115 protein-coding genes and 5 tRNA genes (1 of these 120 cut by a window edge) are annotated in these 112,069 nt (G+C 61.7%); 37 read left to right on the top strand and 83 right to left on the bottom strand.

Annotated elements, in window-relative coordinates; genetic code table 11:
* The 19 genes from F3J24_RS22985 to F3J24_RS22895 form a co-directional block, all read right to left on the bottom strand.
* A protein-coding gene (locus F3J24_RS22985) for a response regulator (RefSeq protein ID WP_167010951.1) crosses the window boundary here: on the bottom strand, positions 1–373 show its 5' portion. Its footprint begins 293 nt before the window's first position; the window shows 373 of its 666 coding nt (coding positions 1–373); its start codon is at positions 371–373; its stop codon lies off the left edge, out of view.
* A 39-nt stretch (positions 374–412) separates the two neighbouring features.
* Positions 413–2,734, bottom strand: a complete 2,322-nt coding sequence (locus F3J24_RS22980; RefSeq protein WP_167010949.1) for an ATP-binding protein — start codon at positions 2,732–2,734, stop codon at positions 413–415.
* Positions 2,734–3,300, bottom strand: a complete 567-nt coding sequence (locus tag F3J24_RS22975; protein ID WP_050872944.1) for a DUF4390 domain-containing protein — start codon at positions 3,298–3,300, stop codon at positions 2,734–2,736. The genes F3J24_RS22980 and F3J24_RS22975 overlap by 1 nt, the downstream gene beginning before the upstream one ends.
* A gap of 46 nt (positions 3,301–3,346) precedes the next feature.
* Positions 3,347–4,732 carry a 16S rRNA (cytosine(967)-C(5))-methyltransferase RsmB gene (gene rsmB, locus F3J24_RS22970; protein ID WP_167010946.1) on the bottom strand — a complete coding sequence of 462 codons (1,386 nt, stop codon included), beginning with the start codon at positions 4,730–4,732 and terminating at the stop codon, positions 3,347–3,349.
* A gap of 207 nt (positions 4,733–4,939) precedes the next feature.
* Positions 4,940–9,163, bottom strand: coding sequence for a DNA-directed RNA polymerase subunit beta' (gene rpoC / locus F3J24_RS22965; protein ID WP_167010944.1), 4,224 nt, complete (start codon positions 9,161–9,163; stop codon positions 4,940–4,942).
* A gap of 121 nt (positions 9,164–9,284) precedes the next feature.
* On the bottom strand, positions 9,285–13,397 hold the full coding sequence (rpoB, locus tag F3J24_RS22960; RefSeq protein WP_167010942.1) for a DNA-directed RNA polymerase subunit beta: 4,113 nt from the start codon (positions 13,395–13,397) through the stop codon (positions 9,285–9,287).
* Between the two features lie 274 nt (positions 13,398–13,671).
* A complete protein-coding gene (gene rplL / locus F3J24_RS22955; protein ID WP_003059332.1) occupies positions 13,672–14,049 on the bottom strand; it encodes a 50S ribosomal protein L7/L12 in 378 nt (125 codons plus the stop codon).
* Between the two features lie 36 nt (positions 14,050–14,085).
* Positions 14,086–14,610, bottom strand: coding sequence for a 50S ribosomal protein L10 (gene rplJ, locus F3J24_RS22950; protein ID WP_167010940.1), 525 nt, complete (start codon positions 14,608–14,610; stop codon positions 14,086–14,088).
* Between the two features lie 226 nt (positions 14,611–14,836).
* Complete coding sequence (gene rplA, locus F3J24_RS22945) at positions 14,837–15,532, bottom strand: 50S ribosomal protein L1 (RefSeq protein ID WP_043006654.1); 696 nt, start codon at positions 15,530–15,532, stop codon at positions 14,837–14,839.
* A complete protein-coding gene (gene rplK / locus F3J24_RS22940; RefSeq protein WP_003059339.1) occupies positions 15,533–15,964 on the bottom strand; it encodes a 50S ribosomal protein L11 in 432 nt (143 codons plus the stop codon).
* A gap of 125 nt (positions 15,965–16,089) precedes the next feature.
* On the bottom strand, positions 16,090–16,677 hold the full coding sequence (gene nusG / locus F3J24_RS22935) for a transcription termination/antitermination protein NusG (RefSeq protein WP_167010938.1): 588 nt from the start codon (positions 16,675–16,677) through the stop codon (positions 16,090–16,092).
* Positions 16,677–17,060: a preprotein translocase subunit SecE gene (gene secE, locus F3J24_RS22930; protein WP_003059341.1), complete on the bottom strand. Its 384-nt coding sequence runs from the start codon at positions 17,058–17,060 to the stop codon at positions 16,677–16,679. The genes nusG and secE overlap by 1 nt, the downstream gene beginning before the upstream one ends.
* Positions 17,061–17,147: 87 nt before the next feature.
* Positions 17,148–17,223, bottom strand: a tRNA-Trp gene (locus tag F3J24_RS22925).
* 10 nt (positions 17,224–17,233) lie between these two features.
* A complete protein-coding gene (gene tuf / locus F3J24_RS22920) occupies positions 17,234–18,424 on the bottom strand; it encodes an elongation factor Tu (RefSeq protein ID WP_167010895.1) in 1,191 nt (396 codons plus the stop codon).
* A 75-nt stretch (positions 18,425–18,499) separates the two neighbouring features.
* Positions 18,500–18,574: transfer RNA gene (locus tag F3J24_RS22915), tRNA-Thr, on the bottom strand.
* Positions 18,575–18,617: 43 nt separating this feature from the next.
* A tRNA-Gly gene (locus F3J24_RS22910) sits at positions 18,618–18,691 on the bottom strand.
* A gap of 58 nt (positions 18,692–18,749) precedes the next feature.
* Positions 18,750–18,835 (bottom strand) — tRNA-Tyr (locus F3J24_RS22905).
* A gap of 81 nt (positions 18,836–18,916) precedes the next feature.
* Positions 18,917–18,992: transfer RNA gene (locus tag F3J24_RS22900), tRNA-Arg, on the bottom strand.
* 74 nt (positions 18,993–19,066) lie between these two features.
* Positions 19,067–19,687, bottom strand: a complete 621-nt coding sequence (locus F3J24_RS22895) for a TetR family transcriptional regulator (protein WP_003059343.1) — start codon at positions 19,685–19,687, stop codon at positions 19,067–19,069.
* A 226-nt stretch (positions 19,688–19,913) separates the two neighbouring features.
* On the opposite strand from F3J24_RS22895, the gene F3J24_RS22890 reads away from it, so the two are divergent.
* From F3J24_RS22890 to F3J24_RS22875, 4 genes are all read left to right on the top strand, one after another.
* Positions 19,914–21,221 carry an efflux RND transporter periplasmic adaptor subunit gene (locus F3J24_RS22890; RefSeq protein ID WP_205244939.1) on the top strand — a complete coding sequence of 436 codons (1,308 nt, stop codon included), beginning with the start codon at positions 19,914–19,916 and terminating at the stop codon, positions 21,219–21,221.
* Between the two features lie 12 nt (positions 21,222–21,233).
* Positions 21,234–24,413, top strand: coding sequence for an efflux RND transporter permease subunit (locus F3J24_RS22885; RefSeq protein ID WP_167010934.1), 3,180 nt, complete (start codon positions 21,234–21,236; stop codon positions 24,411–24,413).
* A complete protein-coding gene (locus F3J24_RS22880; RefSeq protein ID WP_167010932.1) occupies positions 24,406–25,839 on the top strand; it encodes an efflux transporter outer membrane subunit in 1,434 nt (477 codons plus the stop codon). Before F3J24_RS22885 ends, F3J24_RS22880 begins: the two co-directional genes overlap by 8 nt.
* A gap of 199 nt (positions 25,840–26,038) precedes the next feature.
* Positions 26,039–26,902, top strand: coding sequence for a cytochrome c5 family protein (locus F3J24_RS22875; RefSeq protein ID WP_167010930.1), 864 nt, complete (start codon positions 26,039–26,041; stop codon positions 26,900–26,902).
* A gap of 86 nt (positions 26,903–26,988) precedes the next feature.
* Here the strand turns inward: F3J24_RS22875 and F3J24_RS22870 are convergent, their stop codons facing one another.
* Genes F3J24_RS22870 through F3J24_RS22860 form a run of 3 tightly spaced genes read right to left on the bottom strand, consistent with a single transcriptional unit; the run spans position 26,989 to position 29,299 of the window.
* Positions 26,989–27,546 (bottom strand): DUF2946 family protein, encoded by a 558-nt coding sequence (locus tag F3J24_RS22870; RefSeq protein ID WP_167010928.1) that lies wholly within the window; start codon positions 27,544–27,546, stop codon positions 26,989–26,991.
* Between the two features lie 29 nt (positions 27,547–27,575).
* Positions 27,576–28,547 carry a YheT family hydrolase gene (locus tag F3J24_RS22865; protein WP_167010926.1) on the bottom strand — a complete coding sequence of 324 codons (972 nt, stop codon included), beginning with the start codon at positions 28,545–28,547 and terminating at the stop codon, positions 27,576–27,578.
* The gene (locus F3J24_RS22860) at positions 28,544–29,299 is read right to left on the bottom strand and encodes a hypothetical protein (RefSeq protein WP_167010924.1); all 756 of its coding nucleotides are present in this window, start codon (positions 29,297–29,299) and stop codon (positions 28,544–28,546) included. Before F3J24_RS22860 ends, F3J24_RS22865 begins: the two co-directional genes overlap by 4 nt.
* Positions 29,300–29,414: 115 nt before the next feature.
* On the opposite strand from F3J24_RS22860, the gene F3J24_RS22855 reads away from it, so the two are divergent.
* From F3J24_RS22855 to F3J24_RS22845, 3 genes are all read left to right on the top strand, one after another.
* Positions 29,415–30,032, top strand: a complete 618-nt coding sequence (locus tag F3J24_RS22855; RefSeq protein ID WP_167010922.1) for a LemA family protein — start codon at positions 29,415–29,417, stop codon at positions 30,030–30,032.
* Between the two features lie 84 nt (positions 30,033–30,116).
* Complete coding sequence (locus F3J24_RS22850) at positions 30,117–30,989, top strand: YgcG family protein (protein WP_167010920.1); 873 nt, start codon at positions 30,117–30,119, stop codon at positions 30,987–30,989.
* A 1-nt stretch (position 30,990) separates the two neighbouring features.
* Entirely contained in the window at positions 30,991–31,530 is a 540-nt protein-coding gene (locus F3J24_RS22845) for a TPM domain-containing protein (protein ID WP_167010918.1), read from the top strand.
* A 44-nt stretch (positions 31,531–31,574) separates the two neighbouring features.
* Here the strand turns inward: F3J24_RS22845 and F3J24_RS22840 are convergent, their stop codons facing one another.
* The gene (locus F3J24_RS22840; protein WP_240154450.1) at positions 31,575–32,258 is read right to left on the bottom strand and encodes a cold shock and DUF1294 domain-containing protein; all 684 of its coding nucleotides are present in this window, start codon (positions 32,256–32,258) and stop codon (positions 31,575–31,577) included.
* A 135-nt stretch (positions 32,259–32,393) separates the two neighbouring features.
* Here F3J24_RS22840 and F3J24_RS22835 point away from each other — a divergent pair, with 135 nt between their 5' ends.
* Positions 32,394–32,663 carry a hypothetical protein gene (locus tag F3J24_RS22835; RefSeq protein ID WP_003059362.1) on the top strand — a complete coding sequence of 90 codons (270 nt, stop codon included), beginning with the start codon at positions 32,394–32,396 and terminating at the stop codon, positions 32,661–32,663.
* A gap of 154 nt (positions 32,664–32,817) precedes the next feature.
* Here the strand turns inward: F3J24_RS22835 and F3J24_RS22830 are convergent, their stop codons facing one another.
* From F3J24_RS22830 to F3J24_RS22790, 9 genes are all read right to left on the bottom strand, one after another.
* Positions 32,818–33,234 carry a F0F1 ATP synthase subunit epsilon gene (locus F3J24_RS22830; RefSeq protein WP_167010916.1) on the bottom strand — a complete coding sequence of 139 codons (417 nt, stop codon included), beginning with the start codon at positions 33,232–33,234 and terminating at the stop codon, positions 32,818–32,820.
* Positions 33,235–33,384: 150 nt separating this feature from the next.
* Positions 33,385–34,794 (bottom strand): F0F1 ATP synthase subunit beta, encoded by a 1,410-nt coding sequence (gene atpD / locus F3J24_RS22825; RefSeq protein WP_003059366.1) that lies wholly within the window; start codon positions 34,792–34,794, stop codon positions 33,385–33,387.
* A gap of 34 nt (positions 34,795–34,828) precedes the next feature.
* Positions 34,829–35,695: a F0F1 ATP synthase subunit gamma gene (gene atpG / locus F3J24_RS22820; protein ID WP_167010914.1), complete on the bottom strand. Its 867-nt coding sequence runs from the start codon at positions 35,693–35,695 to the stop codon at positions 34,829–34,831.
* Positions 35,696–35,713: 18 nt separating this feature from the next.
* The gene (atpA, locus tag F3J24_RS22815) at positions 35,714–37,273 is read right to left on the bottom strand and encodes a F0F1 ATP synthase subunit alpha (protein WP_003059371.1); all 1,560 of its coding nucleotides are present in this window, start codon (positions 37,271–37,273) and stop codon (positions 35,714–35,716) included.
* 45 nt (positions 37,274–37,318) lie between these two features.
* Positions 37,319–37,858, bottom strand: a complete 540-nt coding sequence (locus F3J24_RS22810; protein WP_167010912.1) for a F0F1 ATP synthase subunit delta — start codon at positions 37,856–37,858, stop codon at positions 37,319–37,321.
* 12 nt (positions 37,859–37,870) lie between these two features.
* Entirely contained in the window at positions 37,871–38,341 is a 471-nt protein-coding gene (locus F3J24_RS22805; protein ID WP_003059375.1) for a F0F1 ATP synthase subunit B, read from the bottom strand.
* Between the two features lie 35 nt (positions 38,342–38,376).
* On the bottom strand, positions 38,377–38,628 hold the full coding sequence (gene atpE, locus F3J24_RS22800) for a F0F1 ATP synthase subunit C (RefSeq protein WP_003059376.1): 252 nt from the start codon (positions 38,626–38,628) through the stop codon (positions 38,377–38,379).
* Positions 38,629–38,673: 45 nt separating this feature from the next.
* The gene (gene atpB, locus F3J24_RS22795; RefSeq protein WP_003059377.1) at positions 38,674–39,537 is read right to left on the bottom strand and encodes a F0F1 ATP synthase subunit A; all 864 of its coding nucleotides are present in this window, start codon (positions 39,535–39,537) and stop codon (positions 38,674–38,676) included.
* Between the two features lie 13 nt (positions 39,538–39,550).
* Positions 39,551–40,018, bottom strand: coding sequence for an ATP synthase subunit I (locus F3J24_RS22790; protein ID WP_019042020.1), 468 nt, complete (start codon positions 40,016–40,018; stop codon positions 39,551–39,553).
* Between the two features lie 379 nt (positions 40,019–40,397).
* Between F3J24_RS22790 and F3J24_RS22785 the strand changes: the two genes are divergently transcribed.
* The 3 genes from F3J24_RS22785 to lipA are packed head-to-tail and all read left to right on the top strand — an operon-like array spanning position 40,398 to position 42,440.
* Entirely contained in the window at positions 40,398–40,715 is a 318-nt protein-coding gene (locus F3J24_RS22785; protein WP_003059380.1) for a YbeD family protein, read from the top strand.
* Positions 40,716–40,756: 41 nt separating this feature from the next.
* Positions 40,757–41,449: a lipoyl(octanoyl) transferase LipB gene (gene lipB, locus F3J24_RS22780; protein ID WP_167011155.1), complete on the top strand. Its 693-nt coding sequence runs from the start codon at positions 40,757–40,759 to the stop codon at positions 41,447–41,449.
* A 10-nt stretch (positions 41,450–41,459) separates the two neighbouring features.
* Complete coding sequence (lipA, locus tag F3J24_RS22775; RefSeq protein WP_003081713.1) at positions 41,460–42,440, top strand: lipoyl synthase; 981 nt, start codon at positions 41,460–41,462, stop codon at positions 42,438–42,440.
* 490 nt (positions 42,441–42,930) lie between these two features.
* On the opposite strand, the gene F3J24_RS22770 is transcribed toward lipA, so the two are convergent.
* From F3J24_RS22770 to F3J24_RS22750, 5 genes are all read right to left on the bottom strand, one after another.
* A complete protein-coding gene (locus F3J24_RS22770) occupies positions 42,931–43,980 on the bottom strand; it encodes a YwqG family protein (RefSeq protein ID WP_167010910.1) in 1,050 nt (349 codons plus the stop codon).
* A gap of 42 nt (positions 43,981–44,022) precedes the next feature.
* Positions 44,023–45,798 (bottom strand): phosphoenolpyruvate--protein phosphotransferase, encoded by a 1,776-nt coding sequence (gene ptsP / locus F3J24_RS22765; protein WP_167010908.1) that lies wholly within the window; start codon positions 45,796–45,798, stop codon positions 44,023–44,025.
* 205 nt (positions 45,799–46,003) lie between these two features.
* Positions 46,004–46,273, bottom strand: coding sequence for an HPr family phosphocarrier protein (locus F3J24_RS22760; protein ID WP_003059390.1), 270 nt, complete (start codon positions 46,271–46,273; stop codon positions 46,004–46,006).
* Entirely contained in the window at positions 46,242–46,697 is a 456-nt protein-coding gene (locus F3J24_RS22755) for a PTS sugar transporter subunit IIA (protein WP_043003828.1), read from the bottom strand. Before F3J24_RS22755 ends, F3J24_RS22760 begins: the two co-directional genes overlap by 32 nt.
* Before the next feature lie 97 nt (positions 46,698–46,794).
* Positions 46,795–47,358 carry a hypothetical protein gene (locus tag F3J24_RS22750; protein ID WP_167010906.1) on the bottom strand — a complete coding sequence of 188 codons (564 nt, stop codon included), beginning with the start codon at positions 47,356–47,358 and terminating at the stop codon, positions 46,795–46,797.
* A 151-nt stretch (positions 47,359–47,509) separates the two neighbouring features.
* Here F3J24_RS22750 and F3J24_RS22745 point away from each other — a divergent pair, with 151 nt between their 5' ends.
* Complete coding sequence (locus F3J24_RS22745) at positions 47,510–48,022, top strand: TlpA disulfide reductase family protein (RefSeq protein ID WP_167010904.1); 513 nt, start codon at positions 47,510–47,512, stop codon at positions 48,020–48,022.
* Positions 48,023–48,173: 151 nt separating this feature from the next.
* On the opposite strand, the gene F3J24_RS22740 is transcribed toward F3J24_RS22745, so the two are convergent.
* Positions 48,174–48,620, bottom strand: coding sequence for a cytochrome c (locus F3J24_RS22740; protein WP_003081732.1), 447 nt, complete (start codon positions 48,618–48,620; stop codon positions 48,174–48,176).
* A gap of 137 nt (positions 48,621–48,757) precedes the next feature.
* On the opposite strand from F3J24_RS22740, the gene F3J24_RS22735 reads away from it, so the two are divergent.
* Together F3J24_RS22735 and F3J24_RS22730 are read left to right on the top strand one after the other, a co-directional pair.
* The gene (locus tag F3J24_RS22735; RefSeq protein ID WP_167010902.1) at positions 48,758–49,462 is read left to right on the top strand and encodes a cytochrome b/b6 domain-containing protein; all 705 of its coding nucleotides are present in this window, start codon (positions 48,758–48,760) and stop codon (positions 49,460–49,462) included.
* Between the two features lie 82 nt (positions 49,463–49,544).
* Positions 49,545–50,033: a GNAT family N-acetyltransferase gene (locus F3J24_RS22730; protein ID WP_167010900.1), complete on the top strand. Its 489-nt coding sequence runs from the start codon at positions 49,545–49,547 to the stop codon at positions 50,031–50,033.
* 117 nt (positions 50,034–50,150) lie between these two features.
* On the opposite strand, the gene F3J24_RS22725 is transcribed toward F3J24_RS22730, so the two are convergent.
* The 21 genes from F3J24_RS22725 to F3J24_RS22625 form a co-directional block, all read right to left on the bottom strand.
* Positions 50,151–50,657, bottom strand: a complete 507-nt coding sequence (locus tag F3J24_RS22725; RefSeq protein ID WP_167010898.1) for a peroxiredoxin — start codon at positions 50,655–50,657, stop codon at positions 50,151–50,153.
* A gap of 116 nt (positions 50,658–50,773) precedes the next feature.
* A complete protein-coding gene (gene rpsQ, locus F3J24_RS22720; RefSeq protein WP_003059401.1) occupies positions 50,774–51,043 on the bottom strand; it encodes a 30S ribosomal protein S17 in 270 nt (89 codons plus the stop codon).
* A gap of 9 nt (positions 51,044–51,052) precedes the next feature.
* Entirely contained in the window at positions 51,053–51,250 is a 198-nt protein-coding gene (gene rpmC, locus F3J24_RS22715) for a 50S ribosomal protein L29 (RefSeq protein ID WP_003059403.1), read from the bottom strand.
* A gap of 10 nt (positions 51,251–51,260) precedes the next feature.
* Positions 51,261–51,677: a 50S ribosomal protein L16 gene (gene rplP / locus F3J24_RS22710; protein ID WP_003059405.1), complete on the bottom strand. Its 417-nt coding sequence runs from the start codon at positions 51,675–51,677 to the stop codon at positions 51,261–51,263.
* Between the two features lie 2 nt (positions 51,678–51,679).
* Positions 51,680–52,549 carry a 30S ribosomal protein S3 gene (gene rpsC / locus F3J24_RS22705; protein ID WP_003059406.1) on the bottom strand — a complete coding sequence of 290 codons (870 nt, stop codon included), beginning with the start codon at positions 52,547–52,549 and terminating at the stop codon, positions 51,680–51,682.
* A 16-nt stretch (positions 52,550–52,565) separates the two neighbouring features.
* The gene (gene rplV / locus F3J24_RS22700; RefSeq protein ID WP_003059408.1) at positions 52,566–52,898 is read right to left on the bottom strand and encodes a 50S ribosomal protein L22; all 333 of its coding nucleotides are present in this window, start codon (positions 52,896–52,898) and stop codon (positions 52,566–52,568) included.
* A 10-nt stretch (positions 52,899–52,908) separates the two neighbouring features.
* A complete protein-coding gene (gene rpsS / locus F3J24_RS22695) occupies positions 52,909–53,184 on the bottom strand; it encodes a 30S ribosomal protein S19 (protein ID WP_003059413.1) in 276 nt (91 codons plus the stop codon).
* Between the two features lie 10 nt (positions 53,185–53,194).
* Complete coding sequence (rplB, locus tag F3J24_RS22690; RefSeq protein ID WP_003059414.1) at positions 53,195–54,019, bottom strand: 50S ribosomal protein L2; 825 nt, start codon at positions 54,017–54,019, stop codon at positions 53,195–53,197.
* A gap of 2 nt (positions 54,020–54,021) precedes the next feature.
* A complete protein-coding gene (rplW, locus tag F3J24_RS22685; RefSeq protein ID WP_003059415.1) occupies positions 54,022–54,336 on the bottom strand; it encodes a 50S ribosomal protein L23 in 315 nt (104 codons plus the stop codon).
* Complete coding sequence (gene rplD, locus F3J24_RS22680; protein WP_003065421.1) at positions 54,333–54,956, bottom strand: 50S ribosomal protein L4; 624 nt, start codon at positions 54,954–54,956, stop codon at positions 54,333–54,335. Before rplD ends, rplW begins: the two co-directional genes overlap by 4 nt.
* Positions 54,956–55,630, bottom strand: coding sequence for a 50S ribosomal protein L3 (gene rplC, locus F3J24_RS22675; RefSeq protein WP_003059417.1), 675 nt, complete (start codon positions 55,628–55,630; stop codon positions 54,956–54,958). Before rplC ends, rplD begins: the two co-directional genes overlap by 1 nt.
* 200 nt (positions 55,631–55,830) lie before the next feature.
* Complete coding sequence (gene rpsJ / locus F3J24_RS22670; RefSeq protein ID WP_003059431.1) at positions 55,831–56,142, bottom strand: 30S ribosomal protein S10; 312 nt, start codon at positions 56,140–56,142, stop codon at positions 55,831–55,833.
* Positions 56,143–56,167: 25 nt separating this feature from the next.
* Positions 56,168–57,358: an elongation factor Tu gene (gene tuf / locus F3J24_RS22665; RefSeq protein WP_167010895.1), complete on the bottom strand. Its 1,191-nt coding sequence runs from the start codon at positions 57,356–57,358 to the stop codon at positions 56,168–56,170.
* Between the two features lie 180 nt (positions 57,359–57,538).
* Positions 57,539–59,647: an elongation factor G gene (gene fusA / locus F3J24_RS22660; protein ID WP_003059436.1), complete on the bottom strand. Its 2,109-nt coding sequence runs from the start codon at positions 59,645–59,647 to the stop codon at positions 57,539–57,541.
* Positions 59,648–59,792: 145 nt separating this feature from the next.
* On the bottom strand, positions 59,793–60,266 hold the full coding sequence (rpsG, locus tag F3J24_RS22655; RefSeq protein WP_003059438.1) for a 30S ribosomal protein S7: 474 nt from the start codon (positions 60,264–60,266) through the stop codon (positions 59,793–59,795).
* 168 nt (positions 60,267–60,434) lie between these two features.
* Positions 60,435–60,812 carry a 30S ribosomal protein S12 gene (gene rpsL, locus F3J24_RS22650; RefSeq protein ID WP_003059441.1) on the bottom strand — a complete coding sequence of 126 codons (378 nt, stop codon included), beginning with the start codon at positions 60,810–60,812 and terminating at the stop codon, positions 60,435–60,437.
* A gap of 235 nt (positions 60,813–61,047) precedes the next feature.
* Positions 61,048–62,220 carry a D-alanyl-D-alanine carboxypeptidase family protein gene (locus F3J24_RS22645; protein WP_003059442.1) on the bottom strand — a complete coding sequence of 391 codons (1,173 nt, stop codon included), beginning with the start codon at positions 62,218–62,220 and terminating at the stop codon, positions 61,048–61,050.
* Between the two features lie 151 nt (positions 62,221–62,371).
* Positions 62,372–63,010, bottom strand: a complete 639-nt coding sequence (locus tag F3J24_RS22640) for an alpha/beta fold hydrolase (RefSeq protein WP_167010893.1) — start codon at positions 63,008–63,010, stop codon at positions 62,372–62,374.
* Between the two features lie 150 nt (positions 63,011–63,160).
* Positions 63,161–63,517, bottom strand: a complete 357-nt coding sequence (locus F3J24_RS22635; protein ID WP_003059444.1) for a ferredoxin — start codon at positions 63,515–63,517, stop codon at positions 63,161–63,163.
* An 11-nt stretch (positions 63,518–63,528) separates the two neighbouring features.
* Complete coding sequence (locus F3J24_RS22630; RefSeq protein ID WP_167011153.1) at positions 63,529–64,626, bottom strand: VanZ family protein; 1,098 nt, start codon at positions 64,624–64,626, stop codon at positions 63,529–63,531.
* Between the two features lie 57 nt (positions 64,627–64,683).
* On the bottom strand, positions 64,684–65,100 hold the full coding sequence (locus F3J24_RS22625; protein WP_167010891.1) for a CopD family protein: 417 nt from the start codon (positions 65,098–65,100) through the stop codon (positions 64,684–64,686).
* A gap of 132 nt (positions 65,101–65,232) precedes the next feature.
* Between F3J24_RS22625 and hemB the strand changes: the two genes are divergently transcribed.
* Positions 65,233–66,243 (top strand): porphobilinogen synthase, encoded by a 1,011-nt coding sequence (gene hemB, locus F3J24_RS22620; protein WP_003059450.1) that lies wholly within the window; start codon positions 65,233–65,235, stop codon positions 66,241–66,243.
* Positions 66,244–66,375: 132 nt separating this feature from the next.
* Entirely contained in the window at positions 66,376–67,569 is a 1,194-nt protein-coding gene (locus F3J24_RS22615; protein WP_167010889.1) for a magnesium transporter CorA family protein, read from the top strand.
* Positions 67,570–67,735: 166 nt separating this feature from the next.
* On the opposite strand, the gene F3J24_RS22610 is transcribed toward F3J24_RS22615, so the two are convergent.
* Positions 67,736–68,428: a dienelactone hydrolase family protein gene (locus F3J24_RS22610; RefSeq protein WP_167010887.1), complete on the bottom strand. Its 693-nt coding sequence runs from the start codon at positions 68,426–68,428 to the stop codon at positions 67,736–67,738.
* A 182-nt stretch (positions 68,429–68,610) separates the two neighbouring features.
* On the opposite strand from F3J24_RS22610, the gene F3J24_RS22605 reads away from it, so the two are divergent.
* Positions 68,611–69,258 (top strand): MarC family protein, encoded by a 648-nt coding sequence (locus tag F3J24_RS22605; protein ID WP_003059455.1) that lies wholly within the window; start codon positions 68,611–68,613, stop codon positions 69,256–69,258.
* Between the two features lie 112 nt (positions 69,259–69,370).
* On the opposite strand, the gene F3J24_RS22600 is transcribed toward F3J24_RS22605, so the two are convergent.
* From F3J24_RS22600 to F3J24_RS22580, 5 genes are all read right to left on the bottom strand, one after another.
* The gene (locus F3J24_RS22600; RefSeq protein WP_167010885.1) at positions 69,371–69,868 is read right to left on the bottom strand and encodes a hemerythrin domain-containing protein; all 498 of its coding nucleotides are present in this window, start codon (positions 69,866–69,868) and stop codon (positions 69,371–69,373) included.
* Positions 69,869–70,040: 172 nt separating this feature from the next.
* Complete coding sequence (locus F3J24_RS22595; protein WP_167010883.1) at positions 70,041–70,724, bottom strand: ABC-type transport auxiliary lipoprotein family protein; 684 nt, start codon at positions 70,722–70,724, stop codon at positions 70,041–70,043.
* A gap of 106 nt (positions 70,725–70,830) precedes the next feature.
* The gene (locus tag F3J24_RS22590) at positions 70,831–71,778 is read right to left on the bottom strand and encodes an MlaD family protein (protein WP_167010881.1); all 948 of its coding nucleotides are present in this window, start codon (positions 71,776–71,778) and stop codon (positions 70,831–70,833) included.
* Positions 71,778–72,638, bottom strand: a complete 861-nt coding sequence (locus F3J24_RS22585) for an ABC transporter ATP-binding protein (protein ID WP_370527767.1) — start codon at positions 72,636–72,638, stop codon at positions 71,778–71,780. The genes F3J24_RS22590 and F3J24_RS22585 overlap by 1 nt, the downstream gene beginning before the upstream one ends.
* Before the next feature lie 126 nt (positions 72,639–72,764).
* A complete protein-coding gene (locus tag F3J24_RS22580) occupies positions 72,765–73,892 on the bottom strand; it encodes an ABC transporter permease (RefSeq protein WP_167010879.1) in 1,128 nt (375 codons plus the stop codon).
* Between the two features lie 102 nt (positions 73,893–73,994).
* Between F3J24_RS22580 and F3J24_RS22575 the strand changes: the two genes are divergently transcribed.
* The 3 genes from F3J24_RS22575 (at position 73,995) to F3J24_RS22565 (ending at position 77,206) form a co-directional block, all read left to right on the top strand.
* A complete protein-coding gene (locus F3J24_RS22575; RefSeq protein ID WP_167010877.1) occupies positions 73,995–74,198 on the top strand; it encodes a hypothetical protein in 204 nt (67 codons plus the stop codon).
* Between the two features lie 7 nt (positions 74,199–74,205).
* Positions 74,206–75,873 (top strand): GMC family oxidoreductase, encoded by a 1,668-nt coding sequence (locus F3J24_RS22570; RefSeq protein ID WP_167010875.1) that lies wholly within the window; start codon positions 74,206–74,208, stop codon positions 75,871–75,873.
* 574 nt (positions 75,874–76,447) lie between these two features.
* A complete protein-coding gene (locus F3J24_RS22565) occupies positions 76,448–77,206 on the top strand; it encodes a TSUP family transporter (RefSeq protein ID WP_043007422.1) in 759 nt (252 codons plus the stop codon).
* Positions 77,207–77,242: 36 nt separating this feature from the next.
* On the opposite strand, the gene mrdA is transcribed toward F3J24_RS22565, so the two are convergent.
* The 4 genes from mrdA to F3J24_RS22545 all read right to left on the bottom strand — a co-directional run bounded on the left by mrdA (position 77,243) and on the right by F3J24_RS22545 (position 82,104).
* The gene (gene mrdA, locus F3J24_RS22560) at positions 77,243–79,195 is read right to left on the bottom strand and encodes a penicillin-binding protein 2 (protein ID WP_167010874.1); all 1,953 of its coding nucleotides are present in this window, start codon (positions 79,193–79,195) and stop codon (positions 77,243–77,245) included.
* 159 nt (positions 79,196–79,354) lie between these two features.
* Positions 79,355–79,873, bottom strand: a complete 519-nt coding sequence (gene mreD / locus F3J24_RS22555) for a rod shape-determining protein MreD (protein ID WP_167010872.1) — start codon at positions 79,871–79,873, stop codon at positions 79,355–79,357.
* Positions 79,870–80,895, bottom strand: coding sequence for a rod shape-determining protein MreC (gene mreC, locus F3J24_RS22550; protein WP_167010871.1), 1,026 nt, complete (start codon positions 80,893–80,895; stop codon positions 79,870–79,872). Before mreC ends, mreD begins: the two co-directional genes overlap by 4 nt.
* Positions 80,896–81,060: 165 nt before the next feature.
* Positions 81,061–82,104, bottom strand: a complete 1,044-nt coding sequence (locus tag F3J24_RS22545) for a rod shape-determining protein (protein WP_003059473.1) — start codon at positions 82,102–82,104, stop codon at positions 81,061–81,063.
* A gap of 212 nt (positions 82,105–82,316) precedes the next feature.
* Here F3J24_RS22545 and gatC point away from each other — a divergent pair, with 212 nt between their 5' ends.
* From gatC to F3J24_RS22525, 4 genes are all read left to right on the top strand, one after another.
* The gene (gene gatC / locus F3J24_RS22540; protein ID WP_003070403.1) at positions 82,317–82,616 is read left to right on the top strand and encodes an Asp-tRNA(Asn)/Glu-tRNA(Gln) amidotransferase subunit GatC; all 300 of its coding nucleotides are present in this window, start codon (positions 82,317–82,319) and stop codon (positions 82,614–82,616) included.
* Between the two features lie 21 nt (positions 82,617–82,637).
* A complete protein-coding gene (gatA, locus tag F3J24_RS22535; RefSeq protein WP_167010869.1) occupies positions 82,638–84,149 on the top strand; it encodes an Asp-tRNA(Asn)/Glu-tRNA(Gln) amidotransferase subunit GatA in 1,512 nt (503 codons plus the stop codon).
* 114 nt (positions 84,150–84,263) lie between these two features.
* Positions 84,264–85,721 (top strand): Asp-tRNA(Asn)/Glu-tRNA(Gln) amidotransferase subunit GatB, encoded by a 1,458-nt coding sequence (gene gatB, locus F3J24_RS22530; RefSeq protein WP_167010868.1) that lies wholly within the window; start codon positions 84,264–84,266, stop codon positions 85,719–85,721.
* Between the two features lie 1,018 nt (positions 85,722–86,739).
* Positions 86,740–87,552 (top strand): alpha/beta hydrolase, encoded by an 813-nt coding sequence (locus F3J24_RS22525; RefSeq protein ID WP_167010866.1) that lies wholly within the window; start codon positions 86,740–86,742, stop codon positions 87,550–87,552.
* Positions 87,553–87,602: 50 nt separating this feature from the next.
* On the opposite strand, the gene F3J24_RS22520 is transcribed toward F3J24_RS22525, so the two are convergent.
* From F3J24_RS22520 to serA, 3 genes are all read right to left on the bottom strand, one after another.
* Entirely contained in the window at positions 87,603–88,409 is an 807-nt protein-coding gene (locus F3J24_RS22520; RefSeq protein ID WP_167010865.1) for a hypothetical protein, read from the bottom strand.
* The gene (locus tag F3J24_RS22515) at positions 88,406–90,406 is read right to left on the bottom strand and encodes an OPT family oligopeptide transporter (RefSeq protein ID WP_167010863.1); all 2,001 of its coding nucleotides are present in this window, start codon (positions 90,404–90,406) and stop codon (positions 88,406–88,408) included. The genes F3J24_RS22520 and F3J24_RS22515 overlap by 4 nt, the downstream gene beginning before the upstream one ends.
* A 162-nt stretch (positions 90,407–90,568) precedes the next feature.
* A complete protein-coding gene (serA, locus tag F3J24_RS22510) occupies positions 90,569–91,798 on the bottom strand; it encodes a phosphoglycerate dehydrogenase (protein WP_167011148.1) in 1,230 nt (409 codons plus the stop codon).
* A 224-nt stretch (positions 91,799–92,022) separates the two neighbouring features.
* Here serA and F3J24_RS22505 point away from each other — a divergent pair, with 224 nt between their 5' ends.
* The 5 genes from F3J24_RS22505 to F3J24_RS22485 all read left to right on the top strand — a co-directional run bounded on the left by F3J24_RS22505 (position 92,023) and on the right by F3J24_RS22485 (position 95,726).
* On the top strand, positions 92,023–93,060 hold the full coding sequence (locus F3J24_RS22505) for a hypothetical protein (RefSeq protein ID WP_167010862.1): 1,038 nt from the start codon (positions 92,023–92,025) through the stop codon (positions 93,058–93,060).
* Between the two features lie 93 nt (positions 93,061–93,153).
* On the top strand, positions 93,154–93,717 hold the full coding sequence (locus tag F3J24_RS22500) for a nitroreductase family protein (protein ID WP_167010860.1): 564 nt from the start codon (positions 93,154–93,156) through the stop codon (positions 93,715–93,717).
* 139 nt (positions 93,718–93,856) lie between these two features.
* The gene (locus F3J24_RS22495; protein ID WP_240154449.1) at positions 93,857–94,978 is read left to right on the top strand and encodes an HPP family protein; all 1,122 of its coding nucleotides are present in this window, start codon (positions 93,857–93,859) and stop codon (positions 94,976–94,978) included.
* A gap of 89 nt (positions 94,979–95,067) precedes the next feature.
* On the top strand, positions 95,068–95,286 hold the full coding sequence (locus F3J24_RS22490; protein WP_043005637.1) for a hypothetical protein: 219 nt from the start codon (positions 95,068–95,070) through the stop codon (positions 95,284–95,286).
* Between the two features lie 86 nt (positions 95,287–95,372).
* Positions 95,373–95,726 carry a hypothetical protein gene (locus F3J24_RS22485; protein ID WP_167010859.1) on the top strand — a complete coding sequence of 118 codons (354 nt, stop codon included), beginning with the start codon at positions 95,373–95,375 and terminating at the stop codon, positions 95,724–95,726.
* Between the two features lie 16 nt (positions 95,727–95,742).
* Here F3J24_RS22485 and F3J24_RS22480 read toward each other — a convergent pair whose 3' ends face one another.
* Together F3J24_RS22480 and pyrE are read right to left on the bottom strand one after the other, a co-directional pair.
* Positions 95,743–96,408 (bottom strand): DUF4124 domain-containing protein, encoded by a 666-nt coding sequence (locus tag F3J24_RS22480; RefSeq protein ID WP_167010857.1) that lies wholly within the window; start codon positions 96,406–96,408, stop codon positions 95,743–95,745.
* An 8-nt stretch (positions 96,409–96,416) separates the two neighbouring features.
* Positions 96,417–97,118: an orotate phosphoribosyltransferase gene (gene pyrE, locus F3J24_RS22475; RefSeq protein WP_043005650.1), complete on the bottom strand. Its 702-nt coding sequence runs from the start codon at positions 97,116–97,118 to the stop codon at positions 96,417–96,419.
* A gap of 10 nt (positions 97,119–97,128) precedes the next feature.
* Here pyrE and F3J24_RS22470 point away from each other — a divergent pair, with 10 nt between their 5' ends.
* Together F3J24_RS22470 and azu are read left to right on the top strand one after the other, a co-directional pair.
* A complete protein-coding gene (locus tag F3J24_RS22470) occupies positions 97,129–97,932 on the top strand; it encodes an exodeoxyribonuclease III (RefSeq protein ID WP_043005632.1) in 804 nt (267 codons plus the stop codon).
* A gap of 192 nt (positions 97,933–98,124) precedes the next feature.
* Entirely contained in the window at positions 98,125–98,580 is a 456-nt protein-coding gene (azu, locus tag F3J24_RS22465; protein WP_003059504.1) for an azurin, read from the top strand.
* Between the two features lie 166 nt (positions 98,581–98,746).
* On the opposite strand, the gene F3J24_RS22460 is transcribed toward azu, so the two are convergent.
* Positions 98,747–99,202, bottom strand: coding sequence for an Lrp/AsnC family transcriptional regulator (locus F3J24_RS22460; RefSeq protein ID WP_114863543.1), 456 nt, complete (start codon positions 99,200–99,202; stop codon positions 98,747–98,749).
* A gap of 105 nt (positions 99,203–99,307) precedes the next feature.
* On the opposite strand from F3J24_RS22460, the gene F3J24_RS22455 reads away from it, so the two are divergent.
* Positions 99,308–99,934 (top strand): LysE family translocator, encoded by a 627-nt coding sequence (locus tag F3J24_RS22455; RefSeq protein WP_167010856.1) that lies wholly within the window; start codon positions 99,308–99,310, stop codon positions 99,932–99,934.
* A 137-nt stretch (positions 99,935–100,071) separates the two neighbouring features.
* Here the strand turns inward: F3J24_RS22455 and pntB are convergent, their stop codons facing one another.
* On the bottom strand, positions 100,072–101,487 hold the full coding sequence (gene pntB / locus F3J24_RS22450; RefSeq protein ID WP_167010854.1) for a Re/Si-specific NAD(P)(+) transhydrogenase subunit beta: 1,416 nt from the start codon (positions 101,485–101,487) through the stop codon (positions 100,072–100,074).
* A gap of 27 nt (positions 101,488–101,514) precedes the next feature.
* Positions 101,515–103,164 carry a Re/Si-specific NAD(P)(+) transhydrogenase subunit alpha gene (locus tag F3J24_RS22445; protein WP_205244925.1) on the bottom strand — a complete coding sequence of 550 codons (1,650 nt, stop codon included), beginning with the start codon at positions 103,162–103,164 and terminating at the stop codon, positions 101,515–101,517.
* Between the two features lie 342 nt (positions 103,165–103,506).
* Between F3J24_RS22445 and F3J24_RS22440 the strand changes: the two genes are divergently transcribed.
* The 3 genes from F3J24_RS22440 (at position 103,507) to F3J24_RS22430 (ending at position 105,937) form a co-directional block, all read left to right on the top strand.
* Complete coding sequence (locus F3J24_RS22440) at positions 103,507–104,145, top strand: MBL fold metallo-hydrolase (protein WP_167010853.1); 639 nt, start codon at positions 103,507–103,509, stop codon at positions 104,143–104,145.
* A gap of 92 nt (positions 104,146–104,237) precedes the next feature.
* A complete protein-coding gene (locus F3J24_RS22435) occupies positions 104,238–104,720 on the top strand; it encodes a hypothetical protein (RefSeq protein WP_240154448.1) in 483 nt (160 codons plus the stop codon).
* A gap of 131 nt (positions 104,721–104,851) precedes the next feature.
* The gene (locus F3J24_RS22430; protein ID WP_167010852.1) at positions 104,852–105,937 is read left to right on the top strand and encodes a hypothetical protein; all 1,086 of its coding nucleotides are present in this window, start codon (positions 104,852–104,854) and stop codon (positions 105,935–105,937) included.
* Positions 105,938–105,943: 6 nt separating this feature from the next.
* Here the strand turns inward: F3J24_RS22430 and F3J24_RS22425 are convergent, their stop codons facing one another.
* Complete coding sequence (locus F3J24_RS22425; protein ID WP_167010850.1) at positions 105,944–106,606, bottom strand: pseudouridine synthase; 663 nt, start codon at positions 106,604–106,606, stop codon at positions 105,944–105,946.
* A 49-nt stretch (positions 106,607–106,655) separates the two neighbouring features.
* Positions 106,656–107,570, bottom strand: a complete 915-nt coding sequence (locus F3J24_RS22420) for a LysR family transcriptional regulator (protein WP_043005626.1) — start codon at positions 107,568–107,570, stop codon at positions 106,656–106,658.
* A gap of 77 nt (positions 107,571–107,647) precedes the next feature.
* On the opposite strand from F3J24_RS22420, the gene F3J24_RS22415 reads away from it, so the two are divergent.
* Together F3J24_RS22415 and F3J24_RS22410 are read left to right on the top strand one after the other, a co-directional pair.
* Positions 107,648–108,115: a CidA/LrgA family protein gene (locus F3J24_RS22415; protein ID WP_167010848.1), complete on the top strand. Its 468-nt coding sequence runs from the start codon at positions 107,648–107,650 to the stop codon at positions 108,113–108,115.
* 3 nt (positions 108,116–108,118) lie between these two features.
* The gene (locus F3J24_RS22410; RefSeq protein WP_059441595.1) at positions 108,119–108,814 is read left to right on the top strand and encodes an LrgB family protein; all 696 of its coding nucleotides are present in this window, start codon (positions 108,119–108,121) and stop codon (positions 108,812–108,814) included.
* Positions 108,815–108,850: 36 nt separating this feature from the next.
* Here the strand turns inward: F3J24_RS22410 and F3J24_RS22405 are convergent, their stop codons facing one another.
* The 4 genes from F3J24_RS22405 to F3J24_RS22390 all read right to left on the bottom strand — a co-directional run.
* A complete protein-coding gene (locus F3J24_RS22405; protein ID WP_167010845.1) occupies positions 108,851–109,879 on the bottom strand; it encodes a cyclase family protein in 1,029 nt (342 codons plus the stop codon).
* 60 nt (positions 109,880–109,939) lie between these two features.
* Complete coding sequence (locus F3J24_RS22400) at positions 109,940–110,650, bottom strand: DsbA family protein (protein ID WP_167010843.1); 711 nt, start codon at positions 110,648–110,650, stop codon at positions 109,940–109,942.
* A 92-nt stretch (positions 110,651–110,742) separates the two neighbouring features.
* Positions 110,743–111,624 (bottom strand): LysR family transcriptional regulator, encoded by an 882-nt coding sequence (locus tag F3J24_RS22395; RefSeq protein ID WP_167010841.1) that lies wholly within the window; start codon positions 111,622–111,624, stop codon positions 110,743–110,745.
* Between the two features lie 134 nt (positions 111,625–111,758).
* A partial coding sequence (locus tag F3J24_RS22390) for an aldehyde dehydrogenase family protein (RefSeq protein ID WP_167010839.1) occupies positions 111,759–112,069 on the bottom strand: 311 nt, incomplete at its 5' end.

Genomic DNA, 112,069 nt, shown 5'->3' with positions numbered 1-112,069 from the left:
GGCTGGCCGTGCTGCGCGCCAGCCCCTGCTCCACTGCCTTGAGCAGCTTCTGCATGGTGATGGGCTTTTCGAGGAAGGACAGCGCGCCGATGCGCGTTGCCTCGACAGCCGTCTCGATGGTCGCATGGCCGCTCATCATGATGACGGGCATGGTGAGCTGGCCGGCCGTGGCCCATTCCTTGAGCAAGGTGACGCCGTCGGTGTCCGGCATCCAGATGTCCAGTAGCACAAGATCGTAGTTGTTGGTAGCCCTGGATACGCGTGCCTGCGTGGCGTTCTCTGCCACGTCCACACTATGACCTTCGTCGTTGAGGATTTCCGACAACAAATCCCGGATCCCCAGTTCGTCGTCGACCACTAGTATGTTTGCCATGTGTCTAAAGCCTGTTGCTATGCCTTGTGCTGAACGGGATCAAGCCGTTCCTGCACGGTCGTTAGGTACAAATGATAGCGACACTCGCGCGCCTTGAACTACCCCGTCTTCCTCTCGATTACCCAGGTCCACTCTTGCGCCATGCTCGTCGGCGATTTTTTTGACCACCGCCAGGCCCAAACCGGTGCCGCGGGACTTGGTGGTCACATAGGGCTCGAAAGCTCTTTGCAGAATATTCGGAGCAAAACCTGTGCCACTGTCGCTGATGCTCAGGCGCACACGCTGGGCCGTGTCCATCCAGCGGGTTTCGATGGTGACGGAGCCCGGAGTCTGCCCTGTTTCCTGCGCTCTTTGCGCCGTGGAATCTTGCGCATTTTGCAAAAGATTGTGGATGACCTGGCGCAATTGCTGGCTATCGCCCTGGATGGGCGGGCAGGCCTCGTCCAGGGATGCCTCCACGCGCACCGTCGCATTCTCCTCGCCATAGAGCTGCAACACCTCGGCGACCAGAGCATTCAGATCCAGCGGCTGCAGATTGGCCGCCGGCAAGCGGGCGTACTCGCGGAACTCATCGACCAGGCGCTTCATCGCGGCCACCTGATCGACAATGGTCTTCACCGACTTGGCCAGCAGCGCCTGCTCGGTAGGCTGCAGCTTGTCGGTCAGCTTCATGGCCAGACGCTCGGCAGACAGCTGAATCGGCGTCAGCGGATTCTTGATTTCATGCGCAACGCGGCGCGCCACCTCGCCCCAGGCCTGTGCACGCTGGGCCGAGACGATCTCCGAAATATCATCGAACACCAGCAGGCGCTGGTCGTCGGGCAGCTCCGCACCACGCATGACCAGGCTGGTGGTGTTGTGCACCACATCGCCGTTGCCATTGCCGGCGTCCAGCTCATAGACCTGCTGCCAGCGGTCCCGTCCCTGCTGGGCCGAAGCATCGCCCAGGAAGATCTCGAACTGCTCCTGCACCACACGGGCAAAGTCCTGCAGGCCCGAGACGTCGCGCAGCCGCTTGCCCTGGAATACCGCCATGGGTGCGCGCAGAATGCGTGTCGCGCCGGGGTTGCTGAGCACGATGCGGCCGGCACGATCGAGCACGATGACGCCCGATGTGAGGTTGTCCAGAATGGTCTGCAGATTGCTGCGCGCCGCATCGAGCTGCAGCAGATTGCGGTTGGCATCGGAGCGCGCATCGGCCAGTTGCTGGGTCATGACGGCAAAGGAACGCGTCAGCCCGCCGATCTCGTCCTTGCTCTGCAGCGCGGGCTTGGGGCGCAGGTCGCCACGCGCCACATCACGCATGCCCTGGGCCAGCAGCAGCAGCGGCTTGGCCAGCTGGTTGCCCAGCACCACGGCCAGCACCACGGCGCCAAACACGGCCAAGAACAGCGCCAGCGTCAGCGTGCCGATGTACATGCGCTGCAGTCCACCACGAGCAAGCGCTCGCTCCTGGTACTCGCGATTGGCTTCCTGCACGGCCAGGGCATTGATGACCAGGGCCTGAGGCAAGGCAATCGTGGCTTGCAGATAGCGCGCTTCTTCGAGCAGGTTCACGGCCGAGCTGGGCACCAGCGCCAGCGTGCGCACCTTGGCGTTGGCGGCGGCCTGCTCGGCAGGCACATCGCCGGCGTCATCCAGACCTTCGATGCTGGCCACGGCACGCTGGCCACCCTGCTCCTTCAGGCTGCGCAGCAGCTGGGTGTTGGGACGCTCGGGTGCGAGGCTGAACAGAGACTGGCCGGCGCTGGCGATGGCCTTGCCCGAGGCATTCCAGAGCACCACATCGGTGGCGCCGATCTGATCGCGGATGCGCTCCAGCATCAGCGCGGCCCCGGCATCCGAGGTCTGGGACAGTTGCAGGCCTGCGGTGCGCGTGTTGTTGGCCATGTCATTGGCCACCGTATCCAGCGTGGCGCTGGCCAGGCTCACACCGGCGGACAGTGCCCCTTCGACCTTGACGTCGAACCAGCTCTCGATGGAGCGTGAGACGAACTGGTAGGACACCACATAGATCAGCAAGCCTGGCAGCAAGCCCACCAGGGTGAAGATGCCTGCCAGCTTGAGCAGCAGCTTGCTGCCGAAACGCCCGCGCCTGAGCCTCAGCGCCAGGCGCACCCCGCCCCAGAACAGCACCAGCAGCAGCAATCCGGCCACCACCACATTGGCGGCAAACAGCCAGTTGTAGTTGCGCTCGTAGGCCAGCCGGTTGTTGGTGGCCAAGGTCAGCAGGAACAGCAGCAGCACCCCCACCACCACCATCAGCACCACGCCAGTGCCGACGGCCCAGCGCGTGGCACGCGACCAGCGTGCGGCAGAGTTGCCGCCGGCTTCACCGTCCGGGAGCTTGATGTCTGCCATCAGGGAGCCGCCTCCAGGGTCTGCGTGCGCGACATCTGCAGATTCCAGCCCGAGCGCCCCAGCGCACCGATCTGCAAAGGCCTGGGCAGGGACGACAGATCTACGCGAAAGCGCAGCTGCACCGAAACACCCGAAGTGGAGCCGAGCTGGGCGGGCTCCAGAATCTTCCAGCGGTAGATGCGCTGAATGGCTGCGATGGCATCCTCGAGCTGCTCGTAGGTCTGGCCCAGCGCCAGCCCGGTGCCGCTGCCGCCGGTGAAGGCGGAGTTGGAGATATGCAGACGCCAGCGCTTGGTGAGCGGCTGGTGGGTGATGCGGTAATAACGGGTGGCGACGCCCAATTGCTGGTCGGACCAGTACCAGCGCTCACGCTGTACCTGGGCTTCGGCAATGAAATACATGGGAATGCCCTGGCGCAGGGCGTCTTCCACCTGACCGGGCAGCTCGAACTGCAGATTGGCCGAGAGAAACACGCCTTCCTCGGTGCGTGTGAGCTGCATGGAGCTGATGTCCGGCGGCACGGTATCGGCACGGGCCAGCACGAAAACCAGGGATAGCGCCAGCATCAGCGCAGCTGCACGGGCCGCACGCCGCAAGGCCCCCGCTACAGCGTTAGCGCAATTTTTCCAGCAGAGCGTAAAAAAAGCCGTCGTGGTCACCCAGGGGATTGTCGGACACGGAATCGTGTTTGGCTGCTTTGCCGGGAATTAAATGGCCCGGAGCAGGCAAGGTGGCCGCCGTAGTGTTGCGTGCAAGAAACGCTTGCATCTGGGCATCGCCCTCGGCCTTGAAGACCGAGCAGGTGCAATAGACCATGCGCCCGCCGGGCTGCAACAGCGGCCACAAGGTGTCCAGCAGCCTGGACTGTATGTCTGCCAGCTGGGCCACATCGCTTTCACGGCGCAGCCAGCGCACATCGGGCTGGCGACGCACAATGCCCGATGCCGTGCAGGGCGCATCGAGCAAGATGGCATCGAAGGGCTGGGCGCCGCATTGCGATTCGAACCAGTCCTTTGGTGCGGACGCATCGGCCACCAGCACCTTGGCCTTCAAACCCAGGCGCGACAGGGTTTCATCGATGCGGCGAGCCCGCTCGGGGTCGATCTCCAGGGCCGTGACTTCGATGCTGCCGGGCGCCGCACGTTCGAGCAGATGGGCGGTCTTGCCACCGGGCGCGGCACAGGCATCCAGCACGCGCAGCGGGCGCCCCTGGGGCTGGGGCAAGCCGGCCAGCAGCAGCGGGGCCGCGGCCTGCGCCGCAGCGTCCTGCACCGAGGCCCAGCCCTCTTCAAAATGCGGCAGCTCCTGCACGGGTACGGCCTGCTCCAGCTGCAGTCCGCACTCGGCGACGGCCGTCGCCTTCAGGTCCATCGCCTGCAGCGCATCCTGATACCGGGCTGCGGTGCTTTTCTGTGCATTCACGCGCAGCGTCATGGGCGGCTGGGCATTGTTGGCCGCCAGAATGGCCTGCCAATCCTGGGGGTGGTCTTTCTTGAGTCGTGCAATCCACCAGGCGGGGTGATTCCAGACGGCCACCGGATCGTTGTCGGTGGCGCTCACCAGCGCATCGCGCTCGCGCAGAAAGCGGCGCAGGCAGGCATTGATGAAGCCGGACTGCGCGCGTGCCGCACCGTTCTTGGCGGCTTCCACGGCCTGGTTGACCAGGGTGAAGGGCGGGTAAGGGGCTTGCGCCTCATCCCAGGCCAGGGCCAGCGCCGTGCTCAGCAGTGCGCTGACCTTGGGCGCGGGAGCCCGCGACACCAGTTGCCTTTGCAGCGCCTGGGCACGCCCCAGATTGCGCAGCACCTGGAACAGCAAGGCCTGCACTCCCGGACGCAAGCGCTGCGGCACCTGTGCCAGCACAGCCTTGCTGGACTGGCCACCCAGGATGCCGTGCAGGGCCTTGGCCACTGCATCCAGCTGTTGCCACAGGGCAGGAGCGTTGGGCACAGCAGCACCAGCCGCGGCGTTCTTGGGTTGGGAAGGCTTGGAAGTCATGAAGAGCAGACCTGAAAAACTTGGAAAACTGACGCAGACAGGAAGGCGCAGCGGGCATGTTCATCGAGAAAACTCCATGCCTGATCCGAACTTGCGCAAATCGTGTCTTGATCAATGAAAAACGCTCCCGTCTGCACAAGGCAGAGCGGGAGCGCGGTGCATCAGCAGCGAACCGCAGCCGTTGCCGGCCGCGGTCCAGTGCCATGCTTAGTCGGCAGAGGCGTCGCCAGCAGGTGCTTCGACGTCATCAGCCAGCACACCGGCCAGCTCGGCTTCTTCGGCTTCGGCAATGGCACGACGCTCGGCATCGTCCATTTCGTCCTTGGCCTTGCGAGCCTGGTGATAAGCCAGACCGGTACCTGCGGGGATCAGACGACCCACGATCACGTTTTCCTTCAGGCCACGCAGCTCGTCGCGCTTGCCCATGATGGCAGCTTCGGTCAGAACACGGGTGGTTTCCTGGAAGGAAGCCGCAGAGATGAACGAGTCGGTCGACAGCGAAGCCTTGGTGATACCCAGCAGCACGTTGGAGTACGTGGCAGGCAGCTTACCTTCCTTCTGCATCTGTTCGTTGGTGTTGAGCACCTCGGAACGCTCGACCTGTTCACCCTGGATGTAGGTGGTATCGCCAGAGTTCTCGATGATCACGCGACGCAGCATCTGACGCACGATCACTTCGATGTGCTTGTCGTTGATCTTCACACCCTGCAGGCGGTAAACGTCCTGCACCTCGTCCACGATGTAGCGCGACAGCTCTTCGATACCCAGCAAACGCAGGATGTCTTGAGGATCGGCAGGACCGTCAACGATGGACTCGCCCTTGTTCACCACCTGGCCTTCGTGGACCAGAATGTTGCGCTCCTTGGGCACCAGTTCTTCCCAGACCTTGCCTTCCAGATCGGTGATCTGCAGGCGGATCTTGCCCTTGGTTTCCTTGCCGAAGGACACAGTACCGGTCATCTCGGCCAGAGTGCCCTTGTCCTTGGGCGTACGGGCTTCGAACAGTTCGGCCACACGGGGCAGACCGCCGGTAATGTCGCGGGTCTTCTGACCTTCCACAGGGATACGGGCCAGCACTTCGCCGGGGCCCACGTCCTGGCCGTCGCGCACCTGAATCAGGGCGCCGACCTGGAAGCCGATCGTCACGGCGTGGTCGGTACCAGGGATCTTGACTTCCTGGTTGTTGGCGTCGATCAGCTTGACCTGGGGACGCACCACCTTGGCGGAGCCACGACGCTTGGGATCGATCACCACCAGAGTGGACAGACCGGTCACTTCGTCGACCTGCTTAGCCACCGTCAGACCTTCTTCCACATTCTCGAAACGCACTTGACCGGCGTATTCGGTAATGATGGGTCGGGTCAGCGGGTCCCAGTTCGCCAGGATCTTGCCGGCCTTGATGGCTTCATCGGGCTTGATGGTCAGCACGGCGCCGTAAGGCACCTTGTGACGCTCGCGCTCGCGGCCGTTTTCGCTGATCACGATCTCGCCGGAACGCGAAATCACCACCAGCTCGCCCTTGGTGTTGGACACATAGCGCATCGTGCTGTTGAAGCCGATCACGCCATTGGACTTGGCTTCCACGCTCGAGGCGATGGCGGCACGCGAAGCGGCACCACCGATGTGGAAGGTACGCATGGTCAGCTGCGTACCGGGTTCACCGATGGACTGGGCAGCGATCACACCCACGGCTTCGCCGAGGTTGATCAGGCCGCCACGACCCAGGTCGCGACCGTAGCAGGTGGCGCACAGGCCGAAACGGGTTTCGCAGGTCAGAGCCGTACGCACCTTGATTTCGTCCACGCCCTGGGCTTCCAGCTCTTCGAGGGTGTCTTCGTTGAGCAGGGTACCGGCAGGCACCAGCACGGCACGGGTTTCGGGGTGCAGCACTTCTTCGGCGGTCGAACGGCCCAGCACGCGGTCGCGCAGGGATTCGATCACTTCACCGCCTTCGACGATGGCGCGCATCAGATAGCCGTTGGAGGTACCGCAATCCTGTTCGTTCACGACCAGATCCTGCGTCACGTCCACCAGACGACGAGTCAGGTAACCGGAGTTAGCCGTCTTCAGCGCCGTATCGGCCAGACCCTTACGAGCACCGTGGGTCGAAATGAAGTACTGCAGCACGTTGAGGCCTTCGCGGAAGTTCGCGGTGATAGGCGTCTCAATGATGGAGCCGTCAGGCTTGGCCATCAGACCACGCATACCGGCCAGCTGACGAATCTGCGCTGCGGAGCCGCGGGCGCCGGAGTCGGCCATCATGTAAATCGCGTTGAACGATTCCTGATCGACTTCGTTGCCGTGACGGTCGGTGGTCTTCTGGACCTTGAGCTGGTCCATCATCACCTTGGACACGTCGTCGCCGGCCTTGCCCCAGATGTCCACCACCTTGTTGTAGCGTTCGCCGGAGGTCACCAGACCCGAGACGTACTGCTGTTCGATTTCCTTCACTTCGGACTCTGCGCGGGCCAGGATGTCGGCCTTTTGCGGAGGCACCAGCATGTCGTCGATGGAGATCGAGATACCAGCGTGCGTGGACAGACGGAAACCGTTTTGCAGCAGCTTGTCGGCAAACACGACCGTGGCCTTCAGACCGCACTTGCGGAAGGAGGCGTTGATCAGCTTGGAGATTTCCTTCTTCTTCAGCGCCTTGTTCATGTTGCTGAAAGCCAGGCCCTTGGGCAGGATTTCAGACAGCAGGGCACGGCCCACGGTGGTTTCCACGAGCGAGGTCACGGGCTCGAATTCGCCGGTTTCCTTGTTCTTGTTCCACTCGGTCAGGCGCACGCTGATCTTGGCGTGCAGTTCGGTCTCGCCAGCATCCAGAGCGCGTTGCAGCTCCATCAGGTCGGCAAACACCATGCCTTCGCCCTTGCCGTTGATCTTTTCACGCGTGGCGTGATACAGACCCAGCACCACGTCCTGGGAAGGAACGATGGAGGGTTCGCCCGAAGCGGGGAACAGCACGTTGTTCGACGCCAGCATCAGCACACGGGCTTCCATCTGCGCTTCCACAGACAGGGGCACGTGAACAGCCATCTGGTCACCGTCGAAGTCGGCGTTGAATGCCGCGCAGACCAGCGGGTGCAGTTGCAGGGCCTTGCCTTCGATCAGGATGGGCTCGAAAGCCTGGATACCCAGACGGTGCAGCGTAGGCGCACGGTTGAGCATGATGGGGTGTTCCTTGATGACTTCTTCAAGGATGTCCCACACCACGGGCGTACCGGCTTCCACTTCCTTCTTGGCAGCCTTGATGGTCGTGGCGATGCCGCGCTGCTCGAGCTGCGCGAAGATGAAGGGCTTGAACAGTTCCAGCGCCATCAGCTTGGGCAGACCGCACTGGTGCAGCTTGAGGTAAGGACCCACGGTAATCACGGAACGACCGGAGTAGTCCACGCGCTTGCCCAGCAAGTTCTGACGGAAACGACCGCTCTTGCCCTTGATCATGTCGGCCAGAGACTTCAGGGCACGCTTGTTGGCGCCCGTCATGGCCTTGCCGCGACGGCCGTTGTCCAGCAGCGAGTCAACCGCTTCTTGCAGCATGCGCTTTTCATTGCGCGCGATGATTTCAGGAGCCTTGAGCTCCAGCAGGCGACGCAGACGCGAGTTGCGGTTGATGACGCGGCGGTACAGGTCGTTCAGGTCGGAAGTGGCGAAACGGCCACCGTCCAGAGGCACCAGAGGACGCAGATCGGGAGGCAGCACGGGCAGCACTTCCATCACCATCCACTCGGGCTTGATACCGGACTTCTTGAACGCTTCCAGCAGCTTCAGGCGCTTGGCGTTCTTCTTGACCTTGACTTCGGAGCCGGTCAGATCGTTGCGCAGGCGCTCGATCTCGACGTCGATGTCGATGCCTTCGAGCAGGTCCTTGATGCCTTCAGCGCCCATCTTGGCGGTGAACTCATCGTAGCCGTACTCGAGTTGCTTGGCGTCGTAGTCGTCCTCGGTCATGATGCTGAACTTCTTCAGCGGAGTCATGCCGGGGTCGGTCACCACATAGGCTTCGAAGTACAGCACGCGCTCGATGTCGCGCAGCGTCATGTCCAGCACCAGGCCCAGGCGCGAAGGCAGGGACTTCAGGAACCAGATATGGGCGCAGGGCGCGGCCAGGTCGATGTGACCCATGCGTTCGCGACGCACCTTGGTCTGTGTGACTTCAACGCCGCACTTCTCGCAGATCACACCGCGGTGCTTGAGGCGCTTGTACTTGCCGCACAGGCATTCGTAGTCCTTGATCGGGCCAAAGATCTTGGCGCAGAACAGACCATCACGCTCGGGCTTGAAAGTACGGTAGTTGATCGTTTCAGGCTTCTTCACTTCACCGAAAGACCAGGAACGGATCTTCTCGGGCGAGGCCAGGCCGATCTTGATGGCATCGAAATGCTCATCAGGCGTAAATTGCTTGAACAGGTCGAGTAGCGATTTCATGTAACTCTTTCCTTTTCGTCAAAAATCATTGCAGCCACCGCTGGATTTGCCTTGGTTTCAGCAACGAACCAAGCGCAAATCCTTTGTTTTAAAGCGGTTGCGGCTCTCTGTTTAATAGTGCTTAAGAACGTTCGAGCTCGATGTCCAAGCCCAGAGAGCGGATTTCCTTGACCAGCACGTTGAACGACTCGGGCATGCCCGCTTCGATCGAGTGCTCGCCCTTGACGATGGACTCGTACACCTTGGTACGACCGACCACGTCGTCGGACTTCACAGTCAGCATTTCCTGCAGCACATAGGCGGCGCCGTAAGCTTCCAGCGCCCACACTTCCATTTCACCGAAACGCTGACCACCGAACTGGGCCTTACCGCCCAGAGGCTGTTGCGTCACCAGCGAGTAAGGACCGGTGGAGCGGGCATGCATCTTGTCGTCGACCAAGTGGTGCAACTTCAGGTAGTGCATATAGCCCACGGTGGTCGGACGCTCGAAGCGCTCGCCGGTGCGGCCGTCATACAGATAAGCCTGAGTGCGTGTCTCGGTCAGACCCTTGGCGGCAGCGATGTCGTCAGGGTAGGCCAGCTTCAGCATGTCCTTGATTTCGGCTTCGGAAGCACCGTCGAACACCGGCGTTGCGAATGGCACGCCCGTGGTCAGCTCCTTGGCCATGGACATGACTTCGCCGTCGTCCAGCTGAGACAGCTCTTCCTTGCGACCGCTGCGGTTGTAGATCTCTTCCAGGAAGGCGCGCACTTCAGCAGCACGGGCTTCCTTTTGCAGCATGTCGCCGATGCGCTGGCCCAGACCCTTGCCGGCCCAGCCCAAGTGCACTTCCAGCACCTGACCGATGTTCATACGCGAAGGCACGCCCAGCGGGTTCAGCACGATGTCGGCGGTGGAGCCATCAGCCAGGAAAGGCATGTCTTCCACAGGAGTGATCTTCGAGACCACGCCCTTGTTACCGTGACGGCCGGCCATCTTGTCACCGGGCTGCAGACGACGCTTGACGGCCAGGTAGACCTTGACCATCTTCAGCACGCCGGCAGGCAGCTCGTCGCCCTGGGTGAGCTTCTTGCGCTTTTCTTCGAACGCCAGGTCGAAGGTGTGACGCTGCTGCTCGATGGAGTTCTTGATGGACTCCAGCTGAGCGGCCACATCGTCTTCGGCAGGACGAATGTCGAACCAGTGGAACTTCTCCACGCCGTCCAGGTAGGCCTTGTCGATCTTGGCGCCCTTGGACAGTTTCTGAGGACCACCGTTGGCCACGCGGCCGGTCAGCAGCTTCTCGATACGGTCGAAAGCGTCGGCTTCCACAATGCGCAACTGGTCGTTCAGGTCCAGGCGGAAGCGCTTGAGTTCATCGTCGATGATCTGCTGGGCGCGCTTGTCGCGCTGGATGCCTTCACGCGTGAACACCTGCACGTCGATCACGGTGCCTTGCGAGCCCTGATCCACACGCAGAGAAGTGTCCTTCACATCGGAAGCCTTCTCGCCGAAGATGGCGCGCAGCAGCTTCTCTTCAGGCGTCAGCGTGGTCTCGCCCTTGGGGGTGACCTTGCCCACCAGCACATCGCCGGGTTGCACTTCGGCGCCCACGTAGATGATGCCGGACTCGTCCAGGCGGTTCAGTTGCTGCTCGGACAGGTTGGGGATGTCGCGTGTGATTTCTTCGGCACCCAGCTTGGTGTCGCGAGCCATCACCACCAGCTCTTCGATGTGGATCGAAGTGTAGCGATCGTCAGCCACGATGCGCTCGTTGATCATCACCGAGTCTTCGTAGTTGTAGCCGTTCCAGGGCATGAACGCGATCAGCATGTTCTGGCCGATGGCGATTTCGCCCAGGTCGGTCGAAGCGCCGTCCGCCAGCACATCACCCTTGGCCAGCTTGTCGCCACGGCTGACGATGGGGCGCTGGTGGATGTTGGTGTTCTGGTTGGAACGCTGATACTTGATCAGGTTGTAGATGTCCACGCCGACTTCACCGGCCACGGCTTCGTCGTCGTTCACACGGATCACGATGCGGGTCGCGTCGACATAGTCCACGATACCGCCGCGCTTGGCGGTGACCACGGTGCCGGAGTCCACGGCGGCAACGCGCTCGATGCCGGTACCGACCATGGGCTTTTCAGGACGCAGCACAGGCACGGCCTGACGCGACATGTTGGCGCCCATCAAGGCACGGTTCGCGTCGTCGTGTTCCAGGAAGGGAATCAGCGAAGCGGCCACGGACACGATCTGCGCAGGCGACACGTCCATGTACTGCACGCGCTCGGCCGACACCAGGGTCGATTCACCGGCTTCACGGGCCGACACCAGCTCGCCCACCAGATTGCCTGCGGCATCCAGATCGGCGTTGGCCTGGGCGATCACGTACTTGCCTTCTTCGATGGCCGACAGGTAGTCGATGTCCATCGTCACCTTGCCGTCCACCACGCGACGGTACGGGGTTTCGATGAAACCGTACTCGTTCAGGCGGGCGTACAGAGCCAGCGAGTTGATCAGACCGATGTTCGGGCCTTCAGGCGTTTCGATAGGGCAGACGCGACCGTAGTGGGTCACGTGCACGTCACGCACTTCAAAGCCGGCACGTTCGCGGGTCAGACCGCCTGGGCCCAGGGCAGAAACACGACGCTTGTGCGTGATTTCTGCCAGAGGGTTGGTCTGGTCCATGAACTGCGACAGCTGCGAGGCACCGAAGAACTCCTTCAGGGCCGCAGAGATGGGCTTGGAGTTGATCAGGTCGTGAGGCATCAGAGGCTCTTGCTCGGCCTGACCCAGACGTTCCTTCACAGCCTTTTCGATACGAGCCAGACCGGTGCGGTACTGGTTTTCGGCCAGTTCGCCCACGCAACGCACACGGCGGTTGCCCAGGTGGTCGATATCGTCGACTTCGCCACGGCCATTGCGCAGGTCCACCAGGATCTTGACCACGGCCAGGATGTCTTCGTTGGACAGCACCATGGGACCGGTCGCGCCTTCGCGGCCGATCTTGGCGTTGAACTTCATACGGCCCACGCGCGACAGATCATAGGTGTCGGCGTTGTAGAACAGGCGCTGGAACAGGGCCTGCACGGCGTCCTCGGTAGGAGGCTCGCCAGGGCGCATCATGCGGTAGATGGCAACGCGGGCAGCGAACTCGTCCACGGTTTCATCGGTGCGCAGGGTCTGCGAGATGTAGGCGCCTTGGTCCAGTTCGTTGGTGTAGATGCACTGAACGTCCTGCACACCGGCGCTGCGCAGCTTCTTGAGCAGGGCTTCGGTCAGTTCTTCGTTGGCCTTGGCGATGATTTCACCGGTGTCGGGATCAACGATGTTCTTGGCCAGCACACGACCCAGCAGGAAGTCTTCAGGCACGCTGACGAACTTGGTGCCGGACTGCTCCAGCTCGCGGGTGTGGCGCGCGGTGATGCGCTTGTCCTTGGCGACCACGACCTTGCCGGACTTGTCGGTGATGTCGAAACGCGCGACTTCGCCCTTCAGGCGATCGGCCACGAATTCCATCTGGGCACCGCTGTCCATCAGGCGGAAGTTGTCGTTCACGAAGAACGTTGCCAGGATGGTCTCGGGCGTCATGCCGATGGCCTTCAGCAGGATCGACACGGGCATCTTGCGGCGACGGTCGACGCGGAAGTACAGCAGGTCCTTGGGGTCGAACTCGAAGTCCAGCCAGGAGCCGCGGTAAGGAATGATGCGAGCCGAGAACAGCAGCTTGCCCGAGCTATGGGTCTTGCCCTTGTCGTGTTCGAAGAACACGCCAGGCGAACGGTGCAGCTGAGACACGATCACGCGCTCGGTACCGTTGATGATGAACGAACCCTTGTCGGTCATCAGGGGCACTTCGCCCATGTAGACCTCTTGTTCCTTCACTTCCTTGAACACCTTGGACTGAGCCGTGGAGGACTCGCGGTCATAGATGATCAGTTGAACCTTGGCGCGGACAGCGGAGGCGAAGGTCAGACCACGGGTCTGGCATTCGCGCACGTCGAAAGCGGGCTTGGCGAGGTTGTACTCGACAAACTTCATCTCCACAAAACCATTGTGGGAGACGATGGGGAAGGCGGAATTGAAGGCCGCTTGCAGGCCATCAATGGTACGTTTTTTGGGGGCTACATCTGCCTGCAGGAATGCTGTATAGGCATCTTTTTGCATCTGCAGCAGATAAGGCACTTCGAGCACGCTATCGCGGCTCCCGAAGCTTTTGCGGATTCGCTTGCGTTCGGTATAAGAATAGGCCATGAGATCTCCGGGCAAAGACATGAGTCCTGGGTCTGCGACGACTGCCCCACAGGGTTCTCCTGCGGGCTTGGCGGTTGGCCACTACCAACCATGGCTGACGGCGATGCGTTGCACATCGCCCGAACCAAGGCATCTTCTGCTGTCGGATTGTCAGAAGACACTAAAAAGCAGACTCCCTAGGAAACCTGCTTTCTGGTGTGTTCTTTCAGCGCGTTCCACAAGCGCCAAAGGCTGGAGACCCTTTTACGAGTCTCCAGCCCTTGATTTCACTGAATTACTTCAGTTCAGCCTTAGCACCGGCTTCAACCAGCTTCTTCACAGCGGCTTCAGCGTCAGCCTTGGGAGCGGCTTCCTTCACGGTCTTGGGAGCGCCGTCGACCAGATCCTTGGCTTCCTTCAGACCCAGGCCGGTGATTTCGCGCACAGCCTTAATCACGGACACCTTGTTGGCGCCAGCTTCGGTCAGCACCACGTTGAATTCGGTCTTTTCTTCAGCAGCAGCAGCGCCACCAGCAGCGCCGCCAGCAGCGGGAGCAGCCATAGCAGCGGCGGACACGCCAAACTTCTCTTCAATAGCCTTGACCAGGTCGTTCAGTTCCAGAACAGTCATGCTGTCCAGGGCGGTCAGGAATGCGTCTTTATCGAATGCCATTTTGATTTCCTAAAATTGGTTGGTTTTGCCGAGCACTCAGGCTGCGGCTGTTTCTGTTGCCGCTTCGGCAGAGCCTTCGCCCTTCTTGGCCGCCAGAGCGCCCAGCACAACGGCTGTACGCGAGATAGGCGACATGAGCAAGCCGCACAGTTGTGCGAGCAGTACTTCCTTGGAGGGGATGTTTGCCAGTTGCTTAACGCCGTCGATGTCCAGGGCCTTGCCTCCGAACGCACCACCGCGAATCACCAACTTGTCGTTGGTCTTCGCGAAGTCGGCCACCACCTTGGCGGCAGCCACTGCGTCTTCAGAGAAGCCATAGATCAGGGGACCAGTCATCTGGTCAGCCACCACGTCAAACGCGCTACCGGCAACAGCACGGCGGGCCAGGGTGTTCTTCAACACGCTCAGGCTCACACCCTTGCTGCGAGCATCGGCACGCAGTTTGGTCATGTCGGCGACCGTGATGCCACGGTATTCCGCGATCACAAGCGTTTGAGCTTTAGCGGCGAGGCTGGTCACTTCGGAAATGACCGCTTCTTTCTCACTGCGATTCAGACTCAAGGTCTACTCCTTCAAATGCATATACAAGGCAAGCCCTGCATACACGCTCTTGTTGCAGCGACCAACTGTTTAGGAAAAATTCCATCTGCAGCGGGATCGCCATCTGCGTTGGCCTTCGTGATTAAGTGATCAAATCACACCAACGGTCTTGGATGACCTGCAGGAGCAACAACTCCCGCAGCCCACCACACCAGATGAGCCAGGCTCATCTGACGATTTCTAGCAATTACGCCGAGATGGATTGTGTATCGACGCGAACGCCCACACCCATGGTCGACGACACCGCCACCTTGCGCAGGTACTGACCCTTGCTGGAAGCAGGCTTGGCCTTGTTCAGCGCATCGATCAGAGCAGCCAGGTTACCCTGCAGCTTGTCGGCGTCGAACGAGCGGCGGCCGATCGTGCCGTGCACGATACCGGCCTTGTCCACGCGGAACTGCACTTGACCAGCCTTGGCGTTCTTCACGGCCGTAGCGACGTCAGGAGTCACGGTGCCAACCTTGGGGTTAGGCATCAGGCCGCGGGGGCCCAGGATCTGGCCCAGCTGCCCCACAACGCGCATAGCGTCGGGAGCAGCGATCACCACGTCGAAGGGCATGTCACCGGCCTTGACTTGAGCAGCCAGGTCGTCCATACCGACCACGTCAGCGCCGGCGGCCTTGGCTTCTTCAGCCTTGGCGCCTTGTGCGAACACAGCCACGCGAGCAGTCTTGCCGGTACCGTGAGGCAGAACCACGGCGCCACGCACCACTTGGTCCGACTTCTTGGCATCCACGCCCAGTTGCACGGCCACGTCGATGGATTCATCGAACTTGGCAGTTGCAGCTTCCTTCACCAGCGCCACGGCGTCAGCGAAAGAGTACAGCTTGTTGGAATCAACCTTGCCCTGGAGAGCTTTTTGCTTCTTGGTCAACTTGGCCATTTACACACCCTCCACGATCACGCCCATCGAACGGGCAGAACCAGCCAGCGTACGCACAGCGGCGTCAACGTCAGCGGCGTTCATGTCCTTCAGCTTGGTCTTAGCGATTTCTTCCAGCTGAGCACGTGTGATCTTGCCGACCTTGTTCTTCAGAGGATTGGAAGAACCCTTGTCCAGCTTCACAGCCTTCTTGATCAGAACGGTTGCGGGAGGGGTCTTGATGACGAACGTGAAGCTCTTGTCAGCAAAAGCCGTGATCACCACGGGCAGAGGCAGGCCGGGCTCGACACCTTGGGTCTGGGCGTTGAACGCCTTGCAGAATTCCATGATGTTGAGGCCGCGCTGACCCAGCGCAGGACCGATGGGAGGAGAAGGATTGGCCTTACCAGCTGGCACTTGCAGCTTGATGAAGCCGACGATTTTTTTCGCCATGTTGAGCTCCTTACGGGTATAGCGCCACTTGCAATGCGTGCAAGCAGCTCCCCGAGGTTGCTGACTCTACAAAAAAGCTTCGCATCGAGTCAAAAAATGCGAAGCCCTAGATTCTATTGCGAATCTCAAGTTTTCTCAACTTGAGCGAATTCCAATTCCACAGGAGTTGCGCGGCCAAAGATGGTGACCGACACACGCAGACGGTTCTTTTCGTAGTTGACTTCTTCCACGGAGCCGTTGAAGTCTGCGAAAGGACCTTCCTTGACACGAACCATTTCGCCCACCATGAACTCGACCTTGTGGCGAGGCTTCTCGGTGCCTTCCTGCATCTGGTCGACGATCTTGCGAACTTCTTCCTCGGAGATGGGAGCAGGACGATTCTTGGCGCCACCAACGAAACCGGTCACCTTGCTGGTGTGCTTCACCAGGTGCCATGTATCGTCATCCATCACCATTTCGACGAACACATAACCGGGGAACAGGCGGCGCTCTGTCGTGCGACGGGTGCCGTTGCGCATTTCCACAACTTCTTCGGAAGGCACCAGGATGCGGCCAAACTTGGACTGCATGTCCGAACGGGCAATACGCTCGGCAATATTGCGCTCGACAGCCTTCTCCATACCCGAATAGGCATGGACGATATACCAGCGCAGATCGGGGTTGGCAGGTCCCGCCGTTCCACCATTCACATCTGTTTCGACTGCATCAGCCATTACTTCCTCCAGCCCAAAATCAAGTCGTACAAGACCCATTCAAGCGTCTTATCGGTGAACCACAAGAACAAGGCCATCACCACCACGAAGGCAAAGACATACAGAGTCATCTGCATGGTTTCCTTGCGCGTGGGCCAGACCACCTTCTTCACCTCACGCCAAGCATCACGGGCAAAGCCAATGAAGCGCTTACCCGGCTCAGAGATCAGAAACACGCCAGCAGCCAGAGCCAGGCCGACAATCAACGTCGCCCACTGCACCAGTGCGCCTTGCTTGCTCAACAGATAAAAGCCAGCAATAGAAGCAACAACTAAAGCCGCAACAGCGGCTATTTTTGCTTTGTCAGCTGCAGAGCTGACTGTTTCAACCTGAGTAGTGGCCATATTTTGTTTCAAATGCACAAAGATGTGCAATTTCAAGACACAAAAGCCCGCCAAAGGCGGGCTCTTGTTGATTCCACCATTAAGAGGTGGCAGGGGCAGTAGGAATCGAACCTACAACCTTCGGTTTTGGAGACCGACGCTCTGCCAATTGAGCTATACCCCTACAAAATCAATTATGCAATGATCGTGGCAACCACACCGGCACCCACAGTACGACCACCTTCGCGGATAGCGAAACGCAGACCTTCTTCCATGGCGATGGGGGCGATCAGCTTCACGGTGATCGACACGTTGTCGCCAGGCATCACCATTTCCTTGCCTTCGGGCAGTTCGATGGAGCCGGTCACGTCAGTGGTACGGAAGTAGAACTGGGGACGGTAGTTGTTGAAGAAGGGAGTGTGGCGACCGCCTTCGTCCTTTGACAGCACGTAAACTTCAGCAGTGAAGTTGGTGTGGGGCTTGATGGAGCCGGGCTTGCACAGCACTTGGCCGCGTTCCACGTCTTCACGCTTGGTGCCGCGCAGCAGCAGACCCACGTTGTCGCCAGCTTGACCTTGGTCCAGCAGCTTGCGGAACATTTCCACGCCAGTGACGGTGGTCTTGACGGTGTCCTTGATACCGACGATTTCGATTTCTTCGCCGACCTTGATGATGCCGCGCTCGATACGGCCAGTCACCACGGTACCGCGACCGGAGATGGAGAACACGTCTTCCACGGGCATCACGAAGGCGCCGTCAACAGCACGCTCGGGAGTGGGGATGTAGGTGTCCAGAGCTTCGGCCAGACGCAGGATAGCGGGTTCACCCTTGTCGGATTGGTCGCCTTCCAGAGCCAGCTTGGCAGAGCCGCGGATGATGGGGGTGTCGTCGCCGGGGAAGTCGTACTTGGACAGCAGCTCGCGCACTTCCATTTCGACCAGTTCCAGCAGTTCTTCGTCGTCCACCATGTCGGCCTTGTTCAGGAACACGATGATGTAGGGCACGCCCACCTGACGCGACAGCAGGATGTGCTCGCGAGTCTGGGGCATGGGGCCGTCAGCAGCGGAGCAAACCAGGATAGCGCCGTCCATCTGAGCGGCACCGGTGATCATGTTCTTCACATAGTCAGCGTGGCCGGGGCAGTCCACGTGAGCGTAGTGGCGGTTGGCAGTTTCGTATTCAACGTGCGAAGTGTTGATCGTGATGCCACGAGCCTTTTCTTCGGGAGCGTTGTCGATCTGCGAGTAGTCCTTGGCTTCACCGCCGAAGTGCTTGGACAGCACGGTAGCGATAGCAGCAGTCAGGGTGGTCTTGCCGTGGTCAACGTGACCGATGGTGCCCACGTTCACGTGGGGCTTGGTGCGCTCGAATTTTTCTTTTGCCATTTTTCCGACTCCGAAAAAATTAATTCACTGCAAGAGGATTTCGGCGCAACCCTATCAAGCGAGCGCACCAGAAAATGGTGCCCATGGCGGGAATCGGACCCGCGACCTCTCCCTTACCAAGGGAGTGCTCTACCACTGAGCCACATGGGCAAAGAAGTTGCAAAAACAACCTCTAAAATCTTTGCTCGCAAACTGGAGCGGGAGACGGGAATCGAACCCGCGTCATTAGCTTGGAAGGCTAGGGTTCTACCATTGAACTACTCCCGCACAGATTTACTACTGCACGTGACTGCTATTTCTAGCAATCGCTCTTCTCAACCATTGCTGGTGGAGGGGACAGGATTCGAACCTGTGTACGCGTTAGCGGGCAGATTTACAGTCTGCTGCCTTTAACCACTCGGCCACCCCTCCAAAGAGACTTGAATTGTAGCATCTATTTTCAGCTTAAAAAGAAATTTCGAAATTTCTTTTTTTCTTACCGAAGATCGATGCTGGCGCGGCTGGCGGGGATCGAACCCACGACCCTTGGCTTCGGAGGCCAATACTCTATCCACTGAGCTACAGCCGCGAATCCGTCAGGCCGCTTGCACGGCCAACAACAATTCAACAGCCGCAATTATTGCACGGCTTTGGACACCAAAATCACAAATTCACCCGAAATCCCAAACCGGACAAGTAGACATCCACCGACATCGAGCCAACCTTGACCAGTGAGAAACTTCCTTCGGTCAACACCCAGCCATGTATGAGTCCGACAAAAAGAGAGTGCAGACCAAGGGCCGCCTCTTCCGGAGATACCGACAACCGCAGGGACTGCCCCTCTGCGGCAGCCGCCAGATCACGCGCAAATTTTTCCCGAGCAAAGCCTGAACTTTCGATATGCTGCAAGCGCACATCGGCAAGTTCGCCCACGTACTCCATCTTGAAGAGCGCTGTTTCAAACACTTTGCGCCGGCGCTCATCCTCATCCAGACTCTCGAACACACACAGGATGGAGTGACGAATACGTTCTAATGGCAACAGGTCGCCGTATCTGTCGTCACAGATTTCTTCGAAAGGCAGGCATATGCGCCCAAGCATGGAAACAAAGACATCCATCTTGTCCTTGAAGTGCCAGTACACAGCCCCGCGTGTAGCCCCCGCACGCTGCGCAATATCGCCCAGAGATGTACGAGACACGCCTTTCTCGAAAAACACCTCCTCGGCCGCATCCAGCAGCTTGGTGCGCGTCTCATCCGCTTCAGCCTTGGTTCTTCGAGCCATCACTCACCTTCTTCCTCACCCGCCAGCGATTGTTCGCCGCGAGAAAAACCTTTTCACAGCCGCTTTACGCAACGTTTTCAATTATACATTTATGCATGTATGTATAATTTCCTTAGCACCGATACGCAGGAAGCCATCTAGGGTTTCCACCCAAACGAGCGCACCCTTGAGGAATGCGCTCTTTTTCGTTTTCACAATGTCAACCGGAAGGACGTTCATGCACCCGATGTATGAAGCACACCAGGCTCCCGACAACCAGTCCAATTCAGCCGCATCCGGCACCCGCTCCATGGTCATCGGCCTGAGCCTGGCTGCTGCACTGGGCCTTGTCGCATGCAGTGACAAAAACGCGGAAGCCCAAAAGGCACAGGCCGCCGCACAGGCACAGCCCCCCGAAGTGGGCGTGGTGACGGTAACCATGCAGAACGTGCCCCTGATCTCCGATCTGCCCGGTCGCCTGGAGCCATCGCGCATTGCCCAGGTGCGTGCCCGCGCGGCCGGCATTGTGCAAAAGCGCCTGTTCCGCGAAGGCTCGGATGTCAAGGCCGGCCAGGTCCTGTTCGAGATTGACAACACCCCCTACAAGGCCAATCTGCAAAGCGCCCAGGCAACCCTGGCACAGGCCGAAGCAAACCTGGCTCAGGCATCTGCCACCGCACGCCGCTACAAGCCGCTGGTGGAGGCCAATGCCATCAGCAAGCAGGAATACGACACCGCCATCGCCAACGAAAAAGCGGCCCTGGCACAGGTTGCCGCAGGCAAGGCGGCAGTCACCAATGCCAACGTCAACCTGGGCTATGCCAGCGTGACGGCCCCCATCTCCGGGCGCATCGGCCGCGCTCTGGTGACGGAAGGTGCACTGGTCGGCCAGGGCGAAGCCACGCAGCTGGCGACCATCCAGCAAGTCAACCCGCTGTATGTGAACCTGACCCAGTCCTCTTCCGACATCATGCGCATGCGTGAAGCACTCAGCTCCGGCAAATTGGCAAAGGTAGGTGAGAACGCTGCGCGCGTCCACGTCTATTTGGACGATGGCAAGGAATACGCACACACCGGCAAGCTGCTGTTCACCGACCTGACCGTGGACCCGACCACCGGCCAGGTCAGCGTGCGCGCGGAACTGCCCAATCCCGATGGACTGCTGCTGCCCGGCACCTATGTGCGTGTGCATCTGGAGCAGGCACAGGTCGAGAACGCCGCGCTGATTCCGCAACAGGCCGTGACCCGCAACGAAAAGGGCAACTTCGTCATGATCGTGGCCGAGGATGGCTCGGTGGCACCGCGTCCGGTTCAGATCAGCCAGTCCAGCGGCAATAACTGGATCGTCACATCCGGCCTGAAGGCCGGAGAAAAAGTCATGGTGGACGGCCTGATCAAAGTGGGCATGGGAGCCAAGAAGGTCAAACCCGTCGAGATCAACAATGCAGCTGCCAGCGCCCCCGCACAACCCTCTGCTGCGGCCCCCGCCGCACCAGCGCAAGAGAAAGTTGCCGCACCAGCCGAAGGTGCTGGCGAAGGCAAGGCAGCCAAGTAACAGGCACGATCCATGTCCAAGTTTTTCATCCACAGACCGATCTTTGCCTGGGTGATCGCGATTTTCGTGATCATTGCGGGCGTGATCTCCATCACCAAGCTACCGGTGGCACAGTTCCCATCGGTGGCACCTCCCACCATCAACGTGACAGCGACCTACCCGGGCGCCACGTCACAGACCATGACGGATTCCGTCCTGCAACTGATCGAGCGCGAAATCAACGGCGCGCAAGGTCTGATGTACATGGAAGCCTCCGCCCCTGCGGGCGGTCAAGGCACTCTGACCGTCACCTTTGCCCCCGGCACCAACCCCGATCTGGCGCAGGTGGACGTGCAAAACCGCCTCTCGCGCGTGCTGCCTCGCCTGCCCCAGGTGGTTCAGGCCCTGGGCGTGCGCGTGGACAAGTCCATGAGCAACTTCCTGATGATTCTGGCCTTCCAGGCCGAGTCCGGGGAGACCTCGCGTGACGACATCGCCGACTATGTGAACCGCAATGTGGTGCCTGAGATCCAGCGTCTGGACGGCGTGGGCAAGGCACAGCTGTTTGCCTCGGGTCGTGCCATGCGCGTCTGGGTAGATCCAGCCAAGCTCCAGGGTTATGGCCTGTCGATTGCATCCGTCAATGCAGCGATTGCCGCGCAGAACCAGCAGATCTCCGGCGGTGCCCTGGGCAATCTGCCCAGCACCCCCGGCACCACGACCACGGCCACGATTGTGGTGCCCGGTCAGCTGAGCACGCCCGAGGAATTCGGCGAAGTGGTGCTGCGCTCCAACTCCGACGGCTCCACCGTTCGCCTCAAGGACGTGGCTCGCATCGAACTGGGCATTGAAAGCTATGCCTTCGAGTCGCGCCTGGACGGCAAGCCTGCCGTGGCAATGGCCGTGCAGCTGACCTCCACCGCCAACGCCATGGCGACGGCCAAGCTGGTCAAGGACAAGATGGCAGAGATGGAACCCTTCCTGCCTGCGGGCGTGAAATGGTCCTCGCCCTACGACACCTCCAAGTTCGTGAAGATCTCCATCGAGAAGGTGGTGCACACGCTGCTGGAAGCCATCGTGCTGGTGTTCATCGTGATGCTGATCTTCCTGCAGAACATCCGCTACACCCTGATCCCGACCATCGTGGTGCCCATCGCATTGCTCGGCACCTTTGCCGTGATGCTGGTTGCCGGTCTGACCATCAATATTCTGGCCATGTTCGCCATGGTGCTGGTGATCGGTATCGTGGTGGACGACGCCATCGTGGTGGTGGAGAACGTCGAGCGCATCATGGCCGAGGAAGGCTTGCCGCCCAAGGAAGCCACCATCAAGGCCATGGGACAGATCCAGGGCGCCGTGGTCGGCATCACCGTGATTCTGGTGACGGTGTTCCTGCCTCTGGCCATGTTCTCCGGCGCGACCGGCAACATCTATCGCCAGTTCTCGCTGGTGATGGCCATCTCGATCTTCTTCTCGGGCTTCTTTGCGCTGACACTGACTCCCGCACTGTGCGCCACCATGCTTAAGCCCATCCCCAAGGGCCATGCGCACGACAAGAAGACCGGCCTGCTCGGCCCCTTCTACAACTGGTTCAACCGCAAGTTCGAAGCCGGCACCAAGCGCTACTCCGCGGCCCTTTCCGGCGTGGTCAAGCGCTCCGTACAGGCCTTCATCGTCTACCTGCTGGTGATCGCCGGCGTGGTCTTCATGTTCCTGCGACTGCCCACGGCCTTCCTGCCTACCGAGGACCAGGGCTATGTCATCTCGCTGGCCCAGCTGCCTCCCGGCGCGAGCCTGGAGCGCACCAGCAAGACCATGGCGGAGCTGGAGAAGTTCGCCCTGAGCCAGCCTGAAACCGATCACATCGTGAGCATTCTGGGCTTCAGCTTCATGGGCCAGGGCCAGAACGTGGGCCTGGCGTTCACCACGCTCAAGGACTGGTCCGAACGCACTGGAGCTGGCTCGGATGCCAAGTCCTTTGCGGGACGCGTCATGGGCGCCATGTCCACGCTGCGAGACGGTTTCATCTTCACGCTGGTCCCTCCTTCAATTTCGGAGCTGGGCAACAGCGACGGCTTCACCTTCCGCCTGCAAGACCGCGGCGCCAAGGGCCATGCCGCACTGCTGGAAGCCCGCAATCAGCTGGTCGCCAAGGCCAACCAGAGCCCGGTACTGACCGGCGTGCGCTTTGACGGTGTGGACGACGCACCGCAATGGCAGGTGGACATCAACCGCGATGCCGTCTATGCCCAGCGCGTGAGCATGGGTGACCTGGCCACGACGCTGGCAACGGCCCTGGGCTCGTCCAACTCCACGGACTTCCCCAACAACGGCTTCATGCAGCGCGTCACCATCCAGGCCGATGCTGCCAGCCGCATGCAGCCCGAGGACGTGATGCGCCTGACGGTCCCCAACGCGCAAGGCCAGCTGGTGGAACTGTCCACCATGGTCAACGCCAAGTGGATCAGCGGCCCCATGCAGCTGACACGCTACAACGGCTACCCCTCCATGAGCATCACCGGTCAGGCCAAGCCCGGCTTTACCAGCGGCGACGCCATGAAGGAAATGGAAAAGCTGGCCCAGGAACTGCCCGACGGCTTCGGCTACGAGTGGACCGGCCAGTCCCTGGACGAAAAGAAGGCCGGCTCCTCTGCCATGCTGCTGTACGCGTTCTCCATCCTGGCCGTGTTCCTGTGCCTGGCCGCGCTGTATGAAAGCTGGAGCATTCCGCTGTCCGTGCTGCTGGTCGTGCCCCTGGGCGTGTTCGGCGCCGTGGCCGGCATGCTGATGCGCGGCATGCCTAACGACATCTACTTCCAGGTGGCGCTGATCACGGTGATTGGTCTCTCGGCCAAGAACGCCATCCTGATCGTGGAGTTCGCCAAGGACCTGCACGCAGAAGGCAAGAGTGCGCTGGAGGCCGCCCTGGAGGCCGGTCACCTGCGTTTCCGTCCCATTCTGATGACTTCGCTGGCCTTTATTCTGGGCGTGGTGCCGCTGTACATCGCCTCCGGCGCCAGCGCTGCCAGCCAGAAGGAAATCGGCACGGGCGTGTTCTGGGGCATGGTGATTGGCACGCCGATCTCCGTGTTCCTGGTGCCCGTGTTCTTTGTGGCCGTGTTCAATCTGTTTGGCAAGAAGTCCAAGCAAGACTCCAACGCCACTCCCCCGGCGGCAACTTCTGCAGCGCAGGGAGGCTCCCAACATGAATAAAACCTTGCTACCCGTAGCACTGGCCGGCGCGCTGCTGGCCAGCGGCTGCTCCTTCATTCCCACGCTGGAGCGCCCTGCTGCTCCGGTGGCCGAGCACTACCTGGCCACCGACGAGCAGGCTGGCCCCATCGCGGCCGCCGACATCCCCTGGCAGCAGTTCTACACGGACCCACGCCTGCAGCAGGTGATCCAGCTCGCGCTGGACAACAACCGTGACCTGCGTGTGGCCGTGCTCAATATCGAAAAGGCGCAAGCCCAATACCAGATCCAGCGTGCCGCCCAGCTCCCTGAGTTCGGTGTGGCAGGCAGCGCCAGCCGCCAACCCAGCGCCACCACGGGCCGCTATGTCAACTCGTACATGGTGGGCCTGTCCATGCCCAGCTGGGAAATTGACTTCTGGGGCCGCATCGGCAGCCTCAAGCAGCAGGCTCTGGCCCAGTATCTGGCGACTGAGGAAGGCCGCAAGGCGGCCCAGATCAGTCTGATTGCAACGGTCGCCAACACCTGGCTGAACCTGCAGGCGGACGAGGAGCTGCTGGCCATTTCCCGTCGTACCCTTGGCACACGCGAGCAGTCCATCAAGCTGACCAAGCTGCGCCTGGACTCTGGGGTGGCTTCCGAGCTGGACTACCGCCAGGCTCAGTCGCTGACCGAAAGCGCACGCGCCACGCTGGCCCAGCAAGCCGGTCAGCGCGAGCGCGACGTCAATGCCCTGACCCTGCTCGTGGGCCAGACTCTGCCAGGCGATCTGCTGACCAGCATGCAAGGCAAGCAACTGCGCGATCTGCCGGCCCTGGCCGATGTGCCTTCGGGCCTGCCCTCGGACCTGCTGCTGCGCCGGCCCGACATCCGCCAGGCCGAGCAAAGCATGATTGCCGCCAATGCCAGCATTGGCGCAGCACGCGCGCTGTTCTTCCCCAACATCACCTTGACGGCCTCGGCCGGCTTTGTGAATTCGGAAGTCTCCGATCTGTTCAAGTCGGACTCCGCCGCCTTCACGATTGCGCCTTCACTGTACCTGCCCATCTTCAATGCAGGCCGCAATCGCGCCAATCTGCAGGTCGCAGAAACCAGCCAGAAGATTGCCGTGGCGCAGTACGAAGGATCCATCCAGTCGGCCTTCCGCGAAGTGTCCGACACCTTGGTGAATCGCCGCTCGCTCAAGGAACAGCTCGACGCCCAATCGCGTCAGCTGGAGGCAGAGCAGGTGCGCTACAAGCTGTCCGATCTGCGCTATACCAACGGCGTCGCCAGCTATCTGGATCTGCTGGATGCCCAGCGTTCGCTGTTTGCGCTGGAGCAGTCCGTGGTGCAGGTGCGACTGGCGCAGCTGCAAAACCAGGTCAACCTCTACAAGGTGCTCGGCGGTGGCTGGACGGAAGCCAGCGCCAACGACCGCCCCGCGGCGGCGACCTCGGCCCAGTAAACAGGCCGGTTTTTGGGCTCTCGCACAAGGCGTCTTCGGACGCCTTTTTTCATGCCCGCCACAAATTGCCAACACAACGTTGATCCAACTCAACTCCTTTATCCAGCAGCCGTCAACCCGGATCGTCGTGCACTGGTGTTCTTAACCCTCACTTCTATAATGGTTTGTTCATCCCCATCCCACGATCTCAGAGGACTTCATGAGCGAGCAACACCACGAAGAAGCCCATACCGGCCCCATTAAAAAACCCAAGCAGCTGTTGCTTGCCGTCTTCTTCTCGTTTGTGGTTCCCATCTTCGTCATCATCGGTCTGGTCAAGTTCGTGACCTCGTCCGACACTCCGGGTGCAGGCACAGGCAATGCCGAAATGGCCAAGGCCATGCGTCTGCAAAAAGTGGGAACCGTGGAGATTCGTGACGCCAACCGCCCCCTGCGCGGCGGAGCGGAAGTCTTCAAGTCGCAATGCGCAGCCTGCCATGAGACCGGCACCGTCGGCGCCCCCAAATTCCAGGATGCAGCGGCCTGGGGTCCCCGCATCAAGCAGGGCCTGGAAACGCTGGTGCACTCTGCCCTGGCAGGCAAGGGAGCGATGGCGGCCCAGGGTGGCGGCGAATTCAATGACACGGAAATTGCCCGTGGCGTGGTCTATATGGCCAATGCCGCCGGAGGCAGCTTCCCCGAGCCGCAGCCGGCAGCCGGCGGCGCCGCCGCTGGCGATGCGCCCGCTGCAACGGCTGCAGCCCCTGCCGCCGCTCCTGCTGCGGCTCCAGCCGCCGAAGTGGCACCTACACCGGCAGCCGCCCCGGCTCCCGCAGCAGCCGCCTCCGATGCAGGCAAGAACCTCTACAACACCACCTGCATGGCCTGCCACGCCAGCGGCGTAGCCGGTGCTCCCAAGTTTGGCGACAAGGCTGCCTGGGCGCCTTTCATTGCCAAGGGCATGGACGATATGGTGCAGAAGGCCACCCAAGGCGTGGGCGCCATGCCACCCAAGGGCGGCTCCACCGCATCGGATGCAGACTTCAAGGCCGCCATCCAGTACATGGTGGATGCAGCCAAGTAGGCGCCCCTCCGCCCCGCAAAAACCGGCCTTTGGCCGGTTTTGTTATTTTTAGCCTCAAGCCCTTTACACACAAGCGCAAGCAGCTATCAAACTTGATAGCCCTCAGGGCTGGGCACAAAACCGAACTGCAACGGCAGCAAGGCGCTCTCGATCTCCTGCGCCTCGGGCAGCGCGCCACTCTCCAGCGCATTGGCGGCATCCAGCATGTCCAGACTGTGCACCATGCCCAGGCCTTGCGGCAGGGCCAGAAACAGCCGCCCCTGCTCGTCCAGCACCACCTGCTGCACCTGTTCGGCAGCCAGCTCCTGACCCGTGTGACTGTGCAGCTGCAAGCCATGCTCCGCGTATCGCAAGCGCCATATCCACGGCGCACTCTCCAGCTCTACATACACGCGCTGCGGGCCGTTCTGAAAATACCAGCGACCATCTGCCTCGACCAGATAGTTGCGGCCGATGAACTCGGCCAGCTTGTCGTGCTGCAGCAAATTGCCCCTGGAGCCTGGCTTGCCGCTGGCAAACGCGCCGCAGGCCTGGGCCTGCTCGTCCCTGAGCCACCACTGGCCGCGCGCATCCAGACCCAGCCAGCCGCTGCAGGCCGGCACATTGGGCCACTTGAGCATGGCCTGTTTCACGATGTCATCCATCACTCATCTCCTGATTATTCGGCGGCCGCTCAGAGCCACTGCTCCAGCCATTCGGTAACCGCCAGCGGCATAGCCTGCACATGGGCCGGCCAAGCACCGCTGGCAAAACCCACATGTCCGCCATGCGGCGGCTGCCAAAGCTGGACAGAGGGGCTCACCTCGTCGGGCGTGGGCAGGCTGTGCGCCGGCACAAAGGGGTCGTTGCGCGCATTGAGCAACAGCAAGGGCACGGCCACTTGCTTGAGCAGCGGTTTTGCCGAGGCACGGAGCCAGTAATCATCGGCATTCCTGAAACCGTGGACCGGGCCGGTAAACACATCGTCGAAGTCATGCAGGGTACGAGCGCGCTGCAGCCGCAGCCTGTCGAACACACCTGGCGACTGCTGCCATTTGGCCAGCGCCTTGGGCACCAGGGTGCGCATGAACATGGGGGTGTAGATCCAGCGATTCAGCCCGCGCCCCAGATTGACGCCGCCGGCCACCAGATCCAGCGGCGCACAGACCACCGCCGCGCCTTTGACGAGCTCTGCCGCAGCCTGCCGCTGCACCCCGGCCCAGCGTGCCAGGGCATTGCCACCCAGCGAGACCCCCATGGCCAGCAACCCACCGCTCGCGCCTTGCTGCAGCCGACGCAAAATCCAATCCACCTCGTCCGAGTCACCGGAGTGGTAGGCGCGCAGCAGGCGATTGGGCTCGCCGCTGCAGCCGCGAAAATGCGGTACGGCCAGATGCCAGCCACGCTGCGCGCAGACCTGGGCCAAGGCCTTGGCGTAGTGGCTGGAGGAAGAGCCTTCCAGGCCATGAAACAGCACCAGTGTGGGAGCGCTTGCACTTGCTGGATGACTTGAGAAATCGATATCGATGAAATCGCCATCAGGCGTATCCCAGCGCTCACGCCGCCATGTCGGAGTCTGCGCCTCCCTGGCGTAGAGTGCCGCCCAGATGGTCTGTATGTGACCGCCCGGCTGCCACCAAGGCGCACGGAACTGCTCGAAATTCATGAAGATCCCAGCCAGCTGCGCAGCTCGGACTGCAGGCCATTCTTTTGCGCCGCGCGCCACACCAGCTCCGGCGGAGCCACATGAATTCCCGGCGGCGCCTTGAGCAAGGCAGCCTCCACCAGACGGGCCACATGCATGGCCCGCACCGGGCGCTCCGCCTGCGGCAGCATATAGCTGAGCGCCGACAGCATGGTCTTTGCCGTGCGCTGCAGCCAATGGCCGGCATTGGCCTTTTGTGCCTCCCTGGCCGAACGTACAAAGATCAGCCGCTCAAAACCCAGCGCGGCAACGCCTTGCTCATTGAGATTGGCCAGGCCCTGCTTCAGCGCCTGGGGCAGACTGCCCATATCGTGGGGCAGCACCACGGCAAGCGTCTGCACACCACAGCGCAGCATCCACAGCGCCAGTGCCTGCAGCTGCTCGGGCTGCGGCGTCCACAAGGCTCGCTCGCGCTGGTAGTAGGGGCGCGGTGGCTCGAACATGATGAGACCCACATCGGCCTGCTGCACAGGCCATTGACACACATCGTCATACTGCAGGGCGAGCAGCTCCATGCCACGCAGGCCCTGCACATAGGGCTCGCGCGCCAGTACCTGGACCAGCGCATAGTTCTGTGCGCCAACCACACGGCTGAGCACCTCGTTGCCCAGCGGCCCCGTGGCCCCGGCCAGCAACAGGCGCGGCAAGGCCGCGGTTTTCGGGCCAGGACGCTGTGCGCCACGCAGGGCATCGAGTGGAGAAACAGTGGACATGATTGCAATGCTAGCGCTGCTGGGCAGCGGACAGGGTGACAGGCCTTGCACGCACACGAACCGGCCAAGCCCTTATGCTATGGTTTCCGTCTCAATTTCGTGAATGGAAACACCCATGAAACGCTGGCTTCTGGCAATCGCAACCGCCGCCACCATGCTCTCCCTCACGGGCTGCGGCTATAACGACTTTCAGCGTCTGGATGAAAAATCCAAGGCCGCCTGGAGCGAGGTGCTGAACCAGTACCAGCGCCGCTCGGACCTGATCCCGAACATTGTCGCCACTGTCAAAGGCGAGGCCAACTTCGAGCAGGAGACCCTGACCAGGGTGATAGAAGCACGCGCCAAGGCTACCTCGATCCAGGCCACGCCGGAGCTGATCAACAACCCCGAAGCCTTCAACAAGTTCCAACAGGCTCAGGGCGAGATTTCCAGCGCGCTCTCGCGCCTGATGGTGGTGGCAGAACGCTATCCCGAGCTCAAGGCCAACCAGGCCTTCCGCGATCTGCGCGTGACGCTGGAGGGTACGGAAAATCGCATCACCGTGGCGCGCAACGAATACATAGGTACGGTGCAGGCCTACAACGTGCTGGCGCGCAGCTTCCCCACCAATATCACGGCCAAGGTATTCAGCTACCAGGTCAAGCCGACCTTCACGGTGCAGAACGAGGCCCAGATTTCCCAGCCGCCGACCGTTGACTTCTCCACACCCGCAGCGCCTGCCGGCAACAAGTAATTGCGAGCATCGCCCTAAGAGTTTATGCAAAAATCGCCTCAAGCCCTTATCTATAAAGCGCTTGCAGCTATTGTTTTTGCAAGCATGCTACTGCTATCAGTGCTGCCGGTCCGGGCGCAAGGCGGCGCAGGCGCTCAGCTGCAGCCCGTGCCCGAGCTGACAGCGCGCGTCATAGACCAGACCGGCACGCTGAGCCCCGGCGATCTGCAGTCCCTGAGCGAGCAGCTCAAGAAGCTGGAGGATGAGACCGGCGCCCAGGTCGCCGTGCTCATGGTCGCCACCACGGCCCCGGAAGACATTGCAGCCTATGCCTGGCGTGTAGCCAGCAACTGGAGGCTGGGACGCAAGGACATTGGCGACGGCTCTCTCATCGTCGTGGCCAAAAACGACAGGCGCATGCGCATCGAGGTGGCGCGCAAGCTCGAAGGCGCCATCCCCGACATCCAGGCCGCACGCATCATCGATGGCGCCATGAAGCCCCGCTTTCGCGCCGACGACTATGCAGGCGGACTCTCGACCGCCATCGAGCAGATGGGTCTGCTGATTCATGGCGAGAAACTGCCCGCGCCGCAATCCCAGGCCCGCAAGTCCAGCCCATCCTGGTCCGAGCATCTGGACTTTCTGCTTCCGCTGCTGTTTTTCGGCTTTCCAATCGGGATTGCCATCGCCCGCGCCATTTTTGGCCGCGTTCTAGGTTCGGTGATCATTGGCGGCATTGCCGGGGCGGCCGCGTATGTGATCACCACCAGCCTGCTGATCGCAGGCGTGGCCGGCGTTGTAGGCCTGATCTTCACCCTGCTCTCCAACCTCTCGCGTGGCGGGGGCGGGCCGTATATCAGTACCGGCGGGGGCGGCGGCTGGAGCAGCGGCAGCGGAGGAGGCTTCAGCTCGGGAGGCGGTTTCAGCTCCGGTGGCGGCGGCAGCTTTGGTGGCGGTGGCGCCTCGGGGGACTGGTGAAATGAGCAATATCTTCCAACGCCTGGCACGTCTGGTGCGACACCGCTGGGCCGAACGGCATCTGCGCAAGGCCTTGCCGCCTGCCACGCTCAAGGAGCTGGAATTGCTGATCGCCAAAAGCGAGCTGGGCCACACCGGCCAGGTCCGCATCTGCATCGAGGCCGGCCTGCCCTGGAGCTATATCTGGCGCGATGCCACCGCGCGCCAGCGCGCGCTCTCCCAGTTCGCCAAGCTCCATGTCTGGGACACGGAGCACAACAACGGTGCCCTCATCTACCTGCTGCTGGCCGACCATGCCATAGAGATCGTGGCCGACCGCGCCCTGGACCGCACCATGAGCGCCGAGCAATGGCAAACGCTGATCAGCGATATGCAATCCGCCTTCCAGGGCGGGCATTTCAGCGTGGGTCTGGTATCGGCACTGGAGCGTGTCAACCGACAATTGCAGGCGCATTTTCCGCGCAAGTCCTCAGTCAATACGCAGCGCAACCTGTCCGACGCGCCCGTGGTCCAAAGACATCTGCCGAGCCGCAACCACTGATCCGGTTCTGCAGCCGCATGCGCCGGCTGCAGACCGCAGAAGCCTCAGGCCAGCACATGTCGCCCGTACGGCGAACACAGCCAGAGCACAGCCGCCACATTGATCAGGACCATGAGCCAGAACTGCAGCTGAAAGCTGGTCTTGCTGCTTTTGTGGCGCAGCCACTGCTGGGCCAGCAGGGCTCCGGGCCAGCCTCCGGCCAGCGCCATGGTCTGCAGCGTTTTTTCCGGCGTGCGCCACTGCCCCTTCTGGGCGGCCCATTTATCCTGCCAGTAGGCCATGAAGGTCAGCATGCTCAGGCCTGCATAGACCAGCCAGAGAACGCGTGGCACGCCCCAGATCACGGCGGCGGCCAGCATCAGCAACAGCCAGGTCAGCAACACGCCATAGCTGAAGCCACTGGAGGCATGCCAGCCCTGAGATGCCGCACGCGAGGACTGCAAACGCCCTGCAGACGGACTGTTTCGCCGCACCGGAGACGGCCGGGCCCGATGAGTCAGCGAGCCGCCAGCGCGCCATGCAACCTGAAGCGCACGCTTTCTGCCCTGCTCCATGCCGACGGCAAACTCCAGGCGCAGGCCGGGCTGGGGGCGCTGCTCCGCGGGCGGGCGCGGCTCAAAAGCACTGATATGGACAAATAGGCGCTCGCCACCGCCATCGGCCTCTATCCAGCCAAAGCCACGTTCGTCATTCCATTGCGTTAAGGTACCGCCGTAGCGCATCTCCATCCTTTGTTGTTTTTGACACCGCAAACAGGCCCGGTGATGCAAAAAGCAGGCGGGTCCCGTCCAGAAAAAACCTTTTCCCTCGCATGGCTGTGTTAGTTTTGGGTCAGCCGCATTTTCTTAAGAAAGCACTCAAACATGCAGAAATCTCTGTTCTCTCTGGCCGTCATCAGCTCTGCCCTGGCACTGAGCGCTTGCTCCTCCATCAGCCCCAGAGGCGCAGAAGCACCGGCTGAATACGACTACGCACTGAGCTGCAAGCTCAAGGAAGATGACCCCAAGAAGTGCGAAGCCCAGATTCGCGCTCTCTGCGAAGACCCCAGCAAGGCCGTGGTGCGCAAATCGCGCCATGTGGACCCGAAGGACAACTCCGTGGTCTACGGCTATCAGGCCGCCTGCAACGGCTAAGCCCTGCAGCACCCCGACATACCGGGTATTGCGCGCCTTGCCCTCCAAAGTATCAAGTGTGATGCACCTGAACCTCAGGAATGAACAGGCATGAAAAAGCCACCGCATGCGGTGGCTTTTCTTTGCTGATGCAGGTGCTCTAGGGCACCAGACATCAACGCTTCTGGCGGTACTTGCGCAGAGCGGCAATCTGAGCTGCCATGACGGCCAGCTCGGACTGTGCACGAGCGATATCCAGTTCGCCCCTGGCGTTCTTCAGGGCTTCCTCAGCGGCAGCCTTGGCCTTTTGCGCCTTTTCATCGTCCAGATCCTTGCCGCGGATGGCGGTGTCGGACAGCACGGTCACGCAGTTGGGTTGCACTTCCAAAATGCCACCGGCCACGAAGACGAACTCTTCGCTGCCATCAGGCATTTCGATGCGCACCGAACCCGGCTTGATGCGGGTGATCAGCGGTGTGTGGCGGGGATAAATGCCCAGCTCGCCCGCTTCGCCGGGCAAGGCGACAAAGCGCGCTTCACCGGAGAAGATGGACTCTTCGGCACTGACCACATCAACGTGAATGGTGTTCATCTTTGCTCCTTGAAAAGGTTAAAACTGGTCCTAAAACCGACACACCCCAAGCAAGAGACGCCAAGCAAGGGCCGCCCCGCAGCGAGGGCGTCGTCCCCCTCCTGAAAGAGAGGGGGAAGCGGCGAAAGCCGCTCAGGGGGTGAAGGCTAGTTAGGCTGCCAGCTTCTTGGCCTTCTCGAAGGCTTCGTCGATGGTACCAACCATGTAGAAAGCCTGTTCGGGCAGGTGGTCGGCTTCGCCGTTCACGATCATCTTGAAGCCACGGATGGTTTCAGACAGGGGAACGTACTTGCCGGGAGCACCGGTGAACACTTCGGCCACGTGGAAAGGCTGCGACAGGAAACGCTGCATCTTACGAGCGCGGGACACGACCAGCTTGTCTTCGGGAGCCAGCTCGTCCATACCCAGAATCGCGATGATGTCGCGCAGTTCCTTGTAGCGCTGCAGCGTGCCCTGCACTTGGCGAGCCACCTTGTAGTGCTCTTCGCCAACCACTTGGGGGTCCAGCTGACGGCTGGTGGAGTCCAGCGGGTCCACGGCGGGGTAGATACCCAGCGAAGCGATGTCACGGGACAGCACCACGGTGGAGTCCAAGTGAGCAAAGGTCGTGGCGGGCGAGGGGTCGGTCAAGTCATCGGCTGGCACGTAAACGGCCTGGATGGAAGTGATCGAGCCAACCTTGGTCGAAGTGATACGCTCTTGCAGCTTACCCATTTCTTCGGCCAGCGTAGGCTGGTAGCCCACGGCGGAAGGCATACGGCCCAGCAGAGCGGACACTTCGGTACCGGCCAGTGTGTAGCGGTAGATGTTGTCCACGAAGAACAGCACGTCCTTGCCTTCGTCACGGAAAGCTTCGGCCATGGTCAGGCCGGTCAGCGCCACGCGCAGACGGTTTCCTGGAGGCTCGTTCATCTGACCGTAAACCATGGCAACCTTGGATTCGTTCAGGTTGGCCTGGTTCACAACGCCGGCATCCGACATTTCGTGATAGAAGTCATTGCCTTCACGGGTACGTTCACCCACACCGGCAAACACCGACAGACCACCGTGGCCCTTGGCGATGTTGTTGATGAGTTCCATCATGTTCACGGTCTTGCCCACACCGGCGCCACCGAACAGACCCACCTTGCCGCCCTTGGCGAAAGGAGAGATCAGGTCAATCACCTTGATGCCGGTTTCCAGCAGTTCCTGCGAAGGCGACAGTTCGTCGTATGCAGGAGCCTTGCGGTGGATGGGGGCTGTCAGTGCCTGGTCCACATCGCCACGCTCGTCGATGGGGTTGCCCAGCACGTCCATGATACGACCCAGCGTCGCCTTGCCCACGGGCACGGTGATGGGGTTACCGGTGTTGGTGACCATCAGACCACGCTTGAGGCCGTCGGAAGAACCCAGGGCAATGGTACGCACCACGCCGTCGCCCAGCTGTTGCTGAACTTCCAGGGTCAGGGCCGTACCTTCCAGCTTCAAGGCGTCATACACCTTGGGCACCTGGCCGTGGGCAAACTCCACGTCCACCACGGCGCCGATACATTGAACAATCTTGCCTTGTACTTGAGCCATTTTTTGCTCCAATCTGTTTGTTCGTTAAAGCCGTTTACACAGCGGCTGCGCCTGCCACGATTTCCGACAACTCGGTCGTAATCGCTGCCTGACGCGTCTTGTTGTAGACCAGCTTCAACTCGCTGATGACGTTGCCGGCGTTGTCGGTAGCGGCCTTCATGGCCACCATGCGCGCCGATTGCTCGGACGCCATGTTTTCCGCAACTGCCTGGTACACGATGGACTCCACGTAACGAACCAGCAGTTCGTCGATGACGCTCTGAGCGTCAGGCTCGTAGATGTATTCCCAGGATGCACCCGTCTTCTCGGCTTGCAATTTTTCGGACGACAGGGGGAGCAGTTGCTCCACCACCGACTCTTGCTTCATGGTGTTGATGAACTTGGTGTACGCCAGGTACACCGCGCTCAACTTGCCTTCAGCATATTGGTCCAGCAACACCTTGACAGGCCCGATGAGCTTGTCGAGGTGAGGCGTGTCGCCCAAGCCTGTAGCGTGAGAGACCACCTTGGCACCGACACGGTTCAGAAAACCCAGTCCCTTGCCGCCAATGGCCACCGCTTCTGTCGCAATGCCCGCATCCTGCTGTTCGCGCAACTTGTTGGTGACGACACGCAACACGTTGGTGTTCATGCCGCCGCACAAACCCTTGTCGGTCGTCACCACGATGACGCCGACCTTCTTGGCATCGTTCACTTGCATGAACGGATGCACATATTCAGGGTTGGCTTCGCCAAGATGGGCTGCAATGTTGCGGATTTTTTCGCTGTATGGACGGGCAGCCAGCATCCGGTCCTGCGCCTTGCGCATTTTGGATGCAGCCACCATTTCCATGGCTTTGGTGATCTTCTTGGTGTTTTCCACCGATTTGATCTTGCCGCGTATTTCCTTACCTGCTGCCATGATGACTCCTCGCCGGTATTAAGCGAAGGACTTCTTGAATGCAGTAATGGCTGCAGTCAGTTCAGCTTCGTCCTTGCCTTCCTTGTCGAAAGCACGCTTTTCGTTCAGACGGTCCAGCAGAGCGCCGTGGCTGGTCTTCAGGAACTGGTGCAGACCAGATTCGAAGGGCAGCACTTGCTTGACTTCGATGTCGTCCATGAAGCCCTTGTTCACTGCGAACAGCGAAGAAGCCATCAGAGCGGTCGACAGAGGAGAGTACTGAGCCTGCTTGAGCAGTTCGGTCACGCGGGCACCGCGGTCCAGCTGCTTGCGAGTTGCCTCGTCCAGGTCGGAAGCGAACTGCGCGAAGGCAGCCAGTTCACGGTACTGAGCCAGGTCGGTACGGATACCACCGGACAGGCCCTTCACCACCTTGGTCTGAGCGGAACCACCCACGCGGGACACCGAGATACCGGCGTTGATAGCGGGACGGATACCGGCGTTGAACAGGCTGGTTTCCAGGAAGATCTGGCCGTCAGTAATCGAAATCACGTTCGTGGGAACGAAAGCGGACACGTCGCCAGCTTGTGTTTCGATGATAGGCAGAGCGGTCAGAGAACCGGTCTTGCCCTTGACTTCACCCTTGGTGAAGGCTTCGACGTAGTCGGCGTTCACGCGAGCGGCACGCTCCAGCAGACGGCTGTGGAGATAGAACACGTCGCCGGGGAAAGCTTCACGTCCGGGGGGACGACGCAGCAGCAGCGAAACCTGACGGTAGGCCACAGCCTGCTTGGACAGATCGTCATAAACGATCAGAGCGTCTTCACCGCGATCGCGGAAGTATTCGCCCATCGTGCAGCCGGAGTAGGCCGACACGTACTGCATGGCTGCCGATTCGGAAGCGGTAGCGGCCACGACGATGGTGTAGTCCATCGCGCCAGCTTGCTCCAGAGCGCGCACCACGTTCTTGATCGAAGATGCCTTCTGACCAATAGCGACGTAGATACAGGTAACGCCCTGGCCCTTCTGGTTGATGATGGCGTCGATAGCGACAGCCGTCTTGCCAGTCTGGCGATCACCAATGATCAGTTCACGCTGACCACGGCCCACGGGAACCATGGAGTCGATGGACTTGATACCGGTCTGCAGAGGCTGATCCACGGATTGACGTGCGATCACGCCAGGAGCGACCTTCTCGATCACGTCCGTCATCTTGGCGTTGATGGGGCCCTTGCCGTCGATAGGCTGACCCAGGGCGTTCACCACGCGGCCGACCAGTTCGGGGCCCACGGGCACTTCCAGAATACGGCCGGTGCACTTGACGGTGTTGCCTTCTGCGATGTGCTCGTAAGCACCCAGAATCACGGCGCCCACGGAGTCGCGCTCCAGGTTCAGAGCCAGACCGTAAGTAGGTTGACCGTCGGCGCCTGCGGGGAATTCCAGCATTTCGCCAGCCATCACGTCCGACAGGCCGTGCACGCGCACGATACCGTCAGTCACCGACACCACGGTGCCTTGGTTACGGACGTCAGTGCTAGCAGCCAGCCCTTCGATGCGGCTCTTGATCAGTTCAGAAATTTCTGCGGGATTGAGTTGCATGACTCTTTCCTTCTTTCTTGTGTGTTAGCCGAGACCTCAAGCGCATTACGCGGTGAGGGCCGCTTTCATTTGTTCCAGACGGGCCTTGACGGAGGTGTCCAGCACCTCGTCGCCCACCACGACGCGAACGCCACCGATCAGCGATTCATCGAGCTTCACGGTGAGATTCAGCTTGCGGCCAAAGCGCTTTTCCAGCGTGGCGCCAAGCTCGGCCAGCGCTGCATCCTCAATCGGGAAAGCGCTGTACACCACGGCATCCGAAGAGCCGCTCTTGCTGTTCACGAGGCTGCGGAACTGGGCTGCCACTTCAGGCAGCACGTCCAGACGGCCGTTTTCGAGGACCACATGCAGGAAGTTGCGTGCGGACTCGGGCAATGCCGACTTGGCCACACCCGTGACGAGATCGAACACTTGCGCGTCGCTCACGTTCGGGTTGTCGGCCAGTTGGCGCAATTGCGGGTTGGCGGCAATCGCCGCCAATTCCTCCACCCAAGCGACAGTGCTGTTCAAGTCTGCGCCCTTGTCGGCACAGGCTTTGAACAATGCTTCGGCGTAAGGGCGGGCAATGGTGGCGAGTTCTGCCATTTTTTGCTTTCCTTACAGCTCTGTCTTCAGGCGGTTCAGCAGATCAGCGTGGATACCGGCATTGACTTCCTTCTTCAGGATCTGCTCGGCACCCTTGACGGCCAGCGCTGCCACTTGCTCACGCAGGGCTTCACGGGCAGCAATGGCTTGCTGGTCAGCTTCAGCGCGGGCAGCAGCAACAATCTTGTTGCCTTCTTCTGTCGCGCGGGCCTTGGCTTCTTCAATGATGGCCTGGGCGCGGCGTTCGGCGTCCGCAAGCCGCGAAGCTGTTTCGTTGCGCGTCTGGGCCAATTCCTGCTCGACGCGCTTGTTGACAGCGGTCAGTTCGGTCTTGGCCTTGTCGGCAGCAGCGAGGCCATCGGCGATTTTCTGGGCTCGCTCATCCAGTGCCTTCGCGATCGGGGGCCACACGAACTTCATCGTGAACAGCGCCAGAACCAGGAAAACACCAAGCTGAACGAACAGGGTCGCGTTAATACTCACGGCAACACCTTTCTATTTAGGGCGTTGAACGGAGCTTAGGCAACCAGTTGGAAGGGGTTGGCGAAGGCGAACAGCAGAGCGATAGCCACACCGATCAGGAAGGCGGCGTCGATCAGACCAGCCAAGATGAACATCTTGGTTTGCAGTTCGTTGATCAGCTCAGGCTGACGTGCCGAGGATTCCAGGAACTTGCCACCCATCAGAGCGATACCGATCGAAGCGCCGATAGCGCCCAGACCAACAATCAGACCACAAGCCAGAGCGACGAGACCGAGAACGTTTTCCATGATGACTCCTAGGGATTAAAGAAAGGTTGAGTGAAAGAAAGGATTTCAGTGAGCTTCATGTGCCTGGCCGAGGTAAATCAGCGTCAGCATCATGAAAATGAAGGCTTGCAGGGTAATGATCAGGATGTGGAAGATCGCCCAGATCGAACCTGCAATGATGTGCCCCACGGGGAGCAACACACCGGAAAGCGACATGGCAGCCGCACCGCCCATCAAGGCGATCAGACAGAACACCAACTCACCAGCGTACATATTGCCGAACAGTCGCATACCGTGCGAAACCGTCTTGGCAATGTATTCAATGATTTGCATGGCCAGGTTCACAACACCCAGGATCACAGCAAACACGGGATTCTTAGAGGTACCGAACGGAGCGGTCACCAGTTCGTGAGCCCAGCCGCCCATGCCCTTGATCTTCACCGAGTAGATCAGGCACAGAACCAGCACACCGGTCGACAGACCCAGAGTGGTGGACAGGTCGGCGGTAGGCACGACACGCAGGTAGGCATGGGAGTCGCCCTGGGCGGTCTGCCACAGCACGGGCAGCAGATCCACAGGCAGCATGTCCATGGCGTTCATCGCGAAGATCCAGACGAACACGGTCAGTGCCAGAGGAGCGATGAACTTGCGAGATTCAGCGTTGTGAATATTGGCCTTGGCCTGGTTGTCCACCATCTCGACCAGCATTTCCACCGCAGCCTGGAAACGGCCGGGAACGCCGGAAGTCGCCTTGCGGGCAGCCAGCCAGAGGACGAACAGGCACAAAGCGCCCAGAGTCACACTCACGGCAATCGAATCCAGATTGAACACGGAGAAGTCGATGATGGACTTCTGCTTGATGTTCTGGAGGTGTTGCAAGTGGTGAACGATGTATTCACTTGCAGTTGGTGCGTGCGCTTCTGCGGCCATCGGTCAACTTCTCTCAAATATCAATCGGTTTTTGGACACTGGATCGCACCAGAAGCGCAACCCAATACGTTTTCATCACAACAATCAAGCCAACCAGCAGCGCCAGCCAGCTCAGGTCAGGTACCAGCTTGGGCGCAGCCGCCAACATGGCGATGCACAGCACCAGCTTCACCAGCTCCCAACCGAAAATCCCTGCCATGGCACCACCGGCACCTCCCGGCCGCTGACGAACCACGCCTCTTGCAAACAGCGCCGCGGGCAACACGACCGCCAGCGCTCCATACGCTGCCGACCAGCCTGCGGCTGCACGCCCCGTGATCAACCACGACAGCAAAGCCACGATAACGCCTACCAGCGTCTGAACCATGACGATGCGCCAGACCGAAACCTGCGGAAAGCGCGAACGCCATGCAGAGGCTTCTTGTGCAGTCAGGGGCTTGAAGTCTTCGACTTCGTCCTCATCCTGGAAATCAGCGGGCATGTTTGTCATGTTTTCTTTCGCACCGCTGACCAGGCAAGACTTTTTTACAAAGCCTCTGATTATAAGTAAAAACCCCCGTCGTTAGATAGGGGTTGATACTGTCATGCGCAAAACGTCTTTGACAAGACCTGAGGGTTGTCGCCGAGTGACAACATTTGCCACCCGCAGCTTTGGTGCGGCGCGAGTGTGCCTCAATTGAAAAAACCTGATTGCCCTGAATTGTCTGCCTGCACCCAGGGGCTTTGAGGGTTTGCAGACTCAGGTCATCCATCGATTAGGCCCACACACGCAGGGCTGCCCGGCGTGGCGCACAATCTTTGCTACTCATTGACAGGCTGTTTCACCAACGGCAATTTTTCATTTCAGCCAAGGATTCCTCATGAGCGACACGCCCAACACATCTGCCGCCAACGAGAACGGTCAGCAAGAAGACCCGCGCAAGGATTCGCTGATCGAATACCCGAGCCAGTTTCCCATCAAGGTCATGGGTGTCAAGAATGAGCATCTGGTGCATGAAATCACCAAGATCGCCGAAAAATTCGACCCCAGCTTTGACGCCAGTACGGTCGAGCTGCGCCCCAGCTCCGGCGGCAACTACCTCGGCGTGACCATCACCATCACGGCCACCAGCCGCGAGCAGCTGGACGACACTTACCGCGCACTGACCTCTCACCCCCTGGTGAAGGTCGTGCTGTGAGCGACAGCCCGATTGCTTCTGCATTGCAGCCACCCGAGACCATGGACCTGCGCTTTCTGGGGCGCACCGGCTATGAGGCTGCGGTGGTCGCGATGCAGGAGTTCACGCGCACCCGCAACGCGAGCACGCGCGACGAACTCTGGATTTGTGAGCACTCACCACATTTCACGCAGGGGTTGGCCGGCAAGACCGAAAATGTTCTGAACCCCGGCGATATTCCCGTGGTCGCTACCAATCGCGGCGGCCAGGTTACCTATCACGGCCCCGGTCAGGTGGTTGCCTATCCGCTGCTGGATCTGCAGCGCATGGGCTACTTCGTCAAGGAATACGTGTACCGGCTGGAAGACGCGGTGATCCGCACGCTGGATCATTTCGGCGTCACCGGTCACCGCGTGGCAGGCGCGCCCGGCATCTATGTGCGCCTAGACGACCCGCGCAGCCATGCCATGCTGGAGCAGCGCCCGCAGCACCGCGAAGCCGGCAGCCCGGCGCCCGAGCCTCATTTCGAGGGCCTGGGCAAGATTGCCGCCCTGGGCATCAAAGTCAGCCGCCACAGCACCTACCACGGAGTGGCACTCAATGTCGATATGGATTTGGAACCTTATTTGCGAATCAACCCTTGCGGATACGCAGGACTGAGGACGGTGGACCTTTCTACAATCGGCATACAGACAACCTGGGACGAGGCCGCATCCGTGCTGGGCCGCCAGTTGAAGGCGCGTCTCTCTCCCTGAAGGCAAGATCATGAGCACCAATGAAGTCGTGCGCGAAGCGCAGTCCGCCGCAAACTACAACCCGCTGGCCAAGCAGAAGGCTGCCGCCAAGCTGGCGCGCATCCCCGTGAAGGTGGAGCAGGCCGAAGTCCTGAAGAAACCCGAGTGGATCCGCGTCAAGGCCGGCAGCCCCAGCACGCGCTTTTACGAAATCAAGGACATTCTGCGCAAGAACAATCTGCACACGGTCTGCGAGGAAGCCAGTTGCCCGAATATCGGCGAATGCTTCGGCAAGGGCACGGCCACCTTCATGATCATGGGCGACAAGTGCACGCGCCGCTGCCCGTTCTGCGACGTGGGCCATGGCCGTCCCGACCCGCTGGACGTGAACGAGCCGCTGAATCTGGCGCGCACCATTGCCGCTCTGCGCCTGAAGTATGTGGTGATCACCAGCGTGGACCGCGACGACCTGCGCGACGGCGGCTCGGGCCACTTCGTGGAATGCATCAAGAACATCCGCGAACTCTCGCCCGAGACGCAGATCGAAATCCTGGTGCCCGACTTCCGCGGTCGTGACGACCGCGCGCTGGAAATCCTCAAGTCGGCTCCGCCCGATGTGATGAACCACAACCTGGAAACCGCACCACGCCTGTACAAGGAAGCCCGCCCCGGCTCCGACTACCAGTTCAGCCTGAACCTGCTCAAGAAGTTCAAGGAGCTGCACCCCGATGTACCGACCAAGAGCGGCATCATGGTGGGCCTGGGCGAGACGGACGAGGAAATCCTGCAGGTGATGCGCGATATGCGCGCCCACAACATTGACATGCTGACCATCGGTCAGTATCTGGCGCCCACCAACAGCCACCTGCCCGTGCGCCGTTATGTGCACCCCGACACCTTCAAGATGTTCGAGCAGGAGGCTTACAAGATGGGCTTCACCCACGCCGCCGTCGGTGCCATGGTGCGTTCCAGCTATCACGCCGACCAGCAGGCACATGCCGCAGGCGTCTGAGCACCAAAGAAAGTGCTCACTCACAAGCAGCCCAAGGGCTGCTTTTTTCATGACCACACGCAACGAGCAGTGCTGCTCGCTCCAGGAGTTGCCCAAAAATAAAGCTCCCGAATAAGGAGCTTGCTGCGCTTTTTTGGTAAAGCTTACATAGTCAATTCATAGCAGGATCGTTGCAGACCATGCGCTAAAAGCTATGAGATTTGAATAACCCACCGTTTGCATCGAAAAAAACGCCTGGCTAACCGGCAAACCGCTGGCTGGCAAAAACGACTGCAGGCTGAACAGGCCCGACGAGTCGCCCCACGATGAAACTGAGCCATGCAGCGCTGGATACCCCACCAGAGTCCTGTGCTGCAAGCTGGGATGAATAGTAACATCAAATGAGAATCAATATCAATTAATTTTTGTTTTCCACAAAAAGAAATCTCCAAACACCTGTTTGCCGCCATTTCGCAACCGTTGGCACCTGCAGCCACGGCGCAGGCGGGTTTCAGCAACACTGCAGCACCAACCGCACCCGGTCAAAGCGACGTGCGCGCAGATCGTCGCGGCGCATCCACAGATAGACCTGGCCTTCATCGCCCCAGCCGATGCCGCCTTTTTCATCGCAGCCGATCTGCAGCAGCAAAAGCCACTGCGTTGCGGTATCGCGTACGGCCCGCGTGGCCTCGTCCGCGTAGGCATCGCCATTACCGCAGTAATGCCCCGCAGCCACCAGTGCGCATTCGGTCTGCATATCCCCCTGGACGGGCGTGGGCCAGCCGCCGATGCGATGGCAGCCGCTGTCCTCTCCACCGCTGCTGGCAGCGTTTTGTGCGTCATCGAACCACCACTCGACAAAGCGGTCACGCTGCTCTTCGTCAAGCTCCAGGCCCTGCGAACCCCACTGAGCGCTCTCCAGGGGCAAGGCCGTGACGCAGGCATGCAGTTCACAGGCCATAGGTGCGAGCTGGCAGCGGTCGGGCAGCTCCAGCAATGCAGGCGGCTGCTGGCGTCGCTCGAGCACAGCATCGCCTTCGGAGAAGATGAGCTTCAACGCACAGGCATCTGCAGGATTGAAACCCCAGGGCTGCTCCAGCAGGTCGTAGAAGACGGACAGCAGCCCGGACTCGGGAAAATCTGCATCCAGGGTCCCGGCGGAGCGAGCTTCGGCGAAGTTGATCTGCGCCACAAAGCTCAGCGGAAAAGTGCTTTCAAGTCTCGCGATGTGCTGCAAGGCCTCTTCGCGAAACAGCAGTACTTGCTCCGGCCTCGCCCATCGCCAGCGGCTGTCGGGAGCAACGCTGTCTTCGCGATGGGGCTTCACTCGCTGCTCATGGTCCGGATAGCGCCCTCGCTCGGGCCAGGCCACACCGGCAGGCAGGTCGGGACAGCCACCAAACTTGGTGCTGCCGGACGCAATCTCCGCTTCATCCTCCACCGCCGTGGTCTGCAGCCACACAGCCGGCCTGGCTTGCGCTGCGATTTGCTGCGCAAGTGCCGCATCTTCCAGCACCGGCTCAAGCGCACGGGCGATTTCCTGGGAATCTGCGTAATTCATCCATCCCTTTTCTGCCTGTCTTGAGGTCGTTCCCAGAGTTCTTCAGGGCGCCAACATCTGCGCCGGGCATTCGCTGCCCAGCACTTCACCGGCCCAGGGAGCCAGCTTGCTGGAGTCCGCGCGCAGCACCTCCTGCTTGACGGCCAGAATCTGCGCGGGGTGCATGGAAAAGCTGCGCAGGCCCAGGCCCAGCAGCAGCCGAGTCATGCTCAGGTCGCCCGCCATTTCGCCGCAGACGCAGACTTCTTTGCCTGCAGCATTGGCCGCTGCGATCACCTCGGCCACCAGACGCAGCACGGCAGGATGCATGGGGTCGTAGAGATGGGCCACGGTTTCGTCGGCCCGGTCGATGGCCAGCGTGTACTGGATCAGGTCGTTGGTGCCGATGGACAGGAAGTCGAAATACTGCAAAAAGCTGCGCACCGTCAGAGCGGCCGCCGGGATCTCGATCATGGCGCCCAGCTTTACCGGCCCGTAGGCGACGCCACGCACATCGAGCTCATGCTGCGCCTGGCGCAGCTGGGCCAGAGTCTGCTCGATCTCGCTGCGATGGGCCAGCATGGGAAACAGCAGCTTGATCTGCCCGTGCGCCGCCGCGCGCAGGATGGCGCGCAGCTGGGTGCGGAACATCACGGGGTCGGCCAGACTCCAGCGGATGGCGCGCAGGCCCAGCGCCGGGTTGAGGTAGTAGTCCTTGGGCTGGGCCTTGTCCAGCGGCTTGTCGGCCCCCACGTCCAGCGTGCGGATGGTGACCGGCATGCCCTGCATGCCGTCGATGGCCTCGCGATAAGCGCGGTACTGCTCCTCCTCACCGGGCAGATTGCCGCTGCGCCCCATGAACAGGAACTCGGTACGGAACAGCCCCACACCGACAGCGCCAGCCCGCACGGCCGCCGCCCCGTCGCTGGGCTGCTCGATATTGGCCAGCAACTCCACCTTCTGCCCGTCCATGGTCAGCGAAGGCGTGTAGCGCAGACGGGTCAGGCGCTCGCGCTCCAGCTCGGTCTGCCGCTGACGAAAGCCGTACTCAGCCAGGATGATGGGCGTGGGGTCCACGATGACCACGCCCTCGTTGCCGTCGATGATGACCCAGTCGTCCTGGCGGATCAGCTGGCTTGCGGCCCGCGCACCGACCACGGCCGGAATGTCCATGCTGCGCGCAACGATGGCGGTGTGGCTGGTCTTGCCGCCCACGGCGGTAATGAAGCCCGCAAAGACCTTGCTCTTGAACTGCAGCATGTCCGCCGGCGACAGATCCTGCGCCACCAGCACCAGCGGGGTTTCCGTGGCGCCTTCGAGCTGCAGTTGCTGCCCGCTGGCCGCCGGCGTGGTGCCTGTCGGTGCCAGCGGCGGTGCAGCCTGCGCAATCGGGCTGGCCGCGCCCTTCATATGGCGCAGAATGCGTTCCACCACCTGCTCCAGGTCGGCCTTGCGCTCGCGCAGGTATTCGTCGTCCATCTCGTCGAACTGGCGCGAGACGATCTCCAGTTGCGTGGTCAGCGCCCATTCGGCGTTGTAGAGACGCTCGGAGATCCAGTTGCGGATGGCCTCGGCCAGCGCCTGGTCCTGCAGCAGCATCAGGTGCACATCGAGCAGCGCATCCAGCTCGCCGGGCGCGTCCTTGGGCATTTCCTCCTGAAGCCGACGCAGCTCGTCAATCACCGCATTGCGTGCCGTGCGGGCACGCTGGATCTCCGACTCCACCTGATCGGGACGAATGAAGTAATGCACCACCTCCATGCGACTGGAGGCCACAACGACCGCGCGCCCAATGGCAATCCCTCGGGAAACGGCCAGGCCGTGGATGGCAAATGTCATAGCGAATGCCCTTTCGCGAATTTCGCGATTGCTTTTTGCTTGCTTCTTGCTCTTGTTTTTGCAGCAGCCAGCGCAGTTCTTCTCTGCGCCGCAGCACGAAAAACGCTTTATCTCATTGCCAGCAAGGCGCTCCTTGCTATCAAAGGAGCCAGCGCCCCAGCCGCCGCCTGCGCGCAGTCAAGCGACGACGCAGGCCGCGCCGCTGTTACTGGCCTTCACCAAACTTGTCGTTGATCAGGGCCACCAGCGCATCCATGGCTTCCTGCTCCTGCGCGCCATCGGTTTCCATCTCCAGCTCGGAGCCTATGCCCGCTGCCAGCATCATCACGCCCATGATGCTCTTGGCATTGACGCGGCGCTCGCCCTTGGTCAGCCAGACCTCGCAGGGGAAGCTGCCGGCGAGCTTGGTGAGCTTGGCCGATGCGCGGGCATGCAGGCCCAATTTATTGCTGATGGTGATATTGGTCTTGATCATTGGAAGGTCGTGCGCTTTGATTTTGTCGGGAACTGCCGGCCACCTGCATCACCCCCTGGCTGCCGCCCACCATGGCCCGTGAGACCAGGGCATCCAGCGGCTCGTGTCGATAGCCGATGGAGCGCAAAAGCATGGGCAGGTTCACCCCCGCCACCAGCCTGGCCTGCAACAGCCCGCTGAGACGCTGGGCCACATTGCAGGGCGTGGCGCCGAACAGGTCGGTCAGCACCAGGGTTGGAGCATCCAGCCCGCCATGCGCCACCAGCATGGCCAGGGCACGCTCCAGCGTGGCCTCGGGCGCCTCGTCGGAAGGCACGTCCAGAGCCAGCAAGTCGTCAGCGCTATCGGCAAACACATGCAGCGCGCATTCGCGCAATGCAGCGGCCAGAGGAGCGTGAGTGAGCAAAAGAATGCGCGTGGTCATGTAGTCACAGTTCTTGATAGCAAATTATGGCTTGTCGCCGCCGTCAACAAGGGCAATGAGGTGGATGAAGCGCAAGGGTCATGATCTGTATGCGGGCTTATTGCAGCTGCAGGCCCGAAAAAAACATCTCGGCCTCTGCAGGCATGGCCTTGTCAGCGTAAATCACTGCGTGGTAGAGCCTGGCTCCGCTGCCTTCCAGGCGAGCGAACCACAGTCCATGTCCCACCACCTTCTGCCCCCTGGGCCCCAGGCCCTCGAATGTGATGCGCAAGGACTGCGGCAGATTCAGCGCCCCCTTGGGCACCCACGGGCCATCGCCTTTGGCATTGAGCCTTGTCGCGACGCCGTCTGCCGACTTCAGCTGCGCCAGCACCGCCTGCTGCCAGAACGTCAGAGCCTCGGCCGCGCGGGCGGGCTCGGCCACGGCGAAATGCGATACCGCATAGGTCGCACCCTGGGCCTCGCAGCCCACCACCGACAGCGGCACCTGGCCCAGGCCCAGCTCGACAGGGCGGCTGGCCGTCTGCGCATCGCAGGGCAACAGCGCTTGCAGCGGCGCATCCTTGAGCTGGATGGTGCGCCAATTCAGCGCCAGGCTGCAAGCGGCCAGCAGTGCGCAGCTGACCAGCAGCGTCGCAGCCCAGAGTCCGGTTTTCTTCATGACCCATTATCGGCAGCAGCATGGGCCCGGCCTGTCACGCAAGCCTAGGGTTGACCCGTGGGTCAAGCAGTAAGAACTGAACTTTCGGCGCGTTTGGCACACCAAACCACAGATCAGCAAGGTGCTGAAGATTTGTGCACAATCAATCTCTATGGCAAGCAAACATTGGATCGCAGGCATTGTGGCGGCCGCCGTCATCGGCGTCGGGGCCTGGGTGTATTCGGGCGCAGGGCAGACCGCGGCGCCGCAATCCACATTTGTGCTGCTGGACGGCAGCCAGAAAACCACCGCCGACCTCAAGGGCAGGGTGACGCTGGTGAACTTCTGGGCCACCAGCTGCACCACCTGCGTGGCAGAGATGCCCGAGATCATCAGCACCTACCAGAAGTACCAGGGCAAGGGCTTTGACACCCTGGCCGTGGCCATGAGCTACGACCCGCCCAGCTATGTCGTGAACTTTGTCGAATCGCGCAAGCTGCCCTTCCAGGTCGCGCTGGACAACACCGGCAATGTGGCCAAGGCCTGGGGCGATGTGCAACTCACCCCCACCACCTTCCTCGTCAACAAACGCGGCGAGATCGTGAAGCGCTATATCGGAGCCCCCGACTTTGAGCAACTGCACAAGCTGATCGAGAAGCTGCTGGCCGAGCCTGCGAACGCCTGAGCTCATTCAAAAACATAGCTGGTAGCGCACGCTGTTGTTCGGTTTCAAGATGAAATAGAGCTGAAATCAGCTAGCAGCATGCGCAAGGCGCTCATAAAAAAACCGGCACCGCCGGTTTTTTTGCGTCTGCTTGATGCAAAGCAGTCTTGGCTTACTTATTGCGGAAGCTGTCGTGGCAGCTCTTGCAGCTATTGGCGGCCGGGCCGAAAGCCGTCTTGAGATTGTCCAGATTGCCGGTCTTGGCAGCAGCGTTGAGCTTGACGACTTCGGCTTCCATCTTGCCCGACAGGTCATGGAACTTGGCCTGCTCCTTCCACACCTCGGGCTTGGCCTTGCCGCCCTCTGTGCCGGCGCCGAAGCCGGCCCAGGGCAGCTTGGACATGAAGGCCACGACCTCGGCGCTTTCCTGCGCGCTCTTGGCATCGAAGGGCATCTTGCCGTTGGCCATGGCGCCCAGACGGCTGAAATGCGTGCCCAGCACGCTCAGCGCGCTCTGGCGGTATTTGATGGCATCTTCAGCCTTGGCGAACTGGGCCGAGGCAGGCAGGGCCACGGTGGCAACCACAGCAGCGAATGCCAGAGTGGAAAAAGCTTTCATCGGGGTATCCTTTCTTTGTTCTGCAGCTCACCACAGGCGGCTGCAGAACCAGTATGGCAGAGTCACCCAAAGGCCGCGATTTGGGCTTGCAGCCTTGCCAGGGCACAATGTCCGGGTCCATCAGCCATGAAAAAGCCATGACAGAGTCCGCCACACAAGCCGCCACGGAAATCCACAGAATACGGATCTGGGACCTGCCCACCCGCCTGTTTCACTGGCTGTTGGCAATCTGCATCGTGGCCCTGGTCGTCACCGCCAAGATGGGTGGCAATGCCATGAACTGGCACCTGATACTGGGACAGGTGGTGCTGGCCTTGCTGGTCTTTCGCATTCTCTGGGGCCTGGTCGGCGGGCACTGGTCGCGCTTCGGCAGCTTCATTACTTCCGCGGCCGCCATGAAACGCTATCTGAGCGGCGCGTCGACCACGCAGGACCGCGCAGGCCACAACCCATTGGGCTCGCTGTCGGTCATCGCAATGCTCGCCGTGCTGATGGCGCAGATCGCAAGCGGGCTGATGAGCGATGACGAAATTGCCTTCAGCGGCCCCCTCACGCGCTTTGTCTCGGGCGAGCTGATCTCCAAGGCCACCAACTACCATGCTCACTGGGGCCAGTACCTGATTTATGCACTGGTCGCACTGCATCTGCTGGCCCTCATCGGCTACAGCCTCAAGGGCAACAAGTTGGTGCCCGCCATGGTGACAGGCGACAAATGCCTGGCAGAACCGGTCACCGCGAGCCGCGACACCGCCGCCACCCGCACGCTGGCTGCGCTGCTGGCCGTGGTGGCAAGCGCACTGTCCTGGTGGATCCATCAACTGGGCCAGGGAGCTGCTTTCTGAGTTCTGACGATGCAGCCTGCGCTTTAACCATGAAGCGCACTTGCCGCTACACTGACCCTTCTTTCATCATCGCCTAGTTGCCGTGGACAAGCCCGCCGTGGACTTGCTGACGCCCAGCCTGGAGGAAATGGGTGCTGTGCGCCAGATCTTCCAGGAGTATGCGGACAGCCTGAACATCGACCTGGAATTTCAAGGATTCGAATCCGAAATCGCCGATCTTCCCGGCGACTATGCCCAGCCCCGCGGCCAGATACTGCTGGCCCATGTGGACGGCACCCTCGCCGGCTGCTGCGCGCTGCGCCCACTCGATGACTGCGACTATCCCAATGCGGCCGAAATGAAGCGCCTGTATGTGCGCAAGCCCTTTCGCGGCTTCGGCCTGGGCCGCCAGCTGGCCGAGGCCATGTTGGACGTGGCACGCCAGAGCGGCTACGACCATGTGCTGCTCGACACGCTGGACGACATGGAATCCGCCCGCGCGCTGTATGTGGATCTGGGCTTTGCGTCCATCGAGCCCTACTATCACAACCCGCTTCCAGGCGCGCACTACCTCAAGGCCGATCTGTTCTGAGCCCGGATGCAAAAAAGGCATTGCCAGTCTGGCAATGCCTTTTTTCTATGGTGACGCGCCAAGCCGCCTTGCGGCGAGAACATCATTCCCGCGCGCAGCGACCTGGTACTGCACCCATCAGGCCTTGGCCTGAGCCAGCATGGTGGCGGCGTCGCTGACTTCAAACTTGCCGGGAGCTTCCACGTTCAGGGTCGCAACCTTGCCGTCCTTGACCAGCATGGAGAAGCGATTGGCGCGCAGACCCAGGCCCTTGCCGTTCAGGTCCAGCGTCAGGCCCGTGGCCTTGGCAAATGCCGCATCGCCGTCAGCAATCATGCGCACCTTGCCAGCCACCTTCTGGTCGCGGCCCCAGGCACCCATCACGAAAGCGTCGTTCACGGACAGGCACCAGATTTCGTCCACGCCGGCAGCCTTGAGCTCTTCAGCCTGGGCCACATAGCCTGGCAGGTGCTTTTCGGAGCAGGTGGGCGTGAAAGCGCCGGGCACGGCAAACACGGCAACGGTCTTGCCGGCCAGAGCTTCGGGCAGCTTCACGGGGTTGGGGCCGAGGCTGCAGCCATTGCCTTCCACTTCCACATATTCCATCAAGGTCACTGCGGGCAGGGCATCACCAACTTTAATCATGACTATCTCCTTTGTTGCAAAGCAAGGACCGCGTTCTTGGCGGCCCAAATAAAAAAACGACCCACAACATTGTGGGTCGTTTTCAAGGGCTTTGCAGCCGGTGGGCCTGGTTAGGCTTACACCAGGGCAGCCTTTTGAACCAAGCGGGTAGCAACCCAGTTCTTGGTCTTGGAGAGAGGACGGCTCTCGGTGATTTCAACCACGTCACCCAGCTTGTACTCACCTTGCTCGTCGTGAGCGTGGTACTTGCTCGACTTGATCATGATCTTGTCGTAGATGGGGTGCTTGACGCGGCGTTCCACCAGAACGGTCACAGTCTTGGCACGCTTGTCGCTGACCACCTTGCCAATCAAGGTGCGCTTGAGGGATGTTTTAGCTTCCGTCATGTCGGCTCCTTACTTGGCGGCTTGCTTTTCAGCAAGGATGGTCTTGGCACGAGCGATGTCACGGCGTGTAGCCTTGATGGTCGCAGTGTTGCCCAGTTGTTGCGTGGCCTTTTGCATGCGCAGACCGAAGTGAGCCTTTTGCAGGGACTTCACTTCAGCTTCCAGACCAGCCACGTCTTTTTGGCGGAGTTCAGCAGATTTCGTCATGTTGATCTCCTTAAGCACCAATGTGACGGGACACGAAGGTCGTGCGCAGAGGCAGCTTTGCAGCAGCCAGGCGGAACGCTTCACGGGCCAGCTCTTCAGGCACACCCACGATTTCGTAGATCACCTTGCCGGGCTGGATTTCGGCCACGTAGTACTCGGGGTTGCCCTTACCGTTACCCATACGCACTTCGGCGGGCTTGGTAGAGATGGGCTTGTCCGGGAACACGCGGATCCAGATACGACCACCACGCTTGACGTGACGGGAAATTGCACGACGTGCAGCTTCGATCTGGCGTGCGGTCAGACGACCACGGTCAGTAGACTTCAAACCGAAATCGCCGAAGGCAACGGAGTTGCCACGGGTAGCGATGCCGGTGTTGCGGCCTTTTTGTTCCTTACGGAACTTGCGGCGTGCAGGTTGCAGCATGTTTATTCTCCTTTACCGTCCGCTGCTGTAGCGGGCGCGTCGGCCTTACGAACGCGCTTAACGGAATCAGCACCAGCGCCAGCAGGCTTGTCGCTGCCATCGGCAGGAGCGGCATTGGTGCCTGCGGGACGACGGCCACCACGGCCAGCGCCATCACGGCCATCACGGCGACCGTCACGACGGGGACCACGGGGACGACGCTCGTCTTCAGGACGGGGCGTTTCCACGGCGGGCAGATCGTTACGGCCCAGGGTGTCACCCTTGTAGACCCAGACCTTCACGCCGATGATGCCGTAAGTCGTCTTGGCTTCGGAGAAGCCGTAGTCGATGTCGGCACGCAGAGTGTGCAGAGGCACGCGGCCTTCGCGGTACCACTCGGTACGAGCGATTTCGATACCGTTCAGACGACCGGAAGACATGATCTTGATGCCTTGAGCACCCAGACGCATGGCGTTCTGCATGGCACGCTTCATGGCGCGGCGGAACATGATGCGCTTTTCCAGCTGTTGGCAGATGGAGTCAGCGATCAGCTTGGCATCGATTTCGGGCTTGCGCACTTCTTCGATGTTCACAGCCACGGGCACGCCCAGGCGAGCAGCGAGTTCCTTCTTCAGGGCCTCGATGTCTTCACCCTTCTTGCCGATCACCACGCCCGGACGAGCCGAGAAAATGGTGATGCGGGCGTTCTTGGCAGGACGCTCGATCAGAACGCGAGCCACAGCGGCGTTCTTCAGCTTGGCCTTCAGGTACTCGCGCACCTTGATGTCTTCGGCCAGCATGCCGGCGAAGTCACGGTTGCTAGCGTACCAGCGGCTTGCCCAGTTGCGGCTCACCGCCAGACGGAAGCCGGTAGGATGGATTTTCTGTCCCATATTCTTCCTTAAGGCCTCAGTTACCCACTGTCACATAGATGTGGCAGGTAGGCTTGCTGATGCGGTTGCCGCGGCCCTTGGCGCGAGCAGTGAAACGCTTGAGCGTAGTGCCTTGCTCGACGTAGATGGTCTTGACCTTCAGTTCGTCGATATCGGCGCCGTCGTTGTGCTCAGCGTTGGCGATAGCGGATTCCAGAACCTTCTTCACGATCACAGCAGCTTTTTTCTGTGTGAACTGGAGAATGTTCAGAGCTTGATCCACCTTCTTGCCGCGGATCAGATCCGCGACCAGGCGACCCTTGTCCACAGACAGGCGGACGCCACGGAGAACAGCACGTGTTTCAGACATGTTCTATTCCTTACTTCTTGGCTTTCTTGTCCGCAGGGTGACCCTTGAAGGTACGAGTCAGCGCGAATTCACCCAGCTTGTGGCCAACCATCTGGTCAGTCACATAAACCGGCACGTGTTGCTTGCCGTTGTGCACGGCGATGGTCAGACCGATGAACTCGGGCAGGACCATGGAGCGACGCGACCAGGTCTTCACTGGCTTCTTGTCCTTGGTGGCGATGGCCTTTTCGACCTTAGCCAGCAAGTGATGGTCAACAAACGGACCCTTTTTAAGAGAACGAGTCATTTGCTACCCCTTACTTCTTACGGCGCGACACGATCATTGTCTGTGTGCGCTTGTTGTTACGGGTGCGGTAGCCCTTCGTCAGATTGCCCCATGGGTCAACTGGGTGACGGCCTTCACCGGTCTTACCTTCACCACCACCGTGCGGGTGGTCGACAGGGTTCATGACCGTACCGCGGACGGTAGGACGAATACCCATCCAACGCTTCACACCGGCCTTGCCCAGACGGCGCAGGCTGTGTTCTTCGTTGGCAACTTCACCGATGGTGGCGCGGCACTCGATGTGCACCTTGCGGACTTCGCCCGAACGCATACGCACTTGAGCGTAGATGCCTTCGCGAGCCAGCAGAGTGGCGGAGGTACCAGCCGAGCGAGCGATCTGAGCACCGGCACCGATCTTCAGTTCGATGCAGTGGATGGTCGAGCCCACGGGGATGTTGCGGATAGGCAGGGTGTTGCCCACGCGGATAGGAGCTTCGGAGCCGCTGATGATGGTAGCGCCGACTTCCAGGTTGCGAGGAGCAATGACGTAGCGACGCTCGCCGTCTGCATAGCACACCAGAGCGATGTGGGCAGTACGGTTGGGATCGTATTCAATGCGCTCAACCTTGGCGGGGATACCGTCCTTGTTGCGCTTGAAGTCCACCACACGGTAGTGGTGCTTGTGACCACCGCCCTTGTGGCGAGTTGTGATGTGACCGTTGTTATTACGACCGGCCTTCTGGAATTGAGCTTCCAGCAGGGGGGCAAAGCCCTCACCCTTGTGCAGGTGGTCGCGAGTAACCTTCACCGCGCCGCGTTGGCCGGGGGTCGTAGGTTTGAGCTTGATAACAGCCATGATTACGCAGCCTCCCCGGACAGGTTCAGCTCTTGACCGGGCTTGAGCATCACGTAAGCCTTGCGCACATTGTCGCGACGGCCAACGGTCTTGCCAAAGCGCTTGGTCTTGCCCTTGGTGTTCACCACAGACACGCCAGCCACTTCAACCTTGAACATCAATTCCACAGCGGCCTTGATTTCGGGCTTGGTAGCGTTCTGCAGCACCTTGAATGTCACAGCATTGGACTTTTCAGCAACCAGAGTGGCCTTTTCGGACACGATGGGAGCGACCAGCACTTGCATCAGACGACCTTCGTCAAACTTGGTAGTGCTCATGCGAACATCTCCTTGAGTTTGTCGATCGCACCCTTGGTGACGAGCACTTTCTTGTAGTGCACCAGCGACACGGGGTCTGCATAGCGCGGCTCAACCACGAACACGTTCTTCAGATTGCGGGATGCCAGGTACAGGTTCTCGTCGATTTCTTCAGCGATCACCATCACCGACGAAGACAGGTTCATAGCCTTGAACTTGTCTGCCAGCACCTTGGTCTTGGGGGTATCCAGCGTCAGGGATTCCACAACTGCCAGACGGCCTTCGCGGGCCAGCTGAGACAGGATGGAAGCCATACCGGCGCGGTACATCTTCTTGTTGATCTTCTGCGAGAAGTTTTCTTCGGGCAGATTCGGGAAGATGCGACCGCCGCCACGCCACAGAGGCGAGGAGGACATACCAGCACGTGCACGGCCTGTACCCTTTTGCTTGAAAGGCTTGGCAGTGGTGTGACGCACTTGTTCACGGTCCTTCTGGGCGCGAGTGCCTTGACGTGCGTTGGCACGGTAGGCAGTCACCAGCTGGTGGACCAGATCTTCGTTGAATTCACGACCGAACACAGTCTCGGGAGCTTCCACCTTGGAAGCGGCCTGGCCTTGTTCATTCAGGAGTTCGAGCTGCATTAGTTCGCTCCTTTGGAAGCTTTAGCCTTGATCGCGGGGCGCACGGAAACGAAGCCACCCTTGGCGCCAGGAATGGCACCCTTGATCAACAGCAGTTGGCGTGCTTCGTCGATACGAACCACGTCGAGGTTTTGAGTAGTGACGGTTTCGTCGCCCATGTGGCCAGTCATACGCTTACCGGGGAACACGCGACCGGGGTCTTGTGCCATACCGATAGAACCGGGAACATTGTGCGAACGGCTGTTACCGTGCGAAGCGCGCTGCGAACTGAAGTTGTGGCGCTTGATCGTGCCGGCGTAGCCCTTACCGATGGAAGTGCCTTGCACGTCCACCTTCTGGCCGACGCTGAACAGCTCTGCCACAGGCAGAACAGCACCAGCGGCATACTTGCCAGCGGTTTCATCGGTCACGCGGAATTCACGGGTCACTTCACCGGCTTCGACACCCGCCTTGGCGAGGTGGCCGGCTTGAGGCTTGGTCACGCGAGAAGCCTTGCGTGCACCGAAAGTGACCTGCAGGGCCACATAGCCATCGTTCTCTTGGGTTTTGACCTGAGTCACGCGGTTGTTAGAAACATCCACCACTGTGACAGGCACTGCGTCCCCATCATCAGTGAACAGACGCATCATGCCCACCTTGCGACCCAGCAACCCCAGGGAGTTGCTCAGACTCATTTGTTTGCTCCAAAACTTTTGCCGCTGAAACTGCAATTGGCCCAGCGTTGCGCCTCGGCATTCATGCCTGGCACACAAAAGAAGGTTAATAAAACTTCGCATCAAAGGCGAAGCTCCAAATTTTAACGCGAACTGCTTTTTCAAGCAAGTTCGCGTTAAACAAAGACCCTTAAAAGCCTCTTGCGAGGCTTCCAAAACTCTTATTGCAGTTTGATCTCGACGTCCACACCTGCGGGCAGGTCCAGCTTCATCAGAGCGTCAACAGTCTTGTCAGTCGGATCCACGATGTCCATCAGACGCTGGTGCGTACGGATTTCGAACTGGTCACGACTGGTCTTGTTGACGTGAGGCGAACGCAGGATGTCGAAGCGCTTCATGCGTGTCGGCAGGGGCACGGGACCCTTGACGATGGCGCCGGTGCGCTTGGCGGTATCAACGATTTCGGCTGCAGACTGGTCGATCAGCTTGTAATCGAAAGCCTTCAGACGGATGCGGATTTTTTGCTTAGACATTGTTAATTCCTAGCTTTTCTAAGAATTAGGCAATGATCGTGGCAACCACACCGGCACCCACAGTACGACCACCTTCGCGGATAGCGAAACGCAGACCTTCTTCCATGGCGATGGGGGCGATCAGCTTCACGGTGATCGACACGTTGTCGCCAGGCATCACCATTTCCTTGCCTTCGGGCAGTTCGATGGAGCCGGTCACGTCAGTGGTACGGAAGTAGAACTGGGGACGGTAGTTGTTGAAGAAGGGAGTGTGGCGACCGCCTTCGTCCTTTGACAGCACGTAAACTTCAGCAGTGAAGTTGGTGTGGGGCTTGATGGAGCCGGGCTTGCACAGCACTTGGCCGCGTTCCACGTCTTCACGCTTGGTGCCGCGCAGCAGCAGACCCACGTTGTCGCCAGCTTGACCTTGGTCCAGCAGCTTGCGGAACATTTCCACGCCAGTGACGGTGGTCTTGACGGTGTCCTTGATACCGACGATTTCGATTTCTTCGCCGACCTTGATGATGCCGCGCTCGATACGGCCAGTCACCACGGTACCGCGACCGGAGATGGAGAACACGTCTTCCACGGGCATCACGAAGGCGCCGTCAACAGCACGCTCGGGAGTGGGGATGTAGGTGTCCAGAGCTTCGGCCAGACGCAGGATAGCGGGTTCACCCTTGTCGGATTGGTCGCCTTCCAGAGCCAGCTTGGCAGAGCCGCGGATGATGGGGGTGTCGTCGCCGGGGAAGTCGTACTTGGACAGCAGCTCGCGCACTTCCATTTCGACCAGTTCCAGCAGTTCTTCGTCGTCCACCATGTCGGCCTTGTTCAGGAACACGATGATGTAGGGCACGCCCACCTGACGCGACAGCAGGATGTGCTCGCGAGTCTGGGGCATGGGGCCGTCAGCAGCGGAGCAAACCAGGATAGCGCCGTCCATCTGAGCGGCACCGGTGATCATGTTCTTCACATAGTCAGCGTGGCCGGGGCAGTCCACGTGAGCGTAGTGGCGGTTGGCAGTTTCGTATTCAACGTGCGAAGTGTTGATCGTGATGCCACGAGCCTTTTCTTCGGGAGCGTTGTCGATCTGCGAGTAGTCCTTGGCTTCACCGCCGAAGTGCTTGGACAGCACGGTAGCGATAGCAGCAGTCAGGGTGGTCTTGCCGTGGTCAACGTGACCGATGGTGCCCACGTTCACGTGGGGCTTGGTACGTTCGAATTTTTCTTTTGCCATGATTTCTCCGAAAGAGCAAAAACCTGTGTGATGTTTAAGGTCTGCACCTCATTGCTGATTCGCCCCGCACAGGAAACAGGATGGCATGGGATCGCAGACCGGCAAAAATCGCGGTAATCCTCAAGGGACTGCCGCGATTGAAAGCCTTAGATTATGACGGATTCGTCAAACCTGCGTCAATTACTTGGCGCGGGCAGCAACGATGGCTTCGGCCACGTTGCGAGGAGCTTCAGCGTAGTGCTTGAATTCCATGGTGTAGCTGGCGCGACCTTGGGTCATGGAACGCAGCGAAGTGGCGTAGCCGAACATTTCGGACAGAGGCACTTCAGCCTTGATGGCCTTGCCGCCACCAACCATGTCATCCATGCCCTGCACCATGCCGCGGCGGGAAGACAGGTCACCCATCACGGTACCGGCGTAGTCTTCAGGTGTTTCCACTTCCACAGCCATCATGGGTTCCAGGATGACGGGATTGGCCTTGCGAGCAGCTTCCTTGAAACCGAAGATAGCGGCCATCTTGAACGCCATTTCGTTCGAGTCCACATCGTGGTACGAACCGAAAGTCAGGCGCACCTTGACGTCCACCACGGGGTAGCCAGCCAGCACGCCGGAAGTCAGCGCTTCGATCACGCCCTTTTCCACCGCAGGAATGTATTCGCGAGGAACCACACCACCCTTGATTTCGTCGACGAACTCGAAGCCCTTGCCGGCTTCCTGGGGTTCCAGAGTCAGAACCACGTGACCGTACTGCCCCTTACCGCCGGACTGACGAACGAACTTGCCGTCCACGTCCTTGACAGTGCTGCGAATGGTTTCGCGGTAGGCAACCTGAGGCTTACCCACGTTGGCTTCCACGTTGAATTCGCGCTTCATGCGGTCAACGATGATTTCCAGGTGCAACTCGCCCATACCGGCGATGATGGTCTGACCGGATTCTTCGTCGGTACGCACGCGGAAGGAAGGATCTTCTGCAGCCAGACGCGACAGAGCGATACCCATCTTTTCCTGGTCGGTCTTGGACTTGGGTTCCACAGCCTGTGCAATCACGGGCTCGGGGAACACCATGCGCTCCAGCACGATAGGCGCTGCGATGTCGCACAGGGTTTCACCAGTGGTCACGTCCTTCAGACCCACGCAGGCAGCGATGTCGCCAGCGCGAATTTCTTCGACTTCCACGCGGTCGTTGGCCATCATCTGCACGATACGGCCGATACGTTCCTTCTTGCCCTTGACGGCATTCAGAACGGTCTCGCCCTTGCTGAGAACGCCGGAGTACACGCGCACGAAGGTCAGCTGGCCCACGAAGGGGTCGGTCATCAGCTTGAAGGCCAGAGCCGAGAACTTCTCGGCGTCGTCGGCCTTGCGGCTCAGCTTCTTCTCTTCGTCATCGGGATCGGTACCGGTAACGTCAGGGATGTCCACAGGAGCGGGCAGATAGTCGATCACGGCGTCCAGCATGCGCTGCACACCCTTGTTCTTGAAGGCTGTACCGCACAGCATGGGCTGAATTTCGGTGGCAAGGGTGCGAGTACGCACGCCGAGCTTCACTTCTTCTTCAGTCAGAGTACCTTCTTCCAGGTACTTGTTCATCAGCTCTTCCGAAGCTTCGGCAGCGGCTTCCACCAGGTTTTCACGCCACTTGTTGGCGGTCTCCACCAGCTCGGCGGGGATGTCCTGGTATTCGAACTTCATGCCCTGGGAAGCTTCGTCCCAGATGATGGCCTTCATCTTGACCAGATCGACCACGCCCTTGAAGTTGTCTTCGGCACCGATTGGGATCACCACGGGCACGGGGTTGGCCTTCAGGCGCAGCTTCATCTGGTCGTAGACCTTGAAGAAGTTGGCACCGGTACGGTCCATCTTGTTCACAAAGGCCAGACGAGGCACCTTGTACTTGTTAGCCTGACGCCACACGGTTTCGGACTGGGGCTGCACGCCACCCACAGCGCAATACACCATGCAAGCACCGTCCAGCACACGCATGGAACGCTCCACTTCAATCGTGAAGTCCACGTGGCCGGGGGTGTCGATGATGTTGAAGCGGTGCTCGGGATAGGACAGGTCCATACCCTTCCAGAAGCAGGTCACTGCAGCGGAAGTGATGGTGATACCACGCTCTTGCTCTTGCTCCATCCAGTCGGTGGTGGCAGCGCCGTCGTGCACTTCGCCCAGCTTGTGGGTCACACCGGTATAGAACAGGATACGTTCTGTAGTAGTTGTCTTACCTGCGTCAATGTGAGCGGAAATACCGATGTTGCGATAGCGCTCAATGGGGGTCTTGCGAGCCATGATGGATCCTTGCTTGATCGTATGGGAGTACTGCCGGCCCCGCATTGTGCGCAGGAGGCAGCAGCTCTATATGGGGGCGCTCAGAATCGACACAAGGCCGCAGCAAGTTTTTGCATGCGGCCCTGTATCTCGAGCGAGATTCCGATTAGAAGCGGAAGTGGCTGAAGGCCTTGTTGGCTTCGGCCATACGGTGCACTTCGTCACGACGCTTCATAGCGCCGCCACGGCCTTCCGTAGCTTCCAGCAGCTCGTTGGCCAGGCGTTGAGCCATGGACTTCTCGCCACGCTTGCGGGAGGCTTCCTTGATCCAGCGCATGGCCAGAGCCAGACGACGGACGGGGCGCACTTCCACGGGCACTTGGTAGTTGGCACCGCCAACACGGCGGGACTTCACTTCGACCATGGGCTTGACGTTGTTGATGGCAACAACGAAAGCTTCCAGAGGGTCCTTACCGGGGTGCTTCTTCTCGATCAGGTCCAGAGCGCCGTAAATGATGCGCTCAGCAACCGCCTTCTTGCCGCCTTCCATGATCACGTTCATGAATTTGGACAGCTCTACATTGCCGAACTTGGGATCCGGCAGGATTTCACGTTTGGGGACTTCGCGACGACGTGGCATTTTTTACCTCTATCTTTGCTTCAGTTGGCATCTTTTCAGATACCGCGAGAGCTATTCAAAACTCTCACTTACTCGACCCGCACAAAACATTCGTGCTTAGGGTCACTACGTTTGACCGCGCCAGTCAGGCGAATCAAACACCGTTTGTTTTCAAAAAACCAGGGCTGATTACTTAGCCTTAGGCTTCTTGGCACCGTACTTGGAGCGAGCTTGCTTACGGTCCTTGACGCCTTGCAGGTCCAGGGAACCGCGCACGATGTGGTAACGCACACCGGGCAAGTCCTTCACACGGCCGCCACGCACCAGCACAACGCTGTGCTCTTGCAGGTTGTGGCCTTCACCGCCGATGTACGAAATCACTTCGAAACCGTTGGTCAGACGAACCTTAGCCACCTTACGCAGAGCCGAGTTAGGCTTCTTGGGAGTGGTGGTGTACACACGGGTGCACACGCCACGGCGTTGGGGGCAGTTTTCCATAGCAGGGCTCTTGGATTTAACAACTTCTACCGTGCGGCCCTGACGCACGAGTTGGTTAATGGTTGGCATTAATTAAACGTCCCTAAACGTGAATTTGCTTCGTGAAAGCAAAAGGTTTATCCGCAAAAACAGATGCTGATGCGGAAACGTGAATCCCTTCGGAAATTCCGAAAAGCCCTCGAATGTACCAGCTTGCGCAAATCAGCACAAGCACCTGCGGGCAATAGCCCCCAGGCAGCAAGATGCTTTGCATGACAGATCAAGGGCTGTCACCGGCAGGAGCACCTCCTGCCGGCCCGGGAACTTACTTGATCCAGAGGCGGATGGTGTCCCACAGACGGCCGAAGAAGCCGGCCTGCTCGACGGCCTCAAGCGCCACCAGCGGCACCTCGGCCACCACATCCGCGCCCGACTTGACCTTGAGCACGCCCATGGACTGGCCCTTGGCGATAGGAGCGATCAGCGGATCCTGGCGCACCACTTCGGTGGTCAGCTTGCCACCAGTACCCGAGGGCACGGTCACCACCACAGCGCCGTCGGCCTTGCCGATCTTGACGGCATTGGCCGCACCCTTCCAGACTGCCGGAGTGGCGACGGGCTGATCGGCATCGAACAGCTTGACGGCATCGAAAGCGGTGTAACCCCAGTTCAGCAGCTTCTGGCTTTCGTTGGCACGTGCTTTTTCGCTGGCCGTACCCAGCACGATGGACAGCAGACGGCGCTGACCCACATTGGGCAGATCGCGCTTGGCCGTGGCCACCAGGCAGTAGCCGGCGGCATTGGTGTGACCGGTCTTCAGGCCGTCCACAGTGGGATCGCGAAACAGCAAGGCATTGCGGTTGCTGCCGTTGGAAGCGGGCGTGCCGGGATAGCTGTACTGCTTGGTGGAGTAGTAGTGCATGTACTCGGGGAAGTCATGCATCAGCCGCTGGGCCAGTATGGACAGATCACGCGCCGTCGTCAGGTGGCCGGGCTCGGTCAGACCTTCGGGGTTTTTGTAGCTGGTGTTCTTCATGCCCAGGGCCTTGGCCTGGTCATTCATCATCTTGACGAAGTTCTCGGCTGTGCCGCCCACGGCCTCGGCCAGTGCCATGGTGGCATCGTTGCCGGACTGGATGATCATGCCGCTGAGCAGGTCATTAACGGGAACCTGCATCTTGGGGTCGATGAACATGCGCGAGCCGGGCATCTTCCAGGCGCGCTCGCTCACGGGCATGCGCTGCTCCAGCGTGATTTTCTTGGCACGCAGGGCGTCGAACACCACATAGGCCGACATCAGCTTGGTCAGCGATGCCTGCTCGACGGGAGCGTCGATATCCTTGGCCCCCAGCACCTGGCCGGCAGTGACGTCCACCAGCAGATAGTTGCGGGCAGCGATTTCGGGAGGGACAGGGGCCGCCACCTGTGCCATGGCAAAAACGGGCGCCACTGCGGCCGCAACGGCCAGAACACGCAGTGTGGAGTAGATGGGCTTCATGAAGAGGGTTCTCGCTAAAGCAAAGGTAAGCGCGGTGATTTACCGTCGAAAACGGCCAAAACCAAGGATATACCTCGGCTTGGCGCTATGAAAAGAGGGGTCACCGAGACGGAGCAGCAATTCACGTGCGTCAGGGTGTGGGGATTGGCTCTTATTCGGACTTCAGGTGGCGCACCACCAGATTCTTGAGCAGAGGCAATTGTCCGTGAAAGAAATGACCGACCTGCGGAATCACGGTAACAGGCAGTATCTGCGGGCGTGCCCAGTCCATCACGGCAGACAGCGCCACCGTGTCGTCCGCCTCGCCGTGAACCACCAGCGTCTGGTCATGAGCACCGGCAGGCACGGGAGCCACCTCGAAGCGGCTGGCAGCCGTACCGACCAGCACGGCCTTCTGCACCCGCCCCTGGTCCCAGAGCTGCGCCAGCGCATGGCTGGTGACAAAGGCGCCAAAGGAAAAGCCGGCCAGGGCGATCGGGCCTTCGGGAGCTGCCTGCTGCACCACGGCCAGCAAATCCTGCAGCTCGGCCTTGCCGGCGTCATATTCACCGGCACTGGCACCCACGCCGCGAAAATTGAAGCGTACCGCCGTATAGCCGCACTGCACAAAGGCACGTGCCAAAGTCTGGACCACCTTGTTGTCCATGGTGCCGCCAAACAACGGATGCGGATGGGCGATGATGGCTACACCCTTGGGGCTCTGCCCTTCGGCCAGTTGCGGCGCATCGCGCAGGGTTTCGATCGCACCGGCAGCGCCGGTCAACATCAGTCGTTCAGTCTGAGAATTCACTACGCTATCCTAGTTATAGCTATCAGCGCTTGCTGTTATTAGGCTGACGCTTAAAAATGCTTAAAGTTCCTGAACGAGCACTCTGCACCACTTACCGAAGGTGTCATCCCTGCGGCGCCACCCAGGCAAGGCACCCGGGGAAAGCCCCGGTTATCGGCCTACGCTGTCAGGCAGCACCAGGCGCTCGACAACCTTGCCGTTCTTCAGGTGGGATTCGACGATTTCATCGATATCGCTATCGTCGATAAAGGTGTACCAGACGGCCTCGGGATAGACCACGGCCACGGGGCCGCCTGCACAGCGATCCAGGCAACCAGCCTTGTTCACTCGCACCTGGCCCTTGCCAGCCAGCCCTTCTTCCTTGACTTTACGCTTGCAGTGGTCAAAGCCCGCCTTGGCACCGTGCAGAGCGCAGCAGTCCTCGCCATTGGGGCGCTCGTTCAGGCAAAAGAAGATATGGCGCTGGTAATAGCCACCGGCCTGGTCTTGATTCTGGGTGTCGCTCATAGTGGCTCATTCTAGGCAAGCTGCTGGCGACGCGAGAGTCGAATCACTACATACGCCAGTGTGACGTAAGGCCAGAGCCAGCCCAGCCACTGGCCCAGCCCGTAGAAGCGGATGAAGCGCCCCTGCTCCCAGGCCTGCAGGGTCTGGGCGAAGTAGACATTGGTGGGAGCCTGATTGAGGATGCTCAGATGCAGCACCAGCACCAGAAGCAACAGCACGGTGCACACCCGGCGCGAAGCCGGCAGCGCAATCACGGCGAGACCCAGCCCTCCCCAGACGCCCAAACGCACCGGCAGATCCACCCACTCCCAGGCATGGGCCGGCCCCCAGCTCAGCGCGGCCGACAGCGCCGTCACGCCCACGCCGGCCGCAACCAGCAGCAGCCCCGCCAGCGCACGGCGGCCCATGTGTCGCACGGCACAGTAGGCCAGCAGACAGGGTATCCACAGCCCCAGCATCACACAGAGCATCTCCGTCACCAGCGACAGCGGCGTCAGGGCGAAGTCGCCCAACGGCAGCCAGTCTTCGAACGGCGTGTTCAGCAGCCAGTCCTGCAAGGTGTCGTCAATGCGTTCCAGCACCTGCCCCAGGCCGAAGGGCACGGCCGCCGGAAACAGCAGCGCAAACGGCCACAGTGCCAGCAGCACCAGCACGCCCGCACCGCCCTCACCCAGCCACTGGTTGCGAAAAGCGCTCCAGCGCGACAGTGCCCCCAGCCTCTCGAGCAGCGCAGCCAGCAGGGCACCGATCAGGGTACCGCCTGCATTGAGCACCAGATCCAGATTGGACGGCACGCGGCGCGGTAGATAGATCTGCAGAAACTCCATGCACAGCGACAGCAGCGTGCCGGCAAGAAAAGCCAGCGGCACGGCCAGCCTGGGCTGGCCCGAGCGCATCAGGGCCAGCGCCAGGAAAAAGCCCAGCGGCGCATAGCCGACGATATTGGTGTTGACATCGAACCAAGTCCAGTACGGCGGCGGAATCCTGGCAAACAGAAATACGCTGGGATCGATGCCCTGGGCGCGCCAGCCGTCGAATGGGAACAGGCTGGCAAACACGATGAGCAGGCCATAGACCAGCGCCAGCGGCCAGGCCGAGGTATGGCGCATGGAAATCACCGGCACCGCGGAATCGGACACAGTCGCCTCCTACTCTCGGCACAAGACTCAGAAAGGCTTGACCACCACCAGAATCACGGCGGCAATCAGCAGCAGCACCGGCACTTCGTTATAGAAACGGAACCAGCGATGGCTTTTGTGACAGGTGTTGTCCGCCAGCTTGCGCAGCAGCACGGCACAGCTGTGGTGATAGCCGATGACCAACAGCACCACGGCCAGCTTGGCATGCAGCCAGCCGCCCGCAAAGCCCCAGCCCAGCCAAAGCCACAGGCCCAGGCCCAGCGCAGGCACGGCCAGCATGGTGGTGAAGCGCAGCAGCTTGCGCGCCATCAGCAGCAGACGCTCGCGCTCTGCCACCGAGCCCGGCGTGACCATGGCGATATTGACAAAGATGCGCGGCAGATAGAACAGACCAGCAAACCAGCTGGCGACAAAAATGATGTGAAAGGCTTTAACCCATAGCATGGGGCCAGTGTAAAGGCCTGCGCTGCGCCACAGCCGCTGTGAGCCGCGTCTTTACCCCGCAATGAGACAGCCGTCATGGAATAGTCACGCAGCTGCAAGCCAAGCCATGACGGATGGGGCACAATTTTCCCCATGCATTTGTCCAGCCCTACTCCTTTTCCCCAGAATCGCCCGCGCCGTCTGCGCCGCGATGCTTTCACCCGCAATCTGGTGCGCGAGAGCGTGCTGACGCCGCACGACTTCATCTACCCCGTGTTCGTGCACGAAGGCCAGAACAAGCGCGAGGCCGTTCCCTCCATGCCTGGCGTGGACCGCCTGAGCCTCGACCTGCTGCTGCCCGTGGCCGAGGAATGCGTGAAGCTTGAGATTCCCTATCTGGCACTGTTCCCCGCCATTGAATCCAGCCTCAAGACGCCCGACGGCAAGGAAGCCCTGAACCCCGACGGCCTGATCCCCCGCGTGGTGCGCGCGCTGAAAAAGGAATTTCCCCAGCTGGGCGTGATGACCGATGTGGCCCTGGACCCCTATACCAGCCACGGCCAGGACGGCATCCTGGACGAGAGCGGCTACATCATCAACGATGACACCGTGGAAGTGCTGGTCGGCCAGGCCCTGGCCCATGCCGAAGCCGGCGTGGACATGGTGGCTCCCAGCGACATGATGGACGGCCGCATCGGCGCCATCCGCGAGGCGCTGGAGCTGCAAGGCCATATTCACACCCGCATCATGGCCTACAGCGCCAAGTACGCCAGCGCTTTCTACGGTCCCTTCCGCGATGCCGTGGGCACGCGCGGCGCCCTGGGCAAGGCCGACAAGAATGTCTACCAGATGGACCCGGCCAACACCGACGAAGCACTGCGCGAAGTGGCGCAGGACATCGCCGAAGGTGCGGACATGGTCATGGTCAAGCCCGGCATGCCGTATCTGGACGTGGTGCGCCGCGTCAAGGACGAGTTCAAGGTGCCGACCTTCGCCTATCAGGTGTCCGGCGAATACGCCATGCTTAAGGCCGCAGCCGCCAACGGCTGGCTCGATCACGACGCCGTGATGATGGAAGCCCTGCTGGCCTTCAAGCGCGCCGGCGCCGACGGCATCCTGACCTACTTTGCCATCGACGCCGCCAAGAAGTTGCGCGGCCTGTAACAAAATTGATAGCTGTCAGCGCAGGTCATGCTTGCGTTTGAGGGCATTTCAGGCATGATCTGACGGCTCGGGCTCCTGGCCCGGGCCGTTTTTGCATCTGCTTTTGCACTGACATCGAGGCTGCCAATTCCCATGCGCGTGCTGCATATCTCTCCCCTCTATGCCCAGCCTGTTGACGGACTGCCCACGCAGGCGGCGACAACGGGGTTTTACTGGGTCTCCTGCACACGCTCGGAGCTGGAGGCTCAGTTGCCGGCCATTCAGACCATGCTGGCCAGGCTGGGCGGCTCCGCGCTCGTGGACCTGCATGTCTCCGACCTGCTGAATCCGGCCATCCCTTCCAATTACGACTACACCTCGGTGTACGACGTGCTGGTGTTCCGCCGTCTGGCCAACGCCCATCTGCCGCCGCTCAACGGCAGCCACGCCTCGCCCGCACCAGCCGTGGCCGCACCGCCTGCCCAGGCGGCCGGCACCGGCAGTGCTGCATCCAGCGCCCCGCCGCCATCCCACAGCCTGGCCCACAACGGCCAGCGCGAAGCGCCGGTGCTGCAGCGCGTGGAAACCCAGCCCGTGGGCTTTGCGCTGTATGACCAGATCCTGCTGTCCGTGCATCCCGACGGCTGCTTTGTGCTGGAAAACTTCTGGCAGCGCCTGATCTCCGGCCCCGCCAAGTCTGACGGCCGCCAGGTCAGCAGCAAGATGCCCGTCGAGCCCGCAGATCTGATGCTGCGCATGGTCAACGGCATGGTGGACGGCTATCTGGACCTGCGCCGAACGCTGACGCGCCAGATCGACCATTGGCAGATGGCTCTGCTCAAGCCCAACCAGCGCTTCAGCAACTGGGCCAGCGTGCTCGATGTGCGCCTGGCACTGCACCAGCTGGATGAAATCTGCGAAGACCAGCGCGCCGCTGTGCAGGACTGGACCGAGGCACTGGAGGGCTGGCCGCCCGAGCACACCCCCGCGCGCCAGCATGAGCGTGAGTTGCTGCGCGTGCGCTCGCGCGACGTGCTCGAACACATAGAGCGCGTGACCCACCATATTCACCGCATGGAGCAAAGCGCCGAGACTGCCGTGCAGATGCACTTTTCGGCACAGAGCAACCGCGCCAACGACATCATGCGCACGCTGACCACGGTCACGGCCATCTTTCTGCCGCTGAACCTGATTGCCGGCATCTTCGGCATGAACTTCGAGTTCATTCCCTTCGTGCACAAAAAGGACGGCTTCATCTGGGCCCTGGTGGCCATGGTGATCATCACCGTGGTGCTGGTGGCCTATTTCTGGCGGCGGCGCTACCTGGAAAGTGAAGAAAAAGAATGACCCCCCTGAGGCGCTTCCGCGCCTTCCCCCAAGGGAGACGACATCCTCGCTGCGCGGCGGCGCTTGCTTGATGTCTCTGATGGGGGACCGCCCAGCGGCAACGGGCTTTAGATAAAAACAGCTGCTTGCGCTTATATATCAAGCACAAGCAGCTATTGTTTTTATATCAACCCAGATGCTGGGCGAAGAAGGCCAGAGTGCGCTCACCGGCCAACGCTGCAGCGGCTTCGTTGTAGGAGCCGCGCTGGTCGCAGTTGAAGCCGTGGTCGGCGTCATAGACATGCACTTGCGCCTGGGGCTGTGCCTTCTTGAAGGCTTCGACGGACTCCAGCGAGATGTAGTGATCCTTGCTGCCGAAGTGGGCCAGCACCGGGCACAGCGCCTGACGGCTGGCTTCCAGCTCGCCCGTCATGCCGCCGCCGTAATAGCAGACTGCAGCAGAAACACTGGCCAGATTGCAGGCCGAGCGCCAAGTCACCAGACCGCCCCAGCAAAAGCCCACCACACCGATCTTGCCGCCGGGCACCAGCGTCGCGGCATGGGCTGCGGCCGCCTCCACATCACGAAGCGCACCCGGCTCAGGCAGGGCTTCCACCGCAGTCTTGAGAGCAAAGCCGGCCTTCATATCGTCTTCGGTGTAGCCCAGCTCCACATCGGGCTTGACGCGGGCAAACATGGCGGGGGCCACGGCCACATAGCCCTGGGCAGCATAGCGGTCTGCCACGGAGCGGATGTGCGAGTTCACGCCAAAGATTTCCTGCAGCACCACGATGGCACCGCGTGCCTGGCCCTCGGGCATGGCCACATAAGCGGGGGTTTTTACGCCATCCACGGCTGTCAGTTCAACAAAGCTGCCCATTGTGAAGCTCCTTAACATGGTTCAAAAGGGAAATCCGCGAAGCGGTCGCCAGCAATGCTGTAATGGCCGGTGCCGCGTCGACGATTCGCTCATTTTTTCACAGGAGTGTTCATGCCAGCTATCCAGGCCCTACAAAAGGCAGACAGTCGCAAGAAGCCCCCCATGCCCGGAGGCGAGCTGTAATGGATATCAAGCCGCTGATCACCCTGGTAGCCATCATCAACCCGCTGGCCATTGTTCCGTTCTTCATCCACTACACGGCCGGCTTCGACGCCGAGCAGCGCTGGCAGACCATTCGCACCGCCGCCTTTGCTGCCTTCTGCGTGATCGCAGTCTGTGCGCTGCTGGGATTGCAGATTCTGCAGTTCTTCAATATCTCGCTGCAGAGCTTTCAGGTCGGCGGCGGTCTACTGCTGCTGATCAGTGCAATGAACATGCTCAACGCCCGCCCCGCCGAAGACCGACCCAACAATGCCACGCTAGCGGCTGGCGTCGAAAAAGCCGCCGAAGGCAACAGCATCGCCGTCGTGCCGCTGACCATTCCGCTGCTGACCGGACCTGCCGCCATGTCCACCGTGGTGATCTATGCCGATCAGGCGCGCACCATCTGGCAGCATGTGGCGCTGGTCGGCTATGGCGTAGTGGTGGCCGCCGCCATCATGGTGTGCTTTTCGCTGGCCCACCCGATTGCCCGCGTGCTGGGCAAGACCGGCATCAATGTGATGACCCGGCTCATGGGCCTGATTCTGGCCGCGCTGGCCATCGAGGTGATGGCGGGAGGGCTGATCAAGATCTTCCCCATCCTGGCTTCTCCGGCGATATACCCTTAACCCAAAAAAATACTCCCCCTGAGCGGCTACGCCGCCTCCCCCAAGGGGGACGCGGCAGCTTCGCTGCGCGGCGGCGCTTGCTCGCTGTCTCTCGCCTTGGCGCGTGCCAGCTTCAAGCAGTTAGCACTTCCATTTTTTCAGCCTCACCACAGGCACCACCACAGCCGGTGATCGGCTCTGCAGGCAAGGCCTCGGGCACATGCGCCGCGCCGGTCACCGGGTCAAAGCCCGCGCGGCGCATGTGCAGGGCCAGGGCGGCATCCATGTTCTGCGCATGGTGGCTGAACCAGGGACCCAGCTCGGCCGCCATATGGCGGATGGTGGCCAGATCACCTTGCTCTGCCTTGACCGCCCCCTCGCGCAGGACAGCCAGCACCACCTTGTGCTGCTGGCTGTGGCAGTTGCCCGTGGCAAAGCCCGTGGTCTGCATCCAGCGGTCTTCCTGATCAAAGTGCTGCTGGGTATGGGCAATCAGCTCGTCCCAGAGCGCACACAGCTGCTCGTCGGCGGCGGCCTCCACCTGGGCCAACAGGGTGACGAACTCCTCATGCACCGCGTCCATGACGGGAAAATCCAGGATGAGAGCGGCATTCCATTCGAGGCTGGCCATGGCAGTTCCTTGTGCGAGATTGAGGAACTGGCAGCTTAAGAACAAGACCTGGCGCGGCCATTGACCCATATCAGCAAAGCGGCGGCCCGCAGGCACCCGGGGCTTGTCCAGAATCAAAAAAGCCCTGCATGGCAGGGCTTTCCGAACGGAGCTGCTTAGGGCAGGACAGTGCCTAGCGCCCGTAGCCCTGCAGCCAGCGGCTGAGCTGGGCCGCCGCCTCGTCCACGGCGCGCGCCATGGCCTGGGCTCCACCGGCCGCATCAGCTGAGTTGGATGGCACTTCGACCGTAAACACCTTCTGGCCCAGCAACTGGTTGCCTGCGCTCTCGCCGGCACCGATCAGGCTGGCACTCAAGCGCAGCAGTGCACGGCTGCTGCTGCCACTGTCAAAGACCTGGTTGAACTCGTCCACCGTCACGCGCAGCTGCGCAATCGAGCGCTTGTCGGCCAGCAGGGGACGGACATTGTCCTTGCCCGAGAGCACGGGGCGCTCCAGCCCCAGACGCATGCGCAGACGCTGCTCCACCATCTGGGCCGGAGGCAGGCTCCAGCGCGCATTCTGGTAGGCACGCAGCTGCTGGCTATCGCTGTAGTTCAGGCGGTAGAACATGGCCGTCAGGCCCTCGGGCAGGCCCGGAGCCTGGACTTCGGCCAGCACCAGCGGCACCGGCGCTACCGAAGAGGCGGCAGCATTCGCTGCGGGCGCAGCCAGGTCGGCCACGCCCAGGTCATAGCGCACCGGCTGCGTGGGTGCCGTGGGCAGGCCCGAGCAGGCGGCGAGCGCCAGCACCAGTGAAGAAGCGCCCAGCAATCGCCATGCTCCGCGGCCGGTGAATGAAATCTTTGTGTCTGCCATATTGATTCCTTTGGGACTTAGGCCAGCCAGGATGGGCAGCAGGCATTTCCATCGAGAAACCGCCTGCCTGGTCCGAATTTGCGCAAGTCGTGTCCTTGTTGCCGCTTCACCTGGCCGGAGCCACGAAACCGGGCTCGCCGGGGCCCGGCTGGCCCAGGCCCTGGCCATAGATGACGGACTGCGGGTTGTCATTGAAGCGGCCGGCCGCCGCGCCCATGGTGCGCGCAGCGCGCGAGACATCGTCGGCCGCACCGTTCATGCGCGGCAGGGTGCTGCGCCCCAGCGACTCGGCCGCCTGCGACAGGGCCTGCGTGCCCTCGGCAATCTGCTGCAGCGGGCCGTCGGGCGCATTGACCTTGCGCACGGTCTGCTGCAGATCGGTCGCCACGCCCGTGGCGGCATTGCCGGCCTTGGTCAGGGACTGCAGGGTCTGGTGTGCATCTGCCGTGAGCTGAGGAAAGTCCTTGGCAGTCTTGTTCATGGTCTCTGCCAGATCCTTGATCCCCCCGGATGCGGCCGCAATATTGTCCAGCGCCGCACTCACGCGCTTCTGGTTGTCCTCACCCAGCATGGCATTGAGACGGCGTGAAATTTCGTCAACCCGCTCCAGCAGCACTGGGCCCTGGTCGGCCAGCATGTTCAAGGGCGAGGACTTCATGGGCAGGCGCGGCAGGCCGCTGGGCCCGGGCTTGAGCGGCTGCGAAGCGCGGCTGTCATCGTCGAGCTGGATATGGGCCAGCCCCGTCACCCCCTGATAGCCAAGCTGTGCATAGGTGGCCGGCGTGACCGGCGTGTCCTCACCCACGGCAATGCGAATCAGCACATTGCCGGGAATCTGCGGGTCAAAACCGATGCGCACCACCTTGCCCACGGGCACGCCCTTGTAGCGCACCGTGGCCTGGGGCTGCAGGCCGCTGACACCGTCCTTGGTGGACATTTCGTAGAGTTGGTATTCGCGGTTGTCGCGCGTCAGCCAGACGGCCAGCCCTGCCAGCAGGGCCGCAACCACCAGCACGAAGATGCCGGCAGCCATGGCATGGGACTTGTTTTCCATCAGCTTTCCTCTGCGGCCACGCCGCCTTGCACCGGGGCCATGGCACGGCGGCCACGCTCTCCCTGGAAGAAATGTTCGATAAACGGGTGCTTGATCTGGGCCACATCGCGCGGGGCTCCGGTGAACAGCACTTTTTTCTCGGCCAGCACGGCCACACGCGTGGACAGCGCAAACAGCGTATCCAGGTCGTGAGTGACCATGATCACGGTCAGGCCCAGCTCGGCATGAATATCGCGCAGCAGCTCGCAGAACTCGTCCGAACCCTTGGGGTCCAGCCCGGCGGTAGGTTCGTCCAGCAGCAGCAGCGGCGGGTCCATCATCAGCGCACGCGCCAGCGCCACACGCTTGATCATGCCGCCAGACAGGTCTGCGGGCATGCGTGAGGCATGTTCCGGCTTGAGGCCCACCATCTGCAGCTTGACCAGGGCCGCATCGCGTACCACGGCATCGGGCAAGGTGCCCTGCTCACGCAATGCAAACGCGATGTTGTCCAGCACATTGAAGGCCGAATACAGCGCCCCCTGCTGGAACAGCATGCCCACCTGACTCGCCGCCAGCTCGCCGCTGATGACCTCGCGCGAGGGCCGGCCATCCACGGTCACCGTGCCGCGCGACGGCGAAAGCAGGCCCAGGATCTGGCGCAGCAGCACGGTCTTGCCCGTGCCTGAGCCACCCACCAGGGCCAGAATCTCGCCCGGGTAGACATCGAAATTCAAGTCCTGGTGCACGGCAAAGCGCGACGCACCCTCACCAAACTCGGTCCACAGGTCAACCGCCTGCACCAGGGGCTTCACATCCTGCGGCGGCGCGTAGTCGCCCACGGCGCCCGCGATACGACGGTTCTGCATCACCTCTGTCATTTGCGTTCCCCTCGCGCCACGAGGCTGGCGCGACCCACGCCAGAGACGCCGAGCAAAGGCCGCCCCGCAGCGAAGGTGTCGTCCCCTTGAGGGGAAGCGGCGAAGCCGCACAGGGGGTAGTTCATCCTAAAAGCCCACGTTTCTGAAGAGGATGGCAAAGATGGCATCCACGATGATGACCATGGTGATGGAAGACACCACCGCCGCCGTGGTGCCGCGACCCAGGCTCTGTGTATTGGGCTCCACCTGAAGACCCCAGTGGCAGCCGATCAAGGCAATCAGCACGCCGAACACCACGGACTTGCCCATGGCCAGTACCAGATTGCCGATCTTCACGGCCGCGGGCAGGCTTTGCATGAAATAGGACGGCGTGATGTCCATGGTCAGGTCGGCCGCGACCATGCCGCCGGCCAGTGCCGCCAAAATGGTCCACAGTGCCACCAGCGGCATGGACACAGCCAGCGCCAGCGCACGCGGCAGCACCAGCCGATAGCCCTGGGAGATGCCCATGACCTGCATGGCATCGAGCTCTTCGGTCACGCGCATCACGCCGATCTGTGCCGTGATGGCCGAGCCGCTACGCCCTGCCACCAGAATGGCCGCCAGCAGCGGCCCCAGCTCGCGGATCAGCGAAATGCCCAGAATATTGACGATAAAGGATTCGGCCCCGAACTGGCGCAGCTGCAACGCCATCAGATAGGCCAGCACCACGCCGATCAGAAAGCCCACCAGGGCCGTGATCGGCAAAGCCGTCGCGCCGGTCGCATAGAGATGGCCCGAAATATCGCGCCAGGGCCCACGCAAGGGATTGCGCAGCAATCGCAGGCAATCCAGCAGCAACTGCCCCACCAGCCGGATCAGAGTGGCAAAGTGCCCGCAGGCGTCGATCACCATCTGGCCCAACCGATTGATCTCGCACATCCACCCCGAGGGCTCGGGCTTGGGCTCGGGCACTTCGCTGAATCTGGCCACTCGCTCCAGCATGGAACGCTGATTCTTGGTCGTCAGCAGCCGGGCCGGCCAGGCCCTGCCCCATTGCTCCCACAACAGCTGCGCGCCGATATGGTCCAACCAGACCATTTGCTGCAAATCCCAGGCCACGCCCTTGGGAACCGCCCTGATCTGTGGCGCCAGCCGACGCCAGATATGGCGATCGCCCAGCTCGGCAGCACTCCAGCGGCCCACAGGCACGGCCCATTGCTGACCATCGCGGGACTGCAGCGGGCATTGAGGTAGTTGGTCTGAGCTGGGCAAAGAAAAGCTTCCTAGGACATGAGGGAGACGGGCTAGCCGCAGAAGCCAGCATAACGCGCCAAGCGAGGAGCATGCCAAACGCAGAACGTAGGTCACTGCCGCATGCCACGCAATGATAGCGTTGCAATTTTTATCAAAAAACCGCGGGAGACGAAACCTGCATTACGTCGGCAGCTTCCAAAACAGGAGTATTCGAGCGCTTTCCCTATCGACACCGGCAAGGTCATCGCACCTAATGAATTGGCCTTTTTGCCCATGACTGCCTCAAGGTTTGGCCTGAGCGCCAAGCCGTACCCGGCCTTTTGATCTGCCCATGAGTGACACCCAGTTCGACTACATCGTCATCGGCGGCGGCACAGCAGGTTCGCTGCTGTGCAACCGTCTCACCCGCAACCAGAATCACCGGGTTCTGCTGATCGAAGCCGGCGGCAAGGATGATTACCACTGGATCCACATCCCCGTCGGCTATCTCTATTGCATAGGCAACCCACGCACCGACTGGCTCTATCAGACCGAACCCGATCCCGGCCTCAACGGCCGCAGCCTGCGCTATCCGCGCGGCAAGACCCTGGGCGGCTGCTCAAGCATCAACGGCATGATCTATATGCGCGGCCAGGCTCGCGACTACGAGCAATGGGCCGAGCTGACCGGCGACGATACCTGGCGCTGGGAACAGGTGCTGCCGGCCTTCAGGCAGCACGAGGACCACTGGCGTCTCGACGCCGGAGGCAGCGCCAGCGAGGAGTTCAAACGCCTGCACGGCAACAGGAGCACGGGCGGCAGCGGCGAATGGCGGGTGGAGAAGCAGCGCTTGCGCTGGGACATACTCGATGCCTTCGCCCAGGCTGCGCAGCAGGCCGGCATCCCGGCTACCGACGATTTCAACCGCGGCTGCAACGAAGGCGTGGGCTACTTCGAGGTCAACCAGAAATCAGGCCTGCGCTGGAATACGGCCAAGGCCTTTCTGCGCCCTACCTGCTATGGCCGCCCCAACTTCGAGATGTGGACCCGCGCCCAGGTGCGGCGGCTGATTCTGGAAGATCTGCCGGACGGTAGCCAGCGCTGCACCGGCGCCGAAGTCTGGACCGGCGATGAGATGGTGACCGTGCAGGCCGGATGCGAAGTGCTGCTTTGCGCGGGCGCGGTGAACTCACCGCATATCCTGCAGCTTTCGGGCATAGGCCCCGGCGAGCTGCTGCAGCGCCATGGCGTGGCCGTGCGCCGCAACCTGCCCGGCGTGGGCGCCAATCTGCAGGACCACCTGCAAATTCGTTCGGTCTACAAGGTGCACAACGCCAAGACGCTCAACACCATGGCCGGCAGTCTCTGGGGCAAGGCGGCCATCGCCCTCGAATACGCGCTGCGGCGCAGCGGCCCCATGAGCATGGCTCCCTCGCAGCTGGGCGCCTTCACGCGCAGCGACCCGGCGCAGGCCCACCCCAATCTCGAATATCACGTGCAGCCCCTGTCGCTGGACGCCTTCGGCGAGCCGCTGCATGACTTCGCCGCCTTCACCGCCAGCGTCTGCAATCTCAACCCCAGCAGCCGCGGCACGGTGCAGCTGCAGGGCGCCGACTTCCGCCAGGCTCCTGCCATCGCGCCCAACTACCTCTCCACGGCCAAAGACCGGCAGGTCGCGGCCGACAGTCTGCGCGTCACGCGCCGTATCGTCAGCCAGCCCGCGCTTGCGCCCTTCCAGCCCGAGGAGTTCAAGCCCGGGCTGCAATACCAGAGCGACGAGGACCTAGCACGCCTGGCCGGCGATATCGCCACCACCATCTTCCATCCCGTGGGCACGACCAAGATGGGACGTACCGACGACCCGATGGCGGTGCTGGACAGCCGCTTCAGGGTGCGCGGCGTGCAGGGCCTGCGCGTGGTCGATGCTGGCGCCATGCCCTCCATCACCAGCGGCAACACCAACAGCCCGACGCTGATGATGGCCGAGAAGGCTGCGGAGTGGATTCGCACTGCAGCCTGATAAGCGGCCGCTCAGAAACCTAGCGATTCACTACGAAAAGCCTGTCCGGGCCTGAAAGCAGTCGCGGCGGCCCAAAGTCCGTCCGCGCGGGGAATTTCCGTCTGGCTCCCTGCTGCAAGCACCGAAGTCTGCTGAGATCTTTTACTTATAAGCATATGACGCTATTGTTTTTGAAAAATCTCAAAACTTATAAGGATGTCACAAAACTTTCTGATTCATTTGTCAGACGTTTTTGATATAACCCAAGGGAATTCCCCAATGCACCACACAGGTGCAGCCCTTACATTCTCGTCACTCTCGCTGCTCCATGAAGCAGCATGGAGGGCCGAGGAGACAACTCGACACAACCAGACCAATACACATAAAAGCATCAAAGATGCGTTCAAAAGCGCCCCTCAGTGGGCGCTTTTTTTATGCCTGCGCACAAGCTTGAGGCGGCGGTGCGACAATGCCGGCGCCATCTTCGGGCATTCACGCCCGCTCTCTCCTGGCTTCTTCATCCCGCCTTCTGCAGCGCCGCCCCAGCGGCAACGCGCGCTGCTCACGGCATGCACCAATTGCAGGCATTTGCTCCATGGAATGGATTCTTGTTTCCCTCGCCTCGGCCCTGGCCGGGTTTGTTGACGCCATCGTGGGAGGCGGCGGACTGATTCTGGTTCCCGCCATGTTTGCGGCCTTCCCCACCACCACGCCCGCCACGCTGTTTGGCACCAACAAAAGTGCCGCAGTCTGGGGCACGGCCATTTCCGCCTGGCAGTTCAGCAAGCGCGTGCACATCACCTGGGCCACGCTGCTGCCCGCCATCGGCACGACGCTGGTGGGCGCTTTTCTCGGCGCCTGGGCCGTCACGCTGATCTCTCCCGATTTTCTGCGCAAGCTGCTGCCCTTCATCCTGCTGGGCGTGCTGGGCTACACCCTGGCCAAAAAAGAGCTGGGCCGCGACCACGAACCGCGTCTGGCGGGCCGCACCGAGATGCTGACCGCCTGCGCCATCGGCCTGCTGATCGGTTTCTACGACGGCTTCTTCGGCCCGGGCACGGGCAGCTTTTTCGTGTTCCTGTTCGTGCGCCTGCTGGGCTATGACTTCCTCAACGCTTCGGCCAACGCCAAGCTGCTGAATCTGGCCTCCAACGCTGCGGCACTGCTGCTGTTCACGCTCAAGGGTCATGTCTGGTGGCACTTTGCCATCCCGCTGGCCGTGGCCAATGTGCTGGGCAGCATGCTGGGCACCTGGATGGCCTTGCGCCACGGCACGGGCTTTGTGCGCACGATTTTTATCGGCGTGGTCAGCCTGCTGATTCTGAAAACAGGTTATGACGCTTTTCTGCGTTAAACCCTTACACAGCAATCGTTAGCAGCTATCAATTTATCAGGGTGCTGTTTCGTCGTCGGACAGCACCGAGATATCTTCAACACGGCGCGGCGTGCCAATCGGTGCACCCGCCTTACCCTGGCGCACGGCAGCGATATCGGCCTCGCTGGGGTAGTTGCCAACCAGCCAGTAGTCCAGGATGCGGCGCGCGATAGGCGCGGCAGCCGCCGCACCGAAGCCGGCGTTCTCCACAATCACGGCCACGGCAATCTTGGGCGCTTCAGCGGGACCGTAGGCGATATAGAGCGAATGGTCGCGCTGGTACTCGGCCAGACGCGCGGCGTTGTATTTCTCCTTCTGGCCCACGCTCACGGCCTGGGCCGTGCCGGTCTTGCCGCCCGACAGATAGCTGGCACTGCCGAATACGCCCCGTCCCGTGCCGCCGGTCACCACGCTCACCATGCCTCGCTTGACGGCGTCGACATTGCTCTGCTTGAAGCCCAGGTTGACGGGCGCCGGCTGCACAATGGACGTGCGCGTGCCGGTGACCGAGTCGATCAGCTCCTTGCCCACATGGGGCGTGAAGCTCATGCCGTTGTTGACCAGCGTGGCCAGCGCGTGCGAGAGCTGGAGGATAGTGAAGTTGTTGTAGCCCTGGCCGATGCCCAGGGAAATCGTCTCGCCCGCAAACCATTGCTGCTGCGCGGCGCGCTTGTAGGTCTTGCGCTTCCACTCCTTGCTGGGCAGCACGCCGCGCACCTCGCCGGGCAGGTCGATGCCGGTGATCTGGCCAAAGCCCAGCGGCTTCATGAAGTCGTGAATCGCATCCACGCCCATCTCGTTGGCCAGCGTGTAGAAATAGACATTGCTGGAATGCTGGATGGCGCGCGCCAGATCCACCGGCCCCAGCGCGTGGCCGGAGCGGAAGGTGTGACCGCCAAAAGTCCAGGAGCCGCCGTCCTGAATCACCGTGCCCGGCGTGCGCTTGCCGGTCTCAATGCCCGCCAGGCCCATGAAGGGCTTGTAGGTCGAGCCCACGGGATAGGTGCCGCGCATGGAGCGGTTGAGCAAGGGGCGATCCAGCGATTCGTTGAGCGCCTTCCAGCTCTCCTGGTCGATACCGTCGACAAACAAGTTCGGATCGTAGGTCGGCTTGCTGACCATGGCCAACACCTCGCCATTGCGCGGGTCCATGGCGATGGCCACGCCGCGGCGATTGCCGTAGAGATCTTCCACCATCTTCTGCAGCTTGATGTCCACCGACAGCTGCAGGCTGTGGCCCGGCGTGGCGGGACGACTGCCCAGACGACGCACGGCATGGCCTCCGGCCGAGGTTTCCATTTCCTCCCAGCCGGTCTGGCCGTGCAGCTGCAGCTCATAGCTCTTCTCGGCACCCAGCTTGCCCATGACCTCGGTGCCCCGGTAGTTGGCGGCATCGTCGGAGTCGTCGATCTCTTCCTTTTCCCTCTGATTGATACGACCGATGTATCCGATCAAATGGCTGCCAGTTTCCTTGAGCGGGTAGGTGCGAAACAGCCGCGCCTTGATGTCTACACCCGGAAAGCGATAGCGCTGGGCCGCGAACTTGGCGACTTCCTCGTCCGTCAGGCGCGAGCGGATCGGAATGGACTCGAAGCTCTTGGAGTCATCCATGAGCCGCTTGAACTTGCGCCGGTCGCGCGGCGTGATCTCCATGACCTCGGACAGCCCGTCGATGGTCTCGTCCAGATCCTCGACCTTGGAGCGCGTGATCTCCAGCGTGTAGGCCGAGTAATTGGTGGCCAGCACCACGCCGTTGCGGTCCAGGATCTGGCCGCGATTGGGCACAATGGGCACCACCGCCGTGCGGTTGCTCTCGGCACGTTCGGCAAACTCCTCATGGCGCTCCACCTGCAGCACCAGCAGGCGCCAGACCAGCAGACAGAACGCCAGGAACACCACGCAGGCCATGACGACTGCGCGCATGCGAAAGCGCTGCAGCTCGACTTCGGTGTTACGAATCTCCATCATGCAACGACACCCGCAGACAAAGCCGCCCCGCATGAGCTGCGCCACCGGCGTGCCTCACCCCAAGGACAGCGAGCAAGGTCCGTCCCGCAGCGAGGCTGTGGTCCTCCCCCGCGAAGCGAGAGGAAGGAAGGCGCAAAGCGACTCAGGAGGGACTGCATCTCACAGAGGGCGGTTTTCATCGCTGTCGGGCGCGCGGCGCTGCGGCGCCAGCAGCAGCACGCTGACCACCGGCCACAGCAAGGTCTCGATCACCGGAGCGATCAGAAACTCCAGACCGGGAAAGATGCCGCCCGTCGCAATGCGCAGCAGCACCTGGATGCCGTGCGCGACAGCAAACACCGGCAGCAGGTGCAGAGCCTGCACCGGGCTCGAGAACCAGAGCAGGCGACGACTCATCCAGCCCGTCACGAAGACCAGCAAGGTGTAGGCCAGCGCATGCTGGCCCAGCAGCGAGGCCCGGTCCACATCCATGACCAGACCCAGCGCAAAGGCAATGCCCAGTCCCACGCGCTGCGGCTGATTCAGACTCCAGAAGGCCAGCAACAACATGAGCATATCCGGCAGCCAGACGATGCGGCCCAGCGGCAGCATATTGATGGCCAGTCCGATCACCAGGGTGACGACGATGAACAGAGGGTTGACCGGCAGCAACAGCTGCTGGCCGCGCGGCATGATCATGCGGGATCCTTTGCGGGCTTCGCGGCCTTGGCACCCGCCTTCTCAGCGGCGGCCTTCTCCTTTTCGGCAGCGGCGGCTTCCTTCTTGCCGCGCGCCTTGGCTGCGCGGTCGGCCTTCTCGGCATCGGCCTTGGCCTGCATATTGGCAGCCTCGGGATGCTCGGTGCGCCCCTGAGGCTTGAGCACCATCACATGGCGCACTCCCTGCACGCGGCCCACAGGCTCGCAATAGATGCGGGTGAAGGCGGAGTCGGCACGACGGTCCACCGTCACCACCGTGGCCACGGGCAGGCCCAAGGGGTACAGTCCGTCAATACCGCTGGTGGTCAGCAGATCGCCCACCTGCACGTCGGCATTACTGGGCATGAAGCGCAGCTCCAGGCCGCCGGCACGTGTCGAAGACGCGTCGCCATAGGCCACACTGCGCGCACCGGTACGCGGGTTGAAAACGGGAATGGCCTGATCGCGATCGATGAGCAGTGTGACCTCGGCGCGCGTCGGGTAGACACGCGTGACCTGGCCGATCACGCCTTTTTCATCCAGTACGGGAGAGCCCGGCTCGACCCCGTCGGCCTGCCCCTTGTCGATCACCACGCGGCGCGTATAGGGGTCGGGGCTGTCATAGACCACCTCGGCCACCTGGCCCGGCGTCAACGAGCGCTCGCGCAACTCCAGCATGGAGCGCAGATGTTCGTTTTCCTTGATCAGCTCGTCGGCCAGTTCGGCACGCTGAGCCATGACGACCAGCTCCTTGCGCGCGGCGTCCTCGCGGGCCACGGCCTGCTGCTGCACTTCGGCATAGCGGCTGGCATTCTGATAGGCCAGCACCGGCTGGGCCACCACCCATTGCACGGGCGACAGCGCCGCCGACAAGGCGGAGCGCACGGGTGTGGTGATCTTGAAACGCGCGTCGGCTACCATCAAAAACAGCGCCAAGGCGCTGTAGAGGGCAAGCTGGGAAGTGCGCGAGGCCTGTTGCTTGAACAGCGATGGAGCGCGGTGGTCCAGAGTGTCCAGGCTCATGTGCGCTCCCTGGGCATGGCCGTATGCGCACGGCCTTCCCATTCAGAAGGAATGCAAAAAGAGAGCGCGGTATGCAGGCGTATCACGGACTCAGGCCCTGTTCATGGAAGTGGCTGCGGTACGCGCACTATGCCGCGTGCCGCAAAACACCACATTGCACAGCGATTAATCGCTGGTGAAGATGCTGCCCTGGCGATCCATGGTTTCCAGCGCCATGCCGCAGCCGCGCACCACGCAGGTCAGCGGTTCTTCGGCCACCAGCACGGGCAGACCGGTTTCTTCGGCCAGCAGACGGTCCAGGTCGCGCAGCAGCGCGCCGCCGCCAGTCAGCATCATGCCGCGTTCGGCAATGTCGGCACCCAGCTCGGGAGGCGTCTGCTCCAGCGCGTTCTTCACGGCGGAAACGATCTGGTTCAGGGGATCGGTCAGCGCTTCCAGCACTTCGTTGGAAGAGATGGTGAAGCTGCGCGGCACGCCTTCGGACAGGTTGCGACCCTTGACTTCCAGTTCCTTGACTTCGGAGCCGGGGAAAGCCGAGCCGATCTGCTTCTTGATCAGTTCTGCCGTGGGCTCGCCGATCAGCATGCCGTAGTTGCGGCGGATATAGCTGATGATGGACTCGTCGAACTTGTCGCCACCGACGCGCACCGAGCCCTTGTAGACCATGCCGCCCAGCGAGATCACGCCCACTTCGGTCGTGCCGCCGCCGATGTCAACCACCATGGAGCCAGAGGCTTCGGACACGGGCAAGCCCGCGCCGATACCGGCTGCCATGGGTTCTTCGATCAGGTACACGGCCGTGGCGCCCGCAGCTTCGGCGGCGTCCTTGATGGCGCGGCGCTCGACCTGGGTGGAGCCGCAGGGCACGCAGATGATGATGCGGGGGCTGGGCGTCAGCACCGATCGCGGATGCACCATCTTGATGAACTGCTTGATCATCTGCTCGGTGATCACGAAGTCGGCGATCACGCCGTCCTTCATCGGACGGATGGCTTCGATATTGCCGGGCACCTTGCCCAGCATGGCCTTGGCTTCGCGGCCGACAGCCTGGATCACCTTCTTGCCGTGGGGGCCGCCTTCGTGACGGATCGCAACCACCGAAGGTTCGTCCAGAACAATGCCCTTGTCTCGGGCGAAAATCAGGGTGTTAGCTGTGCCAAGGTCAATGGCAAGGTCGGTGGAGAAGTACCGACGGAAAGCTCCGAACATTCAGGGTCCTCTCAGGCACGGCTTGCGCATCGGCTAGCCGTCGCCGGGATGTAAGGTAATGGAGTCTGGGTAGTGGGCATTTTTTGCACAATGACCAGCCGAACGGAGGTATTGCGGCAAAGCCGAGATAATACCGTATCCCCTGTGAATAACTTCTACTGTCAGGGTTAGAAACACTGCTTTACACGCGGCGGCCCTGTTAAATAATTTCTATGGCATTGAACGATCAAGACATTGCGCGCATCGCCAACTTGGCCCGCCTTGAGCTGTCGCAAGACGAAAGTAAGCGCATGCTCGCGCAACTAAACAACTTTTTCGGCATCGTCGAAAAAATGCAGGCTGTGGATACTTCGGGCGTCAGCCCTCTGTCACATCCGGTGGCAGCCATTCAGGACGTTGCCTTACGGCTACGTGACGATTTGGTAAGTGAGGGCAATAACCGCGACGCCAACATGCAGAACGCCCCTGCAGCCGAGAAGGGTTACTTCCTCGTGCCCAAGGTCATCGAATAAACGCGCGGGACACACAAGAACATGAGCCAAACCGAACTCCACCAATTGAGCGTGGCCGAGCTGGCCGCGCAACTGCGCGCCAAGCAGGTCTCCGCCACCGAAGCCGCCCAGCATTTCCTGGCCCGCGCCAAGCAGCACCAGAACCTGGGCGCTTTTGTCGCCATCAATGAAGACGCCACCCTGGCCCAGGCCAAGGCGGCCGACGCCCTGATTGCCGAAGGCAAGGGCGGCAAGCTGGTCGGCGTGCCCATTGCGCACAAGGACATCTTCGTCACCAAGGACTTCCCCACCACCGCCGCCAGCAAGATGCTGGAAGGCTACAAGTCACCGTTTGACGCCACCGTGGTGAAGAAGCTGGCCGATGCCGGCGTGGTCACGCTGGGCAAGCTCAACTGCGACGAGTTCGCCATGGGCGGCGCCAACGAGAACTCGGCCGTGGCCCCCGTGGGCTTCGACAGCGCCCAGCCCGTGCGCAACCCCTGGAACACCGAGCGCGTGCCCGGCGGCTCGTCCGGCGGCTCGGCCGCTGCCGTGGCCGCGCGTCTGGCCCCGGCCGTGACCGGCACCGACACCGGCGGCTCGATCCGCCAGCCCGCATCGTTCTGCGGCATCACCGGCATCAAGCCCACCTACGGCCGCGCCAGCCGCTACGGCATGATCGCCTTTGCCTCCAGCCTGGACCAGGCCGGCCCCATGGGCCGCAGCGCCGAAGATTGCGCGCTGCTGCTGTCCGAGATGTGCGGCCCCGATCTGGACCGCGACTCCACCAGCCTGGACTACCCGGCCGAGGACTTCACTGCCCGCCTGGGTGACTCGATCGAAGGCCTGCGCATCGGCGTGCCCGCCGAGTTCTTTGGCGAAGGCCTGTCCGACGATGTCCGCACAGCCGTGGACGCCGCGCTCAAGGAGTACGAAAAGCTGGGCGCCAAGCTGGTGCCCGTGAGCCTGCCGCGCACCGAGCTGTCCGTGCCCGTGTACTACATCCTGGCTCCGGCCGAGGCTTCGTCCAACCTGTCGCGCTTTGACGGCGTGAAGTTCGGCCACCGTGCCAAGGACTTTGTCGACCCAGCGAGCAACGAAAGTGCTCTCACTCAGATGTATAAGAAGAGCCGTGCCGAAGGCTTTGGCGACGAGGTCAAGCGCCGCATCATGATCGGCGCCTATGTGCTGTCCGAAGGCTATTACGACGCCTACTACCTGCAGGCGCAGAAGATCCGCCGCATGATTGCCGACGACTTCCAGGCCGCCTTCAAGGACTGCGACGTCATCGCCGGTGCTGCTGCGCCCACCACAGCCTGGGCCATTGGCGGCAAGGCCGATCCCGTGAGCAACTATCTGGCCGACATCTTCACCCTGCCCGCATCGCTGGCCGGCCTGCCCGGCCTCAGCCTGCCCGCAGGCTTTGGCGACGGCGGCATGCCCGTGGGCCTGCAGCTGATCGGCAACTACTTCAGCGAAGCCAAGCTGTTGAATGCGGCCCACCGCTTCCAGCAAGCGACAGACTTCCACCTGAAGAGCCCTGTTGGCATTTAAAAATTAATAGCTTCTTGCGCTTGAACTGACTGACTTTCAGAACAAAAACATCCTGAAATCCAATCAGAACATGCGCAAGCCGCTTCTCTTTTAGCAGTTAGGACACACAGAGCAATGACTGTGAAACTGATCAATGGCTACGAAGTCGTCATCGGCTTCGAAACCCACACCCAGCTGGCGACCCACAGCAAGATCTTCAGCCGTGCCAGCACCGCCTTCGGCGCCGAGCCCAACACCCAGGCCAGCGCCGTGGACCTGGCACTGCCCGGCACACTGCCGGTGATGAACAAAAAGGCCGTGGAATGCGCAATCAAGCTCGGCCTGTCGCTGGGCTCGACGATTGCGCCGCGTTCCATCTTCGCGCGCAAGAACTACTTCTACCCCGACTTGCCCAAGGGCTACCAGATCTCCCAGTTCGAGATCCCCGTGGTGCAAGGCGGTGAAGTCAGCTTCTATCTGGAAGAAGGCAAGAACAACGTCCTCAAGACCGTGCGCCTGGTGCGCGCCCACCTTGAGGAAGACGCCGGCAAGTCCGTGCACGACGAGTTCATCGGCCAATCCGGCATCGACCTGAACCGCGCCGGCACGCCGCTGCTGGAAATCGTGACCGAGCCCGATATCCGCAGCACCGCCGAAGCCGTGGCCTATGCCAAGGAGCTGCACAAGATCGTCACCTGGATCGGCATCTGCGACGGCAACATGCAGGAAGGCTCGTTCCGCTGCGACGCCAACGTGTCCGTGCGCAAGCCCGGCCAGCCGCTGGGCACCCGCCGCGAGATCAAGAACCTGAACTCGTTCAGGAATATGCAGATCGCCATCGATTACGAAATCCTCTGGCAGATCGAGCAGATCGAGGACGGCCACAAGATCCAGCAGGCCACCGTGCTGTTCAACCCCGACACGGGCGAGACCCGCGCCATGCGCACCAAGGAAGACGCGGCCGACTACCGCTACTTCCCCGACCCCGACCTGCCGCCGCTGGTCGTGGCGCCCGAATGGGTGGAGCAGGTCAAGGCCGAGATGCCCGAGCTGCCCCGCGCCATGGCTGCCCGCTTTGTCGAGCAATACAGCCTGCCCGAGTACGACGCCACCACGCTGACGCAAAGCCAGGCCATGGCCGCCTACTTTGAAGCCGCCGCCAAGGCCTGCGGCCAGCCCAAGCTGGCCTCCAACTGGATCATGGGCGAGATCTCGCGCCGCCTGAACATGGAAGAGATCGGCATGGACCAGGTCAAGGTCAGCGCCGAACAACTGGGCACCCTGATCGCCCGCATCCACGGCAATGTCGTCAGCAACAACTCGGCCAAGCAGGTGTTTGAAGCCCTGTGGACCGACGAAGGTAGTGATGTGGATGCCGTGATCGACGCCAAGGACCTCAAGCAGTCCAACGACACCGGCGCGCTGGAAGCCATCATCGACGAGGTGATCGCCGCCAATCCCGCCAACGTCGAGCAATACCGCGCCGGCAAGGACAAGGCCTTCAACGCCCTGGTCGGTCAGGTCATGAAGGCTTCAAAGGGCAAGGCCAACCCCGGCCAGGTCAACGAGCTGCTCAAGGCCAAGCTGGCCTAAGCTTTTCGCTCAGGCACCCGCCCCACCAACAAGGCCGCAGGCAGTACATGCCTGCGGCCTTTTGCTTGTTGCCAGCAAGAACTGTGACGAAGTAAGCTTCTATCAACACAGCATCGCTTGGTTGCCAGCGACAGAGGCCGGGTCTCGCCCCGGCCGGCGACTCACTTTCTTGCTTGTGCAAGAAAGTGAACAAAGAACACAGACCCGACTGTCCGCGTCCCTACGCTACGTTTCACTTCACTCCGGGCAAACCTGCGTCACGCAATCCAGTCTGCGGTGCCGCCCAACTCGCTGCGCGGCTTTGCCGCTCCACTCAAACAAACGGCGGCAAGTCAGAGCACAAAGCATTGGCACTCTTCGGTGCCAATGCCCGCAGCCCGAACCACGTGCCGCAGGCGCAGACACACGGGTAGATACGAGAGCGGGAGGCCTGCGAGATTTGTGACGAAATTGGCTTACAGCGCTTATTTGAATTGTGCAACCAGCTATCAATTTGATAACGAAGCTATCCCGCATCCGGTATCGCCCCTTGTGCCCACGCCTGTGACGACAAGTTCTTGGGGCTGGCAGTTGCACCGCAGAGTGCGACTGCATCGTCATCAAATTTGCGGCAACCTGTTTGAACGCAGCGTCGAAGACGCGAAGTGAGTTTTGCCGCATCGCCCCAAGCGCTTGACGGCGCAGGTTACCCGCAGGCGAAGCCGGAGGGACGGGGGTAGCAGGGGCCGGCTCTTTGCCTACTTTCTGGTGGTCCGGCACACCGGCAGCAGAAAGTCGGTCGGCAGGCGGGCCGAGACCCGCCCTCTGCAAGCAAAGCAGGCATGCAATCATGCCTCGCCACATCAGGCAAACAGCTAAAGCATCACCACGAGCCAAACAAGCCCCAAACGTAGACATCACTCGCACCACCCGCTATCAATTCTTCAAACCGCCGCTTACATAAAGCCGAGGTAAAGCGCACACCAAACCCACACAAATCTGCGCACAATCCGGCGCAAACCCCATACTTTTGCGCTCCATGTTCTCCAAGCTGCTCAAGCCCCTGCTCTGGCTGCTGGCCCTGTGCCTGGCGGTCTATATCTGTATCTGCAGCTATATGTTTGCGCAGCAGCGCCAGATGATCTTCCCGGGCGGCAGCACACAGGTGGCGGCCGAGAGCACCGACTTCTCGCTGCAGCGCGCCGATGTGCTGCTGCGGGGCTGGCAGCTGCACCCGGCTGATGGCAAGGCGCGCAATGCGGTGATTTACTTTGGCGGCAATGCCGAGAACATTGCCCACCGGCGCCAGCAGCTGGCGCGCAGCCTGCCACATAGCGATATCTATATGCTGGCCTATCGCGGCTATGGCGCCAGCGAGGGCGAGCCCACGCAGGAGCTGATGGAGCTCGATGCAGCCGCCCTGTTCGACGAGGTCAGGCGCCTGCACCCCCAGTTGCCCATCACCGTGATCGGCCGCAGCCTGGGCACGGGCGTGGCGGCTGCCGTGGCCGATCTGCGCCAGCCGGACCGGCTGGTGCTGGTCACCCCTTTCGACAGCATTCTGAATACGGTGCGCGGCATGTATGGCTGGCTACCCGTGGAGCTGCTGCTGCGCGACCCCTTCGACTCTGCCGCGCATCTGCGCAATTACCACGGGCCGATCCTGGTGCTGCGCGCGGGACGCGATCAGGTGGTGTTGCCCGAGCGCACTGATGCCTTGCTGCACAGCCTCAGGGACAAGGCGGTGCAGGTGCTGGCGTTTGCCCAGGCGAACCATTCGACCATCTTCCGCGCCAACGGCTTCTGGACGGCCATAGAGCAGTTTGTGGACGGCCAGCAGAAAAAGGCTTGAAAGACCTCCGGCACAGATGCGGCAAGCGCTGCCAGCGTGGCGCTGCGCCTTTATCCCGCAGGCAGCTCCAGGCCCAGGCCTTCGGTCAGGCTCTCGGCATATCCGAGCATCAGCGTGTGCCGCGATAGCAGCACCGACGCCAGCTGTGCCCAGCCTGCGTGTTCCCTTACCTCGTCCTGCCCCTGGCCGTAGAGCATGCGCAAGTCCCGAATCAGCCGCTCGACCAGCGCCGCATCGGGCAGGCTGGCACGCACAAAGCCCATCCATGCGGCGCCCATGCCGAAGAAGCGATAGCCATATTGGCCCGCCAGATGGCGGATGACGGCGTGGTTCTGGAAACTGTCCCAGTCCGCGCTGAAATAGCCATTGGGCTGGCCCGCAATCATCAGTTCGTCGCTGGGCACGGGCAGACGCTGGACATAGACCACGTCATCGAGCAGCACCTCGGGACTGCGGTTGGCCAGCAGCACGGCATCTACATCCTCGGCCGCCAGCAGCAGCGTACCGCAGACCTGCGCCCAGTCCTGCACCAGCTCGGGCCGCTGCAGCTGCGCCACGCGGTGCTGCAGCGAAGCCAGCGTCAGGGCTTGCTCCTGCGCCGAGTCCTCCCAGTTCATGTCCTCGGGGTCATCCAGATACAGACGCTCATCCTGGCTCGCATGGCCGCTGGTGTAGCTGCACTGGCTCACATCATCCAGCGTGCAGAGGTAGCGGTGCCCAGGGTCGGCGGAGCGCAGCGCGTCCAGCCGCTGCAGCACCTCGTCCAGCGTCCTGAACTCCTGCAGCCACTCATGCGCGAAGCCGAAATTGCCCCGGCGGTATTCGGCCTGCTCCCCGTCAAATCTTCCTGTCTTCATTTGCTCAGCACCCGGCGATAAAAGAACACACACAGGCCCACGAAATAGGCCAGGCCCAGCCACATGGCGGGCGCAAAGCCTTCGCCCACCAGGGCCAGCGGCGCATCCTTGCCGCTGAAGCCTATCAGTGCCGCAATCAGCAGGCCCATCAGGCTCTCGCCCACGATGAGGCCCGAGGCCAGCAGCAGGCCGCGCTCCTCGGCCGCCGCCGTCCAGTCCTTGCCGCCGCGCTGCGCATAGGCCTTGATGGCTCTGGCAATGCACCAGCCCAGCACCGCGCCTATGGTCAGCGTCAGGCCTATGGTGGGCGGCAGATAGATGCCCAGCCCCACTGCCAGCGGCGGCAGCGCACCCTTGCCGCTCTTGCGCAGGGCCAGATCGATCAGGATGACGGCAATGCCCACGGCCACGCCCAGACCCAGCATGCTCCAGTCCAGCGAGCCCTTGAAGATGCCGCTGGCAATCTGCATCATCAGCGTGGCCTGCGGCGCGGCCAGGGCCTGGTTCGGGTCCATGCCTGCACGCGGCAGACTGCCTGCAAAGCCGTAGGCGTTGTAGAGCAGATCCAGCACGGGCGGTATGACCAGCGCCCCCACCAGACAGCCGATGACGAGCACGATCTGCTGGCGCCAGGGCGTGGCGCCCACCAGGTAGCCGGTCTTGAGATCCTGCAGGTTGTCGTTGGATATGGCGGCCATGGCCAGAACCGCCGAGACCATGAACAGCACCAGCGCAATGCCCATCTGTCCTGAGACGGCACTGGCATAGGCAGGCACCAGGGCATGCAGCGCCAGCAGGGCCACGCCCATAAGCAGGGTGGCGATGATGCCGATGCCCGAGATAGGGCTGGCCGAGGAGCCGACCAGACCGGCCATATAGCCGCAGGCTGCCGCCACCAGAAAGCCGAACAGGGCCGCGAACAGCACGCACAGGGCCGCCAGTCCGTAGCGCGCGCCAGCGGCCAGATCAGGCATATGCCCGGCGATGAAGTCATTGACCACCAGGAACAGCACGCCCAGGGCGGCGGCTCCTATCATCAACATCCAGCTGCGCGGCATGTCCTTGTCGGTTTCATCTCCACCAGCCCCCTCGGCAACGCTGCGCGCAGGCTGGTTGCGAATCGCCTGGACAATGGGCTTGGCCAGCGTGGCCACGGTCCACAGCGCCGAGATGCCGATGACGCCCGCCCCCAGAAAGCGGGCTTTGCTGCCCCAGAGCTGGGTGGACAGCTCGGAGAGCGCCTGGCCGGCCGCAGGAGAAGCCTGGGCCGTCAGCCAGGGCACGACCACACCCCAGCACAACGCAAGCCCCACAAGCACCGCAATGCCCGCAGCCGCGCCCATCAGATAGCCAGCGGCCAACAAGGCGGGCGAGAAGCCCGCCGCCACGCGAAAGGCCACGCTGCCTGCGGGAATCCAGAAATTGAAGGCATCGCCAAGCAGACGCAGACCGCCGCTGAGAAAGCCGAACAGCGCGGCCAGCCCCGTGCCCCAGCCCAGCTCGTGCAAGCCCGAACTGCGTGGCTTGCCTTGGTTCTCCGGATCGTGGAGATGGCGCTGCTCGTCGCCCACGCGCAGCACCTCGGCGGCGGCCACGCCTTCGGGATAGGGCAGCTCGGACTGCACCACCAGCACGCGACGCAGGGGCACGGTGTAGAGCACGCCCAGCGTACCGCCAGCCGCGCAGATCAATGCCGTCTGCCAGAACGGGAAACCCGTCCACAGCCCCAGCATGAGCAGGGCCGGCAGCACAAAGATGACCGAGGACAAGGTACCGGCCGCCGAAGCCTGGGTCTGTACCAGATTGTTTTCAAGAATGTTGGAATCCTTGAAGCGATAGAGCAAGGCCATGGAGATCACGGCGGCGGGAATCGCCGAGGCAAAGGTCAACCCAACCTTGAGCCCCAGATAGACGTTGGCGGCTGTGAACGCCAAGGTGATGAGCGCGCCCAGCAGCACGCCACGGAAGGTGAACTCTCTCTTGGATGGTGTAGTCATTGTGCAAGCGGGAGGGTCTGTGACGGCACAAGCCTAGCATCAGCAGCGCAAAACGCCATGTTCTCCAGCACAGCATGCCCCCGGCTCCAGACTGGCAGCGCCGATGACCAAGCCATGAAAAAAGGAGACCGAAGTCTCCCTTGTCGTTCAGCGGCCCAGGCCTCAGAACAGCACGCGGCAGCGGATGGTGCCCGCAATCTGCGCGAGCTTCTCCAGCGCCAGAGCCGAGGACTTGGCGTCGATATCGATCACCACATAGCCGACCTTCTCATCGGTGCGCAGGTACTGGCCCGCGATATTGATGCCGTTGTCGGCAAACACCTGGTTGATGGCCGAGAGTATGCCGGGGCGGTTCTCGTGCACATGCAGGATGCGGTTGTTGCCCGGATGCTCGGGCAGCGCCACTTCGGGGAAGTTGACGGCCGAGGTGGTCGTGCCGTTGTCACTGTACTTGACCAGCTTTTCCGCCACTTCCAGACCGATATTGGCCTGGGCTTCCATGGTGGAGCCGCCGATGTGCGGAGTGAGAATGACGTTGTCCATGCCGCGCAGCGGCGACAGGAATTCGTCCTTGTTGCTCTTGGGTTCCTTAGGGAAGACGTCGATGGCGGCGCCCAGCAGCTTGCCGCTCTTGAGCGACTCGGCCAGGGCCTCGATATCGACCACGGTGCCGCGCGAGGCATTGATCAGAATGCTGCCGGGCTTCATCGCGGCAATCTGGGCCGCGCCCATCATGCCGTTCGTGGAGGCCAGCTCGGGCACATGCAGAGTGACGATATCGGACTGGGCCAGCAGCTCGTTGAGACCGCTGCTCTGCTGGGCATTGCCCAGCGGCAGCTTGGTCACCACGTCGTGAAAGATGACCTTCATGCCCAGGCCTTCGGCCAGCACCGACAGCTGGGTGCCGATGGAGCCATAACCGACGATGCCCAGCGTCTTGCCGCGAATCTCGAAGGAGTTCTCTGCGCTCTTCTTCCAGCCGCCGCGATGGGAGACGGCATTCTTTTCGGGGATGCCGCGCAGCAGCAGGATGGCTTCGCCCAGCACCAGCTCGGCCACCGAACGGGTGTTGGAGTAAGGCGCGTTGAAGACCACCACACCGCGCTCGCGCGCCGCATTGAGGTCGACCTGGTTGGTGCCGATGCAAAAGCAGCCCACGGCGACCAGCTTCTGCGCGGCAGTGAACACATCGGCCGTGAGCTGGGTGCGCGAGCGGATGCCGACAAAGTGCACGTCAGCGATCTTGCGCTTGAGCTCCTCGCCGTCCAGTGCGCCGGTCAGCGCCTCAACATTGGTGTAGCCCGCGTCATGCAGCACCTTGAGCGCGGAGGGATGTATGCCCTCAAGCAGCAAAAACTTGATCTTCGATTTATCCAGCGATGTCTTACCCATGATCCAGCCTCGATCCATCAAAACTCCATTACAGCGGTTTCGTAATTCCGTTACAGCATCTGGGTGCATCGCCCCGGGCCCGCAAGCCGGGATGCGACCGCCGCGCTGGCTGTAACAAATTACGACTTTCCGATTCGTTTCCTACAATCGCGATCATTGATGCGCTTCCAATTTCATAGTTGAAAGTGCAGACCACTCAAGCTTTTTCCAAGGATTTGCTGCCTATGCTGACCCTCTTGCGCCGCGCAGAAGATTTGCTGATTCAGGTTCTGCGTCTTGTCTTGCTGGCTTTCTCCATCTTTGTGCTGTTTGGCATGGGCCACTGGATCTGGGACCACTACAAGCCCAAGAAGACCGAAGGCGTCACGGCCGGCGCGACGGCGCTGAACTGGAAGGATGCACCCTACGATCTCAAGTACATGGAAGAGGAAACCGGCCGCGACCTGAGCGGCCTCGGCAATGCCGTGCCCATGGAAAAGCGCCTGGCCGACCCGGCACTGCGTCCCGACTTCCGCAAAGCAGACGGCCTGCTGCGCGGTTTCATCTACAGGGACACGGCAGCGCGCAAGCGCGTGGAAGCCGAAAACAACAGCCAGGGCCTGGATCCTATCCACCCCCTGCTCAAGGGCGATGCCCTGCCCTCAGCCGACGATGTCAACCGCCAGATCAAGATGCGCGAAGCGCGTGAGAACTCCTGCTGCGACAAGGATGCCGCCGACGCAGCCGCTGCCGAAGTCGACGCGGCCTGGACGGCTCGCCGCATCTCGCTGACCCGCGAGGACCGCATGGCCCGCGCCGCCGCAGATGCAGCAGCCGATGCAGCGATGGCGGCCGCCGCCGAGGCATCGGGTGAAGACGCAATGCTGATGGACGCGGTGAACCTGGCCTCCGAGATCAACGACCGTGCCCAGGCGGCCGAGATGGAGCATGGCGAAGGCTCTTATGCGGCCTATCTCAAGGGACTGCCCGCAGCGCTGGAGAAGGTGCTGGGCAACGAGAGCCTGGCCAAGAAGCTGCAGCAGCAGTCCGCCCCGCAGATCGTCAACACCTTGCTGACCAATTACACGCTGTCCTTCGACCGCACGGCCGCCAAGCTGCGCGGCGACAACCCCGATGAGGAAAAGTGGGAGTTTCTGGGCATGGACACGGCGTTTGCCACGCTGCTGATTTCCTGCCTGGTGATGGTGATGATGGCGCTGGTGATGTTCCGCATGGAACGCCATCTGCGCGGCATCGGCACGCAACCGGATCAAAAGTCCTGATCTCCCGGCTCCCGCACAGGAGCCGAAGCTTGCGCTATCGTTTCGGGCCCGCCTCTGCTCCGCAGACGGGCCCGTTTCTTTGGAGAGATCACCATGAGCACCACCCGTACCAGCACCGTCCCCGTTCACACGCAGTTCATAGAGCGCATGTCGCCGCGCGCCTTTGTGCCCGAAGCACTGAGCGCCGCCCAGATCGAGCAACTGGTGGAAGCCGCCCGCTGGGCGCCTTCGGCCAGCAACAAGCAACCCTGGCACTTTGCCTATGCCCTGCGTGACGACGCGAACTGGCAGGCGTTCTCGCAGATCCCCAACGAAGCCAACCGCCGCTGGTGCCTGAATGGCGGCGCGCTGATCGTGCTGCTGTCGGACAAGCAGGCCTCGGCCGCCAAGCACAGCTTCGACGCGGGCTGTGCCTGGGGCTATCTGGCGCTGCAGGCCCATGCCATGGGTCTGGCCACGCATGCCATGGGCGGCTTCTCGGCCGAAGAAGCCCGCAAGGTGCTGAAGCTGCCCGAGCATCTGGTGCCCGAATGCGTGATTGCCGTGGGCCGCCGCGCCGATGCCGCCACTCTGCCCGACGACCTGCGCGAACGCGAGCTGCCGTCCGGCCGCAAACCGCTGGTCGAAGTGCTGAGCGCTGGTGCCGTGCCAGTCTGAAGCGCCACAGCCCTGCTGCCAAAGCTCCACAGCTCACCCTGTGGAGCTTTTTTTGACAGAATTGCCGCATTAGCAAATACAACATTGCGGGTGCAGCCGTCCATTCTGCAACCCAGCAGCCTTAGCCTATATGTCCGTCATGCAAACAATGTGGCAACGCCTGGGGCCGGTGGCCTCGCGCCCTTCGTGGAAGGAGCTGGTACGCGCCAGCATCGGTGCCGGGCTGGGTCTGGCACTGGCCGGCATCCTGGTGGGACTGGTCGAGCATTTCTTTCCCAACACCCTGTTCCTGTTCGCACCGCTGGGCGCCACGGCCGTGTTGGTGTTCGCCGTGCCCAGCAGCCCGCTGGCCCAGCCATGGAACTGTGTGGTCGGCAACACCGTGCCCGCGCTCTACACCTTGCTGCTGCTGTGGGCGTTCCCCATGCTGTCCCAGACCTCGCTGGCCGCGCTGGCGGTGGCGGGCGCCATCGCCCTGATGCTGCTGCTGCGCGCCCTGCACCCGCCGGGAGGCGCCGTGGCCTTGCTGACGGTGCTGGCTGCCTCCCAGATGGCGCCGCTGGGCTGGCATCTACTGGTACCCATGGCCGTGCTCTCGGGCGTTCTCTCCGCTGTCGGCGTGCTCTACCATCGCGCCTGCGGCCGCCCCTATCTGCACCAGCCGCCCCAGGTGGGCAAAGCCCAGCGCCCCACCACGCGCCTGGCACTGAGCGAGCAGGATCTGGAGCAGCTGCTGCAACGCTTTGAACAAAGCTACAACCTGACCCCCGAGGACCTGGGCGAGCTGCTGGCCGCCGCCGAGGAGGAGGCCATCAAGCGCCGCCTGTCCAGCGTGAACTGCGGCACGGTCATGTCGGCCAAGCTGGTGACCGTGGGCCCGCAGACTCCGCTCGAGGAAGTGGCCGAGCTGTTTCACCGCCATCTGGTCAAAAGCCTGCCCGTGGTCGATGCCCAGGGCGAGCTGATCGGCCGTGTGCTGCGTGCCGACCTGTTCGACTGGCTCTGGCAGGACCATCGCTCGCGCCAGCAGCAAAATCTCTGGCAACGCCTGCGCAGCCGGCCATCCAAGGTGCAATCCGAGGCCCAGGAGCTGATGCGCGCGCCCGAGATGAGCGTGCAGGAAGACACTCCCATGGGCGATCTGCTGCACGAGCTGGCATCGCATAGCGTGCAGTTCATTGCCGTGCTGCGAGGCAAGACCCTGGTCGGCGTCATCACGCGCTCCGACGTGATCCGCACCCTGCTCTCCATCAATCAGTAACCCTGGGGGCAAAGCCCTCTTGCCTGACCTAGCCTGCTGGATAAACTATGGGCAGTACTGGTTTGATTGCCCGAAAAGGAGTTGCTGCCATGGACGCCGTGTTCACCCCCAACCTCGACAAGCTGCGCAACATCGTGCAAAGCTTTGGCGCCAATTCCTTTACCGCGACACAGGTGGCCACGGAGTACGAGGGCAGCACCGCCAGCAGCGAAGTCACCAAGACCTTCGAAGAGCTGCTCGCCCACCACGCCATCGTGCTGGGCATACAGCCCGTGCCGGGCCATCACGTAGTCTGGCGCGCGAGTTGAGCCACTGACCGAACGCTTCAGCCATACCCACCTCGGTGGGTATTTTCTTTTCCAACTCAGGGCCCGCTGGGCTAAAGTGCGGCGCCATGTCGCTGATTCCTCTTTCCCTCTGGTTGCCGCTGTCCGTTGCGGCCTGCGTGCTGCTGGTGCTGGCTGCCATGGGCTGGCTCTGGCGCTCGGCGCTTCGCGTTCCGGCGGGCAGCCGTGACGGCCGCAATATGCGCAACATGGCCACCATTGCCAGTGCTGGCCTGCTGCTATGGCTGGCGTATGGATTGTTCAAGGGTTATGGGGCGCTGTGGCAGGCCGATGCCCTACTAATCATGGCCCAGGCATCGCTGCTGGTACAGATGCCGTTGATCATCGCCGCAGTGGCCTGGATTGCGGCCCTGCTGCTGGGCCGCGTCATGGTCATGCACAAGAACAGTCACGAAGACTGAAGGGCGCGACACGCTCTCAGGGCGCGCGTGGTGCGGTCGGTGTCTGATCCGCCCATAGCTTGCGCAGCTGCTGCAGCTCGGCATCGAAGCGCTGGTTGATGCGCTGCTTTTCCTCTTCCTGCTGCTTGATGAAGCGCTGCTGCTCGGCCTGGGAATCCGTGTTGTCGTCCAGCTGGCGTCGCAGATTGGCTGGAGCCTTCTTCGGATCGTTCTGGTAGAACTCCAGCTCGGTATTGAGCTTGCGGCGGCGCTCCCTGAGATCGACCTGGCGCTGCTGGGCCACGCCGATCACATCGTTGACCTGGGAAATCGCATCTGCTCTGGCCGCGTCATGCACACCCTGATTGGGAAAGCGCGCCAGCATGGCGCGGTCACGCGAGCGTTCTTCGCGCAGGCGCTGCTGCTCGGCCTGATCCTGGCGGCGCTTGGCTTCCAGCGCGCTGCGTTCCTGATCGGTCAGTGTCGGGCCCACGCGGCGCAGTTCGACCCCCGTGTTGCCGAGCACACGCTGCTCGCGATCGACGCAGGAGGCAATCGGCCTGTCGGCCGTGATGCGCCTCCCGTTGGCATCCGTGCAGGCGTAGATACCGCCGCTATTGACCTGGGCTTGAGCCGGCATGACCCCTGCCCAGACGGTAGCTACCACATACAAACTCAGTTTTGCATGCAAGGCCTGCTTCATTTGCGTGTTTATTCCTTGTCTTCGACACCATAACGCTGGCGGTAGGCCAGCACGCGTTCATGATGCTCGGGGCCGGCCTCGCCGCCTTGCTGCTCGAGATAAAGCAACAAATCGGCCAGCTTGGCAATCGCACACACCTGCATGCCCAGCTGGTTGCGCACATATTGCACGGCGCTGTGCGACACGTCCTGACCATTCTCTGTTGCCATTTCCTGACGATCCAGAGCGATGGCCACGGCATGCGGCTCGGCACCGGCAGCCTTGATGATAGCAATCGACTCGCGCGCAGCCGTGCCGGCCGACATCACGTCGTCGATGATGAGCACGCGGCCCTTGAGAGGAGCGCCCACCAGGGTGCCGCCTTCGCCATGATCCTTGGCTTCCTTGCGGTTGTAGGCAAAGGGCACGTTCTTGCCCTGGCGCGCCAGCTCCACCGCCACCGTCGCAGCCAGAGGAATGCCCTTGTAGGCAGGGCCGAAGACCATGTCAAACTCCATGCCGCTGGCCAGAATGGCTTTTGCATAGAATTCAGACAGACGGGCCATCTTGGCCCCATCGTCGAACAGGCCGGCATTGAAGAAGTACGGGCTCATGCGCCCGGCCTTGGTCTTGAATTCGCCAAAACGCAGCACGCCCGCTTCGACGGCAAACTGCACGAAATCCTGCGCCAGACGGTCTGCACCGCCCATTGGCTTCTCACTCACCACCATGGATTCATCCTTGTTCAAATTAACCAGCCTCAACCTCAACGGTATCCGCTCTGCCACGACCAAAGGCGCCGAAGCCTGGATCGAAGCCACTGCGCCGGATTGTATTTGTGTCCAGGAAATCAAGGCCCAGGCTTCGGATATGGCCGGGCGTTTCGAAGTGTTGGCCGGCATGAAGGGCTACTTCCACTTTGCCGAGAAGAAGGGCTACTCGGGCGTGGGGGTCTACTCCCGCCACGAGCCCAGCGATGTGGTCGTGGGCTTCGACATCGACGAGTTCGACGCCGAAGGCCGCTATGTCGAAACCCGCTTCGACACGCCCGCACGCAAGCTCTCCATCATCAGCGCCTACTTTCCCAGCGGTAGCTCGGGCGAGCTGCGCCAGGAAGCCAAGTTCCGCTTTCTGGCCAAGATGCACAGCCACTTGATGCACCTCAAGGCCGAGCGTGACTTCGTGCTATGCGGCGACATCAACATCGCGCACCAGCAGGCCGACCTGAAGAACTGGCGCGGCAACCAGAAGAACAGCGGCTTCCTGCCCGAAGAGCGCGACTGGATGACGAAGTTGTTGCACAAGACCGAGATCAGCGGCGGTCTGGTGGACGTCTACCGCCTGCTCCAGCCCGACACCACGGATGCCTGCTACACATGGTGGAGCAACCGGGGCCAGGCCTATGCCAACAACGTGGGATGGCGACTGGACTACCACCTGGCCACGCCGGCGGTCGCGGCCCTGGCACGCACCGAGTCCATCTACAAGGGCGAGAAGTTCTCAGACCACGCGCCCATCACCATCGGCTACGACCTGACGCTCTGAGGCGTGCAAGCAACGCCGGCAGCGCAGGCATGCTCGGCGAATTGAGTTAGCGCAAGGTGCAACAGTACAACCCATGCGAGCATCAGTTGTACTGAGCCGGCTGGGCAGGTTTCCGAAAGAATGAACGGCGGAACCTGGAGGGCGACAAGGCCACAGCGGTTCCCGTTTCGCTTTTAGGAAAAGGAATAGCCAATGAAGAAGATTCTGATGACCCTGGCCCTGTGTGCAGCCGGTGCCCTGAGCGCACCCGCCATGGCGGCAGGCTGCGAAGCCGTCGTTGAGAGCAACGACGCCATGCAGTTCAATGTCAAAAGCATCGACGTGCCCAAGTCCTGCAAGAAGTTCAGCGTGACTCTCAAGCATGTGGGCAAAATGCCCAAGACGGCCATGGGCCACAACATCGTGGTCAGCACTGCCGCCGATATGCAGCCCGTGATCACCGACGGCATGGCCGCCGGTGCAGGCGCCGACTATGTGAAGGCTGGCGATGCACGCGTGCTGGCGCATTCCAAGCTGATCGGCGGCGGCGAGACCACCAAGTTCGATATCGATGTGGCCAAGCTGAAGGCCGGCACGGACTACGCTTTCTTCTGCAGCTTCCCCGGCCACTCGGCCCTCATGAAGGGCTCGCTCAAGCTGGGTTCCTGATCCGGAAATTCTATTTTTTAGTAGCTTCTAGCGCTTTCTATAAAAGGTTTTCAGCTATATAAGTACCTGAAAACCTTGATAAACAAGCGCAATTAGCTTCTTAATCAATAGCAAATCTGGTTGACCCAAAGCGCCTGTGACGAAAGTCACCGGCGCTTTTTCATGGCTACTCCATCGCGGAGGTCAGCGGCCTGTTGGTCACCACATGCTTCATGACCAGCGTGGAAGTCATGCGCAGCACGCCGGGCAGCCGGGTCAGGTGCTCGTCATAGAGACGCTGATAGGCAGGCAGATCGCGCACCACGACCTGCAGCAGATAGTCCGGGTCGCCAAACAGGCGCTGGGCCTGCACCACATTGTCGAGCCGGGCCACGGCGTCCTCGAACGCGGGCACGGACTTGCTGTCCCTGAGCGTGACAAAGACCAGCGACGAAAAATCCAGCCCCAGCGCCGCAGGGTCCAGCTCGGCGCGGTAGCCGCGAATCACGCCCGACTCCTCCAGCGCACGCACACGCCGATGGCAGGGCGACAGGCTCAGGCCCACCTGCTCGGCCAGCTCGGTCACCGTGAGGCGGCCATTGTTTTCGAGCGCAGCAAGAATTTTTCGATCCAGCGAGTTCACGAGACAGCTTCTTCCAATTTCAAGCCGATCAGCGGCGAATATTGAGAGCACATTCTCGCTCCTCTTCCATATTCTCTCGGCATCAACGCTTTTCGAGGGAATTTCGTGTCCTACGCCGCCTTGACCGCCTTCTGGGCTGTCTCCTTTCTTCTGGTGCTCACGCCCGGGGCCGACTGGGCCTATGTGATCTCGGCCGGTCTGCGCGGCAGACGGCTGGTGCTGCCCGCCACTCTGGGCCTGGCCTGCGGTGCGCTGCTGGCGACGCTGGCGGTGGCTGCGGGCGTTGGCGCCCTGGTGGCACGCAATCCGGCCCTGCTGACCGCTTTGACGGCCACCGGCGCGCTGTACCTGGCCTGGATGGGCGTAGGCCTGTGGCGCAGCCCGGCCGCCATCAGCAGCGCCGCAGACGCCGAGACCGGCACGCGCTGGCACTGGACGGTCAAGGGAGCCAGCGTCAGCGGCCTCAACCCCAAGCAGCTGTTGCTGCTGCTGGCCCTGCTGCCGCAGTTTGTGCGGCCCGACGACAGCTGGCCGGTGTTTGCGCAGATCATGGTGCTGGGCGCCGTCCATGCGGCCAGCTGTGCCGTGGTCTATTTCGGTGTGGGCTGGGGCTCGCAAAGCGTGCTGCGCTCGCGCCCCGCAGCCGCGCTTGCCGTCTCGCGCCTGTCGGGCACGCTGATGCTGGTGATTGCCGCCGTGCTGCTGGGCGAGATCGCCGTTCCGCATCTCTGAAAGACAAAATGCCTGCGGCCGACTACCGCAGGCATTTCAAAAACAGGCATACGCTACGACCCGGGACTTCGGGCGCCCGCATTGCGAAGCAAGGCGGCAGAGGGGGCAGAGGCCTCAGCAGAGGCCACTCCATCTCATCAGCTCTTCAGAGCCCCCAGCACCTCGTCGAGCATCTTCTTGGCATCGCCGAACAGCATGCGGTTGTTGTCCTTGTAGAACAGCGGATTGTCCACGCCCGCATAGCCGGAGGCCATGGAGCGCTTCATCACGATGGAGGTCTTGGCCTTCCAGACTTCCAGCACCGGCATGCCGGCGATGGGGCTCTCGGGATCGTCCTGGGCTGCGGGATTGACGATGTCGTTCGCGCCGATGACGATGGCCACATCGGTCTCGGGGAAGTCCTCGTTGATCTCGTCCATCTCCATCACGATGTCGTAGGGCACCTTGGCCTCGGCCAGCAGCACGTTCATGTGGCCGGGCATGCGTCCTGCCACCGGATGGATGGCAAAGCGCACAGCAACGCCTTTTTCGCGCAGGGTCCTGGTGATTTCGTTGACCGTGTGCTGGGCCTGGGCCACGGCCATGCCGTAGCCGGGCACGATGATGGCGCTCTTGGCTTCGCGCAGCATCTCGGCCGTCTCGGCGGCGCTGACGGGTGCCACCTCGCCCTGGGGCTCGGCAGCCGCAGCGCCACTGCCCTTCTTGGCTGGAGCCCCGGAGCCGAAGCCGCCCGCAATCACGCTGATGAAGTTGCGGTTCATGGCCTGGCACATGATGTAGCTCAGGATGGCGCCCGAGGAGCCCACCAGCGCGCCGGTGACGATCAGCAGGTCATTGCCCAGCATGAAGCCGGTAGCCGCCGCCGCCCATCCCGAGTAGCTGTTGAGCATGGACACCACCACGGGCATGTCGGCACCACCGATGGCCATGACCATGTGCACCCCGAACAGCAGCGCAATGGCGGTCATCACGACCAGCGGCAACATGCCGTCGGCCACGGTTTCGGCATGCAGAAACTCTCGGCCAAACCAGATCACCACCAGCAGCGCCACCAGATTGAGCCAGTGGCGTGCGGGCAGCAGCAGCGGCTTGCCGCCTATCCTGCCGTTGAGCTTGCCGAAGGCGATCAGCGAGCCCGAGAAGGTGACCGCGCCGATCAGGATGCCCACGTAGATCTCCACCTCGTGAATGGCTTTTTCTGCGCCAGCGAGCTGGATGGAGGTATCGACATAGCTGGCAAAGCCCACCAAGCATGCCGCCAGACCGACCAGGCTGTGCATGAGGGCGACCAACTCGGGCATCTGGGTCATCTTGACGACCTTGGCCGCATACAGGCCGATACCGCCGCCGAGCACCAGCGCGCCGACGATCCAGGCGATGCCGCCGGCATCGACACGCGGGCCGAACACGGTGGCCAGCACGGCCAGCGCCATGCCGACCATGCCGAACAGATTGCCGCGGCGCGAGGTTTCGGGGTTGGACAGGCCGCCGAGGCTGAGGATGAACAAAATGGCAGCCCCCAGATAGGCTACCGTTGCGAGACTTTGGGACATGGTATTTCTCTCTTGTGCTCGTTCTTCTTATTTGCGGAACATGGCCAGCATGCGGCGTGTCACGGCAAAGCCGCCAAACATATTGACTGCAGTCAACACAAGCCCGGCAAAGGCCAGCCAGCGGATCAGTTCATCCGGACGGCCCGTGCCTGCCGTGCCCGGCGGCGCAATCTGCACCAGCGCGCCAATGGCGATGATGCTGGAGATGGCGTTGGTCACGCTCATCAGCGGCGTGTGCAGCGCAGGCGTCACATTCCACACCACCATGTAGCCGATGAAGCAAGCCAGCACGAACACCGTGAAGTGACCCAGGAAGGCCGCCGGCGCATAGGCGCCGATGAACCAGAAGGCCACCGCGGCAATCGCAAAAATAATGGCCAAGGTCTTGGCCGGCAACGGCCCGGCAGCGCCGTGGCCATGGCCGCCTTTCTTCTGCTCCACCACACCCGCAGCGGGCTTGGGGGCTGGCTTGGGTGCCTGGACAATGGGTGGAGCAGGCCAGGTGATTTCGCCGTCCTTGACAACCGTCAGGCCACGAATCGCATCGTCCTCCATATTCACCACAGCCACGCCATCCTTGGCCTTGCACAGCTCTTCGGTCAGGCGCAGCAGATTGGTCGCATACAGCGTTGACGACTGCTTGGCCAGGCGCGATGCGAGGTCGGTGTAGCCGATGATGGTCACGCCGTGGCGGACCACGGCCTCATTGGGCACGGTCAGCTCGCAGTTGCCGCCCTGCTCGGCCGCCATGTCGACGATCACGCTGCCGGGCTTCATGCTCTGCACCATCTCGGCCGTGATCAGCTTGGGCGCCGGTTTTCCGGGAATCAATGCGGTGGTGATAATGATGTCCACATCTTTGGCCTGCTGTGCATACATGGCGCGCTGCGCGGCCTGAAAGCCCTCGCTCATCACCTTGGCATAGCCGCCGCCGCCGGCACCGTCTTCTTCGTAATCGACCTTGACGAACTCGCCGCCCAGCGAAGTGACCTGATCGGCCACCTCGGCACGCGTGTCGTTGGCGCGCACGATGGCGCCCAGGTTGGCGGCCGTGCCGATGGCCGACAGGCCGGCCACGCCAGCGCCAGCAATGAAGACCTTGGCTGGTGGCACCTTGCCTGCCGCCGTGATCTGGCCGTTGAAATAGCGACCAAAGGCGTTGGCGGCCTCGATCACCGCACGGTATCCCGATACGCCGGCCATCGAAGTCAGCGCATCCATCTTCTGCGCGCGGCTCAGCGTGCGGGGCAGCGAGTCGATCGCCAGCACGGTCACCTTCTTGGCGGCCAGTTGCTGCATCAGGTCGGGGTTCTGGGCGGGCCAGATGAAGTCGATCAGGATCTGGCCTTCGCGCATCAAGGCAACCTCCTCCTGACTGGGCGGCCTCACCTTGAAGATGATGTCGGCGGCAGCCCAGACCGCAGCAGCGTCGGGCAGCACCTCGGCACCCACTGCGCGATAAGCGTCATCACTGAAGTTGGCGGCATCGCCGGCGCCCGATTCGATGGCAATCGAAAAACCCAGCTTGACGAGTTTTTCAACCACATCGGGTACGGTGGCCACACGCTTTTCCAACGGGAATGTTTCCCGCGGGATGCCGATGCGTTGGGCGCCAGAGCGTTGGGCGTCACCACGCTGGGCGTCAGCGCCGCTCGGCTGGCTGGAAGGGGTAGACATGCAGAGTCTCCTGGAGTTTGAAAACGGTTTTCCTCCAGACCGACCCGTCCCCTGCCATTCCTGCCCGTGGGAGGAACTTGTATTGCATGGGCATTGGCACGGCCTGAACGATCTTGAAACTGTGTCGGGCCGCTTCCCATGAAGCGACTGCCCGCTGCCTTGCAGCACAAATACGTTTTAGCAGCCCGCACCAAAATGGGGCACTCGCATCCATGCTAGCTCAAATGAGGGATGACGCCAGAATCTGAGCGGGCATTTTTGATGCGCGTGCCATGCCGTGTCATGCTTGCGGGGTTCGCTGACCGCGAGACTACGCAAACGCCCGAAAAATACAAGTCACCCATGTTGCAATATCACACCGTCCCCGTCACCGCCTTTCAACAGAACTGCTCTCTCGTCTGGTGCGACCAGACCATGGATGCGGCCGTCATCGACCCCGGTGGTGATATCGAGCAGATCGAGTGGGAGGTGGAGCGTCTGGGCCTGAATCTCAAGGCCATCTGGATCACCCACGCCCATATCGACCATGCCGGCGGCACCAGCGAGCTGGCGGCCAAGCACGCGCTGCCCATCATCGGCCCGCATGAGGGCGATCAATTCTGGATCGACGGCCTGCCCCAGCAGGGCGCCATGTTCGGCTTTCCCCACTCCGACCCCTTTGTGCCCACGCGCTGGCTGCATGACGGCGACACCGTGACCATCGGCGAGGAAACGCTGAACGTGCGCCACTGCCCCGGCCACACACCCGGCCATGTGGTCTTCCACTCGCCACAGATCGACCGCGCCTTTGTCGGCGATGTGCTGTTTGCCGGCAGCATAGGCCGCACGGACTTCCCTCAGGGCAACCATCAGCAGCTGATCGACTCCATCGTGCAGCGCCTGTGGCCCATGGGCGATCAGACGATCTTCATCCCCGGGCATGGCCCCGAAAGCAGCTTCGGCCGCGAGCGCAAGCTCAACCCCTATGTCAGCGGGACCTGAAGCCTGACGGCCGAAGCTTGCGAAATCAGCTCTTCCGTAGCAGCATGTCCCTGTCACGCCTTGTGACATCACATCTGTTGGAGGGAGTTCGTATGCGCAATTTATGGAAGATTTGCCTGGTTTCAGCCCTGGTCAGCAGCTCATTGCCCGGCCTGGCCCAGGCTCCGGCAGCGGCGCCTGCCGCACCGGCCGCCAAAACAGCCCCCATGCCCGCCAAGCCGGCGGCAGAACCGGCAGCCAAGGCTGCGCCGGCCCCTGCCGCCGCCAAAGCGGACATGCAGACCTTTGTCTGCAAGGACGGCTCCACCATGAGCGCGGCATCCTCCAAAGGAGCTTGCTCGGGCCGCAAGGGCATTGATCAGGAGGCCACTGCCAAGGCTGCTGCAGGCGCCAAGCCGGCCGCGACCGCCGCACCTGGCGGCGGTGCAGGCAAGGTCTGGGCCAATGAGGACAGCAAGATCTATCACTGCCCCGGCACCCGTTTCTACGGCACGACCAAGAACGGCAAGTACATGAGCGAAGCCGATGCCAAGGCCGCAGGCATGCACGGAGCCAACAACAAGACCTGCAGCTGATCCGCAGCCTGCAAACATCAAGCATCGCGCTGACCTGCGTCTGCAGGCAGCGCTTTTTTTCATGTAAAACACGCTGAAACGCTTTCCCATCAAGCTCAGGCAGCTATCAATTCAAAAGGACAATCGCGGGCATGAACTGGTTGGTCGGACTGGCTATCTTGTTGGTGGCAACCTTGCTGCTATGGGCTTTTTCGGCGCTGCTCATCAGCATGCTCGCCGGCCTGGCGGTCAGCGCCCTGCTCTGGCAGCCGCTGCGCTGGTGGCGCCGCAGGCAGTTGCTGCGCAAGCTGGAGCAGAACCCGGCCCTCGATATCCAGCAGCAGGCCCCTTGCGCCCTGTTCTATCTGCTGTCCGCAGCCGTGGTTCTGCTGGGATGTACCGCCGCACTGGCCACCCTGATTCATCTGCCCGATAGCCTTTATTCGCCCGAGCAGCTTTCTCTGATCTGTGGTCTGGTATTTGCCATCAGTCTTGCAAGCCTCATCAAGCTGAGCGGCAATCTCGTCAGCCTGGGTGAGGATGCCGCTGCCGCAAACGAGATCAGGGCGGCCTGGTCGCTGGCGGCGGGCGTTGTGCCCATGCTGTCCCTGATCACCCTGATTTTCTTCGTACCGCATACAGCGGGCTGGATGGTCTGGCGCGAGCAATGGCGCGGCTATGACAGCACGCGGCTGCTCATCCCCCTGAAGCACAACGATGCCGAGCACCAGCAGGCCTTGTTGCAGTTGGTCCGCCCGGTACTGGAGCAAGGCAGCCGCATCCTGAGTCACCGAGCCCGCTCGCGCAGCGGCGGCAGCTATACCCTGAGCGCCGCCCTGCCCGCACGCTATCGCTTTCATAAGGATGCGCTGGAGTTGCAACTGGCGGGTCTGATGCTGCAGGAGCAACTCAACATGCACCTGCAGGCCCTGATTTCCGTGGTGGAAGGAGTGGTCAGCAGCCTGCCACTGGCCTATGCCCAATGCCAGCCGTCCCCCGATTGGTTGGGCAGACAGCGCTTTTTCGGGCGCGGCCAGCAAGCCATGCAATCGCTGCGCGAATGCGTGCGGACTCGCCAGTCCGAGCTGACAACCGCGCTTCCCTTGCTACTGGGCAATCTGCAGGAGGTGCAAGTGGGCTGGAGTCGCTTTCGCCCCTGGCCGGCTCTGCCTCGCTGGCAGGCAGCGGCCTTGCAGGAAGATGAAGATGAGCTGCAGCAGCTCGATACTCTGCGCTAAGAATCATTAGAGCGGCAGCACATCCAGCCACTGGCCGGGCTCCAGCCCTTCGATCGAGTAAGGCCCCACGGCCATGCGCACCAGACGCAGCGTGGGATGGCCGACGGCAGCGGTCATGCGGCGCACCTGACGGTTCTTACCCTCGCGGATGATGAGCTCGATCCAGCAATCGGGAATGCTCTGGCGCACGCGAATCGGCGGGTTGCGCGGCCACATGCCGGGCTGGGGGTCTATCAGGCGGGCCTTCGCGGGCAGGGTCTTGCCGTCGCTCAGTTCGACGCCATCGCGCAGGCGCTGCAAAGCGGCTTCGTCGGGCACGCCTTCGACCTGCACCCAGTAGGTCTTCTCCATCTTGTGGCGCGGGTCGGCAATGCGGGCCTGCAACTGGCCGTCATTGGTCAGCAGCAGCAGACCTTCGCTGTCGGCATCGAGCCGGCCCGCCACATAGACGCCGGGCACATCGATCCAGTCCTTGAGGCCCTGCCACTTGCCCTCGGGCGTGAACTGGCTGAGCACTCCATAGGGCTTGTGAAAGCACAGCAGGCGCGGGTGCTCGGGCCGGGGTGCGGGCTGGCGCACCACGGTGCTGCGGCGCAAGCTGCTGGAGCGATTGGAAGAGAACGGGCGGGGCATGGCTGCGAGCTTAGCAACAAAGACCGGGACTGACATCAAGCATCAAAAAGCCTTGTATCGATTTCTGGGCATACGAATACAGCTATCAGTTTTGAAAATCCGGGAAAGCTGCCCCCAGCAGCGGCTGCGGATACACCTCACGCACGCAGTCCAGCCAGGCCTGGGCCGCGCGCGACAGATAGCCGGGCCGCCACATCAGCGCCACATCCCAGGGGATTTCGGGCTCCACCAGGGGTCGGCTGGCCACGCGCTGCGGGTCGTAGCGCGCGATGACATGCTCAAACATCACTGCCACGCCCACCTGGGCCGCGACCAGATGGCCGATGAAGTCCCAGTAGCGCGTCTGCAGCTTGACCTGGGGCGTGAAGCCCGCCGCCTCGCATTGCTGCAGCACATGCTCGTGCAGTGCAAAGTCCGAGGTGTAGAGCACAAACGGCAGATCGCGCAGATCGCTCCAGCGCATGGGCTGGCCGGGGTCAGCCACCTGCTGGGCTGGCAGCACCACGCGCGTCTTCTGGCGCGCCACCGTGTAGCGCTCCAGCGCCGGGTCGGGGGCCGCGAACAGGCCCAGCGCCATGTCCAGCTTGCCTTCCTGGATCAGCTGGTACTGGGCGCGCGCGCCCTGCTCGTTGACCTGCAGATTCACGCCCGGATAGCGCTGCTGGAACAGTGCGATCACCGGCGCCATGTAGTGCCCCGTGGTGGGCATGATGCCCAGGGACAGCTCGCCGCGCGTGATGTGGTCCACCTCGGCCACCTGGCGGCGCAGCAGCTGGGCCTGCTCCAGGATCTCCAGCCCGCGGTCATAGACCACCTGACCTGCGTCGGTCAGCTGCACACCTCGGCCTTCTCGCAGCAGCAGGCGGCCACCGAATTCGTCCTCCAGCGCCTTGACCATCTTGCTGATGGTGGGCTGGGTCACGTGCAAGGCGTCAGCCGCGCGGGTAAAGCCGTTCTGGCGCACGACCTCGATGAAGTAACGCAGGGCACGCAGGTCCATGACAATTCCTTTTACGCATGGAAAAAATGAGAATAAGTCATTTTATGAATATAGGTGAAAACCCTAGAATCCCATCCATGTCACAGATTCCGGAAGCTGCCACCCCTCGCGCCCAGGGCGGCAGCCATTCTTTTGCCCAGACACTCTGGCAACTGCTCAAGGCCGTGCTGCAAGTGTGCCTGCTCAGCGCCATCTGGATTGCCATGGATGTGCTGCGCCAGCATTTCGGCTGGAGCATGCCGGCCGGCCTGATCGGTTTCGGCCTGCTTGCGGTGGGGCTGTTCTCGGGCCTGGTCAAGGCGCGCTGGCTGCAAAGCGGCACCAACTGGCTGCTGGCCGAGATGCTGCTGTTCTTTGTGCCTGCCATGCTGGTAGTCACCGAATACCCCGATCTGATCCGCCATCAGGGCCTGCGCATCCTGGCCGTCATCGTGGCCAGCACGGCCTGTGTGATGGGAGTGACCGCGCTGGCGGTCGATCGCGTCTACCGCTTCGAGCTGTGGCTGGCAAGGCGCAGGTCCGGCCGCGAAGCCGGCAAGGAGTAAGCCATGCTGTCGAATGAAGTCATCGGTCTGCTCTCGCTGCTGACCACCGTGGCCTGTTACTGGGTCAACAAACGCCTGTACCGCAAGCACCCCCACCCGCTGCTGATGCCCATCGTTGCCACGCCCATGGTGCTGATCGGTCTGTCGCTGCTGACCCATGTCAGCTACCCCCAATACATTGCACAGACGCACTGGCTGGTCTGGCTGCTGGGCCCCACCACCGTGGCTTTTGCACTGCCGCTGTACGAGAACCGCAAGCTGCTGCGCAAGCACTGGATGTCGATTGCCACCGGCGTGGTCGTGGCCAGCCTGGTGTCCATCTCCACCACCATTGCGTTTGCCGATATGTTCGGCCTGTCCGAGGCGCTGCAAAAAGGCCTGGCCGTGCGCAGCATCACGACACCGTTTGCGATCGAGGCCGAGAAGGTGCTGGGCGGGCCTACCGATCTGGCGGCACTGTTCGTGCTGCTGACCGGCGTCAGCGCCATGCTGCTGGGCGAGACCGTGCTGCGTGTGCTGCCCCGCATCCGCAGCAAGCTGGCCACGGGCGCCAGCTGGGGCGGCGCCGCCCATGGCAGCGGCGTGGCCCGCGCGCGCCAGGCCGGCGAGGTGCAGGCCGTGATGGCATCGCTGGTGATGATGATTGCCGGTGCCGTCAACGTGCTGGCCGCACCCTGGGTGCGCACATTGTTTTTCTGAGCCGCGCTCGGGGACTGGCTCCGGCAAGCGTCGCTCTCAGCGCACCGGAATGGCGATCGGGCGCAGCGGCGCGGCGTCACCACCGCGGATCTTGAGTGGCCCTCCGATGAAGGCGAACTCGTAGACCTTGTCGCGCGAGAGTGCGTCCAGGGCCACCAGTTCCATGATGGGTATGCCTTGCTGGGCCAGCAGATAGCTGTGCAGCGGCACATAGTCGTCGTCCACCTCGGAGGGGAAGGTCTCCAGGCTCAGATTGTCGGCGCCGATGATCATGGCACCCGCATCCTCGGCCAGAAAGCGGGCCGCATCCAAGCCCAGCCCTGGCGGCTTGGCCATATAAGCCTGGGGCTGCTCGTAGAGCTTCATGCGACCCGTGCGAATCAGCACGATATCGCCCTTTTGCAGCGTCACGTTCTGGCGTGCCAGCGCCTCCTTGAGGTCCTGGCGGGTGATCCGGTACTGGTCGGGCAGCATGTCCAGGCCCTTGGCCGCAGCCACGTCAATCAGCACGCCGCGCGCCACCAGTGGCGGGAATTTCTCTATGCCTGTGCGCTGCCAGCCACGGTCGCCCAGATGCTCGTCGGCGCTGAAGCCGTTCCAGATCCTGCCGCGTATGCCGAAGTGGTTGAGTGCGTCGATGTGCGTGCCCGTATGGCTGTACATGGAGAACGCCGTGCCCGTGTAGCTGCGCGTGGCATTCATGTTCTTGCCCACGTTCATGGGGTCGTCCACCACGGTGCCGCGTGGCGTGTGCGTCATCCAGAACTGGTAATGCGGATCGCCGGCGTCCTGCCAGCTCGGCATGCCCACGTAATACTCGGTGGCGAGGTCATAGACCTGGCCGCCTGTGATGCGCTGCAGGATGGCAGCGCGCGAGGCAGGCGTGATCAGATTCAGGCGACCGATCTCGTCACCTGGCCCCCAGGGGCTGCTGCCCACATCCTGGCCGGCACCGGCCGCAAGCGTGTGGCCACCGTGGGCATGGGCCAGGCCGGAAAACGCTGCAGCCATCGCGAGCAACAGGGCTGGCAGGCGTCGCGAGCGGGCGCGGAAAGCGAAGTTCATGGGTGTTTCCTAGAAAGCGGTGCACCTTGCGGCGCGAGTGAGAAAGTGAGAGGAAATGGCTTAGCCCACCAGGGCACGCAGCCGTTCACGCAGCATGTTCAGAGGCTGGGTCTGCAGCGGCGGCAGGCCCTGCGCGATCAAGGTGGGAATGCTGCTCAGGCCCAGGCGCCGGGCCAGTGCGAGGTCCTGGTGAACCATGTTCAAGGCCTCGGCACTTTCCATGCAGCGTGCAAAAGCATTGCGCTCGAAGCCGGTGTGCGTGGCGATGCCCAGCAGCACCTCGGCATCGCCTATGTTGCGATGGGCACTCATATGGGCGTGCTGTATGGCATCGAACAGATTCCAGTGAGCCTCGTCGCCCTCGAGCATCTGGGCCGCCTGGCAGGCCAGTGCGCCGGCCAGGCCGCTGGGGTACTCGAAGCTTTCGCGGCGCATGCCTTCGATGTCGATGCGCTGGGTGTCGTCTTGCTGCGCGCAGGCTTCCCAGTGCCCGAGAATGGTTTGCTTGGCCTGCTCCATGGAGCCAAACCTGGCCACCATTTCGGCGCGGGAAGCCTGCAGCACAAAGCTGCGCTGACGTACGCGCAGGCCCAGCTCGCCGGCCACCTGGCGCAGACGCGGCGACATCACATAGCACCAGCCGCAAACCACGTCATGGAAGAAATCGATGGTGGCAGCAGTCTGCTGGTCCGCGCACCGGGCCGGTTCAGAAGCGGGATGGATTGCGATCTGCGCGGGCGAAGCGCAGGAAAAATCATGGCATTGCGTCATGCTTGTGTCCTTCATGGCTGATGGACAGCAAGCGTAGGGCGCAGGCATCGCAGGAGTAAGAGGCCTGCGCTTGAGAGACTCTTAATTCAGCGTCAAGAATCGCCGCCCATGGCCGCAGGCAGCTCTTCTGCCAGAAAGTCCACAAAGGCGCGCACCTTGGGCAGCAGGTGGCGTTGCGTCGGGTAGACCACATAGACATGGCGTGGCGGCTCTGCCCAGTCTTGCAGGCTCAATGCCTCCAGCTGGCCCTGAGCGATGGCGGGCCGGGCCAGAAAAGACGGCAGTGCACCGATGCCGATGCCGGCCTCCAGCAACTCACGCAACATAAGACTGTTGTTGACGCTGGCACGAGCTTCGCTCGGAACTTGCAGGCCATCGTCGGCCTGTGCCAGGCTGTAATTCAGCAGCGCATGGTCACGTAGCTCGGCTGTGCTGGCCGGGCGGCCGTGTTGCTGCAGATAGGCCGGCGACGCGCACAGCATCTGCGACAGCGAGGCCAGGCGCCGCGCAATCAGCGAGGAATCCGCGAGCTCGGCGCTCAGCCGTATGGAGACATCAAAGCCCTGCCCCACGGCGTCCACCAGCCGGTCCTCCATGGACAGATCGATCTGCAACAGCGGATGGAGCTGCATGAAGCGCGCCAGCAGCGGCGCCAGTGTGCTCAGCGCAAACGACAGCGGCGCGTTCACGCGCAGCCGCCCCGTCACCTGCTGGGACTGGGCACGTACCGATTGCTCCAGCGTGTCAAATCCATCGAGCAGCCGACAGCATTCGGCGTAGTAGGCCCTGCCGGTAGCGGTCAGGCTCATGCGGCGCGTGGTGCGCTGGATCAGCACCGCACCCAGCTGGGCCTCCAGCGCGCGCAACTGCTTGCTGAGGGCCGCCGAGGAAAGATCGAGTGCATCGGCTGCCCTGGCAATGCTGCCCAGTTCGACAATGCGCCTGAAGGCGCGCAAAGGGGTGAGCGAATCCATGGAAGAGAAGAGCGAAAAACTGGGCCGCAGCGTAGCAGCTTTCGCAGCAGGGCCGACGCGACCGGGGCGGGCTCGCTCTTCTTCTGAAACGTAGACTGCTCAAGCCCTGCCGCGGGCTCGAGCGGTCCCAAGCATCACGCCAGCGTATAGGCCGTCTTCACCGTGGTGTAGAACTCCTGGGCATAGCGGCCCTGCTCGCGCGGGCCGTAGCTCGATCCCTTGCGGCCGCCAAACGGCACGTGGTAGTCCACACCCGCCGTGGGCAGGTTGACCATGACCATGCCGGCCTGGCTGTGACGCTTGAAGTGGGTGGCGTACTTGAGGCTGGTGGTGGCAATGCCGGCCGACAGGCCAAACGGCGTGTCGTTGGAAACGGCCAGGGCTTCGTCGTAGTCCCTGACGCGGATCACGCTGGCCACGGGGCCGAAGACCTCCTCGCGGTTGA

The organism is Comamonas sp. Tr-654 (assembly GCF_011752915.1).
Classification (GTDB): domain Bacteria; phylum Pseudomonadota; class Gammaproteobacteria; order Burkholderiales; family Burkholderiaceae_C; genus Comamonas.
Note: the sequence above shows the minus strand (reverse complement) of the source record. Positions and strands in the feature narration are given on the sequence as shown.

Coding starts and splice junctions, on each gene's coding strand:
- F3J24_RS22980 (WP_167010949.1), bottom strand. CDS start 2,734: ATGGCAGACATCAAGCTCCCGGACGGTGAAGCCGGCGGCAACTCTGCC.
- F3J24_RS22615 (WP_167010889.1), top strand. CDS start 66,376: ATGCGCGTGCTGCATATCTCTCCCCTCTATGCCCAGCCTGTTGACGGA.
- F3J24_RS22870 (WP_167010928.1), bottom strand. CDS start 27,546: ATGGATGACATCGTGAAACAGGCCATGCTCAAGTGGCCCAATGTGCCG.
- mrdA (WP_167010874.1), bottom strand. CDS start 79,195: ATGATGGAGATTCGTAACACCGAAGTCGAGCTGCAGCGCTTTCGCATG.
- rpoB (WP_167010942.1), bottom strand. CDS start 13,397: ATGGCCTATTCTTATACCGAACGCAAGCGAATCCGCAAAAGCTTCGGG.
- pntB (WP_167010854.1), bottom strand. CDS start 101,487: ATGTCCCAAAGTCTCGCAACGGTAGCCTATCTGGGGGCTGCCATTTTG.
- rpsC (WP_003059406.1), bottom strand. CDS start 52,549: ATGGGACAGAAAATCCATCCTACCGGCTTCCGTCTGGCGGTGAGCCGC.
- F3J24_RS22545 (WP_003059473.1), bottom strand. CDS start 82,104: ATGTTCGGAGCTTTCCGTCGGTACTTCTCCACCGACCTTGCCATTGAC.
- F3J24_RS22605 (WP_003059455.1), top strand. CDS start 68,611: ATGGATATCAAGCCGCTGATCACCCTGGTAGCCATCATCAACCCGCTG.
- F3J24_RS22785 (WP_003059380.1), top strand. CDS start 40,398: ATGAGCGACACGCCCAACACATCTGCCGCCAACGAGAACGGTCAGCAA.
- F3J24_RS22430 (WP_167010852.1), top strand. CDS start 104,852: ATGAACTGGTTGGTCGGACTGGCTATCTTGTTGGTGGCAACCTTGCTG.
- rplV (WP_003059408.1), bottom strand. CDS start 52,898: ATGTCTGAAACACGTGCTGTTCTCCGTGGCGTCCGCCTGTCTGTGGAC.
- F3J24_RS22425 (WP_167010850.1), bottom strand. CDS start 106,606: ATGTCAGTCCCGGTCTTTGTTGCTAAGCTCGCAGCCATGCCCCGCCCG.
- azu (WP_003059504.1), top strand. CDS start 98,125: ATGAAGAAGATTCTGATGACCCTGGCCCTGTGTGCAGCCGGTGCCCTG.
- F3J24_RS22810 (WP_167010912.1), bottom strand. CDS start 37,858: ATGGCAGAACTCGCCACCATTGCCCGCCCTTACGCCGAAGCATTGTTC.
- pyrE (WP_043005650.1), bottom strand. CDS start 97,118: ATGGTGGTGAGTGAGAAGCCAATGGGCGGTGCAGACCGTCTGGCGCAG.
- F3J24_RS22755 (WP_043003828.1), bottom strand. CDS start 46,697: ATGACCACGCGCATTCTTTTGCTCACTCACGCTCCTCTGGCCGCTGCA.
- tuf (WP_167010895.1), bottom strand. CDS start 57,358: ATGGCAAAAGAAAAATTCGAACGTACCAAGCCCCACGTGAACGTGGGC.
- nusG (WP_167010938.1), bottom strand. CDS start 16,677: ATGGCTGATGCAGTCGAAACAGATGTGAATGGTGGAACGGCGGGACCT.
- atpB (WP_003059377.1), bottom strand. CDS start 39,537: ATGGCCGCAGAAGCGCACGCACCAACTGCAAGTGAATACATCGTTCAC.
- atpE (WP_003059376.1), bottom strand. CDS start 38,628: ATGGAAAACGTTCTCGGTCTCGTCGCTCTGGCTTGTGGTCTGATTGTT.
- F3J24_RS22480 (WP_167010857.1), bottom strand. CDS start 96,408: ATGAAGCAGGCCTTGCATGCAAAACTGAGTTTGTATGTGGTAGCTACC.
- F3J24_RS22610 (WP_167010887.1), bottom strand. CDS start 68,428: ATGGGCAGCTTTGTTGAACTGACAGCCGTGGATGGCGTAAAAACCCCC.
- rplB (WP_003059414.1), bottom strand. CDS start 54,019: ATGGCTGTTATCAAGCTCAAACCTACGACCCCCGGCCAACGCGGCGCG.
- F3J24_RS22435 (WP_240154448.1), top strand. CDS start 104,238: ATGCGCAATTTATGGAAGATTTGCCTGGTTTCAGCCCTGGTCAGCAGC.
- F3J24_RS22625 (WP_167010891.1), bottom strand. CDS start 65,100: ATGCTATGGGTTAAAGCCTTTCACATCATTTTTGTCGCCAGCTGGTTT.
- F3J24_RS22415 (WP_167010848.1), top strand. CDS start 107,648: ATGTCACAGATTCCGGAAGCTGCCACCCCTCGCGCCCAGGGCGGCAGC.
- F3J24_RS22630 (WP_167011153.1), bottom strand. CDS start 64,626: ATGCGCCATACCTCGGCCTGGCCGCTGGCGCTGGTCTATGGCCTGCTC.
- atpA (WP_003059371.1), bottom strand. CDS start 37,273: ATGCAACTCAATCCCGCAGAAATTTCTGAACTGATCAAGAGCCGCATC.
- F3J24_RS22740 (WP_003081732.1), bottom strand. CDS start 48,620: ATGAAAGCTTTTTCCACTCTGGCATTCGCTGCTGTGGTTGCCACCGTG.
- gatA (WP_167010869.1), top strand. CDS start 82,638: ATGAGCCAAACCGAACTCCACCAATTGAGCGTGGCCGAGCTGGCCGCG.
- mreD (WP_167010872.1), bottom strand. CDS start 79,873: ATGATCATGCCGCGCGGCCAGCAGCTGTTGCTGCCGGTCAACCCTCTG.
- F3J24_RS22750 (WP_167010906.1), bottom strand. CDS start 47,358: ATGAAGAAAACCGGACTCTGGGCTGCGACGCTGCTGGTCAGCTGCGCA.
- F3J24_RS22835 (WP_003059362.1), top strand. CDS start 32,394: ATGCAGAAATCTCTGTTCTCTCTGGCCGTCATCAGCTCTGCCCTGGCA.
- rpsS (WP_003059413.1), bottom strand. CDS start 53,184: ATGACTCGTTCTCTTAAAAAGGGTCCGTTTGTTGACCATCACTTGCTG.
- F3J24_RS22495 (WP_240154449.1), top strand. CDS start 93,857: ATGCAAACAATGTGGCAACGCCTGGGGCCGGTGGCCTCGCGCCCTTCG.
- F3J24_RS22880 (WP_167010932.1), top strand. CDS start 24,406: ATGAATAAAACCTTGCTACCCGTAGCACTGGCCGGCGCGCTGCTGGCC.
- secE (WP_003059341.1), bottom strand. CDS start 17,060: ATGGCCACTACTCAGGTTGAAACAGTCAGCTCTGCAGCTGACAAAGCA.
- F3J24_RS22830 (WP_167010916.1), bottom strand. CDS start 33,234: ATGAACACCATTCACGTTGATGTGGTCAGTGCCGAAGAGTCCATCTTC.
- rpoC (WP_167010944.1), bottom strand. CDS start 9,163: ATGAAATCGCTACTCGACCTGTTCAAGCAATTTACGCCTGATGAGCAT.
- F3J24_RS22600 (WP_167010885.1), bottom strand. CDS start 69,868: ATGGCCAGCCTCGAATGGAATGCCGCTCTCATCCTGGATTTTCCCGTC.
- F3J24_RS22725 (WP_167010898.1), bottom strand. CDS start 50,657: ATGATTAAAGTTGGTGATGCCCTGCCCGCAGTGACCTTGATGGAATAT.
- F3J24_RS22760 (WP_003059390.1), bottom strand. CDS start 46,273: ATGATCAAGACCAATATCACCATCAGCAATAAATTGGGCCTGCATGCC.
- hemB (WP_003059450.1), top strand. CDS start 65,233: ATGCATTTGTCCAGCCCTACTCCTTTTCCCCAGAATCGCCCGCGCCGT.
- rplA (WP_043006654.1), bottom strand. CDS start 15,532: ATGGCCAAGTTGACCAAGAAGCAAAAAGCTCTCCAGGGCAAGGTTGAT.
- F3J24_RS22770 (WP_167010910.1), bottom strand. CDS start 43,980: ATGAATTACGCAGATTCCCAGGAAATCGCCCGTGCGCTTGAGCCGGTG.
- mreC (WP_167010871.1), bottom strand. CDS start 80,895: ATGAGCCTGGACACTCTGGACCACCGCGCTCCATCGCTGTTCAAGCAA.
- F3J24_RS22590 (WP_167010881.1), bottom strand. CDS start 71,778: ATGGAAAACAAGTCCCATGCCATGGCTGCCGGCATCTTCGTGCTGGTG.
- F3J24_RS22515 (WP_167010863.1), bottom strand. CDS start 90,406: ATGACTACACCATCCAAGAGAGAGTTCACCTTCCGTGGCGTGCTGCTG.
- atpG (WP_167010914.1), bottom strand. CDS start 35,695: ATGGCAGCAGGTAAGGAAATACGCGGCAAGATCAAATCGGTGGAAAAC.
- F3J24_RS22885 (WP_167010934.1), top strand. CDS start 21,234: ATGTCCAAGTTTTTCATCCACAGACCGATCTTTGCCTGGGTGATCGCG.
- F3J24_RS22400 (WP_167010843.1), bottom strand. CDS start 110,650: ATGACGCAATGCCATGATTTTTCCTGCGCTTCGCCCGCGCAGATCGCA.
- F3J24_RS22855 (WP_167010922.1), top strand. CDS start 29,415: ATGAAACGCTGGCTTCTGGCAATCGCAACCGCCGCCACCATGCTCTCC.
- gatB (WP_167010868.1), top strand. CDS start 84,264: ATGACTGTGAAACTGATCAATGGCTACGAAGTCGTCATCGGCTTCGAA.
- rpmC (WP_003059403.1), bottom strand. CDS start 51,250: ATGACGAAATCTGCTGAACTCCGCCAAAAAGACGTGGCTGGTCTGGAA.
- lipA (WP_003081713.1), top strand. CDS start 41,460: ATGAGCACCAATGAAGTCGTGCGCGAAGCGCAGTCCGCCGCAAACTAC.
- F3J24_RS22645 (WP_003059442.1), bottom strand. CDS start 62,220: ATGAAGCCCATCTACTCCACACTGCGTGTTCTGGCCGTTGCGGCCGCA.
- F3J24_RS22485 (WP_167010859.1), top strand. CDS start 95,373: ATGTCGCTGATTCCTCTTTCCCTCTGGTTGCCGCTGTCCGTTGCGGCC.
- rsmB (WP_167010946.1), bottom strand. CDS start 4,732: ATGACTTCCAAGCCTTCCCAACCCAAGAACGCCGCGGCTGGTGCTGCT.
- F3J24_RS22410 (WP_059441595.1), top strand. CDS start 108,119: ATGCTGTCGAATGAAGTCATCGGTCTGCTCTCGCTGCTGACCACCGTG.
- serA (WP_167011148.1), bottom strand. CDS start 91,798: ATGGGTAAGACATCGCTGGATAAATCGAAGATCAAGTTTTTGCTGCTT.
- F3J24_RS22850 (WP_167010920.1), top strand. CDS start 30,117: ATGCTACTGCTATCAGTGCTGCCGGTCCGGGCGCAAGGCGGCGCAGGC.
- rpsG (WP_003059438.1), bottom strand. CDS start 60,266: ATGCCACGTCGTCGCGAAGTCCCCAAACGTGAAATCCTGCCGGATCCC.
- F3J24_RS22520 (WP_167010865.1), bottom strand. CDS start 88,409: ATGAAGACAGGAAGATTTGACGGGGAGCAGGCCGAATACCGCCGGGGC.
- F3J24_RS22490 (WP_043005637.1), top strand. CDS start 95,068: ATGGACGCCGTGTTCACCCCCAACCTCGACAAGCTGCGCAACATCGTG.
- tuf (WP_167010895.1), bottom strand. CDS start 18,424: ATGGCAAAAGAAAAATTCGAGCGCACCAAGCCCCACGTGAACGTGGGC.
- F3J24_RS22890 (WP_205244939.1), top strand. CDS start 19,914: ATGTATGAAGCACACCAGGCTCCCGACAACCAGTCCAATTCAGCCGCA.
- F3J24_RS22525 (WP_167010866.1), top strand. CDS start 86,740: ATGTTCTCCAAGCTGCTCAAGCCCCTGCTCTGGCTGCTGGCCCTGTGC.
- F3J24_RS22575 (WP_167010877.1), top strand. CDS start 73,995: ATGCCACGCAATGATAGCGTTGCAATTTTTATCAAAAAACCGCGGGAG.
- F3J24_RS22635 (WP_003059444.1), bottom strand. CDS start 63,517: ATGAGCGACACCCAGAATCAAGACCAGGCCGGTGGCTATTACCAGCGC.
- F3J24_RS22840 (WP_240154450.1), bottom strand. CDS start 32,258: ATGGAGATGCGCTACGGCGGTACCTTAACGCAATGGAATGACGAACGT.
- rplL (WP_003059332.1), bottom strand. CDS start 14,049: ATGGCATTCGATAAAGACGCATTCCTGACCGCCCTGGACAGCATGACT.
- F3J24_RS22895 (WP_003059343.1), bottom strand. CDS start 19,687: ATGGCTCGAAGAACCAAGGCTGAAGCGGATGAGACGCGCACCAAGCTG.
- rplD (WP_003065421.1), bottom strand. CDS start 54,956: ATGCAGCTCGAACTCCTGAATGAACAAGGCCAGGCCGCTTCCAAGGTG.
- F3J24_RS22595 (WP_167010883.1), bottom strand. CDS start 70,724: ATGGCAGACACAAAGATTTCATTCACCGGCCGCGGAGCATGGCGATTG.
- rplK (WP_003059339.1), bottom strand. CDS start 15,964: ATGGCGAAAAAAATCGTCGGCTTCATCAAGCTGCAAGTGCCAGCTGGT.
- F3J24_RS22745 (WP_167010904.1), top strand. CDS start 47,510: ATGGCAAGCAAACATTGGATCGCAGGCATTGTGGCGGCCGCCGTCATC.
- rplC (WP_003059417.1), bottom strand. CDS start 55,630: ATGAGTCTGAGCAACTCCCTGGGGTTGCTGGGTCGCAAGGTGGGCATG.
- F3J24_RS22735 (WP_167010902.1), top strand. CDS start 48,758: ATGACAGAGTCCGCCACACAAGCCGCCACGGAAATCCACAGAATACGG.
- F3J24_RS22440 (WP_167010853.1), top strand. CDS start 103,507: ATGTTGCAATATCACACCGTCCCCGTCACCGCCTTTCAACAGAACTGC.
- lipB (WP_167011155.1), top strand. CDS start 40,757: ATGGACCTGCGCTTTCTGGGGCGCACCGGCTATGAGGCTGCGGTGGTC.
- gatC (WP_003070403.1), top strand. CDS start 82,317: ATGGCATTGAACGATCAAGACATTGCGCGCATCGCCAACTTGGCCCGC.
- atpD (WP_003059366.1), bottom strand. CDS start 34,794: ATGGCTCAAGTACAAGGCAAGATTGTTCAATGTATCGGCGCCGTGGTG.
- rplP (WP_003059405.1), bottom strand. CDS start 51,677: ATGCTGCAACCTGCACGCCGCAAGTTCCGTAAGGAACAAAAAGGCCGC.
- F3J24_RS22405 (WP_167010845.1), bottom strand. CDS start 109,879: ATGAACTTCGCTTTCCGCGCCCGCTCGCGACGCCTGCCAGCCCTGTTG.
- F3J24_RS22875 (WP_167010930.1), top strand. CDS start 26,039: ATGAGCGAGCAACACCACGAAGAAGCCCATACCGGCCCCATTAAAAAA.
- F3J24_RS22500 (WP_167010860.1), top strand. CDS start 93,154: ATGAGCACCACCCGTACCAGCACCGTCCCCGTTCACACGCAGTTCATA.
- rplW (WP_003059415.1), bottom strand. CDS start 54,336: ATGAGCACTACCAAGTTTGACGAAGGTCGTCTGATGCAAGTGCTGGTC.
- F3J24_RS22860 (WP_167010924.1), bottom strand. CDS start 29,299: ATGTCCACTGTTTCTCCACTCGATGCCCTGCGTGGCGCACAGCGTCCT.
- rpsQ (WP_003059401.1), bottom strand. CDS start 51,043: ATGACGGAAGCTAAAACATCCCTCAAGCGCACCTTGATTGGCAAGGTG.
- F3J24_RS22565 (WP_043007422.1), top strand. CDS start 76,448: ATGGAATGGATTCTTGTTTCCCTCGCCTCGGCCCTGGCCGGGTTTGTT.
- rpsJ (WP_003059431.1), bottom strand. CDS start 56,142: ATGTCTAAGCAAAAAATCCGCATCCGTCTGAAGGCTTTCGATTACAAG.
- F3J24_RS22865 (WP_167010926.1), bottom strand. CDS start 28,547: ATGAATTTCGAGCAGTTCCGTGCGCCTTGGTGGCAGCCGGGCGGTCAC.
- F3J24_RS22420 (WP_043005626.1), bottom strand. CDS start 107,570: ATGGACCTGCGTGCCCTGCGTTACTTCATCGAGGTCGTGCGCCAGAAC.
- F3J24_RS22570 (WP_167010875.1), top strand. CDS start 74,206: ATGAGTGACACCCAGTTCGACTACATCGTCATCGGCGGCGGCACAGCA.
- F3J24_RS22505 (WP_167010862.1), top strand. CDS start 92,023: ATGCTGACCCTCTTGCGCCGCGCAGAAGATTTGCTGATTCAGGTTCTG.
- rpsL (WP_003059441.1), bottom strand. CDS start 60,812: ATGCCAACCATTAACCAACTCGTGCGTCAGGGCCGCACGGTAGAAGTT.
- F3J24_RS22395 (WP_167010841.1), bottom strand. CDS start 111,624: ATGGATTCGCTCACCCCTTTGCGCGCCTTCAGGCGCATTGTCGAACTG.
- F3J24_RS22845 (WP_167010918.1), top strand. CDS start 30,991: ATGAGCAATATCTTCCAACGCCTGGCACGTCTGGTGCGACACCGCTGG.
- ptsP (WP_167010908.1), bottom strand. CDS start 45,798: ATGACATTTGCCATCCACGGCCTGGCCGTTTCCCGAGGGATTGCCATT.
- F3J24_RS22975 (WP_050872944.1), bottom strand. CDS start 3,300: ATGCTGGCGCTATCCCTGGTTTTCGTGCTGGCCCGTGCCGATACCGTG.
- F3J24_RS22585 (WP_370527767.1), bottom strand. CDS start 72,638: ATGACAGAGGTGATGCAGAACCGTCGTATCGCGGGCGCCGTGGGCGAC.
- F3J24_RS22445 (WP_205244925.1), bottom strand. CDS start 103,164: ATGTCTACCCCTTCCAGCCAGCCGAGCGGCGCTGACGCCCAGCGTGGT.
- F3J24_RS22790 (WP_019042020.1), bottom strand. CDS start 40,018: ATGCCCGCTGATTTCCAGGATGAGGACGAAGTCGAAGACTTCAAGCCC.
- fusA (WP_003059436.1), bottom strand. CDS start 59,647: ATGGCTCGCAAGACCCCCATTGAGCGCTATCGCAACATCGGTATTTCC.